Origin of the sequence: Sphingobacterium psychroaquaticum, assembly GCF_004421025.1 — a bacterium.
Taxonomy (GTDB): domain Bacteria; phylum Bacteroidota; class Bacteroidia; order Sphingobacteriales; family Sphingobacteriaceae; genus Sphingobacterium; species Sphingobacterium psychroaquaticum.
Window position 1 is genome coordinate 3,284,550 of record NZ_CP038029.1, and the last position, 115,343, is coordinate 3,399,892.

The 115,343-nt window shown below is 41.5% G+C and carries 100 protein-coding genes and 3 tRNA genes (2 of these 103 cut by a window edge); 46 read left to right on the forward strand and 57 right to left on the reverse strand.

Going from position 1 to position 115,343, the window contains the following annotated elements:
• The 6 genes from ppk1 to E2P86_RS13550 all read left to right on the forward strand — a co-directional run.
• On the forward strand, nt 1-168 hold the final stretch of the coding sequence (gene ppk1 / locus E2P86_RS13525; protein WP_206367972.1) for a polyphosphate kinase 1. It extends 1,896 nt beyond the left edge of the window; the window shows 168 of its 2,064 coding nt (coding positions 1,897-2,064); the start codon falls outside the window, past its left edge; the stop codon is at nt 166-168.
• 257 nt (nt 169-425) lie between these two features.
• On the forward strand, nt 426-1,334 hold the full coding sequence (locus E2P86_RS13530) for an NAD(P)/FAD-dependent oxidoreductase (protein ID WP_166785206.1): 909 nt from the start codon (nt 426-428) through the stop codon (nt 1,332-1,334).
• 78 nt (nt 1,335-1,412) lie between these two features.
• Nucleotides 1,413-1,835, forward strand: a complete 423-nt coding sequence (locus E2P86_RS13535; RefSeq protein ID WP_134433531.1) for an SRPBCC family protein — start codon at nt 1,413-1,415, stop codon at nt 1,833-1,835.
• 42 nt (nt 1,836-1,877) lie between these two features.
• A complete protein-coding gene (locus E2P86_RS13540; RefSeq protein ID WP_134433532.1) occupies nt 1,878-2,306 on the forward strand; it encodes a DUF1801 domain-containing protein in 429 nt (142 codons plus the stop codon).
• A 32-nt stretch (nt 2,307-2,338) separates the two neighbouring features.
• The gene (locus tag E2P86_RS18245; protein ID WP_134433533.1) at nt 2,339-3,268 is read left to right on the forward strand and encodes a DUF1801 domain-containing protein; all 930 of its coding nucleotides are present in this window, start codon (nt 2,339-2,341) and stop codon (nt 3,266-3,268) included.
• Nucleotides 3,269-3,335: 67 nt separating this feature from the next.
• Complete coding sequence (locus E2P86_RS13550; protein ID WP_134433534.1) at nt 3,336-4,415, forward strand: agmatinase family protein; 1,080 nt, start codon at nt 3,336-3,338, stop codon at nt 4,413-4,415.
• 59 nt (nt 4,416-4,474) lie between these two features.
• Here the strand turns inward: E2P86_RS13550 and E2P86_RS13555 are convergent, their stop codons facing one another.
• A complete protein-coding gene (locus E2P86_RS13555) occupies nt 4,475-5,140 on the reverse strand; it encodes a tetratricopeptide repeat protein (protein ID WP_134433535.1) in 666 nt (221 codons plus the stop codon).
• A gap of 299 nt (nt 5,141-5,439) precedes the next feature.
• Between E2P86_RS13555 and lon the strand changes: the two genes are divergently transcribed.
• Nucleotides 5,440-7,905, forward strand: coding sequence for an endopeptidase La (lon, locus tag E2P86_RS13560; protein ID WP_134433536.1), 2,466 nt, complete (start codon nt 5,440-5,442; stop codon nt 7,903-7,905).
• A gap of 324 nt (nt 7,906-8,229) precedes the next feature.
• Here lon and E2P86_RS13565 read toward each other — a convergent pair whose 3' ends face one another.
• Nucleotides 8,230-9,312 carry a baeRF3 domain-containing protein gene (locus tag E2P86_RS13565; protein WP_134433537.1) on the reverse strand — a complete coding sequence of 361 codons (1,083 nt, stop codon included), beginning with the start codon at nt 9,310-9,312 and terminating at the stop codon, nt 8,230-8,232.
• Nucleotides 9,313-9,544: 232 nt separating this feature from the next.
• Here E2P86_RS13565 and E2P86_RS13570 point away from each other — a divergent pair, with 232 nt between their 5' ends.
• Nucleotides 9,545-10,168 carry a 7-carboxy-7-deazaguanine synthase QueE gene (locus E2P86_RS13570; RefSeq protein ID WP_134433538.1) on the forward strand — a complete coding sequence of 208 codons (624 nt, stop codon included), beginning with the start codon at nt 9,545-9,547 and terminating at the stop codon, nt 10,166-10,168.
• A gap of 143 nt (nt 10,169-10,311) precedes the next feature.
• Nucleotides 10,312-12,207, forward strand: coding sequence for an OmpA family protein (locus E2P86_RS13575; protein WP_134433539.1), 1,896 nt, complete (start codon nt 10,312-10,314; stop codon nt 12,205-12,207).
• A 12-nt stretch (nt 12,208-12,219) separates the two neighbouring features.
• On the opposite strand, the gene E2P86_RS13580 is transcribed toward E2P86_RS13575, so the two are convergent.
• A complete protein-coding gene (locus tag E2P86_RS13580) occupies nt 12,220-13,293 on the reverse strand; it encodes a Gfo/Idh/MocA family protein (RefSeq protein ID WP_134433540.1) in 1,074 nt (357 codons plus the stop codon).
• A 1-nt stretch (nt 13,294) separates the two neighbouring features.
• Nucleotides 13,295-14,572: a Gfo/Idh/MocA family protein gene (locus E2P86_RS13585; protein ID WP_240775511.1), complete on the reverse strand. Its 1,278-nt coding sequence runs from the start codon at nt 14,570-14,572 to the stop codon at nt 13,295-13,297.
• Between the two features lie 121 nt (nt 14,573-14,693).
• On the opposite strand from E2P86_RS13585, the gene E2P86_RS13590 reads away from it, so the two are divergent.
• Together E2P86_RS13590 and E2P86_RS13595 are read left to right on the forward strand one after the other, a co-directional pair.
• A complete protein-coding gene (locus E2P86_RS13590; protein ID WP_134433542.1) occupies nt 14,694-15,959 on the forward strand; it encodes a DUF819 family protein in 1,266 nt (421 codons plus the stop codon).
• Nucleotides 15,960-16,019: 60 nt separating this feature from the next.
• On the forward strand, nt 16,020-16,466 hold the full coding sequence (locus E2P86_RS13595) for an acyl-CoA thioesterase (RefSeq protein WP_200811720.1): 447 nt from the start codon (nt 16,020-16,022) through the stop codon (nt 16,464-16,466).
• 278 nt (nt 16,467-16,744) lie between these two features.
• Here E2P86_RS13595 and E2P86_RS13600 read toward each other — a convergent pair whose 3' ends face one another.
• The 3 genes from E2P86_RS13600 to E2P86_RS13610 form a co-directional block, all read right to left on the reverse strand.
• Nucleotides 16,745-18,253, reverse strand: a complete 1,509-nt coding sequence (locus E2P86_RS13600; RefSeq protein ID WP_085471938.1) for a bifunctional GNAT family N-acetyltransferase/carbon-nitrogen hydrolase family protein — start codon at nt 18,251-18,253, stop codon at nt 16,745-16,747.
• A gap of 125 nt (nt 18,254-18,378) precedes the next feature.
• Nucleotides 18,379-18,720, reverse strand: coding sequence for a DUF3467 domain-containing protein (locus E2P86_RS13605; protein WP_234991029.1), 342 nt, complete (start codon nt 18,718-18,720; stop codon nt 18,379-18,381).
• A 34-nt stretch (nt 18,721-18,754) separates the two neighbouring features.
• Nucleotides 18,755-19,873, reverse strand: a complete 1,119-nt coding sequence (locus E2P86_RS13610; RefSeq protein ID WP_134433543.1) for a M42 family metallopeptidase — start codon at nt 19,871-19,873, stop codon at nt 18,755-18,757.
• A 106-nt stretch (nt 19,874-19,979) separates the two neighbouring features.
• Here E2P86_RS13610 and lgt point away from each other — a divergent pair, with 106 nt between their 5' ends.
• Together lgt and E2P86_RS13620 are read left to right on the forward strand one after the other, a co-directional pair.
• Complete coding sequence (gene lgt / locus E2P86_RS13615) at nt 19,980-20,804, forward strand: prolipoprotein diacylglyceryl transferase (protein ID WP_085471048.1); 825 nt, start codon at nt 19,980-19,982, stop codon at nt 20,802-20,804.
• A gap of 89 nt (nt 20,805-20,893) precedes the next feature.
• Nucleotides 20,894-22,096: a multidrug effflux MFS transporter gene (locus E2P86_RS13620; RefSeq protein ID WP_134433544.1), complete on the forward strand. Its 1,203-nt coding sequence runs from the start codon at nt 20,894-20,896 to the stop codon at nt 22,094-22,096.
• 95 nt (nt 22,097-22,191) lie between these two features.
• Here the strand turns inward: E2P86_RS13620 and aroQ are convergent, their stop codons facing one another.
• Nucleotides 22,192-22,608: a type II 3-dehydroquinate dehydratase gene (aroQ, locus tag E2P86_RS13625; protein ID WP_085471046.1), complete on the reverse strand. Its 417-nt coding sequence runs from the start codon at nt 22,606-22,608 to the stop codon at nt 22,192-22,194.
• Nucleotides 22,609-22,684: 76 nt separating this feature from the next.
• The gene (locus E2P86_RS13630; protein ID WP_134433545.1) at nt 22,685-24,310 is read right to left on the reverse strand and encodes a gliding motility protein RemB; all 1,626 of its coding nucleotides are present in this window, start codon (nt 24,308-24,310) and stop codon (nt 22,685-22,687) included.
• A gap of 219 nt (nt 24,311-24,529) precedes the next feature.
• Between E2P86_RS13630 and E2P86_RS13635 the strand changes: the two genes are divergently transcribed.
• Nucleotides 24,530-25,948, forward strand: coding sequence for a glycoside hydrolase family 125 protein (locus tag E2P86_RS13635; RefSeq protein WP_134433546.1), 1,419 nt, complete (start codon nt 24,530-24,532; stop codon nt 25,946-25,948).
• Nucleotides 25,949-27,540: 1,592 nt separating this feature from the next.
• Nucleotides 27,541-28,359: a glutamate racemase gene (gene murI / locus E2P86_RS13640; protein WP_134433547.1), complete on the forward strand. Its 819-nt coding sequence runs from the start codon at nt 27,541-27,543 to the stop codon at nt 28,357-28,359.
• A 43-nt stretch (nt 28,360-28,402) separates the two neighbouring features.
• Here murI and E2P86_RS13645 read toward each other — a convergent pair whose 3' ends face one another.
• From E2P86_RS13645 to E2P86_RS13665, 5 genes are read right to left on the reverse strand one after another with little or no spacing between them, the layout of a single operon-like run.
• The gene (locus E2P86_RS13645; protein WP_134433548.1) at nt 28,403-29,167 is read right to left on the reverse strand and encodes a TerC family protein; all 765 of its coding nucleotides are present in this window, start codon (nt 29,165-29,167) and stop codon (nt 28,403-28,405) included.
• A 20-nt stretch (nt 29,168-29,187) separates the two neighbouring features.
• Nucleotides 29,188-29,715, reverse strand: coding sequence for an adenine phosphoribosyltransferase (locus E2P86_RS13650; protein WP_085471118.1), 528 nt, complete (start codon nt 29,713-29,715; stop codon nt 29,188-29,190).
• A 9-nt stretch (nt 29,716-29,724) separates the two neighbouring features.
• Nucleotides 29,725-30,648 carry a helix-hairpin-helix domain-containing protein gene (locus E2P86_RS13655; RefSeq protein WP_134433549.1) on the reverse strand — a complete coding sequence of 308 codons (924 nt, stop codon included), beginning with the start codon at nt 30,646-30,648 and terminating at the stop codon, nt 29,725-29,727.
• Between the two features lie 20 nt (nt 30,649-30,668).
• Nucleotides 30,669-31,973, reverse strand: coding sequence for an efflux RND transporter periplasmic adaptor subunit (locus E2P86_RS13660; RefSeq protein ID WP_085471120.1), 1,305 nt, complete (start codon nt 31,971-31,973; stop codon nt 30,669-30,671).
• Between the two features lie 11 nt (nt 31,974-31,984).
• Nucleotides 31,985-33,304 (reverse strand): TolC family protein, encoded by a 1,320-nt coding sequence (locus E2P86_RS13665; protein ID WP_134433550.1) that lies wholly within the window; start codon nt 33,302-33,304, stop codon nt 31,985-31,987.
• Between the two features lie 124 nt (nt 33,305-33,428).
• Between E2P86_RS13665 and E2P86_RS13670 the strand changes: the two genes are divergently transcribed.
• On the forward strand, nt 33,429-34,037 hold the full coding sequence (locus E2P86_RS13670; RefSeq protein WP_134433551.1) for a polysaccharide deacetylase family protein: 609 nt from the start codon (nt 33,429-33,431) through the stop codon (nt 34,035-34,037).
• Here the strand turns inward: E2P86_RS13670 and E2P86_RS13675 are convergent.
• The 6 genes from E2P86_RS13675 to E2P86_RS13700 are packed head-to-tail and all read right to left on the reverse strand — an operon-like array spanning nt 34,034 to nt 40,541.
• Nucleotides 34,034-34,822 (reverse strand): DUF4249 domain-containing protein, encoded by a 789-nt coding sequence (locus E2P86_RS13675; protein ID WP_085471123.1) that lies wholly within the window; start codon nt 34,820-34,822, stop codon nt 34,034-34,036. The two genes, E2P86_RS13670 and E2P86_RS13675, sit on opposite strands and share 4 nt — an antisense overlap.
• A 4-nt stretch (nt 34,823-34,826) precedes the next feature.
• Entirely contained in the window at nt 34,827-37,145 is a 2,319-nt protein-coding gene (locus tag E2P86_RS13680; RefSeq protein ID WP_085471124.1) for a TonB-dependent receptor, read from the reverse strand.
• A gap of 7 nt (nt 37,146-37,152) precedes the next feature.
• On the reverse strand, nt 37,153-37,965 hold the full coding sequence (locus E2P86_RS13685; protein WP_134433552.1) for an alpha/beta hydrolase: 813 nt from the start codon (nt 37,963-37,965) through the stop codon (nt 37,153-37,155).
• A gap of 13 nt (nt 37,966-37,978) precedes the next feature.
• Nucleotides 37,979-38,896, reverse strand: a complete 918-nt coding sequence (locus E2P86_RS13690; RefSeq protein WP_134433553.1) for a hypothetical protein — start codon at nt 38,894-38,896, stop codon at nt 37,979-37,981.
• Nucleotides 38,868-39,287 (reverse strand): SufE family protein, encoded by a 420-nt coding sequence (locus tag E2P86_RS13695; protein WP_085471127.1) that lies wholly within the window; start codon nt 39,285-39,287, stop codon nt 38,868-38,870. The genes E2P86_RS13690 and E2P86_RS13695 overlap by 29 nt, the downstream gene beginning before the upstream one ends.
• Nucleotides 39,288-39,299: 12 nt before the next feature.
• Nucleotides 39,300-40,541 (reverse strand): cysteine desulfurase, encoded by a 1,242-nt coding sequence (locus tag E2P86_RS13700; RefSeq protein ID WP_317042122.1) that lies wholly within the window; start codon nt 40,539-40,541, stop codon nt 39,300-39,302.
• A gap of 122 nt (nt 40,542-40,663) precedes the next feature.
• On the opposite strand from E2P86_RS13700, the gene E2P86_RS13705 reads away from it, so the two are divergent.
• From E2P86_RS13705 to E2P86_RS13730, 6 genes are all read left to right on the forward strand, one after another.
• A complete protein-coding gene (locus tag E2P86_RS13705; protein ID WP_085471128.1) occupies nt 40,664-41,659 on the forward strand; it encodes an acyl-ACP desaturase in 996 nt (331 codons plus the stop codon).
• 75 nt (nt 41,660-41,734) lie between these two features.
• Nucleotides 41,735-42,172 carry a MarR family winged helix-turn-helix transcriptional regulator gene (locus E2P86_RS13710; RefSeq protein ID WP_085471129.1) on the forward strand — a complete coding sequence of 146 codons (438 nt, stop codon included), beginning with the start codon at nt 41,735-41,737 and terminating at the stop codon, nt 42,170-42,172.
• Nucleotides 42,173-42,247: 75 nt separating this feature from the next.
• Nucleotides 42,248-43,252 (forward strand): NAD(P)/FAD-dependent oxidoreductase, encoded by a 1,005-nt coding sequence (locus E2P86_RS13715; RefSeq protein WP_085471130.1) that lies wholly within the window; start codon nt 42,248-42,250, stop codon nt 43,250-43,252.
• 1 nt (nt 43,253) lies between these two features.
• Nucleotides 43,254-43,583 carry a 2Fe-2S iron-sulfur cluster-binding protein gene (locus E2P86_RS13720; protein ID WP_085471131.1) on the forward strand — a complete coding sequence of 110 codons (330 nt, stop codon included), beginning with the start codon at nt 43,254-43,256 and terminating at the stop codon, nt 43,581-43,583.
• A gap of 175 nt (nt 43,584-43,758) precedes the next feature.
• On the forward strand, nt 43,759-45,078 hold the full coding sequence (locus E2P86_RS13725) for an NAD(P)/FAD-dependent oxidoreductase (RefSeq protein WP_085471132.1): 1,320 nt from the start codon (nt 43,759-43,761) through the stop codon (nt 45,076-45,078).
• A 7-nt stretch (nt 45,079-45,085) separates the two neighbouring features.
• Entirely contained in the window at nt 45,086-46,759 is a 1,674-nt protein-coding gene (locus E2P86_RS13730; protein ID WP_134433554.1) for a DNA polymerase/3'-5' exonuclease PolX, read from the forward strand.
• Between the two features lie 191 nt (nt 46,760-46,950).
• On the opposite strand, the gene E2P86_RS13735 is transcribed toward E2P86_RS13730, so the two are convergent.
• The 4 genes from E2P86_RS13735 to E2P86_RS13750 all read right to left on the reverse strand — a co-directional run bounded on the left by E2P86_RS13735 (nt 46,951) and on the right by E2P86_RS13750 (nt 49,971).
• On the reverse strand, nt 46,951-47,742 hold the full coding sequence (locus E2P86_RS13735; protein ID WP_134434066.1) for a M48 family metallopeptidase: 792 nt from the start codon (nt 47,740-47,742) through the stop codon (nt 46,951-46,953).
• Between the two features lie 122 nt (nt 47,743-47,864).
• Nucleotides 47,865-48,518 (reverse strand): glycerol-3-phosphate 1-O-acyltransferase PlsY, encoded by a 654-nt coding sequence (plsY, locus tag E2P86_RS13740; protein WP_134433555.1) that lies wholly within the window; start codon nt 48,516-48,518, stop codon nt 47,865-47,867.
• Between the two features lie 121 nt (nt 48,519-48,639).
• Nucleotides 48,640-49,494 (reverse strand): carboxylating nicotinate-nucleotide diphosphorylase, encoded by an 855-nt coding sequence (nadC, locus tag E2P86_RS13745; protein ID WP_085471134.1) that lies wholly within the window; start codon nt 49,492-49,494, stop codon nt 48,640-48,642.
• A gap of 81 nt (nt 49,495-49,575) precedes the next feature.
• Entirely contained in the window at nt 49,576-49,971 is a 396-nt protein-coding gene (locus tag E2P86_RS13750; protein WP_085471135.1) for a DUF4783 domain-containing protein, read from the reverse strand.
• A gap of 253 nt (nt 49,972-50,224) precedes the next feature.
• On the opposite strand from E2P86_RS13750, the gene gpmI reads away from it, so the two are divergent.
• The 4 genes from gpmI (at nt 50,225) to E2P86_RS13770 (ending at nt 54,809) form a co-directional block, all read left to right on the forward strand.
• On the forward strand, nt 50,225-51,760 hold the full coding sequence (gene gpmI, locus E2P86_RS13755; protein WP_085471136.1) for a 2,3-bisphosphoglycerate-independent phosphoglycerate mutase: 1,536 nt from the start codon (nt 50,225-50,227) through the stop codon (nt 51,758-51,760).
• Nucleotides 51,747-52,310 carry a hypothetical protein gene (locus E2P86_RS13760; protein WP_134433556.1) on the forward strand — a complete coding sequence of 188 codons (564 nt, stop codon included), beginning with the start codon at nt 51,747-51,749 and terminating at the stop codon, nt 52,308-52,310. Before gpmI ends, E2P86_RS13760 begins: the two co-directional genes overlap by 14 nt.
• 396 nt (nt 52,311-52,706) lie before the next feature.
• Entirely contained in the window at nt 52,707-53,999 is a 1,293-nt protein-coding gene (locus E2P86_RS13765; protein WP_134433557.1) for a 4Fe-4S dicluster domain-containing protein, read from the forward strand.
• 15 nt (nt 54,000-54,014) lie between these two features.
• Nucleotides 54,015-54,809 carry a (Fe-S)-binding protein gene (locus E2P86_RS13770; protein WP_134433558.1) on the forward strand — a complete coding sequence of 265 codons (795 nt, stop codon included), beginning with the start codon at nt 54,015-54,017 and terminating at the stop codon, nt 54,807-54,809.
• 95 nt (nt 54,810-54,904) lie between these two features.
• Here E2P86_RS13770 and E2P86_RS13775 read toward each other — a convergent pair whose 3' ends face one another.
• From E2P86_RS13775 to E2P86_RS13795, 5 genes are all read right to left on the reverse strand, one after another.
• Nucleotides 54,905-55,714 carry a hypothetical protein gene (locus E2P86_RS13775; RefSeq protein WP_134433559.1) on the reverse strand — a complete coding sequence of 270 codons (810 nt, stop codon included), beginning with the start codon at nt 55,712-55,714 and terminating at the stop codon, nt 54,905-54,907.
• Nucleotides 55,715-56,098: 384 nt separating this feature from the next.
• Nucleotides 56,099-56,182: transfer RNA gene (locus E2P86_RS13780), tRNA-Leu, on the reverse strand.
• A gap of 63 nt (nt 56,183-56,245) precedes the next feature.
• The gene (locus tag E2P86_RS13785; protein ID WP_085471141.1) at nt 56,246-57,124 is read right to left on the reverse strand and encodes a Ppx/GppA phosphatase family protein; all 879 of its coding nucleotides are present in this window, start codon (nt 57,122-57,124) and stop codon (nt 56,246-56,248) included.
• 149 nt (nt 57,125-57,273) lie between these two features.
• Complete coding sequence (locus E2P86_RS13790) at nt 57,274-57,828, reverse strand: hypothetical protein (RefSeq protein ID WP_085471142.1); 555 nt, start codon at nt 57,826-57,828, stop codon at nt 57,274-57,276.
• Nucleotides 57,829-57,928: 100 nt separating this feature from the next.
• On the reverse strand, nt 57,929-60,499 hold the full coding sequence (locus E2P86_RS13795; protein ID WP_085471143.1) for a phosphoenolpyruvate carboxylase: 2,571 nt from the start codon (nt 60,497-60,499) through the stop codon (nt 57,929-57,931).
• A 371-nt stretch (nt 60,500-60,870) separates the two neighbouring features.
• Between E2P86_RS13795 and E2P86_RS13800 the strand changes: the two genes are divergently transcribed.
• Together E2P86_RS13800 and E2P86_RS13805 are read left to right on the forward strand one after the other, a co-directional pair.
• Complete coding sequence (locus E2P86_RS13800) at nt 60,871-63,045, forward strand: FUSC family protein (protein WP_085471144.1); 2,175 nt, start codon at nt 60,871-60,873, stop codon at nt 63,043-63,045.
• 1 nt (nt 63,046) lies between these two features.
• On the forward strand, nt 63,047-64,030 hold the full coding sequence (locus E2P86_RS13805; RefSeq protein ID WP_134433560.1) for a YpdA family putative bacillithiol disulfide reductase: 984 nt from the start codon (nt 63,047-63,049) through the stop codon (nt 64,028-64,030).
• Between the two features lie 28 nt (nt 64,031-64,058).
• Here E2P86_RS13805 and E2P86_RS13810 read toward each other — a convergent pair whose 3' ends face one another.
• Nucleotides 64,059-64,670, reverse strand: a complete 612-nt coding sequence (locus tag E2P86_RS13810; RefSeq protein WP_085471146.1) for a TetR/AcrR family transcriptional regulator — start codon at nt 64,668-64,670, stop codon at nt 64,059-64,061.
• Between the two features lie 101 nt (nt 64,671-64,771).
• Between E2P86_RS13810 and murB the strand changes: the two genes are divergently transcribed.
• The 3 genes from murB to E2P86_RS13825 all read left to right on the forward strand — a co-directional run bounded on the left by murB (nt 64,772) and on the right by E2P86_RS13825 (nt 66,945).
• A complete protein-coding gene (gene murB, locus E2P86_RS13815) occupies nt 64,772-65,791 on the forward strand; it encodes a UDP-N-acetylmuramate dehydrogenase (RefSeq protein ID WP_317042123.1) in 1,020 nt (339 codons plus the stop codon).
• Between the two features lie 267 nt (nt 65,792-66,058).
• Nucleotides 66,059-66,571, forward strand: a complete 513-nt coding sequence (locus E2P86_RS13820) for an RNA polymerase sigma factor (RefSeq protein ID WP_085471147.1) — start codon at nt 66,059-66,061, stop codon at nt 66,569-66,571.
• A gap of 134 nt (nt 66,572-66,705) precedes the next feature.
• Nucleotides 66,706-66,945, forward strand: a complete 240-nt coding sequence (locus tag E2P86_RS13825; RefSeq protein ID WP_134433561.1) for a cytochrome b5 domain-containing protein — start codon at nt 66,706-66,708, stop codon at nt 66,943-66,945.
• Nucleotides 66,946-66,962: 17 nt separating this feature from the next.
• Here the strand turns inward: E2P86_RS13825 and E2P86_RS13830 are convergent, their stop codons facing one another.
• From E2P86_RS13830 to E2P86_RS13850, 5 genes are all read right to left on the reverse strand, one after another.
• Nucleotides 66,963-67,883 carry a PfkB family carbohydrate kinase gene (locus tag E2P86_RS13830; protein WP_085471149.1) on the reverse strand — a complete coding sequence of 307 codons (921 nt, stop codon included), beginning with the start codon at nt 67,881-67,883 and terminating at the stop codon, nt 66,963-66,965.
• A gap of 76 nt (nt 67,884-67,959) precedes the next feature.
• Nucleotides 67,960-68,033 (reverse strand) — tRNA-Asn (locus E2P86_RS13835).
• Between the two features lie 142 nt (nt 68,034-68,175).
• Complete coding sequence (locus tag E2P86_RS13840; RefSeq protein WP_134433562.1) at nt 68,176-69,405, reverse strand: Glu/Leu/Phe/Val dehydrogenase dimerization domain-containing protein; 1,230 nt, start codon at nt 69,403-69,405, stop codon at nt 68,176-68,178.
• Between the two features lie 24 nt (nt 69,406-69,429).
• Nucleotides 69,430-70,557: a 4-hydroxyphenylpyruvate dioxygenase gene (gene hppD, locus E2P86_RS13845; protein ID WP_134433563.1), complete on the reverse strand. Its 1,128-nt coding sequence runs from the start codon at nt 70,555-70,557 to the stop codon at nt 69,430-69,432.
• 200 nt (nt 70,558-70,757) lie between these two features.
• Nucleotides 70,758-71,915, reverse strand: coding sequence for a homogentisate 1,2-dioxygenase (locus E2P86_RS13850; RefSeq protein ID WP_085471152.1), 1,158 nt, complete (start codon nt 71,913-71,915; stop codon nt 70,758-70,760).
• Nucleotides 71,916-72,233: 318 nt separating this feature from the next.
• Here E2P86_RS13850 and E2P86_RS13855 point away from each other — a divergent pair, with 318 nt between their 5' ends.
• Both E2P86_RS13855 and E2P86_RS13860 read left to right on the forward strand, forming a co-directional pair.
• Nucleotides 72,234-73,208: a fumarylacetoacetate hydrolase family protein gene (locus tag E2P86_RS13855; RefSeq protein WP_134433564.1), complete on the forward strand. Its 975-nt coding sequence runs from the start codon at nt 72,234-72,236 to the stop codon at nt 73,206-73,208.
• Between the two features lies 1 nt (nt 73,209).
• Complete coding sequence (locus tag E2P86_RS13860; protein WP_134433565.1) at nt 73,210-74,070, forward strand: flavin reductase family protein; 861 nt, start codon at nt 73,210-73,212, stop codon at nt 74,068-74,070.
• On the opposite strand, the gene E2P86_RS13865 is transcribed toward E2P86_RS13860, so the two are convergent.
• From E2P86_RS13865 to mgtE, 3 genes are all read right to left on the reverse strand, one after another.
• A complete protein-coding gene (locus E2P86_RS13865) occupies nt 74,059-75,822 on the reverse strand; it encodes an aromatic amino acid hydroxylase (protein WP_134433566.1) in 1,764 nt (587 codons plus the stop codon). The genes E2P86_RS13860 and E2P86_RS13865 overlap by 12 nt on opposite strands.
• Nucleotides 75,823-76,052: 230 nt before the next feature.
• Nucleotides 76,053-76,126 (reverse strand) — tRNA-Asn (locus tag E2P86_RS13870).
• Nucleotides 76,127-76,244: 118 nt separating this feature from the next.
• Entirely contained in the window at nt 76,245-77,624 is a 1,380-nt protein-coding gene (gene mgtE / locus E2P86_RS13875; protein ID WP_085471157.1) for a magnesium transporter, read from the reverse strand.
• A 769-nt stretch (nt 77,625-78,393) separates the two neighbouring features.
• On the opposite strand from mgtE, the gene E2P86_RS13880 reads away from it, so the two are divergent.
• Both E2P86_RS13880 and E2P86_RS13885 read left to right on the forward strand, forming a co-directional pair.
• Complete coding sequence (locus tag E2P86_RS13880; RefSeq protein WP_240775512.1) at nt 78,394-81,198, forward strand: hypothetical protein; 2,805 nt, start codon at nt 78,394-78,396, stop codon at nt 81,196-81,198.
• A gap of 13 nt (nt 81,199-81,211) precedes the next feature.
• Nucleotides 81,212-82,393: a DEAD/DEAH box helicase gene (locus E2P86_RS13885; protein ID WP_134433567.1), complete on the forward strand. Its 1,182-nt coding sequence runs from the start codon at nt 81,212-81,214 to the stop codon at nt 82,391-82,393.
• A gap of 149 nt (nt 82,394-82,542) precedes the next feature.
• Here the strand turns inward: E2P86_RS13885 and E2P86_RS13890 are convergent, their stop codons facing one another.
• Both E2P86_RS13890 and sppA read right to left on the reverse strand, forming a co-directional pair.
• Nucleotides 82,543-83,733 carry a phosphoglycerate kinase gene (locus E2P86_RS13890; RefSeq protein WP_085471160.1) on the reverse strand — a complete coding sequence of 397 codons (1,191 nt, stop codon included), beginning with the start codon at nt 83,731-83,733 and terminating at the stop codon, nt 82,543-82,545.
• A gap of 101 nt (nt 83,734-83,834) precedes the next feature.
• Nucleotides 83,835-85,601: a signal peptide peptidase SppA gene (sppA, locus tag E2P86_RS13895; protein WP_085471161.1), complete on the reverse strand. Its 1,767-nt coding sequence runs from the start codon at nt 85,599-85,601 to the stop codon at nt 83,835-83,837.
• An 84-nt stretch (nt 85,602-85,685) separates the two neighbouring features.
• On the opposite strand from sppA, the gene folK reads away from it, so the two are divergent.
• Nucleotides 85,686-86,171 carry a 2-amino-4-hydroxy-6-hydroxymethyldihydropteridine diphosphokinase gene (gene folK, locus E2P86_RS13900; protein WP_134433568.1) on the forward strand — a complete coding sequence of 162 codons (486 nt, stop codon included), beginning with the start codon at nt 85,686-85,688 and terminating at the stop codon, nt 86,169-86,171.
• A 2-nt stretch (nt 86,172-86,173) separates the two neighbouring features.
• Complete coding sequence (locus E2P86_RS13905; protein ID WP_085471163.1) at nt 86,174-86,530, forward strand: Hpt domain-containing protein; 357 nt, start codon at nt 86,174-86,176, stop codon at nt 86,528-86,530.
• Here the strand turns inward: E2P86_RS13905 and pssA are convergent.
• Both pssA and rho read right to left on the reverse strand, forming a co-directional pair.
• Entirely contained in the window at nt 86,523-87,206 is a 684-nt protein-coding gene (gene pssA, locus E2P86_RS13910) for a CDP-diacylglycerol--serine O-phosphatidyltransferase (protein ID WP_085471164.1), read from the reverse strand. The genes E2P86_RS13905 and pssA overlap by 8 nt on opposite strands.
• 68 nt (nt 87,207-87,274) lie before the next feature.
• The gene (gene rho / locus E2P86_RS13915; RefSeq protein ID WP_134433569.1) at nt 87,275-88,741 is read right to left on the reverse strand and encodes a transcription termination factor Rho; all 1,467 of its coding nucleotides are present in this window, start codon (nt 88,739-88,741) and stop codon (nt 87,275-87,277) included.
• Between the two features lie 350 nt (nt 88,742-89,091).
• Between rho and E2P86_RS13920 the strand changes: the two genes are divergently transcribed.
• The gene (locus tag E2P86_RS13920) at nt 89,092-90,816 is read left to right on the forward strand and encodes an MFS transporter (RefSeq protein ID WP_085471166.1); all 1,725 of its coding nucleotides are present in this window, start codon (nt 89,092-89,094) and stop codon (nt 90,814-90,816) included.
• Between the two features lie 236 nt (nt 90,817-91,052).
• Nucleotides 91,053-91,913 carry an N-acetylglucosamine kinase gene (locus E2P86_RS13925; RefSeq protein WP_134433570.1) on the forward strand — a complete coding sequence of 287 codons (861 nt, stop codon included), beginning with the start codon at nt 91,053-91,055 and terminating at the stop codon, nt 91,911-91,913.
• Nucleotides 91,914-91,997: 84 nt separating this feature from the next.
• Here the strand turns inward: E2P86_RS13925 and E2P86_RS13930 are convergent, their stop codons facing one another.
• Complete coding sequence (locus E2P86_RS13930; RefSeq protein ID WP_085471168.1) at nt 91,998-92,687, reverse strand: metal-dependent hydrolase; 690 nt, start codon at nt 92,685-92,687, stop codon at nt 91,998-92,000.
• 2 nt (nt 92,688-92,689) lie between these two features.
• Nucleotides 92,690-93,013: a YbaB/EbfC family nucleoid-associated protein gene (locus tag E2P86_RS13935; RefSeq protein ID WP_085471169.1), complete on the reverse strand. Its 324-nt coding sequence runs from the start codon at nt 93,011-93,013 to the stop codon at nt 92,690-92,692.
• Between the two features lie 123 nt (nt 93,014-93,136).
• Here E2P86_RS13935 and E2P86_RS13940 point away from each other — a divergent pair, with 123 nt between their 5' ends.
• Entirely contained in the window at nt 93,137-93,634 is a 498-nt protein-coding gene (locus tag E2P86_RS13940; protein ID WP_134433571.1) for a substrate-binding domain-containing protein, read from the forward strand.
• A 45-nt stretch (nt 93,635-93,679) separates the two neighbouring features.
• On the opposite strand, the gene E2P86_RS13945 is transcribed toward E2P86_RS13940, so the two are convergent.
• Nucleotides 93,680-94,633: a hypothetical protein gene (locus E2P86_RS13945; protein ID WP_134433572.1), complete on the reverse strand. Its 954-nt coding sequence runs from the start codon at nt 94,631-94,633 to the stop codon at nt 93,680-93,682.
• Between the two features lie 286 nt (nt 94,634-94,919).
• Here E2P86_RS13945 and E2P86_RS13950 point away from each other — a divergent pair, with 286 nt between their 5' ends.
• Nucleotides 94,920-95,504, forward strand: coding sequence for a thymidine kinase (locus E2P86_RS13950; RefSeq protein ID WP_085471172.1), 585 nt, complete (start codon nt 94,920-94,922; stop codon nt 95,502-95,504).
• Nucleotides 95,505-95,571: 67 nt separating this feature from the next.
• On the opposite strand, the gene E2P86_RS13955 is transcribed toward E2P86_RS13950, so the two are convergent.
• Entirely contained in the window at nt 95,572-96,090 is a 519-nt protein-coding gene (locus E2P86_RS13955) for a glutathione peroxidase (RefSeq protein ID WP_134433573.1), read from the reverse strand.
• An 11-nt stretch (nt 96,091-96,101) separates the two neighbouring features.
• Entirely contained in the window at nt 96,102-96,962 is an 861-nt protein-coding gene (locus tag E2P86_RS13960; protein ID WP_085471174.1) for an N-acetylglucosamine kinase, read from the reverse strand.
• A 130-nt stretch (nt 96,963-97,092) separates the two neighbouring features.
• Between E2P86_RS13960 and E2P86_RS13965 the strand changes: the two genes are divergently transcribed.
• Entirely contained in the window at nt 97,093-98,826 is a 1,734-nt protein-coding gene (locus E2P86_RS13965; RefSeq protein ID WP_134433574.1) for a M61 family metallopeptidase, read from the forward strand.
• A gap of 144 nt (nt 98,827-98,970) precedes the next feature.
• Here E2P86_RS13965 and E2P86_RS13970 read toward each other — a convergent pair whose 3' ends face one another.
• Nucleotides 98,971-99,498, reverse strand: a complete 528-nt coding sequence (locus E2P86_RS13970) for a hypothetical protein (protein WP_085471176.1) — start codon at nt 99,496-99,498, stop codon at nt 98,971-98,973.
• 235 nt (nt 99,499-99,733) lie between these two features.
• Between E2P86_RS13970 and E2P86_RS13975 the strand changes: the two genes are divergently transcribed.
• From E2P86_RS13975 to E2P86_RS13985, 3 genes are read left to right on the forward strand one after another with little or no spacing between them, the layout of a single operon-like run.
• Nucleotides 99,734-101,500, forward strand: a complete 1,767-nt coding sequence (locus tag E2P86_RS13975; RefSeq protein ID WP_085471177.1) for an AMP-dependent synthetase/ligase — start codon at nt 99,734-99,736, stop codon at nt 101,498-101,500.
• Between the two features lie 3 nt (nt 101,501-101,503).
• Nucleotides 101,504-102,466, forward strand: a complete 963-nt coding sequence (locus E2P86_RS13980) for a YihY/virulence factor BrkB family protein (protein ID WP_134433575.1) — start codon at nt 101,504-101,506, stop codon at nt 102,464-102,466.
• Entirely contained in the window at nt 102,466-103,308 is an 843-nt protein-coding gene (locus tag E2P86_RS13985; RefSeq protein ID WP_200811723.1) for a DMT family transporter, read from the forward strand. Before E2P86_RS13980 ends, E2P86_RS13985 begins: the two co-directional genes overlap by 1 nt.
• An 8-nt stretch (nt 103,309-103,316) precedes the next feature.
• On the opposite strand, the gene E2P86_RS13990 is transcribed toward E2P86_RS13985, so the two are convergent.
• From E2P86_RS13990 to E2P86_RS14030, 9 genes are all read right to left on the reverse strand, one after another.
• Nucleotides 103,317-106,037 carry a carboxypeptidase regulatory-like domain-containing protein gene (locus tag E2P86_RS13990; RefSeq protein WP_134433576.1) on the reverse strand — a complete coding sequence of 907 codons (2,721 nt, stop codon included), beginning with the start codon at nt 106,035-106,037 and terminating at the stop codon, nt 103,317-103,319.
• Nucleotides 106,038-106,103: 66 nt separating this feature from the next.
• Entirely contained in the window at nt 106,104-107,579 is a 1,476-nt protein-coding gene (gene cls / locus E2P86_RS13995; RefSeq protein ID WP_134433577.1) for a cardiolipin synthase, read from the reverse strand.
• Nucleotides 107,580-107,678: 99 nt separating this feature from the next.
• Nucleotides 107,679-108,371, reverse strand: a complete 693-nt coding sequence (locus tag E2P86_RS14000; protein WP_134433578.1) for a sulfite exporter TauE/SafE family protein — start codon at nt 108,369-108,371, stop codon at nt 107,679-107,681.
• A 2-nt stretch (nt 108,372-108,373) separates the two neighbouring features.
• On the reverse strand, nt 108,374-108,796 hold the full coding sequence (locus E2P86_RS14005) for a FixH family protein (protein ID WP_085471182.1): 423 nt from the start codon (nt 108,794-108,796) through the stop codon (nt 108,374-108,376).
• A gap of 5 nt (nt 108,797-108,801) precedes the next feature.
• Entirely contained in the window at nt 108,802-110,193 is a 1,392-nt protein-coding gene (gene ccoG, locus E2P86_RS14010) for a cytochrome c oxidase accessory protein CcoG (RefSeq protein WP_085471183.1), read from the reverse strand.
• 28 nt (nt 110,194-110,221) lie between these two features.
• Nucleotides 110,222-111,106, reverse strand: coding sequence for a cbb3-type cytochrome c oxidase N-terminal domain-containing protein (locus E2P86_RS14015; RefSeq protein WP_240775513.1), 885 nt, complete (start codon nt 111,104-111,106; stop codon nt 110,222-110,224).
• An 8-nt stretch (nt 111,107-111,114) separates the two neighbouring features.
• Complete coding sequence (locus E2P86_RS14020) at nt 111,115-111,300, reverse strand: hypothetical protein (protein ID WP_085471185.1); 186 nt, start codon at nt 111,298-111,300, stop codon at nt 111,115-111,117.
• An 11-nt stretch (nt 111,301-111,311) separates the two neighbouring features.
• Nucleotides 111,312-113,447, reverse strand: a complete 2,136-nt coding sequence (gene ccoN / locus E2P86_RS14025) for a cytochrome-c oxidase, cbb3-type subunit I (protein ID WP_085471186.1) — start codon at nt 113,445-113,447, stop codon at nt 111,312-111,314.
• A gap of 357 nt (nt 113,448-113,804) precedes the next feature.
• Complete coding sequence (locus tag E2P86_RS14030) at nt 113,805-114,617, reverse strand: lytic transglycosylase domain-containing protein (RefSeq protein WP_085471187.1); 813 nt, start codon at nt 114,615-114,617, stop codon at nt 113,805-113,807.
• A 261-nt stretch (nt 114,618-114,878) separates the two neighbouring features.
• Here E2P86_RS14030 and E2P86_RS18445 point away from each other — a divergent pair, with 261 nt between their 5' ends.
• On the forward strand, nt 114,879-115,343 hold the start of the coding sequence (locus E2P86_RS18445) for a pseudouridine synthase (protein WP_134433579.1). Its footprint extends 984 nt past the window's final position; the window shows 465 of its 1,449 coding nt (coding positions 1-465); the start codon lies at nt 114,879-114,881; its stop codon lies off the right edge, out of view.

Consider the following 115,343-nt stretch of genomic DNA (forward strand, 5'->3'; position numbering starts at 1 on the left):
AAGAAGATAAAAACGGAGCTGATCGATATGCTGCATATTCAGCTCAAGGATAATGTTAAGGCTCGGATTCTAAATAATGAGCTTGATAATGCCTATGTCGAAAGTGGTAAGAAGGATATTCGATCTCAAGTGGAGCTGCATCGCTATCTTAAAGGAAAAACTTTGTAGTTGGTAGTTGGTGGTGAGTAGTTTGTTGTTTATAGTTTCTAGACTATGGTTCATCGTGCCTAAATATCTCCATAGTCGAGATGACGAAAAAAGGACACGAGTCTAAGGCTCGCGCCAGCGTGGGGATATTTATGGTTCGTAGGCTGTAGTTCAGAGAACCATAACCCTATATTAAATAGTCTGACAGATTAATGACGCAACAATGTTGCAACTAAAAATTTAACCTCTTAGTTTTGTTTCAACAAATTAAGAGCACTATGATACCTTACGCACCATTTGACGTCATTATTATTGGAGGAAGTTATGCGGGCCTATCCGCCGCTATGTCACTTGGGCGTTCGCGCCGGCAAGTACTGATTATCGATAGTGGTCTGCCTTGCAATAGATTCACCCCACACTCCCACAATTTCTTAACGCAGGATGGAAAGGCTCCGGCCGAGATTGCGCAACGCGCACGCGAACAGGTTCACCAATACGATACGGTTCACTTTGTGGAAGGAACAGCCAATACCGTAACCCAAGTCGATAGCTTCTTTGTCGTAGAAACCGCAACGGGAGAAGCCTTCACTGCCAAGAAACTAATTCTTGCAAACGGTATTAAAGATAATCTTCCCGATATTCCGGGCTTGGCAAATGCGTGGGGTAAAACAGTAATCCACTGCCCTTATTGCCACGGCTATGAGTTTAAAGACCAGAAGACAGGAATCCTAGCCCATGGAGATCGCGCCTTGCACCTCGCCGGTTTAGTGCATAACTTAAGTAAAGACTTGCAGCTCTTCACCAATGGAGAAGCTGAATTTACAGCTGAGCAGCGTACGAAGCTGACAAAAGCGGGTATTTTGGTCCACGAAGAACGTATCATCTCCATATCCGAAAAGGAAGGTATAATCGATGGTATCACCCTCGATACTGGAGTTTTCATGCCCCTCCAAGCCCTCTATGCAGTCATACCTTTTACGCAACAAGGAGGTGTCGCAGACGCTCTAGGATGCACACTTACCGATGCAGGACATATCAAGGTTGATTTTATGCAGAAAACAAGCGTACCAGGCGTATATGCGTGCGGCGATAACTCCTCGCCAATGCGTTCGGTCGCATTGGCTGTTTCCACAGGAAGCACCGCTGGAGCTATGGTTAATATGGAGCTCGTAACGGAATCTTTTTAAAAATTTCCAATCCATAAAAAAACATAGAATATCTATCGAAAATTTTGTCGTAACTTGCTTTAAAGTTAACGATACGTTATGGAACAGATAAAGATAACCAGTGTGATCCATGTTCGGGTAGAAACCGTATGGAATGCATACACCTCTGCCGAGGATGTTCAACAATGGAATCATGCTTCGGATGACTGGCATTGTACCGCTGCTACGAATGATCTACGCATCGGTGGTAAATTCAATTACCGGATGGAAGCTAAAGATGGTAGCTTCGGGTTTGATTTTGAAGGGGAATACACCAAGCTGGAGCCCTTCCGAAAGATTGCATACAAGATGGGAGACGGTCGCCATGCGGAAATTAATTTTCTTGCTCAGGACGACCACACCGATATTGTCGTGCTTTTTGATCCAGAACAGACGAACCCAATCGAGATGCAACGTGATGGCTGGCAAGCGATCTTGAATAATTTTAAAGCATATGTAGAACGAATCTACGGCAACAATTAAGATTATCCTCCGTTAGTTTAAGATTATATTACGTGTCACATTATGGCAGAAGTAAAAACATTTTTTACAGACCAATCTGTAGTCGACTATATTGAACAGCTTACAGAGGAGCAGAAAAAAGCGGATAGTTATCGCTTGATCGAGCTGATGAAGCAAGTAACCGGTGAAGATGCCCGTATGTTTGGCCCTAGCATCATTGGATTCGGACAATATCATTACAAATATGCAAGTGGTCACGAAGGCGACGCACCAATCTTAGGCTTTTCACCGCGAAAAGCAGCGTTCTCCCTTTACGTCCATACCGGATGCGAAGAAGCAGCCCATCTTTTGGAAAACCTGGGCAAATACAAAATCAGCAAAGCCTGTATCTATATCAAAAAACTAGCCGATATCAAGGAAGACCAATTGTTAAATTTGATGCAATATACACTGGATTATATCAGTGAAAAATATCAACGCATTAAACAATAAAAAAACCTGTATACGCTTAATTTCATCCAAAGATGTCGAACTCATTTACCACCATAGCCGATTATATTTCACTTTTCGATGGGGAGAAAAAAGAGCTCCTTATTACGCTTAGGGAAATAATAGCAAGCGCAGCACCGGAAGCAACAGAAACAATCAATTACCAGATGCCTACCTTTCGATATAATGGGAACTTGATTCATTTTGCGATGTCTAAAAATCACCTAGGTTTATATCCCGGGCCAGCGGCTATTGTCCATTTCGCGGATCAATTGACGGCCTACAAAACTTCAAAAGGTGCTATTCAGTTACCGTTGGATAAGCCACTTCCTAAAAAATTGATCCAGGACATCGTCCACTACAACATAGATCGCCTACACGATAAAGAAGCTCCCGATTGGAAAAAATACAACAGCCAATGGGCGGAAGCGACAGAAAAGGTCGCACAAATAATCCATGAACTTCCGCTCACCAAGGAGTTTAAATGGGGTGGCGATATATACACCTATCAAGGAAAGAATGTCGTCGCTTTTTCAGGTTTCAAAAATCACTTCGCAATATGGTTTCACAACGGTGTATTCCTCAGCGATCCACAACAGGTTTTAGTTTCCGCTTCGGAAGGAAAAACAAAATCGCTGCGCCAGTGGCGTTTTACTTCGGCTGACGATATTGATCCGAAACTCGTTAAATCATACATAGAAGAAGCTATTCAAACGGTAATCGACGGCAAGGAGCTCAAAGCAGAAAAATCAACGCCCCTTACGCTGGATGGCATCCTTAAAGAAACGCTAGCAAACGACGCGAAATTAGACGCTGCCTTCACCAAACTAACGCCAGGCAAGCAGCGTGAATACATGGAATATATCGCCGATGCCAAACAAGAGAAAACGAAGATTACACGGATCGAAAAAATAATCCCTCTGGTCTTACAGGGCAAAGGGCTGCACGACAAGTACAAGAAATAGTATACAAGCTAAATGAATGTTATACGTTCTTCTTATCTTTGCCTTTTGAAATTACGCAATAGAGAATATGTCGACAAAAGAACAGAAAATAGCAAATTTTGACCCTTCACAACCGGGTTTAGCGGATGCAAGTATTTTTGGTCTGCCTTTTACAGCGGAAGAAAGTGAATTCATTATTATTCCTGTGCCGTGGGAAGTAACTGTTAGCTATGGAGCAGGTGCGGCTGATGGGCCGGATGCCGTTATGGATGCCTCTTTCCAAGTAGACCTTCTGCACCAAGAGTTCCCTGAATTGTGGAAGCTTGGTATGTTCATGGATGAGGCACCTGCATCGTGGAAGACAAATAGTGAAAAATATAAAGCTTTGGCGCAGCCCATTATCGCAGCCTTAGAAGAAGGCGAAGATATTGCCGATCATCCCAACTTACAAGCTGATCTAGATAAAATTAATGCCGCTTCAGCACAGCTAAATGCAGAGTTGAAAGAACGCGTACTTTACTGGGCTTCTCAAGGCAAGAAAGTGGTTTTATTGGGCGGCGATCACTCCACACCATACGGCTACTATCAGGCACTAGCTGAACAGCACGATAGCTTTGGTATTCTTCATTTTGATGCACACATGGACTTGCGCATCGCCTATGAAGGGTTTACCTTTTCACATGCCTCAATTATGTACAATGCTATACAGTTACCAGAGATTACAAACCTGTTGCAGGTCGGAATTCGTGACTTCTGTGAGCAGGAAGTAGATGTCGTTCGTGCCTCGGGTAAAGTAAAAGTATTTACGGATGCTGATCTAAAAACAGCGCAATTTGAAGGAAAAACATGGCGGCAACAGGTGGATGAAATGATTGGTCTTTTGCCGAAAAAAGTAGCGATCAGTTTTGATATCGATGCGTTATACCGTTGGTACTGTCCAAATACAGGAACACCGGTTCCAGGTGGTTTATCCTATGAACAAGTGACGTACATGCTGAATAAATTAGCTATTTCCGATCGGGAAATTATCGGTGTGGATTTAGTCGAAGTGGCCCCAGGTGAAACCGATGAATGGGATGGCAATGTGGGTGCTCGATTATTGTTCCACCTTTGTGGTGCATTTGCAAAAAATAATGGTTTGAACGTAGGGGAACGTATCGTATTCTAGCGTTCAATCTACTTTATAAAAAAAGCGGGATCTTACTAGATCCCGCTTTTTTATGTCCCTTACTTTAAGTTATCGCGATATACTTTCGCTTTCTTAACTTCTGTTTGGATATCCTTACGAGAAGAATCGTAAGTCAATACTTTTTCGTAATCTGCTACCGCTTTGTTGTATGCATCTGTAGCTGCCGCTTTATTGTAATTTGGAGTTCCAGCTGTTCCTACCAAGATACCTAGATCACGGTAAGCTACCGCTCTGTTTTGGTAAAATTTAGCATCGTTCGCCGAAATAGAAATCGCCTTGGTGTAGTCTTCAATCGCAGACTTCAATAATTGCTCTTTCGCCGCGTTAGCCAATTTACTTTCATTCGTTACCGCCAAGTTATTGTTAGCTTTAGCTTTATAATAGTAAGCTGACGTATTTTTACTATCTAATGCAATAACTTTTTTGAACGTTTCAACAGCTTTGTTGAAATCGCCATTTTGAAATTGTGAATAGCCCAACAAATACTGAACATCAGGATCTTTAGCCTCTGTTGGCAGGGCCTTTTCCAAGTGCGCCGCAGCCGATTTAAAGTCTCCATCAAGAAGAGCCTTTTGGCCTAAACGAACATTAGCATTACTATGTTGCTCTTGCGCTTGTGCTGTTAAGGCAAACAAAGCAAGGGCTGCTGAAGCCAAACCTAACTTCACAGCTTTCCATTGGTTACTTAAAAAAATACGTTTCATAAATCCTTTCTTTTATACTCTTTTTAATTGTTTTTCTTCGATATGACTACTCTCCATAAAGCTCCGATTATTCACGGAAGCCTCCAAAGCGAAGTTATAAACATTTCAACATTTATAACGACACATGTTGTCATATTGTTATCCAATAACCCTGCCGATATAACAGATTATTACATATAACTATACAAATACCGTTCTTTTTAAAAGTTGGCATCTCTCTTGCAATTATAGGATAAATAATTCATTAACATAAAAATTATCTATAAATCTGACATCTTGTCGGGTGAAGGCACATATATATGAACAAAAACGACACATTCGATATCAACCAAGTACTTTCTGTCATTAATGAAGACACGGAATTTTTTCCGCTGTTAAGTTCACAGGATGAGGAGGAAATGAGCAAAGCTGATATCCCCGAAATATTACCCATACTCCCCCTTCGTAATACCGTCCTTTTCCCCGGTGTTGTTATTCCAATCACCGTTGGAAGGGACAAATCCATAAAACTTGTTAAAGAGGCGTACAAAGGTGATAAAACCATCGGCGTTGTTTCGCAGAAGGATATGAACATTGAAGAACCAACCTTGGAGCAACTCCATAAAATTGGTACCGTGGCACATATCATCAAGGTGTTGCAAATGCCCGATGGAAACACAACTGTGATTATCCAAGGAAAGCAACGTTTTAAAATCACGGAGATGGTCGCAACGACACCTTACCTAAAAGCAAAGGTGGAGCGCGTTCAAGAAGACAAACCGAAAGTCTCGAGTAAGGAATTCAAAGCCTTAATCTCTTCCATTCGTGAATTAGCTTTACAAATTATTCAGCTATCCCCTAACCTGCCTAGTGAAGCAGGATTAGCAATCAAAAATATTGAGAGCCCGACGTTCTTGGTCAACTTTATTTCTTCGAATTTATCGTTAGAAACAGATCAAAAACAACAGCTCCTGGAGACCAAAGATTTTGTTAAACGTGCTAAAAACTTATTGGAGCATCTGACCACAGAAATCCAGATGCTGGAGCTCAAAAATCAGATTCAAAATAAAGTACGTATCGATCTGGACAAACAGCAACGTGATTATTTTTTAAATCAACAGCTGAAAACTATCCAAGAAGAATTAGGTGGCAACACACCCGATCTAGAGATTCAAGATCTGGAAAAACGTGCCAAAACAAAAAAATGGTCGAAAGATGTACAAAAGCATTTTGAAAAAGAGCTGGAGAAACTAGCACGCATCAATCCCGCGGCGGCAGACTATTCGGTACAGATCAACTACCTGGAGGTATTATTGGATTTACCTTGGGGGGAATATACCAAAGACAATTTCGACCTCAACAGAGCCGTTAAAGTTTTGGATAAGGATCACTATGGGCTGGAGAAAGTAAAGCAGCGTATTGTGGAGTACCTTGCAGTATTGAAGCTAAAGAATGACATGAAAGCCCCTATCCTGTGTTTAGTAGGGCCTCCAGGTGTGGGTAAAACATCGCTTGGTAAATCTATTGCACGGGCATTAGGACGTAAATATACACGTATGGCACTGGGTGGTGTACGCGATGAAGCAGAGATCCGCGGTCACCGTAAAACCTATATTGGCGCCATGCCAGGACGCATTATACAGTCACTGAAAAAAGCGGCTGCTTCTAATCCTGTTTTTGTATTGGATGAGATTGATAAAATAGGTTCTGACTTTAAAGGTGACCCTTCATCGGCATTAATTGAGGTATTGGATCCAGAACAAAACACACACTTCTATGACCACTACGTGGAAATGGAGTACGATTTGTCAAAAGTTCTTTTTATCGCAACGGCCAACTCCTTGAACACCATCCAACCGGCTTTACTCGATCGTATGGAAATCATTGAGGTAAATGGATATACCATTGAAGAGAAGATCGAAATCGCTAAGAAACACCTTTTGCCAAAGCAATTGGAGATCCATGGCGTTGGGAAGAAAGAAGTAATGTTGAACAATAAGGTTATTGAAAAAATAATCGAAGAATATACCCGTGAATCAGGTGTCCGTGGATTGGAGAAAAAAATTGGTTCGGTCGTGCGTGGTGTTGCCACCCGTATCGTGATGGAAAAACCATACAATCCAAAGGTAGATGCCCCACTGATCGAAGATATCTTGGGTGCTCCGATATTCGATAAAGACCTATATGAAGACAATGAGATTGCTGGTGTTGTAACCGGTTTAGCGTGGACCTCGGTCGGTGGCGATATCCTCTTCATAGAATCGAGCCTTAGCCCGGGTAAAGGTAAATTAAGCCTAACAGGTAACTTGGGAGATGTCATGAAAGAATCGGCAGCAATTGCGATGGCTTACTTACGTGCACATGCTGAAGAGTTTGGTATTAACTACAAGATCTTTGACCACTGGGATGTTAACATTCACGTGCCAGCAGGAGCAACACCAAAGGACGGTCCTTCAGCAGGTATTACCATGCTTACGGCACTTACCTCGCTCTTCACCCAAAGGAAGGTAAAGGAAAAGTTGGCGATGACAGGCGAGATTACGCTGCGTGGCCGTGTTCTTCCGGTAGGTGGAATCAAAGAGAAAATCTTGGCGGCGAAAAGAGCGAATATAAAAGAGATTATCTTAAGCAAAGCCAATGAAAAGGATATCTTAGAAATCAAAGAAGATTATGTAAAGGATCTCAAATTCCATTACGTAACGAAGATGTCTGAAGTTATTGACTTAGCACTCTTGAAAAGTAAAGTAAAGAATGCAAAAGATCTCGATAGATTTATAACAGCATAAAAAAAGGTGGGTTTTTGAAAAACCCACCTTTTTTTATTTAAGTCTTGTTAAGCCAGTAGAAACATCGAGATGCAAAAACGAGCAGACGGATAGACACTTTCGAAGTCAGGGTGATGGCTACGTTCTTTCTTTCGTCATGTCGACTTCGAAGACATCTAAGAACGAGGGTCTTTTAACTACCATCCATCAATTATGAACGACCAACAATTCGTCACGAACCCCGAAGAGCACAGCACAACTAAATCTTGCGGCTCTACCAACTACGGACAACTCTCTACAAACTACGATCTATCAACGACCAACTACGATCTATCAACTCCTAAACTAATACCTAACCTTTAGTGCTATAGGACTTAAATCCGTATCGTCAATAGATTTCGCGAAGTAGCACTCCCCTCCTTTTTCCAATACTTCAAACGCGATAACGCTGGTAATATCATCAAATACCCCAACCCCTTCACCAGAATCTTCCAAATTGAGACCTCGGTCACCGTCCAAGGAAGCGGGCTGAATAAAGTCCTCTTGAATCACTAACAATTCGCCACGACCATCCAGGGATGCTTGATAAATTTCCTGCAAGTCTGTGATCACTTTTCCTTGACCCACCGCTTCACGTAATTCGGAAACAACCTTTTCATCTTGGTTATCCAGTTGTTCATTGACAAAATCCCAAGCTTGACCGACAATTTGATGCTCCGCGGCATTGTTATAGTCAATCGCTGAATACCCCCAGTAGATGTTTGGATTATCAGCAACCTGCAGTAAATGACTGTAGTTATCTTCCACGCAGATAACGACCGTTGGCACTTTCTCGCTGCTGTTATACACGGAGTTCAATGCCTTATCTATACGATTTAAAAACTCGCGTAACAGGTCATCCAAGTGCCCCGCATCGCTGCTCCTATCTGGAAAAGTATTGTAAAATCGATTCTCTCCAAAAGGGAAACCATGATCTTTTACTTCCTTTAAGATTGCTCCATTTTGAGCGTCATACAAACTTACGCCACTTTGCGACAATACCATAATGCGGTAACGTACCTTGCGACTTAACTGTTTGACCAAAGGTCGCACGGCAAATGATCGAGATACATGGACACCCTCTTGGTTTGTGGCCCAGTCGGAACGAAAAATTTCACTCGTATTTTCGGAAATAAAAACATGCAGACTCTTTAGGTTCTCTCGCACATCAATCTTGTCCTGCACCAGGTCCAGCTGGTCCAAGATATTGGCGACCTCTCGTTTTTCGTGCTTCGCCAAAATCCGTTCCTTCGCCTCGCTCACAAAATTCTTTAGCGTGATACTATCTTTTTGACTATCGGGATGTGTACGATGTGTATTTAATGAAATAGTGACACAAAGGTCATCACTGTTCTTTGCCAACTTTTTTAAAAGTGCCGATGTTTCCATATCTATGTAATTTGTTTTTTAATCTGATTGTTACTTTGGGGTGCTCAAAATGAACAAGGTAATCTCACGCACACGTCAAAAAAAACATGCTTGATGCGCTATTGCCTCTATATAAACAACAAATGAAACGACAAATGGTTTTGATGCGAATCAACAAAGTGCCCTACTCCGGGAGATACGCAATTGCTACGTGTATTTTTCGTACCTTTGTGGACTTTAAAGAAAAATGATTATGTCGAATCAGGTTCCAGAAGATGGCAGTTTACTTCCTTTAATGGAAGAGTTCTATACAATACAGGGTGAAGGATACCATATGGGAAAGGCAGCGTACTTTATCCGTCTTGGTGGCTGTGATGTAGGATGCCATTGGTGTGATGTAAAAGAAAGTTGGGATGCCAACCTTCATCCCTTAACGCCCGCCGATACCATTATCGAAAATGCAAAAAAACACCCATCAAAAACGGTCGTTATTACTGGTGGAGAACCCCTATTATATAATTTAGATTACCTAACAAAAGGACTTAAGGAAGCGGGAATACAAACATTCATGGAAACATCAGGTGCTTATCCTCTTTCTGGCTTTTGGGACTGGGTTTGTTTATCGCCAAAAAAATTCAAAGGACCACGTCCAGATGTGCTTAACGCAGCTGGAGAGCTGAAGGTTATCGTATTCAATAAAAGTGATTTTCAATGGGCAGAAGAGCATGCACGCTTTGTGGGGAAAGATTGCAAACTATACTTACAACCGGAATGGTCCAAATCAGCGGAAATGACCCCCTTGATTATTGATTATGTAAAAGAGAATCCGCGTTGGGAAATATCATTGCAAACGCATAAATATCTCAATATTCCATAAGGCGTTCTGATATAAGCTCGCGCGCTCCTTACGGGCAAGTTGTATTATACAGGAGACCGGCCGCTAAAATCCGAACGCGCTTGTCTAGCCATTTGCGGCACAACGTAAAATTAGGTAAGTTTGAGTAAACTTTTGAATTCCTTATGGCATACGTTAGAACGGTTATCCTTAGTTTTCTCTGCTCCATTACACTTGCTTTTGCGCAAAAGCCTTCTCCAAATAAGAAAGCACAGGAATATTATATCGAATCCAATAAAGCACTCCGTTCGAACGATTATAGCCAAGCACAAAAACATTTACTCGAAGCTGTCAAGCAAGACAAAAACTTCGCGACGGCCTATCAGCAGCTCGGTGATATTTACCGAAAAACAGAACACTATGAAAAAGCCGTCTCCACATATCAAGAGGTGCTACGCATCGATCCGCAACTAACAACACTCACCTATTTCGGAATTGGGGAAGCTCTTCTCTTCAGTGGTCAGTATAGCGCAGCGAAAACAAATCTAGAGAAATACAAAGAGATTCAAACCCGTTTAGGCCGCAGTACAGAACTTACGGATAAGTATATAAGAGACTGTGATTTCAGTATGGCCAACCTGAGCCTACAACCTGATTTCAAGCTTGTAAAAGTTGACAATGCCATAAACACGGATGATGATGAATACTTCCCCAAGCTGACGGCTGACAACAAAAACATCATTTTCACACGTAAAACAGCCAATCAGGAGAACTTTTACGAAAGTCACTTGCAGGATGGGCAATGGTCGATCGCGGAGAAGCTCGTTGGCAAAATCAATTCCGACGATTTCAACGAGGGTGCACATTGTATATCTCCCGACGGGAAATACCTCTTTTTTACGGGCTGTAACTGGCCTAATGGAATGGGAAGTTGTGATATATACGTCTCGAAGCGTGAAAATGGCGTATGGAGTACGCCGCATAACTTAGGCGCCCCGATCAATACCAAGGGATGGGAATCGCAACCTGCGATTTCGGCCGATGGAAAAACGCTCTACTTTGTGAGCAACAGACAAGGCAGCATCGGTGGATACGACATCTATAAAAGTACGCGTAAAGATGATGGCACCTGGAATATTCCGGAGAACTTAGGACCAAACATCAACAGCAAATACGACGAAAGCTCTCCCTATATACACGCCGACAACAGCACACTATACTTTGCTTCGGATGGATGGCCTGGCTTTGGGCGAAAGGATATCTTTAAAAGTACCTTGAACAAGGATGGCAAATGGAGCATTCCGGTTAACATGGGAAATGCCATCAACAACTTTCGCGACCAAACAGCGCTCCATGTTAGTATGAATGGAAAAATAGGACACCTAGCAGCACAGGATAGCAGCGGTCAACTGGATATTTACACGTTTGAACTTCCGCAAGCCATTCGGCCAGGAGCGGTCGCCTATATCCAAGGCACTATACGCGATGCGGATACAAAGAAAACATTACGAGCCACGATCAGTGTCACCAATACAAAAAGCAACATGGTTGTTTTTGAAGATGAAAGCGATCAAGACGATGGTACATTCCTCGCCACACTTCCCATTGGACACAACTACGCCGTCCATGTGCAGCAAAAAGGTTATTTATTTGAATCGCAACAATATGCATTAGATAAAGCTGAATTTGCAGATGAAGCTTTTACCGCAGATATAGAACTCAAACCTATTGCACTCGGTTCTAGCAGTAAACTCAACAATATTTACTTCGCCACCAATAGCTTTGAAATATTACCACAATCTGATGCTGACCTAGGGGCGCTCATCCGGTTTTTACAGGTAAACACACGTATAAAAATTGAAATCGGGGGGCATACGGATAATACAGGAACGATAGAACGAAATCAACAACTATCTGAAAACCGTGCGAAGTCGGTAAAAGAATACCTGCAAGCCAAAGGAATAGGTGCAGAACGTTTAACGGTAAGAGGATATGGTCAAAGCAAACCTGTGGCAGACAACACCACGGAGGAAGGAAAACAGCTGAACCGTCGAACGGAGTTTACGGTTACAGCTATTTAACATTCATATTTTCTAACGCAAAGAAACGACAGCACCTGTTTTTACAGACTCATCGCACGCAATTGCTATACGCAGACTATTCAACGCATCATCCATTGATTTAGACAGATCTATATCGTGCTTTATGGCGTGCAAAAAGAACGCTTGTTCCCGATCGCACAAGGCTTGATGATCGGGTTCATCGGTCAGGTCAAACCACTCATCAGCACGTATAAATTTATTATCCGCATCCAGCGCAGCGTGATGCAATCGAATCGATTCTGTTTGCGTGTGGGCCGCAACTGAATCAGATTTACCCGCTGCGGAAGCTTCTTTCGCAACAATAGATACCGACCCTTTAGGTCCGATAACATCTTTCACAAAGAAGGCTGTTTCACTCATCATAGGCCCCCAGCCCGCTTCATACCAACCCACCGAGCCATCATCAAAGCGAATCTGTAGCTGCCCATAATTGTAGTTATCTGCTGGGATTTCGTCTGTTAAGCGCGCTCCGATAGCCGTTACCTGAACGGGGTTCGCAGTCGTCATCTGACACATCACATCGATATAATGGACGCCACAGTCCACGATTGGACTTAAGCTATTCATCAGATTTTTATGCACATCCCACATGTACCCTTGGCTTTGTTGATTCAGGTTCATGCGGAATACCAACGGTGAGCCTAATGTTTTCCCGAGCTCAACAAATTTTATCCAGGACGGGTGATGGCGCAAAATATAACCGACCACAAGTTTCTTTCCACTTCGCTTGGCCGCATCGATCACACGCGTTGCTCCCAGTACGGTATCGGCCAATGGTTTTTCGATAAACACATGCGCCCCCGCATCAAAAGCCATAATAGCATAGCTCTCATGTGTATCGGGATAGGTGGAAATACAAACTGCATCTGGCTGAACACGCGCTAGTGCTTCCGAATAATCTTCAAAGGTCGGATAATTCGTTCCTAGCTTCGCATTCAAGACATCTTTGCTCGTTCCTCTCGATACCAAACCCACCACCTCAAAACCTGCATCATGGTGGTATGCCGTCGCATGAGAAGCCCCCATGTTTCCACAACCGACCACCAGAACACGAATTTGCTCCATATTATACAAATTTATAGCTACCCGGTCTTGCGATTGGCAATTCATCGGCCTTCATATTCCATTCATAATTATCGACCGACGGCCCCAATTGCTCTTTTGAATTTAGGATCTCATCCAGCGTAATTGTTTTTCCGGAATAAGCAGATGCACGCCCCCAGATTGCCAACAACGTTGAATTGACCATAAAATCGCCATCATTTACTGTTCGGCCTTCTTTCAACGCCTTAAAAAGTTCATCATGCTGCGTCTGGTACATATTGTTCAAACGTTGCTCGTTTTTCCAAGGCTGCTCTCCGAAGAGCTCATAACTGCTGTTGATCGCTACATTCGCATACCCTTTAGTCCCCATCACCTCTACGGTATTTCTTGATGTCGTACCATTTTGCTGGCGACCGAAGTGGAATCCACGGAAACCATTTCCGTACTCGTATTCCACGGTAAAGTGATCATAAACATTGCCGTATTTATTCCAAGGGCGACTTTGTCGTCCACCGGTTGCTGTAACCTTCACCGGTAATTCATTATTTAACACCCATGACATATAATCGATACTATGGATCGTCTGTTCTACGATCATATCACCCGAATAACGCTGATAGTAAAACCAGTTTCGAAGTTGATATTCTAAATCGCTCCACCCTGGTTGGCGCTCTCTGTAACTTAACTCCCCTCCGTGACGAAATGTAGAAACTGCTTTGATATCGCCTAAAGCTCCTCCATGGATCCGACTTATTAATTCCCGATTTGGAAACGAATACCGAAAACAGAACCCGCTTACGATAGACAAATTCTTTTGTTTGGCAAGCTTAACGGCCTCTTCAACTTGATGAAGCCCTGGGATATCAATAGCAACCGGCTTTTCACAAAACACATGCTTTCCTTCCTTAATCGCTAAAGAAAGATGTGTCGGTCTAAAGTTTGGAGGCGTACATAACAAGACGACATCAACATCCGATTTGATAAGTTTTTCATAGGCATCAAAGCCGAGGTAAGAAGTCTTTTCCGTCACCTCAATACGATCGCCATATTTAGCGTTCAATGCCGAAAGCGCATTGCTTAAATTATCTTGAAAAACGTCGGCCAATGCGACAACATGAACATCTGGATCTGCATCTAAGGCTTGAAACACAGCTCCTGTTCCACGGCCTCCACAGCCCACCAAGCCCACACGTATAGTTTTTGCTTTGTTGGCTGTCGGATTTGCAAAGGCTGATTGCCCTACTGCGGCTGTTCCCAACACGATGCCGCTATTTCGTATAAAATCCCTACGATTTATCATAGTTATAGTTTAAGGTTCTTTAAAAAGAAGATGCAACTTTATGCAAGAATAACAAAAAAACAATTGTCAATCCGAAATTAATGCATAATTTCACCAGCAATTTAACAATAACCCGAAAATTATGCAAAATGGAATCGAAGATGTTACACCGCTAATCACGGACAATGCCGCTGTTTTTGGAATTTTGATGGCTGTCTTAGGGTTGGTTTTCTACATCTCTAATCTCAAAAACAAATATATTCAAGGCTTTCTATCCGTTGTACCTCCCCTCCTTTTATGCTATTTCTTACCCGGGATATTAAACACATTAAATGTTTTTGATGGCGAAAACTCCCCATTCACTAGTGTTGGCAGTCGTTATTTCCTTCCGGCATGTCTTATTTTATTTACTATAAATCTGGATTTAAAGGAAATGTGGAATCTGCGCAAACGTGCAGGGTTAATGTTTATAACAGGAACAGTCGGCATCATGCTGGGTGGACCTTTAGCGGTATGGGTTGTCTCTCTTTTTGCACCTCAAGTGGTAGGTGGTGCTGGACCAGACGAAGTATGGCGTGGTCTTGGTGCTCTTGCTGGCTCTTGGGTTGGTGGTAGTGCCAATCAAGTGGCTCTTAAAGAAATCTTACAACCTTCACCGAAACTATTTTCTGCCATTATCGCTGTCGATGCATTCGTCGCTTATCTGTGGATGGCGCTATTGTTATTTGGTGCGAGTAAATCAAAGAAAGTAGATGCGTTCTTTAAAGCAGATGCTTCAGATGTGGATGCCCTAATGAAAAGAATGGATAGTAAAGCAAAGGAAAACACACGAATTCCAGAGACAAAAGATATTATTATGATGTTAGCCTTGGCCTTTGCAGGTACGGGGCTGGCCTCTCTTTTGGCAACTCCGGTTTCAAGCTATTTAGCGACGCACTACCCTGTCTTGGAAAAATTCTCGTTGACAAACTCATTCTTCTGGATCATACTTTTTGCTACGATTTTCGGAATCGGACTTTCTTTTACGCGTGCAAAAAAATTGGAACATGCAGGCGCTTCAAAACTGGGAACTGTCTTCCTTTATATGTTGATCGTTACCATTGGTATGCAAATGGACATACGTGCTATTTTTGATAATCCGGGATTGTTCCTGGTGGGTATAATCTGGATTAGCTTCCATGCGTTATGTTTATTCATTGTCGGAAAGATTATCAAGGCTCCATTTTTCTATTTCGCGGTTGGTAGTATGGCGAACGTAGGTGGCGTTGCTTCGGCGACCGTCACAGCGGCAGCCTTTCACCCTTCCTTGGTTTCGGTCGGTGTTGTGTTAGCGGTGTTCGGCTACGCCATTGGCACGTACGCAGGTTGGTTAACGGCTTTACTAATGCAAATGGTATCGCCCATCTAGCCTCACCCCATAGCAAAGAGATGTTATACTTTTTTCTTATCTTGTTAAAAAGCTAAGAAAATGGACAAGAATAATATTTTTTATGAAGGTCAGGTATTGTGGGCACAGTTAGATCCCAACCGTCATTTACGTCACTCGGCCTATGCTGATTTTGGTGCGCAAGCCCGGATCAATATGCTAAGTGCATCTGGTTTATCTGCCAACGAACTCGCTAAACAAAACATTGGCCCTATTCTTTTCCGGGAGGAACTATTCTATCACCGGGAAATCGGCTTGAACGATAAGATCTACGTAACCGTGGAGCTGACCAAGTATCATGTCAAGAAACATCGTTTTTCTTTCCGCCACGTCATATACAGAGCCGATGGCGTGAAAGCAGCCACCATTCTTATCGATGGCGCGTGGTTAGACTTAGTAGAACGTAAACTGACGACCATACCTGAGGAATGGAACGCCAAAATTCAACAAGTTCCCAAAGCGGAAGATTACATTGAAGTATCAGAATAGAATAAGGAATGAAGGCAATTCCTTTGCCGTAAATACAAAAGAGGCTGTCTATCGCAGGTAGCCTCGTGCCACCGAACGAGGACAGAATCGTATAGCTAGTTCGAGCCTGCCTACCGCAGGCAGGTTTGCAGATCAGACTTTTGGTTTGGACACGAGCTACAAGCTCGCGCCAGCGACTTGGCAGTCTTTCTCCTTAATTAGATAAACCACCTTCTCCCCTACACAACTCCTTAACCCATTAACCACTTTACGCTCAACTTCTTTACTTCTTCACCTCTCTACTCTTTAACAACCTGATACAAGTCCTTACGCCGGTCTTTCAAAATTTTCACCGTACCATATTCATGTAAATCGCGAAGTGCATATAAGTCTACATCTGCAATCAATACCATCTCGGTATTGGGGGTCGCTTCCGCTTTAATCCCATTATTCGGAAAGGCAAAATCTGACGGTGTGAAAACGGCTGATTGGGAATACTGGATATCCATATTATTTACCCGCGGCAAGTTCCCCACACAACCGGCAATCGCTACATAGCATTCGTTTTCAATAGCACGTGCTTGGGAACAGATTCGCACCCGCATATAGCCATTTTGCGTATCTGTCATAAAGGGAACAAACAGAATTTGCATTCCCTGGTCTGCCATAATACGACCGACTTCCGGAAACTCCACATCATAGCAAATCAGAAGCCCTACCCGACCACAATCCGTATCAAATACTTCGATATCATTTCCTCCGACCATACCGTAATACTTAAACTCGTTCGGTGTAATATGCAACTTTTTATGCATATCCAATTTACCACTCCGATGGCAGAGATACGATGTATTGTACAGCTTCTTGTACTCCATAGTCGGCATTGACCCAGCAATGATATTCACATTATAAGACACCGCAAGCTGCTGCATCTTGGCGACAATCTCACTTGTTAACTCCGCCAACCGCTCCATCGCATGGCGCTCTGGTAAATCATTATAGGGACTCATGAGTGGCGTATTGAAAAACTCCGGAAAGAGGATAAAATCAGCACCATAGTCACTCACCGCATCAACAAAAAACTCAACCTGATCATAGAACTCTTCCACGTTCTTAAAGAGACGCATCTGCCACTGCACCAACCCCAAACGAATCGTTTGCTTGGAAGCTGAGCTGGCACGTGCGTCGGGCTCGTAGTAAATATTATCCCACATCAGCAAGGTTGCAAACTCATTGGACTCCTTATCTTCTGGTAGATAATTTTTCAGGATCTTATGTACATGAAAGTCGTTAGAAAGCTGAAAAGTTAGTGTAGGATCGTAAATTTCCTTACGCTTTACCTTTTCAATATAAGTTCGCGGCGTCATCTTATCGGCATAGTTGTGGTAGTTCGGAATACGTCCACCGGCGATAATACTCTTCAGATTCATCTCTTCGCACAACTCTTTGCGCGCATCATACAATCGTCGCCCTAAGCGTAGCGAACGATGATCCGGATGCACAAATACCTCGATACCGTAGAGTATATCTCCGTCATCATCGTGCACCGTAAATTTACCATCATCGATAATCTGGTGGTATTTTTTATAAATATTTGTCTTTTTGGAATCGATAATAAGAGATAATGCACAAGCTACAACCTTACCGTTCACTTCTACACAAAGCTGTCCCTCCGGAAACAACTCAATTATATCTTCTATATTTTCGCGTGTCCACACCTCTCCGGCTTCATTCCCATACGCTTTCTCCATGGACCGTTTCAGGTCTTTATAGTCTTCTGCTGTTAAGGTTCTTACTTGTATATCCATAATCGCTTTTATTGTAAAACAAACGAAAGGCGTATTGGTTTCCCAAAAGTGCACTTGATTTTCAATAAAAGAATAGGACATTATTTAAACAAAAAGAGGAATGCGATGTGCATTCCTCTTTTTGTTTATGCATCACCTTTTGGTGATCCAAAATTTACTGGAAAGGCTGGGTCATTGGATTTAATTGGTCCGTTTCCGGCTTCAAATCTATTTACATTATCCTGCAAGGCTCCCAACAGGCGCTTTGCATGTTCTGGGGTCAAAATAATGCGTGACTTCACTTTTGCCTTTGGAATTCCTGGCATGATACGGATAAAATCCAATACAAATTCAGAGGTCGAGTGCGTAATGATCGCTAAATTGCTATACGTTCCCTCTGCCATCTCTTCACTCAGTTCAATGCTTAATTCGTTATTCTCTGTATTCTCGTCTTCCTTGTTGTTTAAATCCATGAAATTTACGTCCATCTTCTCTATTCTTTAATAATTAATAATTGTGTGTCTATTTTGTAAATGATCTAAAATCTTGTCCGTCCTCAATTTTCAAGACAGCTTCGTAGATCAGTCGGATAACATTATCTACGTCTTCTTTATGGATCATTTCTACTGTTGTATGCATATAACGAAGTGGTAGAGATATCAAGGCCGATGGAACACCGCCATTGGAATAAGCAAACGCATCCGTATCCGTTCCGGTATACCGCGAAGAAGCCTGACGCTGGAATGGAATTTCCTTGCTCGTTGCCACCTCCATCAACAACTTGTTCAAATTAATCTGAACAGCCGGAGCATACGATAAAACAGGACCTTTACCACAAGCTAAATCTCCTTGCGTAATCTTGTTGATCATAGGCGTTTGCGTATCGTGTGTTACATCGGTCACGATGGCTACATTTGGCTTAATATGATGCGCGATCATCTCTGCACCACGGAGTCCAATCTCTTCTTGCACCGAATTGACGATATATAATCCAAAAGGTAATTTTTTCTTGTTTTCGTGCAATAAACGCGCAACTTCGGCAATCATAAAACCGCCGGCTCTGTTATCCAATGCACGCCCCACGTAGTAACGATCGTTAAGGACCATGAATTCATCTTCATAGGTCACCACACATCCCACATGAATCCCTAAAGCCTCCACTTCTTCTTGGGAAGTAGCGCCACAATCCAGGAATATATTTTTTAATGTTGGTGCCTCCTCCTTTTCTCCCGAGCGCGTATGAATAGCTGGCCATCCGAAAACAGCTTTGACCATGCCCTTATCGGTATGGATATTCACGCGCTTCGAAGGTGCAATCTGATGATCGGAACCACCATTACGAATTACATAGATCAAACCATCCTTGGTTATATAATTTACAAACCACGAAATCTCATCCGCATGTGCCTCAATAACCACTTTGTACTTGGCGTCCGGATTGATAACCCCCATTGCCGTACCATAGTTATCGATATATGTATCATCAACGTAAGGCTTCAAATAATCCAGCCATAAACGTTGCCCCTGCCATTCAAACCCTGTCGGAGAAGGGTTATTAATATATTTTTCAAAAAACTTAAGCGACTTCTCGGTAACTACCGTTAAATGCTTCTTCGCTTCCTTCTCTTTTTTACTTGCCATGTATATAATTTATTATGCAAACATCGTTGATTTGTCTTCTTTTCAAACTTAGATAAAATTGCTTTTATATACAATTTTATCTAAGTTTACCACATAATAGCACCATATGCAATCAACTTTAAATGTTATTCACTGGAACATCGACCCAGTGTTGTTTCAACTAGGTTCCTTTGGACTACGGTATTATGCACTATGCTTTTTGGCGGCATTTATCGTGTCTTACGTCCTGATGCTTCGCGTCTTTAAACGGGAAGGAAAAAGCCAGGAACTCCTTGATCAATTGAGTATTTATATCTTTTTAGGCACCTTAATTGGAGCGCGTTTAGGGCACTGCCTATTCTACGAATTCGATTACTACATACAACACCCGCTGGAGATGATTTTGCCTTTCCGCAAAGGGCCCGACGGCTGGGAGTTGACCGGATTCCAAGGCTTAGCAAGTCACGGCGGTGCTATCGGTATTTTAGTGGCATTATGGTTGTTTGCAAAAAAGACCAAGACAGATTTTATCTGGATTGCCGACCGCTTGGTACTTGTCGTACCGATTGCTGGTGCTTTCGTACGTCTAGGAAACTTTTTCAACTCTGAAATCATCGGATTACAAACCGATGTACCTTGGGCTGTAGTCTTCGAGAAAGTAGATATGTTACCGCGCCACCCGGCACAATTGTATGAAGCACTTGCTTACCTTATTATCTTCCTCATCCTTTGGACAATGTACCAACGTAATGCGAAACCAAAAGCAGGATATTTCTTTGGTATTTTCTTGGTATTGCTGTTTGGCGCACGTTTCGGACTGGAATTTTTTAAAGAAAATCAAGAAGCTTTTGAAGCGGGTATGCGTTTCAATATGGGACAACTACTCAGCATACCGTTTATGTTGGTGGGACTCTTCCTGATGTTCAGAAAACCCAAAACAGCACAAAAGTAAGAAACAGAGAGCCCATCATATAGATGGGTTCTTTGTTTTTATACTATTCTATCGTATAAAACATCCTTTTTAGTTTACCCTTAAATTACATGCAGAAAACAACAACAAATCGAGGCATCATCTTACTTATTCTAGGCTTCTTATCCGCCATAGGTCCTTTTTCTATCGATATGTACCTCCCGGCCTTTCAAACCATTGCTACGGATTTTAATACCTCTGTCGATAAAGTGCAACTATCCCTCACCAGCTTCTTTATAGGTATTGCATTTGGACAGTTAATCTATGGTCCATTGTTGGATAAATATGGGCGTAAAAAACCCCTAATGGCCGGACTGGTTATCTACATCAGTACTACTTTACTGTGTCTCTTCACGCGCGATATTGAACACCTGATTGTGCTTCGCTTTCTTCAAGCTTTGGGAAGCTGTGCCGGCATGGTTGCATCACGTGCAATGATCCAGGATTACTATGAACCACGCGAAGCAGCACGGGTATTCAGTTTGCTGATGCTTGTTATTGCCATATCACCTATCTTAGCTCCTAGTGCAGGTGCCTTATTGCTCCAATATTTTGATTGGCATTATATCTTCGCCTCCCTCGCCACGATAGGCTTTTTGATTCTATTGGCAACTATTTTCCTGTTGCCCGAATCGTATGCCGGTGATCCGAGTTTTTCACTTCGCCCTAAAGCAATCTTAGGAAAATTCACCGAAGTATTGACGAACCAAACGTTCCTGCTGTATGCACTAGTGGGTTCCATTGCCTCCTCCGGGATGTATGCCTATCTTGCAGGTTCCTCCTTTGTTATGCAGCAATATTTCGGCTTGACCCAAAGCCAATACGGTCTCGCTTTCGCCTTTGTGGCTTCCGCGATGGTCATTGCAACGCAAATAAATAGGGCAATTTTAAAAAGGTGGAATAGCAGCCAGATCAGTCGGTCTGCAAATATTTGGCAGTCCTGTATTGGAATTCTTATGGTTCTGTCCTTAGTTTCGGGCAATCTTAACTTTCCAACGCTACTGGGCTTAATCTTTCTTTTCCTGTTGGGGCATGGGTTTATTTTCCCCAATACATCGGCTCTCGCCTTATCACCCTTTAAGGCCTTAGCAGGAAGTGCTTCCGCTCTCCTGGGTTGTATACAAATGGGAATTGGTGCACTGACCTCCGGACTGGTGAGTTACTTTCACAACGATACACCTTACCCGATGGTTACCGTGATGTGCTTAACGGCTTGCATCTCACTGGCCATACATTTAGCCAGCAAAAATATTATTGCACAGATTAAACAGTAGATAAATAAATCGCAAAGAAAAAGAGGTTAAACCGCGAAGCTGTGAAAAAAATCACAAATAACATAACGGTTTAACCTCTTTATAACTTTGTGCTACTATAAAAAACTCTGGATCCCCAGGGTATAGCTCTTTAATCCAAAACCACAAATTACCCCGACACAGCTTTTCGCTAAATAAGAGTGGTGTCTAAATGATTCCCGCTGATGCACATTGGAAATATGGACCTCCACTACCGGGGTATTGATAGCTGAAATAGCATCGGCAATAGCAATGGAAGTATGCGTGTAGGCCCCTGCATTCAACACAATACCGTCATACGAAAAACCAACTTCGTGCAGTTTGTCGATCAGTTCACCTTCATGGTTACTCTGGAAATAGAAAAGTTCTACCGCAGCGAAGTCCTGCTTTAGATCGGCGAAGAAACCTTCGAAATCTTTATCTCCATATATGCTTTTTTCACGTACGCCCAACAGGTTTAAGTTGGGGCCGTTCATAATCAATATTCGTTTCATACTTTAATTAATGCTATCGTAAACTTAATTAAAATTGCTTTTAAATGCAAAATCCTATACGGGACAAGACTTCTCGCTACATATCGCCGTAGAAATTGCGGAATGACGAGCGTAAACCAAAGGTAATAACACCAGACTTTTCAGTTGGTGCATCTTCTACCCGATTGAAGCGTTGCGTATACCCTACTTCAAAACGGAGGTTGTATTTCGGGTTTAACACATAAGCTGCTTTCGCATCCGCGTAGAAAAGATTGTGTTTAATGCCCTGACCAATGGAATTCCCATATGTATGAGGAATAGTGAGGTAAGATTGAAAAATATCGCCCCCCATATTAGTTCCATCTGCCGGATCCGTCCCATAGACACTATACAAGCCTTGCAATGAAAAGTCAAACCGCTTCCACGAATAATTTGCAATCCCCACCAATTCTTTGAAATTAGCTCCTCTTGGATGTGCCAAAGGCTCCCCATGGTTGCTATAATTGGAAATGGACGTAAAATGCTGGTACGTATAAGGACGAACCACATTATACTCTGCCAAGAAATTCAAGCGTTTCACTTTAAATAAATCGAAGCCTTTCACACCAAGTTGTGTACCCCATTTGTTATGCGCATATCCTTTTCCTCCAAAAAACTCCTTCGCAGTAAATTCGCCCAATAAAAACTGACCGTAGGCTGTCATATTATCCAGCACTTTATACTTTGCATTCAAACCGAGAAACATCTTATCGGGTGAAGTAGAATTATTGGACTCAACCGGACGTAGGAAAATAACCGGATTTAAGTAGTTGAAATCAAACCCACGATGTCCGGCCTCATTCTTATTTGCCCAAACGACAGCTTGAAAAAAACCAATCGACAATCTATTTGTCGCATTATAATCTAAATACTGGAAAGCCCCCCACTTAATACCATCTCCAAAACGTCCACCCGAATTCAAAGAATCTATACGTGGATTTTTAGGATCTGTCATATAGGCCCAAATCGATGTGTACTGCACATTTCCAATCTTACCACTCAATTTCAAATGTGTGTAGTTCGACGAAAAATCAGATAAGAGTAAAGACCGATAACCATCTCCAATGTGATTTTTGTCATACGCCAATGTAGCTTGCAGATAGTCACTAAAATCATAGGTCAAACTGGCTGTAGCATACATCCAGTCTTTCGTTTTCTTACCTGCATGCTCGACAGAGCCTTGTCCGGGCATAACCTCATTGCGAGTCACATATTCATCTAGGTAACGCGGAAATACACCTTGGTTTTCGAATGCATTGGCATAGAACGTGAATTTATCACCGATTGTTAATCCTGCTTGAAATCCTCTTGTGTTAAGCCATGTTGTTCGCTTATCTGTATCGAACATTTCTTTTCCCATGACAAAGTCAGGTAAGAAGTCAAGGAAGAAAGTATGGTCGTCTTTCTTAACATCCACCAAATGCTCATTAAAAATCTTACGAAGGAACCAATTTTGAGAATCCATCTGGTTCGCATTTTGAAGCGAATCAAATCGATTCAAGAGCTCTCCTTTTAACACATATGGCTTAACGGCTGTATGGTATCTGGTGCTCGGAGAATATAAAAGATCGTTATATTTCTGATCGTGCTGAAACGAATAGATCTGGCTTTTAATCTGCGCCTTTGAGACCTGAACAGCACTACAAAGAAGAATCGCTATTGATAAGCACTTTGTGAACTTCATAAAGAAAAGAATATTACTATAAAAACAAACTTATGGCCTAGAAAATCCAAGCTACAAACTTAGGTAAAATCCTTGTATAAGCAATAAAATGCCATAATATATAAAGGAAATGCTAAAGAAGAACGATAAGTTCAAAAAAATATTGCTAAAACGTTTATTCACCTTTCATTTTTCTGTTTTTTCATTATCTTTAGCTACAAACAAAACAATAAACAAACCATGAAACGTAGAACTTTCTTACAAAATACATTTGCTTTGGGCGCTGGCGTGGTGGCTAGTAAATTTTCCTTTGCGAATGATTTAGGTACATTTCCGACGGTACGCATCCCAGTGGAAAAACGCCATTTCAACTCCAAAGTAATTGAAGGGGCCATTGCTGAATTTCAAAAAAATGTACCCAATAAAGAATTGGGATGGCTGTTCAATAATTGTTTTCCGAATACTTTGGATACCACTATCTATGATGAATCTACGGCAACAAAAAAACTAACCTATGTCATCACCGGTGATATTGACGCCATGTGGTTACGCGATAGTAGTGCGCAAGTATGGCCTTACCTTCCCTTTATGAAGAAAGACCGCAAACTACAAGATTTGATATTGGGGCTTATCAACAAACAGGCAAAATGTATCAATATCGATCCATATGCAAACGCGTTTTATAATGACCCAACAAAAAAAGGGGAATGGTTTTCTGACCACACCACCATGAAACCGGGACTTCACGAACGGAAATGGGAGATCGACTCCTTATGCTACCCTATTCGATTGGCGTATCATTACTGGAAAGAAACAAATGATAACACACCGTTTGATGATGAATGGGTACAAGCGCAAGAGAATACCTATAAAACTTTTGTAGAGCAGCAGCGCAAAGATGGTACAAGTCCTTATGTATTCTCTAGAACGACTTCTCGTGGTACAGATACCTTACAAATCGACGGTTTAGGTTACCCAGTAAACCCTGTGGGTTTAATATGTTCTAGTTTTAGACCGTCTGATGATTGTACCATATTTTTATTTCTTATTCCATCCAACCTTTTTGCCGTTACAAGTTTAAGACAGTCAGCTGAAATATTACGTAAGGTTAAAAACAACACCACATTGGCCGCCAAAATGGAGACATTAGCGCAAGAGGTAGAAACAGCTGTCAATCGTTATGGTATTGTCGATCACCCAGACCACGGGCGCATTTATGCCTTTGAGGTCGATGGTTTTGGCAGCCGGATGATGATGGACGACGCCAATGTTCCTTCGCTTTTATCGTTACCCTACTTAGGTGCAGTAGATGTAAACGACGAGGTTTACCAACGTACACGTAATTTCGTACTATCGGAAAAGAATCCATTTTTCTTCAAAGGTAAAGTAGCCGAAGGAATTGGTGGTCCTCATATTGGCCGTGATATGATCTGGCCTATGGCGATTATTATGCGCGCTATGACCTCGACCAATGACAATGAAATCAGAACTTGTATCGAGACACTTCGTAATACGCATGGCGATACAGGATTTATGCATGAATCATTCCACAAAGACGATCCTAAGAAATTTACGAGACACTGGTTTGCTTGGACGAATACACTTTTCGGAGAGCTTCTCTGGAAAACATACCAAGAAAAACCAGCTTTGCTGAAGTAAGAAATAATAATAAATAGGCAGGACTTGATTCCTGCCTATTTAAAAAACGATATACCGTAGCGGTGTCTTTTTACTTTTTTCTTGATAAAAAAGTAACCAAAAAATCAAGGCTGCATTCCTTATGCTACCTCATGCCGTTCAAAGCTAAATCATCCAAAACTCACTTCGTTCAGACAAGGATGATTTTTAACGCTTTACCCAGCATTCGCCAACGCAGTCGGAACGCTAGGCCGTTTTCAAAAGTTTTTATTATCGCTCCTGCTTACCTGTTAGGACACGAGCCAAAGGCGGTGTCTTTTTACTTTTTCCTTGATAAAAAAGTAACCAAAAAATCAAGGCTGCATTCCTTATACTACCTCATGCCGTTTAAAGCTAAATCATCCAGAATTCACTTCGTTCAAACAAGGATAATTTTTAACGCTTTATCCAGCATTCGCCAACGCAGTCGGAACGCTAGGCCGTTTTCAAAAGTTTTTATTATCGCTCCTGCTTTACTTGTTAGGACACGAGCCAAAGACGGTGTCTTTTTACTTTTTCCTTGATAAAAAAGTAACCAAAAAATCAAGGCTGCATTCCTTATACTACCTCATGCCGTTTAAAGCTAAATCATCCAGAACTCACTTCGTTCAAACAAGGATAATTTTCAACGCTTTACCCAGCATTCGCCTACGCAGTCGGAACGCTAGGCCGTTTTCAAAAGTTTTTATTATCGCTCCTGCCTTACCTGTTTGGACACGAGCCAAAGGCGGTGTCTTTTTACTTTTTTCTTGATAAAAAAGTAATCAAAAAATCAAGGCTGCATTCCTTATGCTACCTCATGCCGTTTAAAGCTAAATCATCCAGAACTCACTTCGTTCAAACAAGGATAATTTTTGACGCTTTATCCAGCATTCGCCTACGCAGTCGGAACGCTAGGCCGTTTTCAAAAGTTTTTATTATCGCTCCTGCTTTACTTGTTAGGACACGAGCCAAAGGCTCGCGCCAGCGAAAGAGGCTAAGGCACCTATCACCGATTACTTTTCGCTTCTACCTTCCTTAACCGCTTTATGTCGCCTGAGGAATATTTGCAATCTGTAGAAACTTGCCTTTGCACAACCCCTCCATGCAAATATTCCTAGCGACAAGCTTTTGCTTCCTTTTTGCTTCAAAAGGAAGATGCCCTGCCGGCATAGAGGCATACATACTTACCGCAGGCAAATTTTTAACGCTTTACCCAGCATTCACCAACGCAGTCGGAACGCTAGGCCGTTTTCAAAAGTTTTTATTATCGCTTCTGCTTTACTTGTTAAGACACGAGCCAAAGGCTCGCGCCAGCGAAAGAGGCAAAGGCACCTATCACCGATTACTTTTCGCTTCTACCTTCCTTAACCGCTTTATGTCGCCTGAGGAATATTTGCAATCTGTAGAAACTTGCCTTTGCACAACCCCTCCATGCAAATATTCCTAGCGACAAGCTTTTGCTTCCTTTTGGCTTCAAAAGGAAGATGCCCCTCCGGCTTGAGGAGTAGTAACATGCCCTGCCGGCATAGCGGCATAATTAAATACGAAACAATTTTCCGATATTTGATTCATCAGAAAAAATGGAGCTTGGTATGGATAGTAAAACTGGACCTATTGGTGTTTTTGATTCAGGATTTGGAGGACTTACGATTTTTCGAGAGATAAAGGATCGACTTCCGGAATATGACTATATCTACTTAGGTGACAATGCCCGTGTCCCTTATGGCACGCGATCATTCGACACTGTTTACCAATTCACAAAAGAATGTGTCTTTAAACTGTTTGACAAAGGTTGTAATTTGGTAATCCTGGCCTGTAATACCGCATCTGCAAAAGCACTTCGGAGCATCCAACAACATGACCTCCCTCCTGGAAAGCGGGTATTGGGCGTTATTCGTCCTACAACAGAATCTATCCAACAATTTACACGGAGCAATGTTGTTGGTATCTTAGCCACGCAAGGAACGGTACTATCCGAATCATACAAAATCGAGATCAATAAATTTCACCCCGAGATTACAGTCGTACAACATGCCTGTCCGATGTGGGTTCCTCTCGTGGAGAACAATGAGATCCACACCCCAGCCGCGGCTTATCTAATTGAGAAAGATATTAAAGCACTGCTTGACAAACACGATAAGATCGACACTATTGTACTTGCTTGCACTCACTATCCATTACTGTTACCGGTTATCGAACAGTTTGTACCTTCCAATATCAAAATATTGGCGCAAGGAAAACTTATAGCAGAAAGTTTAGATCATTACCTGGAACGTCACCCCGAAATAGAGTCGTTATGTTCGAAACAAGGAAAAATGGAATTCTACACGACAGATGATGCGCAAGATTTTGAAGAAAAAGCAACCATCTTCTTTAAAGAGAAAATAAAAGCCAAACATATTGCTGTATAAAAAAAGGCTTCCTATATAGGAAGCCTTTTTTCGTTCAATAGGCTTATAGTTTAGCGGCTTTATCTGCCGCTTTTTTTGTGGATCGAATATTAAGCCATTCCACCAATACCGAAAATGCCATCGCAAAATAAATGTATCCTTTCGGAATGTGCTGATCGAAAGCCTCAGCCGTCAACGATACCCCGATCAATAACAAGAACGCCAATGCTAACATCTTAACCGATGGATGGTTGTTCACAAAGTTACTGATAGATTCAGCCGACACCAACATAATTCCTACCGCAACAATGACTGACGCGATCATAACGCCAATCTGATCAACCATACCTACCGCGGTAATGACAGAATCCAGTGAGAATACAATATCAAGAATCAAGATTTGAATAATCACACTCGAGAAAGTAACCACTTTACCGTTTTTAATTGCAGCTTCTGCATGTCCCTCTACTTTATGATGTATTTCAGTTGTTGATTTATAAATCAAGAAAAGTCCCCCAATAAACAAAATGAGATCACGTCCAGAAAGCTCCAGATAACGCGCTACAGCAACGTTTTCAATATCGAACATCTCCCCAAAATTGAACAAAGGAGCGGTCAACCCCATGACCCATTTAATAGAGAACAACAAAGCAACCCGCATAACCAACGCTAACAACAAACCAATTTGTCGCGCTTTCTTTTGTTGCTCCAACGGGAGCTTATTACTTTGAATCGATATAAACACAATATTGTCTATACCTAAAACGATTTCTAAAACTGTCAGAGTTAAAAAAGAAATCCAAATTTGCGGATCAGTAATCCATTCCATATAATATATTAATTAAGTTTTTAATAACGGACTAGAGAAATAATATCTTCACTGAAGCGTGTTAAGCGTCCTTGACTATTCAAGAAATCGAGACTGATAACAAAGGAATATCCGGCGATAGTCCCCCCTAGTTTTTGAATAAGCTTGGAAGCAGCGACGACCGTACCTCCGGTTGCCAAAAGATCATCATGTAGAAGAACTTTAGTTCCTGCTGGGAAAGCGTCCTCATGCACTTCTATGGTCGCTTGACCATATTCCAATTTATAAGATTCTGAAATGGTTTTAAAAGGTAACTTACCTTGTTTACGAATAGGAATAAAAGGAACATTCAATCGATTGGCTAACATCATTCCAAATAGAAAACCTCGACTTTCAATACCAGCAATCACATCTATCTCCATATGCCCCAACCGGTCAACAAATGCATCTACAATTTGGGAACATAAAGCTTGATCCTTTAGTACGGGCGTAATATCTTTAAAAATAATGCCTGGTTGTGGAAAATCAGGAATATCCCGGATAATTTCCTTTAGATGCGCTTCTAGCATAGATTGATTTTAGTTGAAATTTAAATATGGCTCAATTTTACTCAAAAAATCAATATTTAAAGCATAAATATTTTCTAAATCGTCTATCCCCCTAAAATCACCGTGCTGCTCTCGGTATCGTGCAATTAAACGAGCGTTATCCCAGGTAATATAGGGATGTTTCGCCAGTTCCTCCACAGAAGCGCTATTGATTCTTAACTGTTCTAATTCTGTTGCTTCATCAAGCGTCAGAAAGGGCGATATGGAAACAAAAAGCTCTTCCGATATACCATATACTTCACGTAACTGAATAACATCATGAAAACCGCCCAAAGCTTCTCTAAATTTAACAATCCTCCCAGCAAATACACTGCCAATCCCGCGTAATTTGCGAAGCATCGCCGTGTCGGCCTTATTCAAATCAATGGATACCACCGGTGCTTTTATCTTTTCTATTGGATCTTTTTTAGATTGACCTAGGCGATTGCCCACGGCTCTCGATTTAGAAAATTGAAGATAGGGTTCAATTCGGTTGAAAGCCGCACTGGAGATGGAATATATTTTAGCTACATCGTTTTTTGTATAAAAACGACCACCCTTATGTTCATAATTTTTTATAACCGCTATTTGCTTATCAGAAAACCCTAATCTACGCCAGTCAGCCACAGGGAGATCGTTCGGGTCAAAGTAAAAAAGCTCGCCTTTGAGAGGCTGTTCCGGCCGAATGTTGTCACCCCTATCCCAAGTAGTAGCACCTGCCTGATCTTCAGCGCGCACACTTTCCTCCTTCACTTCAATTAAGTGAACATAGCTTGCGATTTCTTCGGGAGGTTCGGATTTAAACATCCGATAAAGGAATGGAAAAAACACGATCGCAACCAAGAGAATCAACAAAAAGAGGTAACCTTTGCGTTCGTTTTCAGTTAAATCAAGAAAAGGAAAACGTTTTCGCATGGCAACCTCTTTTTATCCTATTATTTCAGCTCACTGGCCGACACCTTCTTCACCTTGGTACCGTCCTGCAAAATTTTTGATATGGCATTAAATGGTCTTGAAACAACAGATTCACCTTTCTTAAGGCCAGATTTAACAATGATATTTTTATCATCCTGTATCCCTGTTTTCACTTCTGTCATTTTAACCACATCTCCATTCAACACAAATACATACTCTTTAATATCATCATTACTCACCGAATCAGTCTTGTCTTTTGTACGAATTGTTACAGCTTGGATTGGTACCGTTAATCCTTTTTCACTTTTCGTATGAATCTGTACCGTCGCTGATAAGCCTGGTTTAAAAGGAGATGAATTAACATTCTGCTCGTCCAACAAATCTTCGTATGAAGAAACTTCAATACGCACTTTTACATTAAAGTTAGTTACTTGCTCTGCCGTGGTTGCTGTCGTTGCTGCCGATTTAGAAGAGCTGGAGATCTCTGTCACCACACCTTTAAATTTGCGGCCCTGAAAAGCATCTACTTCGATGGTCGCTTCATTTCCCACCTTAACGCGGTTAATATCATTCTCATTTACTTCCACATTAACCTCCATCGTGGACATGTTCGCGATACGCATAATTTCAGTACCAGCCATCTGTGCTGTTCCTACGACACGCTCTCCCAATTCAATAGAAAGCAAAGAGATAATTCCATCCGATGGTGCGTAGATCGTAGTACGCGACAAACTATTACCCGCCTCTTGAAGCTGTGCTTCAGACTGACTGATTGCATAGCGCGATGCAACTACTTGTTGTCTCTGCGACTCCAGGCTTGCACGCGCACTTTCATAATCCGCACGTGCTTTATCCATTTCTGAGGCAGATATAACACGCTTCCCATAAAGTTCTTGACTTCTTTTGTATGTCGCTTCAATATTGACAAGATTTGCTTCCTGTTGCTTTAAAACCTGCTGTGCTGCGGCATTATTCGCTTTCTGCTGACTAACTTGCGCTGCGGCGCGGTCGTAGCTAGACTGCAAAAGATCGGGCTTCACCCGACAAAGTACTTGTCCTTTTTTAACAACATCACCTTCTTTTACATTCAATTCTATAATCTCTCCAGAAACCTCGGAGCTCAATTTTACTTCAAATTCCGGTTTCACTTTTCCACTCGCCGAAACAAGTTCAAAAACCGTTTGTTCCTTGACCTCATCTACTGCAACCTTCTGCTCTGCACCATCACCAAACCAGCCCAATTTGCTGCCTGCTATAACAAGCGCTAAAAGCACTACTGCGCCTATAACTAATATTTTGGGAAGATTTTTCTTTTTCTTTGCCATTTAATATCTAATTAGAATGTAATTTGATTTCCTGTATAATAATCGATCACCTTGCCTCTGAACACCATTTCGTACTTCCGACGGATTACGTCGAATTCCGCTTTGTTCATATTCGTCTGTGCCGTAAATAATTCGATGGAGTTGGCCATCCCCACATTATAGCGTTCCCGTAAAGCCTCAAAAGCAACCTGCGATGCCTGATGCGCCACCTGCGAAGTTAAATACTGTTTATTCGCGGAACGTAAATCTAAAATAGCCTGCGCAATAGTCTTCTGTAGATTTCTCTTTTCAAGAGACTCGCTATTTTCAGCTTGTAGGTAATTGATTTTTGCCTTGCTAATCGCAATCTTTGTTCGGTTGTTATTGAAAATAGGCATCTCTAAACTAATGCCGCCGCGGAAAGATTTATTGTCGTTAAACTGATCCCAGAAAGGTGCCTTAAGGTTTGTCACAAGATCCTTAGCTTGCGATGAATAGTTGGTTCCATAACCACCGGACAAGCTTATCGTCGGGTAATACCCCCCCTTTGCGATATCAATATTTTTGAGGGCAAGCTCCTTGCTTTGTCCTGCTTTTTTAATCCCTGGTTGCGTGTTCAATGCATCCGCAAACACTTGCTCAAAAGTAATACCCGCATAATCCCCCATCAAGGCATCGATATCCGGCTTCACGATTGAAAATTTCGTATCCGGTGACACTTCCATCAGTTGTTTTAATGCTAATAGCGACAGCTCATACGCATTTTCCGATGTCATGATATTTAAATCATCCATCGCCACTTGATTTTTTGCTTGCGCTAAATCAGCAATCGTCTTATTACCGACATTAAACTGAATACTATCCTGACGGAGCTGCTCACGGGATAATTTGATCTGCCCTAACGCTGCTTCGTGCAACTCTTTGTTGGTGATTGCCTCCAGGTAGTTCGTTACCACAGACAAAATAAGATCATTCTTTACTTTATCTACCTCGGTTGCATCTATAGCAAGCTGTACTTTATTAGCACGAATTTGATTCACTTTCTGAAAGCCCTGGAACAATACAACACTGGATGATAAGCGCGCACTAGCACTACTGGTCCAATCGTTACCCCGAATAAGCTGCCCCGAAGTTTGGTCAAATGTTAGACCGTAGTTATAACTGTTATCCACACCAAACGATAAATTCGGGTACAGATTCGATTTCGCCTGGCGGAGATCCTGTTCGCTAAGTTGATAGCCAAACTGCGCCTGCTTGATCTGTAAGTTACGCGCCAAGGTCTGCTGAATCGCTTCTTGCAAGGTGATTTGCTCTTGTGCAAAACCCGAAGAAAACGACCCTAACAAACACATTACCAAAGATATAGTGAATATTGAAATATTTAGAATACGCCTATAAAGAGATCTTTTTATTACCATTTCTTAATTTAAGGATAAATGATTCCTAAATTTGGCATAAAAAATTGATATTGTCAACATGTATTTAATTAATGCTCCTTTTTTTTTAAGATGGTACTACGCCAAAGTAACGTTTAACCGACCCCGGAGCGAGAAGAAAATATATCTAACATTCGATGACGGTCCAATCCCGGAAATTACCCCCTTTATCTTGGATACACTAAAGGAACACGCCGTCCCCGGCACCTTCTTCTGTGTAGGCAACAATATCGATAAACACCCTGCGCTTTTTGCCCGACTGCTATCCGAAGGGCATACGATAGGAAACCATACCTACAACCACCTTAAAGGCTGGGAAACGGACGATGAGGTTTACTTAGACAATATAGCACGGTGTCAAGAACGTACCCAAACCAATCTATTTCGCCCGCCCTATGCACGTGCAAAAAAGAGTCAGCTTCGTCCCCTCTATGACAACTATGAAATCGTGTATTGGGACGTACTGTCAGGAGATTTCGATGAGTCTATCAGTCCGGAGAAATGTTATGAAAACGTCATTCGTTATACCAAGAATGGCTCTATCATTGTCTTTCACGACAATGTTAAAGCCATTCCACGCCTTACGTATGCTTTGCCCCGCGTCATCTCCTATTTCAAAGAAAAAGGATATGCTTTCGGCACGCTCTAAGGTAATTCAACTTTTAACGTATATTCTTTTCCCGAGGCCACTGAAAAGTAACCCAAGGCCTTATTGGAAATATTTGACGTCGGATTTCCCGGCGCAGCAGTTCCAGGGTTCGTCATCTGGAATTCATTCCAATACTTATAAACCGCCTTATCTACACAATAGCGTCGTACCACAATATCATCGCCAACAGTCAGATCGTTTTCACTATCTGCGATCTGATGGGTTACATAAAGACCATCATCAAATTTATCGCTTAAAGCAGAGGCAAATTCCATTCCTTTACCGTTGATAGAGACATCATATTTGTAATAGTTAGCAACATCTTTGGGATCGTTAAATTTGAACGTTGCAAAATAGTAAGGATCGCCAAATATACTCTCCTCCACTACGCCCACCGAATCCACATCGACATACGAAGGCATCGTACATTGCGACTCATACACAGATGCTCCAATCCGTACCGTTAGGTTATACGTACGATTAGCGACAGGTAGAAAGTTCCGATGCACATAGTTCCCATTATCGGTATACGTAAAATCATACACCCGCCCATTGCCATCGCGCACGCTCACGATTGCATCACTTACAGGTTTGGAGTTTTGCTCCGCCGTAAATGGCACTGTTTGCGAAATACGGATCCGCTGCATCCGATCTAAATCCGACAATTGTGCTTCGATGACAAAACGTGCATCGCCTTCGTTCAAGTCAATATCTATTTTGTCCTCACAAGAAGTGAGCAAGACAAAGCACAACACACTATATAGAAAGTATCTTAGATTCTTCATGTTCTTAGAATTTAAAATTCCAGGTTACCGATGGAATAGCGCCAAAAAGGGCTACCCGGTAGGCCTCTGTAATGTTCTTATTCGATTCGTTCTCTCTAAAGTCTATGATATAGGCATTTTTTCTATTGTATGCATTGTAAACACCAAAAGACCAACTCGATTTAAATCGTTTGTTTTCCTTATTTGGTTCATATGTCGCGGAGAGATCCAAGCGGTGATAATTAGGCATACGATAACCATTTCGTTCCGTGTAATAGAACATTGTTTTACCGTCCATCTCATATTTACCACTCGGGAAAGTTACCGCATTTCCGGTATTGAATACGAAAGTTGCACCCAATGTCCATTTTTTTGACAGCTCATAAATACCCACGACAGAAATATCATGCACCCTATCCTGACGGGCACGGAACCAGTTACCATCGTTTATGCCATCAAACTTACGTTCGCTTTTGGATAAGGTATAACTAATCCATCCGGTAAACCGACCTGTATTTTTACGCAAATACCATTCCGCACCATAAGCCCGCCCAATACCAAACAAGAGATCGCCTTCAAAGAATTTATTGGCCTGCAAATCGGCTCCATTTTTAAAATCGATCTGGTTATCCATAGCCTTGTAATAGGCTTCCACGGAAAACTCATAATCGTTATTCTTAAAATTCCGAAAATATCCTAAAGCCACCTGATTAGCAATTTGTGGTTTGATATTCAGACTGCTCACCACATATTGATCCGTAGGTAAGCTGGATGTTGTGTTCGTCAGCTGATGTAAATTTTGAGCCATCCGGTTAAAGGATGCTTTGATGCTACTTTTCTTGTTTAACAAGAAACTCGCTGAAAAACGGGGTTCCAACTGAAAATAGTGTTTTACAATCTTCGAACCATAATATTGCTCACTAATGGGCTCCCCATCACCATCAAACTCATAAAAACTACCTGGCCCCATGACCATAAAATCTGTTGCACGCAAGCCATAGATCATCGAAAGACGATCGGAAGGTTTCCATTCGTGCGACACATACCCAGCAACCTCCACTCCTTGTCGAGATCCTACATCTAGATCGTTAACTGTAGATCCTTCGCCCGCTTTTATTCGTGCAGGATGAATGGATTGTTGCAACCCCTGCACCCCAAAACGTAAAGTGCTGGTCGGAGAGCTATAGAATGAAAAATCTTGTTTTACATTCCAGTTTCTAATTTTTGATGCAATCTTAAAATCAGAGTTATCACTATTGACCATCACATTATAGGCGAAGTCACTGTAGATAAATGTGGTATTGCTGAACAAACGATCATTCAGGATATGATTCCAACGTACCGTTGCTGTGGCATTTCCCCAATCAAAACTAAATAAATCGGAATAACCCAGATCATCCTTCCCGAAGTAACCGGATAGATACAAGGTATTCTTTTCATCAAACTTATAGTTTACTTTGGCATTAAGGTCGTAAAAATAAAGCTTGCTCTTATTTACATCAGGGTCTTTGGAGAGCTTTAAAAACATATCCGCATAGGTTCTTCTACCGCTCAACATAAAGGAACTTTTGTCTTTAACAAGCGGGCCTTCTACTTTGAGGCGAGAAGCGATCAATCCCACACCACCTTCCGCGGTAAATTTCTTTTTGTTCCCGTCCAGCATAGCAATATCCAAAACCGAAGAAACCCGTCCACCAAAATGAGCCGGAATACCTCCTTTGTACAGCTGAACATCTTTAATCGCATCTGAATTAAATGTAGAAAAGAAACCCATCAAGTGCGAAGCATTGTAGACCGTGGCTTCATCCAGTAAGATTAAGTTTTGATCACCACCACCACCACGTACGTAGAAATTAGAAGATCCTTCACCTCCACTTTGCACACCGGGTAAAAGTTGGATAGTCTTCAAAAGATCTTTTTCACCAAACACAACCGGAATATTCTTTACCTCCTCCATCGTGAAATTCATGGCGCCCATTTGTGCGTTGGTGACATTTCCATCTCGCTTTTTTGCGGAGACCACGACTTCATCCAAGAGGTTATCGACTGCTCTTAACTCGATATCCATCCGTTTACTCGCTGTTAAAGCAAGCTCCACTACCTTACTCTCATACCCCACGTAACTTACGATCGCCCGATACGTCCCCGGCTGTGTAGACAGTGAATAAAAACCATAGTTATTTGTGCTGGTCGCCAGCTCAGTTTTTTCTAAAGCAACCAAAGCGCCAATTAGTGTCTCGCCACTACCGGCGTCGCGGACTACACCACTAAAAGTAACCTTCTGTTGCGCAAAACTACTCATCCCCACCATCAGCAGGACAAACAAAGAAACAATTCTAAACATCGGTCAATTATTTAGCAGCAGGCTTTTCTTGGAAACATTGATTAAAAAATGCCATTTGGAAATCAATCGATTTAGACCAATAGTTCCAATCGTGCTTTCCAGGCATTGTTAAGTAGTCATGTGCGACATTCATATAGGTTAATTTCTCATGCAGTGCATTGTTTACTCCGAAGAAAAAATCTTCCGTTCCGCAATCAATAAAAAGCTTGAGATTTCCTGGACGTATTTGATGGATAAGCTCAATTACCGTATGTTCATTCCAGGCCGTCTGGTTGTCATGGTATTCGCCTATTCTTTTTTTGATGCTCCAATTATTTGGAAAAGGACGAATATCGACCCCTCCCGACGTACTGCCTGCATTGGCAAACACATCTTGATGGCGAATCGCTAAATACAACGCACCATGTCCGCCCATACTGAGTCCCGTAATTCCTCGTTTTGTACGATCAGCCGGTGCACCATACTGCTGTTCGATATATGAAACCAATTCTTTCGACACAAATGTTTCATAACGATCGCCCGTTCCCTCAATATCCCAATACCAACTATCGTAACCACCATCCGGACAAACGATCAGGTATTCATTTTGATCTACCCAATTTTTAATCTGCGGGGTTTTATTGACCCAATTTCCATAATTGCCCGAGTAACCATGCAATAAATACAAAGTTGCTTTCGGCGCTCCCTTTTCTGGGGAAACAACAACAGTTTTAACTTTTTTCTTCATCGACGCACTGTAGACCTCGACTGTATCAACTTTAGCGGCATACACGGAACTGATGCCCAGTAGAAAAATGATTGCGGTTAATAATCTGCTCATTACGATATATAAATTAATCTATAGAATTAATGGAATAGCGATAAAGATAGGAATCTAATCCTAACGGTCGTTCACTTATTGTATAAAAAACAGAACTATCTTGATCAAAACAAATAGCCTCACCCTGAGGTTCAGGTTGGTACGGTAATTTTATTGGTTTTTGTTGCAGGGTCAAGACCACGGACACACCCAAATTTCGTTCCCATAAAAATACTTCCGTTAGGTTTTTTACGAGAATCCAACGTCCATCATCCGAGATATCAGCCGACGTAATAAAAGTAAAGGGAAGATTTGTCTTAGGTTCTAACAGGATTGATTCTGAAGGCGATTGCATGATATTTACCGCATACAGACCAACCTTAAAATCGCGTTTGCTGATCAGGTAACAGGTCAGGCTTTGTGGATCCACAAAAAGAGCTTCGGCATCTCTTGGTTTATCGGGATATCGCATCCGCAGCGTTCGTATCTTTTCTTTCGGGATATGTACGTCCTTTAAGCCGGCATGCCAATCTGGTTCTTCAAAAATATAGAGCTGTACTTCGTTTCTCACGGCCAGATTGTCACCGATATCAGCCACGACGAGGTAAGAACGTCCCTCCCATTTAAATTTGGCGATATCCTCTATATCTACCGCTTTGATGCCAGACAACCAATATGTGGTTTCAAGTGCCGCTTTATTATCGATTAGAAAAATCCGGGCACTGTCGCCGCTGTCATTATGCGTCCAAAATTTATTAGGATACTTATTGGATTGAATTAATCCCGACAACTCACCCAACGCACTATCTTTAACCTTCCCCAGGGTTTCCCGCGGGACAGTTTGTGCCGATACGGTCGATGCACAGACAAAGGTCTGAAGAAGTAAGAAGAAGAAAAAAGAGGTCGCCTGGCGACTGCAACGATTAAGATGCAGCCTGCAACGCGATAGCATAGAGCTTCATTTGCTTAACCATCGACAATAGACCATTAGCTCGCGTCGGAGAAAGATGCTCCTTTAACCCGATTTGATCGATAAAATACAGATCTGCTTTGGCAATATCTTGTGGTGTTTGTCCCGAAAGCACCTTCACCATCAGACTAACCAAACCTTTTGTTATAATCGCATCACTATCTGCGGTAAAATAGATTTTACCATCTTTCAGCTCTGGAAACAACCACACCTTTGACTGACAACCTTTAATAATATACTCTTCTGTTTTATATTGCTCCTCAATCAAAGGAACTTCTTTACCGAGCTGGATGATATATTCATACTTTTCCATCCAATCTTGATAAAAAGCAAAATCTTCTATCAGCTCGTCTTGTATTTCGTTTATCTGCATGTTCTAATAACGTTATAAAAGCATTTTTAATGCTCTCTTCAACCCTTCTACTAAAGTATCGACCTCGGCTTTGGTATTGTACATCGCCAACGACATACGGACCGTTCCTGGAATACCAAATCGCTCCATCACGGGCTGCGCACAATGATGCCCTGTACGCACGGCAATACCCAACTTATCTAAGATAACGCCAATATCGTAAGGGTGGGTACCATCCACCACAAAAGAAATAACAGAAGACTTCTGTGCGGCTGTACCAATGAAACGCACCCCCTCGACCTGAGACAGCTCTGCGGTTGCATACGCCAAAAGTTCATCTTCATACGCTTTAATTTGCTCCAGGCCCAACTCGTTTAGGTAATCTATGGCTTCTCCTAAACAAATACCAGCTTCGATATTCGGTGTTCCAGCTTCAAATTTAAAAGGGAGTTCATTGTACGTTGTCTTCTCAAAGCTCACTTCCTTAATCATATCCCCTCCACCTTGATAAGGTGGCATTGCGTTTAAAAGAGCCTCTTTACCGTAAAGCACTCCGACCCCTGTCGGACCATACATCTTATGCCCCGAGAATACCAAAAAGTCTACATCGAGAGCCTGCACATCAACGGCCATGTGTTGCACAGCCTGTGCCGCATCCAACAATACGGGAACCTGATGTTCATGCGCAATATCGATCATCTCTTTAACCGGATTAATCGTACCTAATGCATTGGAAACATAAGTAAAGGTGGCTATTTTGGTTTTTGATGAGAATAAAGATTTGTACACATCAAGATCAAGCTCTCCACGATCGTTCATCGGAATAACTTTTAAAACGCATCCCTTTTCATCACACAACATTTGCCAAGGCACAATATTCGAGTGATGCTCCATCGCCGAAACAATAATTTCATCACCTTCACCGATAAATTTACGTCCATAGCAGGTTGCAACCATATTGATCGATTCCGTCGTGCCTTTGGTTATAATAACCTCATGCTCGTGTTCCGCATGGATAAAAGCCTGCAATTTACGGCGGGTAACCTCAAAGGCATCCGTTGAAATCTGACTTAAATAATGCACGCCACGATGCACATTACTGTTCATTTGTTCATAATAATGCGCGACGGCATCAATCACCTGCTTAGGTTTTTGTGTCGTTGCGCCATTATCAAAATAAACAAGCGGCTTACCGTTCACCTCCCGCTGTAAAATCGGGAAATCGGCACGTATTTTTTCTATATTGATAGCTTTCAAAATCTCCTTTGTATTCATGATGAAAGACAAAGTTACTATAATAAGAAAAAAAACAGGTCAATACCATGTATTCTTTTTGTAAAGAGAAGAAAAATTAATCCGCACTACTTTCCTTCAATTTGGTTACCTTTGTTATTGATATGCAAGATTTACCATTAAATATACCCGAAGGATCGAGGAAAGAGGTTATGACTTATTTGGAGCCCTTCATGCTCAACGAAATGAGTGAATACCTTAAACCTGTGGAGGAGATGTGGCAACCGGCAGATTTTCTACCTGATTCTTCGCGCGACACTTTTTTTGAAGAGGTACGGGATTTACAGGAAAGTGCAAAAGAGCTCCCTTATGATCTTGTCGCGGTTTTAATTGGTGATACGATAACAGAAGAAGCACTTCCAACCTACGAATCGTGGCTTACAATGGTAGAGGACGTGGAGAAAAACGAACAAGGTGGGTGGATGAAATGGGTACGCGCCTGGACGGCCGAAGAAAACCGACATGGCGACTTGCTCAACAAATACCTTTATTTATCGGGACGTATTGATATGCGTCAGTTTGAAATGTCGACGCAATACCTCATCCAAGATGGTTTTGATATCGGAACGGGCGCCGATCCTTACCGGAATTTTATTTACACCTCCTTTCAAGAGATCGCAACCAACGTATCGCATAGACGTGTGGCTGGTATATCGAAAAAATCTGGCGATAAATTACTCGCCAAAATGTGCGGTGTAATTGCGGCCGATGAAGCGAGACATGCTAAGGCATACATGTCTTTCATCTCACATGCAATGGTCGTTGACCCGAGTGAAGTCATGTTGGCTTTTGAAGATATGATGCGCAAAAAAATCGTTATGCCCGCCCATTTCCTACGCGAAGCAGGAGAACCTCAAGGCGAAGCTTTTGCACACTTTTCAGATGCAGCACAGCGCCTAGAGGTATACACAGCCTTAGATTATGTCGATATACTCAAAGAACTGAATGATGCCTGGAAAATTGACCAGGTGACAGGTCTGAATGAGAAAGGTGAAAAAGCACGGGATTATCTCATGAAGTTACCAGATCGTTTAACCCGATTGGCTGAACGCATAAAAATCCCTGAAATGCAGTATAAATTCAAATGGATATACGGATAAAAGCTTGAGTAATCTCAAGCTTTTTTTGTTTCCTCATATTTTCTCCTTAAATTAGTTGTCACACTAATATTTGTTATGCTAATAGAGAAATTTAGCCAATACTCTTTTATTTTAGACCGTACAGCACGTAAGGTAAAACAATATGCGCAAGCCACCTTTACGCAACAAGATTTTGATATAACGATCGACCAATGGGCCGTCATAAAGATTCTATACAATGCGGATCCCATGACACAAAAGGAGCTATCAGAGGAGTCGAGCAAGGATCAACCCACGCTTACTCGCATCATTGATCTGCTTATTAAAAAAAATCTTGTACGCCGAATAGAACATCCTACCGACCGCCGTTGTTTACTACTACAGTTAACAACCGAAGGGAAAGCAAAAGTAGAACAATTAAGTCCGGCTGTTGCGTCCATCCGAATGAAGGCATGGGAAAATCTTTCCGAAGAAGATTTCGCCCACTTCACACGTATTTTGAACACCATACATCAGAATTTGGACAAAGGGTAAAGGAGTAAAGAGAGTTAAGGGGTTAAAACGGCAAAGGACAATGAAATCACATACAATACATAAATTAAAATACATATGATAACAACAGATATATGCATTATTGGAGCTGGTCCTGTAGGATTGTTCGCGGTTTTCGAAGCAGGTTTACTGAAAATGAGATGCCATCTGATTGATGTTCTTCCTCAGGTTGGCGGCCAGCTTTCCGAGATATATCCGCACAAACCCATATATGATATCCCGGGTTACCCAACAATTAAAGCACAGGAATTAATTACCAATCAGATGGAACAGATAGCTCCTTTCGAGCCTACCTTTACATTGGGAGAGCGTGTCGAGGAACTGATTAAACAAGCCGATGGCTCCTACCATGTTATTGGATCAGACGGCACAGTAATTCACTGTCAGGTAGTCGTTATTGCAGGAGGTCTGGGGTGTTTCGAACCTCGCAAGCCTGAACTCGCCAACCTAGCGCATTTTGAAGGTAAAAATGTGCACTATATGGTTAAGGATCCGGAACAATTTCGGGATAAAAAGATTGTTATCGCCGGTGGTGGAGACTCCGCACTCGATTGGACAGTTTTCTTAGCTGATATTGCTAAAGAGGTTACCCTCGTGCATCGCAGTGACTCCTTCCGAGGAGCGCCAGACTCCGCTGAAAAAGTATACAACATGGCACAAGAAGGAAAAGTAAACTTACTCTTGTCGCACAACCTTGTTTCCTTAAATGGAAATGGCAAACTAGAGAGCATTTCTTTAACAAACAAACAAAAGGAAGAGCTCACTGTCCCGACCGAGCATTTTATTCCTCTTTATGGATTAAGTCCCAAACTCGGACCCATTGCCAACTGGGGCCTAAATATTGACAAAAATGCTATCGTGGTGGACACCTTTGATTACTCCACCAATGTGGAGCGTATTTTTGCGATTGGCGACATCAATACATACCCCGGTAAACTTAAGCTAATCCTGTGTGGATACCATGAGGCTGCGCTTATGTGTCAAAGTGCATTTAAGTATGTTTATCCGGATCAGAAACTAAGTTTTAAGTATACCACCGTAAATGGCATCAACGCTTTCTAACATGGAAAATATCATAACAATATCGGTGGAGGACCGAGATGGAACGGTGCAGGAAATTGAAGTTCCAACAGACATCAATCTAAGCTTGATGGAGCTCTTAAAAGCTTCAGAGTATGAGGTTTTAGCCACCTGTGGTGGAATGGCATTATGCGCAACCTGCCACGTACAAGTCGTATCAGGAGGCGATCACCTCCACCCTGCTGAAGATCAAGAACTCGACATGTTGGACACCTTACCTGACGCTGATGACGATAGCAGACTGGCGTGTCAGTTACGATTAACAAATGACGATAATGGTCTTTATGTAAAAATTAAAGGAGCTTTACAATAAGGTAACGAATAATGTGTACACCTTACACTAAGTTTTTGTACTTTTGCAATAAAAGGTTGATAATCTTGCCAACTGCTCAACACATCAGCTAAAAGCAAGATAGCGAACAGGTTAAATATCTTAATTATTAAGGTATTCGCAATTACACCTTTAAACTGGACAAAATTAGTTTATCATGTTATTAGATCGTTCTGAACGAAACTTCCCAAGAGTTATTATTATTGGCGGCGGCTTTGGTGGTGTAGAAGCCGCACGACAATTTAAGGATAAAGAGGTGGAAGTGTTGCTTATTGACCGCAACAACTTCCACACTTTTCAACCCCTAATGTATCAAGTAGCCACAGGAACACTTGCCGCCGATGCCATATCCTTTCCTTTGCGCAAGATGTTCAAGGCGCAAGACAATTTCCGCTTTCGTATGGCCGAGGTACAAAAAATTGACCAAGCGAACAAAATCGTAAAAACATCAGTCGGCGACTATGATTACGACTATTTGATCTTGGCAACTGGCGCAACCTCAAACTTCTTTGGCAACCAAGGTATAGCCAAGTATGCTTTGCCAATGAAAAGTATTAAAGAGGCATTGAATATACGTAGTTATGTCCTTCAAAACCTCGAAGAGGCCGTTCTTCATGAAAGCCACCACGAACGTGAGAGGTACTTAAACTTTGTCGTTGTTGGCGGTGGCCCAACGGGTGTAGAACTTTCCGGTGCTATAGCTGAAATCCAACTTCACATTTTGAAAAAAGATTATCCGGAACTTGCGCCACATGAAATGAAGGTATACCTGATTGAGGGAACAGGAAAAATTTTGGGGGCTCTATCCGAAAAATCATCACAAAATGCAGAACGCTACCTGAAAGAATTGGGCGTTCAAATCATGTTGAATACACAGGTTACCGATTATGATGGCAATACGATCAGCTTCTCCGATGGACAGACGATCGCGACGAAAACGGTTATTTGGGGCGCTGGTGTTATGGGGCAATTCCCAGAAGGAATCTCTCCAGAAATTGTACAGCGTGGAAACCGCATCCAAACGGATGGTCAATGTCGCGTAGAAAATATGGAGGCGGTATATGCCATTGGTGACGTTGCGGCCATGATAACAGAAAATACACCGCGAGGACTACCTGGGGTTGCTCCAGCGGCACAACAACAAGGGGCTTATGTTGCGAAACACATTCTAGCACGCATGAATGACCAGAGTATTGCCGACTTCAAATACTTTGATAAAGGATCGATGGCGACCGTCGGTCGTAACCGCGCTGTAGTTGACATGGGCAATTTCCATATGAAAGGCTTTTTAGCATGGTTAACATGGATGTTTGTCCATTTAGTTTCTATCTTTGGATTTAGAAATAAGTTAGTAACTTTTGTAAACTGGAGTATTAAATTTTTCACTAAAAACAGTGGTATTCGTTTGATTATTGACAAATACCAACGGCCAGCACCTGCAAAAGCAAAAGAAGAGAAAGAATTCGAATTTCATTAAAAAAGATATGGATAACAAAGTCATAGCAAAAGCCTTTAAACTAAGTAGCCAACTGATGGAGCTACACAATGAAAACCCGTTTAGGACCAAAGCTATGGCTTCCGCATCCTTTAAGATAGATAAACTACCTTTTCCTGCTGCTACGGCATCATTTGAAGAATTAAGTGAACAGCCAGGAATCGGCAAAGGGACGGCGGAACGAATCCAAGCATTTGTACAAACCGGGACTTTCCCGGAGCTGCAACAGCTAATCGACAAAACTCCAGCAGGGGTACGCGATATGTTAAGCATCAAAGGCCTGGGGCCAAAAAAAGTACAAGTTATTTGGCAGGATTTAGAAATCGAATCTGTTGGTGAACTACTCTATGCGGTCAATGAAAATCGACTGATTGAGGCAAAAGGCTTTGGTTTAAAAACGCAGGAAGACATTAAGAAATCCATTGAATTTGCCAATGCAAACCAAGGTTTGTTTTTATATGCTAAAGTAGCGCGTCAGGCAGCTGCGTTCTTGTCGATATTAACGACAAATTTCCCGAGCGAACAGCATGCTATTACCGGAGATTTCAGAAGAAAGGCTGAGATAATTGCTCAGCTTGAATTTCTAACAACCAGCTCCCTCATCGATCTTGCAGATCAGCTACAGCAACTCGAAGAATACACCGTTGTACCTTCGGAGGAGGGCTTTTTACTTTACACAGATCCCGTTGGCCTGCATTACAAGATCATCGCAACAACACATGCTTCCTTTGCTTTAGACTTCCTCAAAACAACAGGCAGTGAGGCGCATATACAGCAGCTACTATCGCTTGCTTCGCCACTCCCAGCCTTGGAAAATGAAGCTGCAATCTACAGCGCTCTAGGTCTAGATTATATAGAACCAGAATTACGTGAAGGTGGAGCAGAGATAAAATGGGCTAAGGAAGGAAAACTCCCTACACTGATTACATTTGAGGACCTCAAGGGTACGGTGCATAACCACTCGACATACAGTGATGGGGTACACACGCTAGCACAAATGGCCTCCTACTGTAAAGAAGAATTAAAGCTTGAATATCTCGGAATATGTGACCACTCCAGGACAGCGGTGTATGCCAATGGTTTATCCATTGAACGGCTTGCCGAACAATGGAAGGAGATCGATCAGCTCAACCAATCGCTAGCACCTTTCCGTATTTTTAAGGGCATAGAGTCGGACATCCTATCTGACGGTTCGCTGGATTATCCAGAAGAAATATTAAGGCAATTTGATTTTGTGGTGGCTTCGGTACACAGCAATCTAAAAATGGACGAAGAGAAAGCAACGGAACGATTGTTAAAAGCAATAGAAAATCCCTATACCACCATCTTAGGTCACCCTACAGGTCGTTTACTCCTCAGCAGAAGTGGTTACCCGCTGGATTTCAAAAAAATTATTGACGCTTGTGCCGCTAATAAGGTGGTAATCGAGATCAATGCCAATCCGCTGCGCCTTGACCTAGACTGGCGTTGGCATCAGTACGCACTTGAAAAAGGTGTGATTCTTTCCATAAATCCAGACGCACACCGTACGGAAGGTCTTCTGGATATGAACTACGGCATCAACGTTGCGCGTAAAGGTGGTTTAACGGCTGATAAATGTTTGAATGCGTTTACGTTGGATCAGATCGAAACATATTTTAAAACTAGAAAAGGCACTATATAGTGCCTTTTTTAGTTATTTTCTTGATGAGGATTTTTCTTACTTTTTTCTTGATAAAAAAGTAAATAAAAAATCAAGGCTGCATTCCTTATGCTGGCTTCTATCGTCCTTCGCTAAATTATCCAAAACTCATTTCGTTCAAACAAGACTTCCTACAATCTACGAACTACACGCTCCCAACTACGAACTACCCTCTACTTCTTATAATACTTGCGTGCCTCAGGCAATAAGCGCTGAATATCAGTAATACGACGAGCATCACTTGGGTGCGTACTTAAAAACTCAGGTTGCCCGCTAGCCGCTTTTGCAGATGCCATACGCTCCCAAAAGCCAACTGCCGTTTCCGGATTGTAGCCTGCCATCGCCATAAAGATCAGTCCTAATTTATCCGCTTCAGACTCATTGCTTCGTGAATATTTAAGCATAGCCAACTGCCCACCTATACCGTAGGCATTATTTATTAAACCTTGAACAATAGAACTTTTTCCTGCCGTTGCTACGCCCAGTACCTGTGCACCAATTTGCATCGCATACTGATTAGACATCTGCTCCATGGAATGGCGTGCAATAGCGTGCGCAATCTCATGCCCCATCACCGTCGCCAGTCCCGCTTCATTTGCCGTAAAAGGTAAAATGCCTGTATAAACGGCTACTTTCCCCCCCGGCATACACCACGCATTTACATCTGGGCTTTCAATCAAATTAAACTCCCAAGTAAAGTTATACTGTGAAGCCATACCTTGCGAAGTCAAATATTTATTTACCGCAGCAGCGATATTATTACCCACTTTTTTAACCAATGCAGCATTAGAGGTACCTGTTATTACCTTCGTTTTCGGTGAACCTAAAAACTCTTTATACGCCGTGGTTGCCTGTTCTTGAATCTGATCATCACTAACCAAAGCCAATTGCTTGCGGCCCGATAGGGGCACGGTAGAACAGGATGCAATGGTCAAACCCAGTAAAGCCATTGCGGTATATTTCATCGTAAATATTTTCATCTCTTTCGTACTATTATTCTGCCTGAACAGGTTTCTAAAACGCGTATAACAATACCCCATCTAGACACCTTCTTATATTAGCGTTGTAATCGACACAAATCTTGTGCCTAAACATCACGTTTTTGTTTCTTAAACAAATAAATCTTAGACTCATGCCCTTTGAGCAATCGTTCTATATTCTTTTGGTGCGTGACCAAGATCAAAGCGCATATAGCAATACCATACAAAAGCACCGCAGGAACGGTCGTATGAAAAACAAAGGCAATACTGAATGGGAACGTAAATCCGGCTAAAATTGAACTCAAAGACACATAATGGGTGACCAGAAGTGTAATGAGAAAAACAGTTACACAGCATAAAGCAGCCTCCGGATGAATAGCAATCACCATCCCGAAAAGTGTTGCAACGCCTTTCCCTCCCCTAAATCCGGCAAAAAGGGGAAATAAATGTCCCAGCACCGCAATTACTCCTAACGCCAATTGAAAATTAACAAACTGTGAAGAGCTGGGAATTCCAACAATCGTAGAATCCAACAAGTATGGTAAATTTGTTGCTGTCCATCCTTTAAGGATATCAACAAACATAACAATAGATCCAGCTTTTTTGCCTAGAACTCTAAATGTGTTGGTTGCTCCGGCATTTCCACTTCCATACTCCCGTACATCCACGCCGTAGAAAGCCCCTCCAAACCACACTGCTGAGGGAATGGAGCCAAACAAATACGCCAGTATCACAATCCCTACTAAATAAACTGAAATCATATATTATTTAAGCTTCCTAAACAGCGATAAAACTAAAACATCTATACCCAACATAAAGGCTATCAAGAAATAGTTTACCGGTGTCTCTCCTTACGAGATAAACGTTATTTAGGAAATATAATTAAATTAATTTTGCCTTTAAACTTAAATCCAAACTTTTTACAGAATGGGTTAAAGCACCTACCGAAATATAATCCACGCCTGCCAGTGCATAATCACGTATCGTATCCAATGTAATACCGCCTGATGCTTCCGTTACCAAACGACCATCGACCAACGCTACCGCGTCAGCCACCTGATTTGGCGTAAAATTATCCAGCATCACACGATCTACTTTTGTATTTGATAGTACTTCACGAAGTTCCTCCATATTACGGACCTCTATCTCAATCGGAATCGTTAATGCTTTCTCCTCTTTATATGCCTGTGCTCTTTGCAATGCTTTTGTAATTCCACCAGCATAGTCGACATGGTTATCCTTGATGAGGATCATGTCATACAAGCCAAACCGATGGTTTTCACCACCACCAATTTTAACGGCTTCTTTTTCCAGAAAGCGCAACAATGGTGTTGTCTTACGGGTATCCAAAACTTTGGTCTTTGTTCCAGCCAATTTTTCAGCATATAGCGCCGTGCGCGTCGCTATGCCAGACATGCGTTGCATCACATTCAAAACCAAACGCTCGGCTTTAAGTATACTGTGTATACTTCCGTGAACATAAAAAGCAATAGCGCCAAACACCACATGATCACCATCTTTGTGACGAAGATCCAACACAAGATCAGGATCTATCGTATTAAAGATAGCACGTGCAACTTCCACGCCTGCCAAGATTCCCTCGTCTTTAACGAGCAACTGCGCCTCTCCAATAGCTGTGGGATCGATCGTTGACAGCGAAGTATGATCTCCTTCTCTGACATCTTCTTCCAGTGCTAATGCTACAAACTTCCTCAGTTTATCAATCTCAACCGCCATCTTTTATGTGTTAATTTAAGCGAAGATGGAGAAAAAAAATTTTATAATAAAATCGTAGGTTAATTTTTGTGTGTTCACGATTTACTCAATCCGCAGCTCTGATACCTTAAATTCGTTGTTAGATTCCACCAGTTTTACAAAAACACGATACGTCGAACTACTTGTGCGCAAGGAGAACACGACAAAAGAATTAGCCGAACTTTTAGCCCGTTGCAATTCCTTTAATTGAGACACTTTATTCGAACGAAAAAAATCATCTAACAACAACTCCGCCTGAAACCGTGTATATACACGCTCGTCTCGCTTGATGGACAAGGAGACACTATTCATAAACGTTGCACTTATTCCTTTTGACGTTCCTGTTTTCAGGGCGGAGGAGATGGAATTCACGACGTCATCAAAAGGATTTTTAGCACTGGCAGACAAACTAGTCAACGAAACCAGCACCAAAAGAACAACACACTTTACAACTTTCATTTACAATTTAATTTTTTAATCTAACTCACCATAGTCTATCCGCATCATATCTTTATATGTGCGAAAACTATGCCAAGTGCTCGCTGTTTTCTCAAATAAGTAGTGAGCCAAATCTACATTATTTTTTTTATAAAAAAAGAGACTAGGATACACAGCCTTACCAACACATCCATTCACCTCGAATAAAGCATTTTGTTTACCAGAACTACATATACGATATTGCAAAAAAAACTAAATTTAGTTAAGTTTGTGTGTGCATAACTCAGACAACAAAAAAGTAGCCCTCCTAATCTTAGATGGTTTAGGATATGGCAAAGACGATAGTTCAAATGCAGTAAAAGCTGCCGATACCCCATTTTTAGATTATTTATTATCGACCTACCCAAACTCTACCCTAGCCGCTTCTGGAGAAGATGTCGGCCTTCCGGCCGGACAAATGGGTAACTCCGAAGTTGGGCATATGAACCTCGGTGCGGGACGGATCGTATATCAAGAATTAGGACGCATTAATAAAGCGGCCAAAGCGGGTGAATTTGATAGCAATGCAGTGATACAGGACGCATTTAACTATGCAAAAGCAAACGGTAAAAATGTACACTTTATCGGACTCTTGTCTGATGGTGGTGTTCATGCGCATATCGATCACTTAAAAGCGTTATGCGATGCTACAAAAAAGGCGAACCTTGGCGACAACCAAGTATTCATTCATGCTTTTATGGATGGTCGCGATACAGACCCTAACGGTGGCTTGGGTTACATCGAGCAATTAGAGCAACATTTACAAAATTCTAATGGCAAAATCGCTAGTGCCATCGGTCGCTACTATGCGATGGATCGCGATAACAGATGGGAACGTGTAAAGGAAACATACGATCTATTGACCCAAGGCATCGGAACTCCTTCAACTGATTTAAAAAAATCAATACAAGCATCATACGATCAAGGCATTACAGATGAGTTCATCAAACCTATTGTAATGACGGATGCAAGCGGTGAACCATTAACACGTATCCAACCTGGCGATGTAGTCTTCTGCTACAATTTCCGAACAGATCGTGGTCGTGAAATTACAATTGCATTAACACAACAAGCGTTTCCGGCGCAGGATATGAAACCGTTGGATCTCTACTATGTTACGATGACGGGGTATGATGATACGTTCAAGAACGTGCACGTGGTTTTCCAAAAAGATAATTTGACCAATACCTTAGGTGAGGTTCTAAGTGCACAAGGAAAAACGCAGGTTCGCATTGCGGAAACAGAAAAATATCCGCATGTAACCTTCTTCTTCTCTGGCGGTCAAGAAGCGGCATTTGCTGGAGAAAACAGATTGTTGGTGCCTTCGCCAAAAGTTGCTACATATGATCTACAACCAGAGATGAGTGCACAGGGTATCACCGATGCCATCTGCCAAGATATGGAAAGCAATGCTCCAGATTTCATTTGCTTAAACTTTGCAAACCCAGATATGGTAGGACACACCGGTGTATTTGAGGCTGTTGTGAAAGCTGTAGAAACAGTAGATCGTTGCACGAAAAAAGTGGTAGACACAGGTCTCGCGCTTGGCTATTCATTTATTATTATTGCCGACCATGGAAATTCAGAGTTCATGCTGAATGAAGATGGCTCGCCAAATACAGCACACACCACAAACTTGGTACCTTGTATTTTGATCGACAACCACTTTAATCATATTAAAGATGGAAAGCTAGGCGATATTGCCCCTACAGTTCTTACTTTGTTGGGCTTACCGATTCCGGCAGAAATGACAGGGAATGTATTGGTATAAACGACCCTATAAAATAGGTAAAGCAGCCATGGTTATTACCATGGCCGCTTTAGTATTCGCCTGTTCGGAGCAGACCGCACAAGTGGAGCATTTTGCAAGCAAACAGCTGGATATACCGGCATTTTTTACGACAGAGATAGCTCGTTTATCGGCGGAGAAACCCGAAGTCATTAAAACGGTTAAAAAGGATAGTATTGTGGAAACAAAAGATATTAAGATTGATAATTGGGAAAATGAATTAGCAAGCTTTCTTACCGTGGACATCAACAAACCGGCTTATGCGGGATACCTAAAGAAAGACAGTGTTGATCGACGGGTCACCTACCATTCCACAAACCCAAAATTGGATCTTAAGCTCGTAGAAATAACCTATAACGATAAAGGACAACCTATTACCTTTCGAATAGACCGAAATATAGATAATCTTTTATACGATACAGAGGAAACGCTGCACTACCAGAAAGATGTTGGCTATCAACTTGAGAAAAGACAACATGTCCTTCTCTTGGGAGATAAGTATTACCATATTTCAGGTAAAATAAAACAGTAAGAACGTCGAAAAAGAGGGCGTTCTTCTTTTTAATCCAGAGAAATGAAGCAATGACTATCTTGTATGACGCATGATTGGTTTTAAATACGCTATACAAGATAGTCATAACTTCCCAAAGCGAGGATCCCTCGTATAGACTTTACCTCGGCGCCATTCATCTCCTCTTCCACCGAATGACAACCAATCTACTCAAACAAATCGCAGCGAGGTCGCTCCTCCTGTTTAGTTTTTCATTTCTCAGAACAAAACACCGGCTTATACGTTCTCTAACCAGAGAGGTTACGTCTCTTTCTTATTGAATCATAATATTATTTGTAATCTTTCCAAATTAATCATTATGCATGCATAGTATTGATTAGTATAATTATATTTGTAATTGAACCTGAAATATTAGTTATGATAAGTCAACTCATATTTTTTATTTTATTCGCCGTTGCGATCGTCTTTTTTGCACGTAACGCGAAGAAAATATATAGAAACATTAAACTGGGCCGCGCTACGCAGCGAACGGACAATCCAGGTGAACGATTTCGGATTATGGCCATGGTCGCTTTAGGACAGCAAAAAATGTTCAAGAAGCCGCTAGCGGCGATCCTCCACGTTTTTGTTTACGTTGGTTTCTGTATCATTAATATTGAGATGCTCGAAATCGTCATCGATGGCTTATTTGGGACCCATCGGGTTCTTTCTGTAATGGGTGGTTTTTATGATTTCTTGATTTACGCCTTTGAATGGCTAGCGCTTGCTGTACTGGTGAGCTGTGTTATCTTTTTCATTCGTAGAAACGTATTACATATTTATCGATTCGGCGGACGAGAACTACTAAAATGGCCGCGTACGGACGCAAATATCATCTTGATTACGGAGATTCTCTTGATGGCAGCATTTCTAACCATGAATGCTGCCGACGGTAAGCTCCAGCAATTAGGTGCCGACGGTTATCATACCGCGGGAGCATTTCCGGTTAGTCAATATTTGGTCGGGCTATTACCCGATAGCATAAATGGTTTAGTGATGGTCGAACGCTTTTGTTGGTGGTTCCACATTATTGGTGTTCTTTTATTTCTAAATTATCTGCCGCTATCAAAGCACCTCCATATTATCTTAGCGTTCCCGAACACGTATTTCTCCAACCTAACTCCTAAAGGCAAACTAAACAATATCGAAAGTGTAACAGCAGAAGTAAAAGCCATGTTGGACCCAAGTTTGCCACCACCGTCTGGTGAAGTGACACGCTTTGGGGTAAAAGATGTGCAAGACTTGACCTGGAAAAATCTACTTGATGCTTATACGTGTACCGAATGTGGACGCTGTACAGCAAGCTGTCCGGCCAATATTACGGGTAAATTATTGTCACCGCGGAAGATTATGATGGATACACGGGACAGGGTTACCGAAGTGGGCAAACAAATTGATCAAAAAGGAAGCTTTGAAGACGACGGTAAATCCTTGTTGGACACATACATTACTCGGGAGGAAATTTGGGCGTGTACCAGCTGCAATGCTTGTGTTGAACAATGTCCAGTCAATATCAATCCACTGGAAATTATTATAGGCTTACGTCAGTACGCCGTGATGGAGGAGTCGCAAGCACCAAGCAGCATCAACGGCATGTTCAGTAATTTAGAAAACAACGGTGCCCCGTGGAAATATGCACAAGCAGACCGCGCAAACTGGGCCAACCAATAATTAAGACACATATCTATGGAAAATACATTTCACGTACCCACTGTTGCTGAATTGATGGCCAAAGGTCAAACTCCAGATTTATTATTCTGGGTAGGCTGTGCCGGAAGTTTTGACGAGCGGGCGCAACGCATAACGAAAGATATATGTAAAATTTTAAATCATGTCGGTCTGAATTATGCGATTTTAGGAACCGAAGAAAGTTGCACTGGAGATCCTGCAAAACGTGCAGGTAACGAGTTTCTATTTCAGATGCAGGCCATGATGAACATTGAAATCTTAAATGGTTATGAGATAAAAAAAATCGTTACCGCTTGTCCACATTGCTTCAACACGTTAAAAAATGAATACCCGGAACTGGGCGGAACTTTTGAGGTTATTCACCACACACAACTTATCCAAGATCTTATTGATCAAGGAAAACTACGTCCGGATGATGGCCATGTTTTTAAAGGTAAAAAGATTACCTACCATGACCCTTGCTATTTGGGACGTGCGAACGAAGTCTATGAAGCACCGCGTAAGGTTTTAGAGTCGCTGGATGCTCAGCTATCTGAATTAAAACGTTGCCGTAGCAATGGCCTTTGTTGTGGCGCCGGTGGTGCGCAGATGTTTAAAGAACCAGAACCCGGAAATAAAGATGTAAATATTGAACGTATCGAGGATGTCATCGAATCAAAATCAGAAATCGTAGCTGCAGCATGCCCTTTCTGTATGACCATGTTAAGCGATGGCGTAAAAATCAAGGAGAAAGAGCAGGAGATCCAAGTTCTTGATATTGCCGAGATAACAGCACGCGCAAATAAACTATAAACTATACATTATTAAACAAAAAGAAAGCGCTTTGGATCCCATCCAAGCGCTTTTCTTGTTCTATTCCCTATTCATTCCAAACCAGCCCCTACTCCTTATTTTAAGGTAATACGTTTTGCTAAAGTCTTTAATGCGCCACTGTACGAATCCAGTCCACCCATAAAAGGTTTTCGTGTATCGGAGAACAGCTGTCTGCCATTGGAATCATAGATTGACAATAGCACTTTTGTATTGTAGTTAGTCGAAGTATAGGTATTATTCGATCGAACAGCGGTACCTTTCGTTCGATCCTCTTGCTTTTTATCATTGTATGTTGTGACACCAGAGCCAATCGTGGACGTTCCTTTATTTTCAATTTCATAGGCACCTACTATAACATAGCTCACCCCTAGTAACTTCGCTAGTTCTTCAGGAACATGGTTTGCTATATCCGAAAGCTGAATTCCTGATTTAGCTAACATAGCATTCGTTGTTCTAGGATCTTGGATCTGAAAAGATAATCCACGCGATTTAATCGCATCCACACAAGATTGTTGAATTTCCCGACGCATGGCATCAGTGGTCAATGCCTGATCGTTACTCACGATCTCGAAAGGAAGAACCGCAAGCTGGTTGCTCGCCACCACAGAAGGTGTAATTCCAGTTACAGCAGAAGAGTTCCCAAAAGACTCTTCCCTGCCATTTGCAAAAACAATCTTATTTACCGTTTGCTTTTTGAGCTCATATTGTACCTCCTCCCCGGTGTACGAAAATTTAATAACCTCATCACCTATCGAAACAACCTTTCCCTTCTTTTGACTACCGTCACTTAGGTAAATAACATCTTCTCTTTGTTGCGCCATGGTCGTTGTAATATGCACTAAAAACACAACAACATAAATTGACAATTTTGATATCAGTTTCATAATTCCAATAATTAGTTTTAATTATTACAGCTTAAATACTTCATAATAGATGACAACTATATCTAACAGATTTTTTCCATTTATTGTTTTTACATGATTACTTTTTTTGTGCCGTAAAAATTAATCCCTCGCACAAAAAAACAGGCTTTACGTGTAATCCAGAGGTTAAGCAAGCTGGGCTATCCATCTTATAGCCCCCGTTCCGTTAAATATGGGTCTTACAGATAATGAAAAACAAGTAATAACAAATAAACAAGAGGACTTGAGGATTATAGAAAGGTGGACTGTGCTAAGCTAGAGGTGCCCCCTACTTCCAGCTACAAGAAAACAACAGGTGTATATTTAATAAAAAAGGAGACGACTATAACTAGTCGTCTCCTTAAGTGCCCAGGAGCAGATTCGAACTGCCACGCCCATGCGAGCGCCACCCCCTCAAGATGGTGCGTCTACCAATTTCGCCACCTGGGCTTGAGTTGCACAAAAATAGTTTTTTTCATGAGATTTGGAAAAGAAATCTTTGCCTTTTCACTATTATTTTCCTAAATCCCTCGCTATCAAAGTCTGAATTATACCATCCACCAAACCAACGCGTGGTGCCGTAATATTTTTCAAGTGTCCGACCTTCATAATAGTTAAGAAAATCTCCGCAGCAGGGATAATAACATCTGCACGATCTTGTTTTAACCCCAACACGTGAATCCTATCTTTAAGGGAATATCCATTCAAATAAGTATAAATCGCACGCAGCTTTGCGTAGGACATCGGCTTATCCGCTTTTTCATTGGCTATACGGGACAATTTATTAATGTTTCCGCCTGTACCGATACCGTATATATTTTTATAGCCCCGCGTACTCTCCCGTACCCAAGTTTTCATTTCTTCCCACGTTTCCGGCTTATCTTGATTATCCAGAATACGGATGGTACCCAAATTAAACGACTTAGAGGCGACAAGCTCTTGGTTTGCAAAAAGTGAAAGCTCTGTACTACCACCACCCACATCAATGTACAAATACACCTTATTCGCATCCATCGTATCTTGCAAATGGCTGTTGTAAATAATTTCAGCCTCTTCTGCTCCACCAATAATCTGAATATCGATACCTACCTCACGACAGGCTGCGACAATTTCCGGGCCATTATCGGCATCCCGCATCGCTGACGTTGCACAGGCCATGTAGTTCGTCACCCGATAAACATCCATCAGGTTCCGAAATGCCTGCATTGTCTTTACCATATTGACAAACTTAGGCTCCGAGATATGGTGCTGGATAAAAGCATCATCGCCTAGACGCAATGGAACACGGATCAATGCTTCTTTCTTGAAGCTGACAGGATTTTTTTCTTGGTTTATTTCGGCAATCAATAACCTAACGGCATTGGAACCGATATCTATAGCTCCGTATCTCACGTATGTATCTTTATAATTAAAATAATCGATCTAAAAAATATACACAAGTATAGTAAATCAAATATTAATTTAATATTAAGTCAAATAATAAACAAAAAAGGAATGTGATTCTCTCACATTCCTTTCTCATTTATTATAAATATCGTGACTTAGTGATGTCCACCTGCTTGTTCCTTGCCACCCGCAAGTTTAAACAATTCGGCAACCTTCTCTACGTTTGCTTTTGCAAATTCACGCAAACCTACGTTTGTATTAACGCTTAACCGCTCAAACTGTTCTTTGATAATAGCCGATTCATGTTGAACATGTTTTACATAGTCGCTCGCGCCATGTGCCGCCACTGCATGTGTCGCTGTGGTATCCGCTACAGGTGCCTCGTATTTCGCAGCTCCTTTGATTGGAAAATCGACTTGATTAACCACGGCTAGACTATCTAAAACAGGTAAGATACTACCATAAACTTCCTTAGCTTTTGCTGCAACTTGCTTAACCTGCGCTTCACTAGCAGACTTTTCGATCGCCGCTGCGTAATCAGCCTCATAAGCCGCTTTTGCACCTACTACTTGAAAAAAATGATAAGCATCACCGTCAGCTAAACTAGTATGCGTATATTTCAGTTGATTTTCCTGTGCCGTCTTTGGGTTACAAGAAGCAAAGAACATACTGGCACACACACCTGCAACAAATAAAGTATTTAATTTCATCTCTTATCTATTTATTAATAGGACAAACTTAGATAAATTTGCCCTTATAAACAATATAAATACGTTATACACAGAAGAAATTTGTATCTACACCATACATTTAGGCTAGATTTCTTCCGGCATTTACAACACCATAAATAGTACGTCCGATAAGCTTTTTATAAGCGGCTTCTTTTTCGGTCGAAACATTATTGTTTAACAGTGTGCGAATAGCATAATGTTGAATGATCAGCAAAGGAAGTACAATTTTCTCACGTGCCAGAATCGAAGCTCTATCGATTGGATAATCTTCCATCAATACCTGGGAATTACTAAGCTTCAATGTATAGGCTTTCGTCAGCTCATACTCTTCCCGCAGCATCAACCAAAAGTCGCCGAACTTCTCATCGTATTGCATATAAGCTGTAATGTCAAAGTTAGACTTTGTCATAGACATCATACAGTTGTCGATAATGGTCTTAAACATGCCCGAGCTTTCGTATAGATTTTTGACATAAGACCATAGATTATTCTCCTCGGCCCAACGCAATGCAGTTCCTACGCCAAAGAATCCAGGTATATTTTGTTTCAACTGGCTCCAAGAGGTCACAAAACTAATGGCCCGCAAATCTTCCAAACGCAATTCTTTCCCATTATTTCGCTTCACTGGACGACTACTAATATTCACGGCTGAAAGCTCCTTCAATGGACTCAATGTTTCCAGATAAGGCAGAAACAATGGATTTTTACGAAGAGACATAAATTTATTATAACTCTCTTGTGCCATCTGATCAATAATAGACTTTTGTTTCGCGGTTAGTGTATCTCCCTCCTTTTGCTGCAATTCTGAAATCATCCCCGCCTGTAAAAGCTGTTCAATATTATATTGCGCCGTTTCCAAGGAACCATACTGGCTACTGATTGTCTGCCCTTGAATCGTTAATTGAATATGTTCGTTCGCAATCTCTTTCCCCATAGAAGCATAGAATTTTTGCGTTTTACCACCACCACGTGCTGGAGGGCCTCCCCGACCATCAAAGAAGATCAAGTCCACATCATACTCCCTTGCAATCGCGGTCAATTCAATTTTTGCTTTATAAATAGACCAGTTCGCCATCAGGTATCCGCCATCCTTTGTACTATCGGAAAAACCAAGCATGATCGTCTGTTTGTTACCTCTTCTCTTTACATGTGCAGCATACTCTTTATGTGCATACAACGTACGCATCACATCCGCGGCACGGGATAGGTCATCAACCGTCTCAAATAATGGCACAAAATCGATAGTCAACGCATCTTTCTTCCAGCCCGACCATAAGAACAACTGCATAAGTCCCAAAATATCGGACGCTTGTTGGCAATTGCTTATAATAAAGCGTTGTGCGGCACGCTCACTACCCGATTTTTGAATATCCTTCAACAAATCAATAACCGACAAGGTGTCTACCACCAACGCATCGGCATCATCCCCGAACGAAAGTTCCTTTTCTGACAAGGTAATTGCTTTTTGTTTGTTTTCTTCCGTTTCAAGATCTCCTACTGCAATTCCCAGGTCAGGATTACGCTCCACCAGGTAGTTAAAGGTATTACGTAGAATACTACTATCCTGACGGATATCCAGCGTTGTAAAATAACAACCAAAAGTAACCACCTTACGAATTAAATCTTCCACTAACTCCACAAACAAACCATCGTGGTGTTGATTTAGAACATCTTTAACTGCGTTTAAGTTCTCTAAAATTGTTGCCGTTTCATCATTCGGACGCTCCTGCGGATTAAACGAGTTCTCATAGAACAGATTCTGTAAAACCTCCAAATATTTCTCCACACCACGGAAAGTAATCCGACGTTTCACGATGCGGAAGTCTCGGTAATAACAACGGAAAAGTATGGTGCGCAACATCGCCGCTACTTTTTTAGTACTTTCCGCCGTTACGTTTGGATTTCCATCTCGATCACCACCCGGCCAGAAACCAAGTTCAATCAGCTGCTTGACACCCTCGATCGGTACTTCCAACTCATTGTCAATCTGCGATTGAATTTCGGAGGCTACTTTATAAAACACATTTTCCAAGAACCAAGCTAAGCTTGCCGCCTCATCAATAGGTGTTGGTTTTTCCTTATTTATAAAGGGTGTTTTTCCCAATTGCTGCAACAGCAACTGAATATTCGAGACATCATTCAGTTTAAGTGCTTCGATCAAGTCTGTGATAATCGAAAGAACAGGTCCTGGATAAAACTGGGTTGGGTGTGCTGTAAGCACCAAACGAACGGAGAAATCGTGTAGTTTATCCACGATTTTCTTTTTCATCTCGGGGTTCTCTTGTGCCCGGCGAAACATCGAATGCAGAAGTCCGGCTTCATCATTCTTACCAATCGCCTGAAAAGCCGAATCCTCGACCGCATCAAACAAAACAACCTGACGTTCAATATACTGCACGATACGGAACAAAAAATCCAATCGATCTTCTTCCTGCACATATTGTTCATACTGCCCAAAGAAACTATCGATAATAGCTTCTGGTGTTAAGTGTTCTTCAATTCCCTTTTCACAATGCGTTGTAAAAAAAGGCAACACAGTCCCTGTATGTTGAACCCGTTGAAAGGGCAACGTCAGGAACAAACTCTTATAGAGATCAAAACGTGTTAAGACCTCGTTATTGAAAACAGATTGTTTTTGACTTATTTTCATAATGTATTGTTAATCTTCTTTAAACAGCTCCATAGCCTATCGAGTTAGTGGCATCGAGTTTTTTGACAATATGAACCGGTTTAGTATAAAAAGAAAATGTATAAAGTAACAGTATTTCCTCAAAATTGCACTAAAGTATGCAATTATTACATCTAATCAAATTTTAAAATAAAAAAAATATATAAAAATCAGTGTTTTATTAAAAAATAAGCAAAATAAAACTCCTTTACATGGTCGTTCTTTTCAATAATTGTAAAGCTACGTATCCTACATCAATTAGTGAAAGGCAATTGTTTATTCAACAGCTTTTTTTGTATGTTTGAGCAAAGAAATTTCTCTACACATTATTTTTACGCGCTTTTGATCATTCTATGGACAAGACTAAGGAAATCAGCAACTTCTTTTATAGCCAGTATTTCTCAGAAGGATTAAAAATCACGTTCGGATGTATCGTGCCCGTAATTGTATGCGCTTACTTAGGTGATTTTCATATAGGCACTTTAATCTCGCTCGGTGCATTACTTGTCGGCTTATCAGACACGCCTGGCGCGCCGTCACATAGACGACTCGGTATGCTTTCTACAGCGATGTTGTGTATGTTCACCTACCTGATCATTTCACATATCAACCATTCTGTCCCACTTACCACCATAGGTATTGCCGTACTGAGCTTTTTGTTTTCCATGCTTGCTGTATTCAATGCCCGAGCTGCGACAGTCGGTTCGATGGCCATCTTAATGATGCTGATCAATATACGCGGAGATATTAATGAGAATGAAAAGTGGATGTACCTTGTTTATATTGCGACAGGCGGTGCCTGGTATATGCTGATCAGCATGTCATTGATGCAAATAAGGCCGTATCGTATTGCCCAACAAGAGCTATCGGAGTCCATCCGGTATGTCGCAGATTATATTCGCCTGAAAGCAAATTTTTATGACGCCAAAACCGATTTTGATGAAAACTACTTAAAGCTCATCGAAAAGCAAGTAGAAGTGCATACCCATCAAGAAAGTGTGCGTGACATTCTCTTTCAGAGTAAACGATCGATTAAAGATACCACGAAAATCGGTCGTTTTTTGACCCTGGTATTTTCCGATGTAGTGGATCTTTTTGAACAGAGTATGACCACCCAATATGACTACAATGCCATTAAGGCTGCATATGGAAAATCGGGGGTCCTATCTTCCTTCAGACATGTCCTCCTGAAAATAACCAATGAAATGGATAATATGGCGTATGATCTTAACGCCAATAAAATACCGAAACCGCTGTATGCGTTTGAAAAAGATATTGCTTTGCTAAAGGAAGCTGTAGATAAACTCGAAAAGGAAAATATCAATACCATTCCGCTCAAGAAGATTATCATTAACATCCGAACGATTGTCAAGTTTTTGGATAATATATATAGCTACGGTGCTTCTAAAATTTCAGAGATCCCGAAAGAAGAAATTGACTCTGCATCTCAGTTTGTGACGCGTGACCAGATCGACTGGAAAAAGTTCAAAGGCAACTTTAGCTTTGAATCATCAGTCTTTCGACATGCGCTCCGGATGGCTATTGTTTTATCGGGCACTTACCTCACCTTGAACCTTGTCGGTTTTAATCCGAACGGCGTTTATTGGACATTACTCACCATCATGGTGATCCTTAAGCCTGGTTTTGGTCTCACCAAAGAGCGAAATGTCCAGCGCCTTATAGGCACCGTTCTGGGAGGTATTATTGGAGCCGTAATTTTGCTTACTATAGAAGATGAAACAATCCGCTTTGTGCTGCTTATTTTCTTCTTCTTGACGGCCTATAGTATGTTCCGCATCAACTATATTGTAGCGGTTCTCTTTATGACCCCATACGTACTTATCATGCTCAGCTTTAACGGCATGAATACCTTTGAAATGGCGCAGGAGCGTATTCTTGACACCTTCTTGGGGGGAATGATAGCCTTTCTTTCCAGCTATATTATTTTTCCAAATTGGGAGAGTGCGCAGTTCCGAAACAACATGCGTTCTCTTTTGATAGCCAACTACAATTATATGGCGCAAGCTCTGCAAATGCTTAGCGGACAAAACCTCTCCGTAACCGCTTACAAGCTAGCACGTAAAGAAGTATACATCGCTTCCGCCAATATGGGATCTACTTTTCAGCGTATGCTAACAGAGCCTAAATGGAGACAAAAGCATACCAAAGAGGTCAATAGATTTGTTATATTAAGCCATATCTTCTCTTCCTATGCGGCTAATTTACTCAGCCAGGTCAACCAAACAGAGAAAGAGGCTTTCCACAAGGAGCACGTTAAACTGCTGCGCAAAACATTAAATGAGTTGGAAAAAGCAATCGCAACCTTACCACATGAAGGCGAAGCCGACTTTACAACGCACAATATCTTTCCGGAGTTACAAGATGCGGCTGAGGTTGAAGATGAAAACAGCAATCTAATTACAGAACAATTACAATTCTTGAGCAAAATATCAGGAGATTTACATAAAGTGACACAGGAGATCGCCCTTTCTGGTGAAAACGAACTAGTGCCCGTATTACGAAACTGACATGGAGAATCATTTTGATGTTTTAATTATAGGAGGTGGTCCAATAGGCCTAGCCTGTGGAATCGCCGCCCAGGAAAAAGGTTTATCACATATTATTCTAGAAAAGGGTACCCTGGTAAATTCCCTTTACCACTACCCGGTTAACATGACTTTTTTTTCCTCTTCGGAACGCTTAGAGATCGGCGACACACCCTTTGTCACGACTCTTCCAAAGCCGAAACGTGCGGAGGCTTTAGAATACTACCGACGGATCGATCAAAAATTTGAACTCAACACCCATTTGTTTGAAGAGGTGGTAAGCCAGCACCAAGAAGATGGGATATTCCACGTGAAAACAACAAAAAACACCTATACCGCTAAATATGTGATTGTTGCAACAGGGTTTTACGACATCCCCATGCACCTATGTGTTCCTGGAGAAGATCTACCACACGTTTTTCACTACTATAATGATCCTCATTTTTTCACCAATCAACGCGTTATCGTAGTAGGCGCCAGCAACTCTTCTATCGATGCCGCACTAGAAACGTATCGGAAAGGTGCTAAAGTGTCCTTAGTAATTCGAGGCACAGAAATTAGTCCACGGGTAAAATATTGGGTAAGACCCGATATTGAAAATCGAATTGCAGAAGGTTCGATCGACGTATATTTCGAGAGTCAAATAAAGGAGATACTTCCACAATATACCGTAATCGACACCAAAGAAGGTGTAAAGCAAATACCGGCCGACTTCATATTGGCACTAACGGGATACCGGCCAAACTTTGACTTTCTGCGCCAGCTCGGCATCGAGATACCACAGGAAGCGCCAATGATCCCGACCCATAATGTGAATACGATGGAGACAAACGTTCCTGGACTATACCTGGCTGGCGTAGTTTGTGGCGGGCTAAATACACACCTCTGGTTTATTGAAAATTCAAGGATTCATGCCCGCCAAATTATAACGGACATCTTACAGAAAGAGAAAGCGGTTAGAGCCTAACCATCTCAGATCAGTAAAACAAGATATGCTACGGCCGTAGCCCGCGTAAGAAGATATGAAGTAATTTTTTCTGTTTGGTCAAGATGAGCTCAAACTCATCTGGTGAAGGAAAAAGACAGTCGTTTACCTGTTTACTTAACACCCCTGTACGCATTCCCATCAACGCAAAAGACATTAATTCAGATGTCTCATTGAGATCATCGACAACAATTTCGCCATTTTTAACACCGATTTCCATGATACGACTATCCTGTTCTTTGATCTTCTCAAAGTACGGGCCTACACTCTTGCTCATCTCGCCAGGGTTTTGCATAAACAGGGAGGAGGAATACTCAAAAAGGTTGTAGTTCTCGCGCAACATCTCCATACGCAGCTCGATAGCGTGATTCATTGCCTTCTCCACCGTAATACACTTCGATAATGAAGCATCTACCTTAACCATCATATCATTGATGACATAACCTAACACAGCCGTATATAAGCTGTGCTTATCTGGAAAATAATAATACAAAAGAGCTTTCGAAAAGGATAGATCCTTGGCAATCTCAGCCATCGTTGTCTTCGCCATTCCAAAGTGAGCAAAACGTTTCTTTGCAACATCTAAAATTTTCGCTCTCTTGATATCAACATTCTTGGGCATGATACTTTTTTCCTCTATATAACTAGCGTTTATACTATCTTTACACTTTACTATAAAATTAGTTCTTTTTTTGAATTTTTAAAAGGATTAGTCAATATAAAATGATGAATCATATCCAAAACGACGTTTCTTTACAGCCTTTTAACACATTTGGTGTAGATGCCCGCTGCAAACAGTTTATATCCATTGAGGACGAAAGCAGCCTTTCCTCACTTTTCTCGGCAGGACATTTCACCAATAGTCCTTTTTTTGTCCTTGGTGGAGGCAGTAATGTGCTATTCACACAGGATTATGATGGTCTTATTATTCGTATAGCAAATAAAGGAATTACACATTTCATTGAGGGAAATTATATTTATGTTACAGCCAAAGCAGGTGAAGTGTGGAATGACTTCGTATGGTACTGCATAGACCGCGATTTTGCCGGAATAGAAAACTTGGCGCTTATACCTGGAACGGTCGGTGCCTCCCCGGTTCAAAATATCGGCGCCTACGGCACCGAATTGATGGATGTCTTTTATTCTTGTCAAGCATTCGATACTGAAACCGGATCCTTCACAAGCTTCACAAATGCAGACTGTAATTTTACGTATCGCGACAGTATATTTAAGACAACCTACAAAGGACGATATATTATTACCTCGGTGACCTACCGACTTGCGGTGAAACACCAGATTAATAGTTCCTACGGCGCAATTAATAGTGAGTTAACAAAACGTAACATTACCAATCCGACCATACGGGATATTGCCGAGGTTGTTTCGCACATTCGTGTGGAAAAATTACCCGATCCTTCCACGATAGGTAATGCCGGAAGCTTCTTTAAGAACCCGATAATCGATATAAATATTTTCAATAAGTTGAAACAGGAGTTCCCCGAGATTGTTTCCTATATAGTAGACGACACACATGTAAAGTTGGCGGCAGGCTGGATGATTGAAAAATGTGGATGGAAGGGGAAAATCGATGGTAACGTAGCTACATGGAAACATCAAGCACTGGTTCTCACCAACTTGGGGGAAGCACGTGGGTCTGAAATTTACGACACATCGTCCAAAATAATGAACGATGTGTACGATACATTTGGTATTAGACTCGAACGCGAGGTAAACGTTTTATAAAGTTTTCCACATTTGTGAATTTCAATTGTTAAAAACTACCTTTTAAGAGCCACCCAAAGCGCATAAAAGGTAGTTTTCCTAAATAAGCATTAACTGTAACGAATAGTTAATATTTTTTTAATATAGAATAATGTCAAATCAAAAAGTTTAGCACGCCCTTTGCATAACTCTTTGTCAGAAACCGTATTTCATACAAGTGAATACAACCTTATTACAGATTGTAATTAATTTTTTTAACTCATTGTAAACTTTAAAATCCAATCTAGTATGAACAAGACAGAATTCAATACTTTAGTAATCCAACAGTCAGATTCATTAAAGGCGTATGCAAAAAATTTCACTAGAGACCAGGATGATGCGAACGATTTGGTACAGGACACCCTGCTGAAGGCTGTCACCTACTTTACCAACTTCAGGGAAGGAACAAATCTTAAAGGCTGGTTGTACACCATCATGAAGAATACCTTCATTAACAACTACAGACGGATCATTAAGACCAATTCATTTATTACAAAAGAAGAGGAAATTACAAGTGCTAACCTTGTCGTGTCTGCCACGAGCAATGTCGGTGAAAACCGTTTTGTGATGGACGACATTAACCATGCGTTAGCTAACTTATCGGAAGAGTATTACATACCTTTTACGATGTATTTCGAAGGCTACAAGTACCATGAGATCTCGGATCATTTAAACATTCCTATTGGAACAGTAAAGACCAGAATACATGTGGCTCGTAAAGCCATGAAAAAAACTTTAAACGCGTATCAGTTCGGATATTAACGCCAGCGAAATCCGACGCTGTATTAGTCAACTCTTATAGTACACAAACCCATGCTATCCAAAAGGTAGCCCAGGATTGTTATGTTCTAAAATGGGAATTTGTAAGGAAAACCAAATTTAGGTAAGTTTGGCCCGTGGAACACGACTGCCCTACTTACACTAAATCGCAACTAGCGTTGCGCAATGGACAAGACAAACCCGAAATATGGGTATCCTATAAAGGACTCATCTATGATGTTTCCTTAAGCAGGTTATGGCGAAACGGCAAGCATTATGAACATTGGGCAGGTCAAGACCTAACCGATGAACTTGCCGATGCGCCGCATGCTGACCACGTCTTTGCGAAATTTACCGTTATCGGAAAACTCGCCTAAGCGATCAGCCCTCTTTATTATTCGCTGATCTCAAATTTAGACAACGCTATAAATTGCTTTATGCGCGCTTGAATATCAGTTGCTGTTAAACTTTGCAATTGTTCTGTACCAAATTTTTCTACACAGAACGAGGCTAAAGCAGAACCGTAGATAATGGCATTCTTCATATTGGTAAAGTTAATCGTTTTCACTTTCGCTAAGTAACCAATAAATCCACCTGCAAAGGTATCACCTGCTCCTGTTGGATCAAACACATCTGCTAATGGTAGCGCTGGTGCGGAGAAAATCTGTCCTTCCCCAAACAACAATGCCCCGTGCTCTCCTTTTTTAATGATCAGGTATTGCGGTCCCATTTCTAAAATTACCTTCGCCGCCTTCACTAACGAATACTCACCCGACAACTGGCGTGCTTCCGCATCATTAATTGTCAAGACATCAACTTTCTTCAATACAGCTTTCAAATCCTCCAACGCAACATCCATCCAGAAGTTCATGGTATCTAAAACCACCAACTTAGGCTTATTGTCTAAACGCGCTAAGGTATCCATTTGCACCTGTGGTGTCAAGTTACCCAACAAAATATATTCACAGTCTTGGTACGATGCCGGAACTTTAGGATCGAAATCCGCCAATACGTTCAACTCGGTGATCAAGGTATCACGGCTGTTCATATCATTGTGGTATTTACCAGACCAGAAAAATGATTTTCCTCCCGCTACGATCTCCACTCCTTCTACATCAATTCCTTTCGATCGTAAAATATCTAAGTTATCATCTCCAAAGTCATCCCCAATTACACTGACTAACTTTACGTTATCGTATAAATAAGAAGCTGCCAAACCAGCAAAGGTAGCTGCGCCACCTACAATTTTATCTGTTTTTCCGAACGGCGTTTCGATCGCATCAAAAGCAACGGTACCAACAATTACTAAACTCATGATTTTTAATTTTTTTGAAAGTATTTGTATCCAAAAGCTCAAAAAAAAACCGGCTAAAAATAGCCGGTTTCCTTTGCTCCTGAAGCTGGGCTCGAACCAGCGACCCTCTGATTAACAGTCAGATGCTCTAACCAACTGAGCTATTCAGGAATTTCCTTCGAAAGAGCGGCGTGAGCTGCTTTTCTAAAGTGAGACAAAGATAAACCTTTGTAGCATATATTCAAAAAAAAAGTAAAAATATTTTTCACCAATATGCCGATGGATTACCCCTATCTCACGTTTCAAAGAACTTCTAACTTAACAATTGCCTCAAAGCCAGCTCGTAAGCCTTCGACGAGATATTTTTAGGCTGCGGAGTCAGGGCATGAATATTTTTCATCTCCTCCCGAATAACCGAAGAAACATCGTTAAAAATAGCCTCGTCGCTGATTTCAATATTCGGCTGCATCAAATAAGCAAACACACGCGCCATCCCGCAATTGGCTACAAAATCAGGAATTACAGCCACCTGCTCATCGGCATACTCCATCACTGGACCGTAGAAAATCTCGCGATCGGCAAAAGGTACATTCGCACCCGAAGCAATAACTTCCAAACCGTGCTCAATCAATAAGCGAACCTGCTCTTTGGACACCAACCGCGAAGCCGCCGCTGGAATAAAAATTTCGGCTCCTATTGACCATATCTTCTCATTGATTTCATCAAATGAAAGCATGTTTGGATGGTTCAGCGCGTTGCCATTTCGATTTAAGAACAGAGCAGTAATTTCCTCTTCGGTAAAACCAGTGGTATTCACCAACCCGCCAACACGATCAATTATACCGACGATCTTCACGCCTTGTTTCACCAAATAGAAGGCGGCGGCAGCGGCCACATTCCCCCAACCTTGTATAATAGCACGCTTCCCGGCAGAAGAACCATCGTAAATACTGTAGAAGTGCTTGATTGACTCCGCAACGCCAAACCCTGTAATCATATCGGCTACGCGATATTTACGTTTCAGATCCGGACTGTATTTTGCCTCTTCCAATACTTTGGATACCCCGTGACGCAACTGGCCAATTTGATGAATACGTCCGTTTTCGCGTACATCAAAATGCCCGGTTAACACTCCTTCTTGGGGATGCCATAACCCATACTGCTCCGTCAACGGAATAACGTCATGGATTTCATCGACATTTAAGTCCCCGCCCGTACCATAATAATTCTTGAGCAATGGAGTCACCACTTTAAACCAACGGTCTAACACACCTTGCTTGCGTGGATCTGACGGATCAAAATTGATCCCCGATTTCGCCCCACCAATCGCCGGTCCCGAGACCGTGAATTTAACTTCCATTGTTTTAGCCAGCGATTCCACCTCATGCCGATCCAAACCAGCACGCATACGTGTACCACCACCGGCAGCACCACCTCGTAACGAGTTTATAACCACCCAACCCTCTGCATCTGTTTCGGTATCTTTCCACTCGAAAACAATTTCTGGTTTTTTTTCCTCAAAGGCCTTCAGCAAGTCTTTCATTTTCAATTTATATATAAATAACAACTACAAATTACCTCTACGTTCCTGTTCTCGTTCGATCGCCTCAAATAACGCTTTAAAATTTCCGGCGCCAAAACTTTGCGCCCCTTTACGTTGGATAATCTCGTAAAAAAGAGTCGGCCGATCTTCTACGGGCTTCGTAAAGATTTGTAATAAATACCCTTCTTCATCACGATCGACCAAGATACCTAGCTCCTGAATAATGCGAATCTCTTCATCGATTGCTCCAATACGCTCAGGCAACATATCGTAATACGCCTCCGGTGGTGCCGATAAGAACTCTACCCCACGTGCTTTCAAAGCCCGCACTGTTTTCACGATATCTTTCGTTGCCAACGCGGCATGTTGCACCCCTTCCCCTTCATAAAACTCCAGATACTCCTCAATCTGCGATTTCTTCTTTCCCTCTGCTGGCTCATTAATCGGGAATTTCACAAAACCATTCCCATTACTCATCACCTTACTCATTAAGGCCGAATACTCCGTGTTGATCTGTTTGTCATCAAAAGAAAGGATATTTACAAAACCCATCACATTTTGATACCAATCTACCGTTTCATTCATACGATCCCATCCTACGTTCCCTACGCAATGATCGACATATAATAACCCTGTTTCTTCCGGATTATAGTCGCTCACCCAAGGTTCGAAACCCGGCATAAAAGCACCGTTGTAGTTTTTACGCTCGATAAACATATGTACGGTTTCACCGTAGGTATAAATTCCCGACATCCATACTTCTCCATGCGCGTCCGTTAGCTGCTGAGGTTCTAGATACGGTTTTGCACCGCGCTTTACCGTTTCCTCGAACGACTTTCGTGCATCCTCCACCCATAGCGCCAACACCTTCACGCCGTCCCCATGCTTTTTCACATGCTCCGATACCGGATGATCCGACCGCAATGCGGTAGTCAACACCAAGCGAATTTTATCCTGCTTTACCACATAAGAAACCCGATCCCGAACGCCCGTCTCCGGACCAGCATACGCCTCCGATTGAAACCCAAAAGCGGTTTTGTAATAATGTGCCGCTTGCTTCGCGTTACCCACATAAAATTCAATATAATCTGTACCATTGATTGGCAGAAAATCATCTGCTTTAGCGATTTTCTCTGCAAAAGTTTGTCCCATACCCTTCGTTTTATAATTTTATTAGTTTTTAATTAGCCACAAAATCTTGTGGCTCTACTGTTCTTAGACGCAAAATTTAGTTATGCTGAGTCCTTCGGCGTTTAATTAGACGCAAAATTTAGCTGCGCTGAGCCCTTCGGGGTTTGCGTCTCTACTAACTACCAACGACTAACTACTAACTACCAACTACTTTATGCTCCTTAACTCATCCACGATTTATAATAATCAGGATCTTCAATTTGCAGAGCCTCCTCGGTCAACATTAACGGCCTAAAAGGATCGATCATCACCGCTAACTCCTCCGTTCCCTTCTGTCCGATACTTTTTTCGACCGTTCCTGGATGTGGCCCATGCGGTATCCCCCCTGGATGCAATGTAATTTGTCCACGTTCCACCGACTTGCGGCTCATAAAATCACCATCGACATAGTACAACACCTCATCGGAATCCACGTTACTGTGATTATATGGAGCCGGAACGGCCTCTGGATGGTAATCATACAAACGAGGACAGAAACTACACAACACAAACGCATTGGTCTCAAACATCTGGTGCACCGGAGGTGGTTGATGTAATTTGCCGGTGATTGGCATAAAATCATGAATAGATATTGCCCAAGGATAGTGGTACCCATCCCAGCCTACAAAATCAAAAGGATGACTGCCGTACACGTAAGGATAGATCAATCCTTGTTTTTTTATGCGCACCTCAAAATCTCCAAATTCATCGTGCGTTTCCAAATCGACAGGCTTACGGATATCACGCTCGCAGTAGGGCGAGTGCTCCATCAACTGCCCATATTCATTGCGATATCGCTTAGGTGTACGGATCGGCTCAAAAGATTCGGTAATAAAAAGTCGATTATCTGGTCCATCAAAATGTAGCTGATAGATCACGCCTCTCGGAATAATAAGATAATCACCATACCCAAAACGGATATTTCCGTACCCCGTCTTTAACACTCCACTCCCTTCGTGTACAAAAATCACCTCATCAGCCTGACTGTTCTTATAGAAATAAGCCGTCAGGGATTCGCGCGGCGCTGCCAAGGAGATATGTAGATCGTTATTCACCAGTACAGGTACACGACTTTCTAAGTAATCGTCCTTCGGTTTTACCTGAAAACCTTTGAGACTGGTATGTTTAAGGTGCTTTTCGCGCGCTATACGAGGCGAAACATCATAAGGTTCATGGATTTGCTTCACCAAAGTTGGTGGGTGACAATGGTAGACAAGCGCATAAGCACTCGAAAAACCGTGCGTCGAGACCAACTCTTCCGAGTACAGCTCGCCATTTGGTTTTCTAAAAACCGTATGTCTCTTTTGTGGGATTTTCCCCAATTGATGATAAATAGGCATAGTAAATCATGTTAAAAAATGAAATATATAGACTAGACTAAACCTGGTTAGGGTTTATAGTTGGTCGAAAGGAAAAAACAGGAAATTAGTATTGCGCAAATACCACATCAGCAATCAACGCCTTCACCAAAGGCGCCATACCCCGCACGAGGTCTATATGTTTTTGCTGCTGTCTGTTCATAAGTGGTTATGCTTACTATTCAAAAGTAAGCATTCCAATCCACACGAGCAAGAGCTACCGAAAGATTTTGAAATTCCCCTAGAGGATGTCTATCTTTATCGCCGTAACGCCCATAGCGCGGAATCCAATTATACACGATGAAATTAACAACATTCAGCTATAGAAACAGGGAACATCTAGGTCTCTTTATTCAAGACCAAATTTTCCCGCTCCATGCAATATCGAATACCCTACCCAACAACATGACAACTTTTTTGCAAGGAGGCGAATCGATGATGCAAGCGGCACAACAAATCGAACAAGAGATAAAAGAAGGACAGCACCAAGCACACGCAGTTCCCGTGGAAGAAGCAACGCTATTAGCTCCCGTGCCACGCCCGAATTCATTTCGCGATGCCTATGCCTTCCGCCAGCATGTGGCGACCTCGCGTCGCAACCGCGGACTGGAGATGATCCCTGAATTTGATGAATTTCCAGTTTTTTACTTCTCCAATCACCTGGCCATCGCTGGGCCAGGGAATATCGACTGTATGCCGAAGCACTTTGAGCAAATGGATTTTGAGTTGGAGGTCGCTGTTGTCATCAACAAACAGGGCAGAAATATTGCCGCAGCGGAAGCGGACAGCTATATCGCCGGCTATATGATCATGAATGATCTAAGCGCACGAAAGCTACAGATGGAGGAGATGAAATTAAACCTTGGTCCCGCAAAAGGCAAAGATTTTGCGACTGCAATCGGCCCATGGTTGGTTACAAAAGATGAACTTGAGCCTTATAAAACAACCGCAGCAGCCGGCCACATTGGCGATGCTTACCAGCTAGAGATGATTTGCCTCGTAAACGGAAAAGAAGTATCGCGCGGTAATTTCGCAGATATGAACTGGACCTTTGCCGAGGTGATCGAACGGATATCCTATGGCGTTGATATTTACCCAGGAGACCTGATTGGATCCGGAACAGTTGGTACCGGATGTTTTCTGGAACTCAATGGAACCGGAAAGCTAAATGACCCTAATTATGCAACGCAATGGCTGGAACCGGGCGACACCGTCACCATGAAAGTCACTGGCTTGGGCACTCTTGAAAATACCGTACACTTAACAAACAACTAGCATGCACGAAACCACTTCTTTTGATCCGAAACAACAACAAGCCACTTTTGATAATCTCGTAAAATATGCGGTTGCTCCACGCCCTATCTGCTTTGCCAGCACAATGGACGCTTCCGGGCAGGTTAACCTCAGCCCATTCAGTTATTTTAATTTTGTTTCACAACAGCCGCCTATCTGTGTGTTCTCCCCTTTGCGCCGCATGCGTGATGGATCAACCAAACACACACTGGATAACCTTCAAGAACTGGATGAGGTGGTCATCAACATCGTCAACTACTCGATTGTACAACAACAGTCCCTGGCAAGTACCGAATATGGAAAAGGCATCAATGAGTTTGAAAAAGCAGGATTGACAGCGATCCCATCGTTACATGTTCGACCGCCGCGCGTCGCCGAATCTCCGGTTCAACTGGAATGCAAGGTGCGAGATATTATTGCGCTGGGCGATGGTCCGGGTGCCGGAAACCTCGTTGTTGCCGAAATTGTACATATGCACATCCACTCCCATCTACTGGATGAAAAAAATAATATTGATCAAGCGGAGCTAGATCTTGTAGCACGCCTTGGGGGCGACTGGTACTGTCGTGTAACTTCTGACAACCTCTTCATCGTTCCCAAACCGTTGCGTAATCTAGGGATCGGCATCGATCAGCTTCCAGAAACAATTCGAACTTCCAAGGTCTTATCGGGAAACCACTTAGCGTTATTGGCGAATGTCGAGGCAATCCCGAGCATGGATCCTACAGGTTCGCCGCAGCACACATTTGACAACATGGAGCATGCCCATCGTCATATTGGAAATCTATTAGACGAGAACAAGCTCCATGATGCTTGGCAAGTGGTGCTTCACCTACAGAATTAACGATACGTTGGTATCTTTTGCCAAACGTTTGCCATCTTGAATCAACTTCACCAAGTGAGGTTGATTTTTTTGTATCTGATCAAGCGCATCTTCGATTTGGCGCACAGCCTCTGTTAAGCTCATGTTAGCAGCAATCTCCAGCAACTCGACCAACGAGAGCCAATCGCCCGGAAAGTTCGCCTGAAGGTCTGTAAATAGCTCCATAAGGAGTTTTTCCGTCGCATTCCCTTTCTCCCGCATCCGTCGGATTCTCGCATACCGCTCATGCAACTGTTTTGTCGATTCATCGTACGCATGGCGTACCGCCGATATTTCCGAAACATCGGACTGTTGTTCGTAAGCATCCTTATCAGCGGCTCCCGAAAAAACAGAAACAATCTGAGCGCCCACCGCCATATCATACATCCCCCATTCCGGCATAAACAGGATGGCGTCCGTACGCGTGTCGCGAACGGTACATTTGGTAAAAGAAAGCAAAACAAGCTTATCTTCCGATCGGGTTAACGACTCCAAAACTCCGGTGACCGTGATTCCAGAATCAAAGGACAACACAGTTTCTTGCCCAACGACTATGCCCGCGGCATAAAGGTCAGCATCCGTCATATCTTCCAATGACCTGTCAAAACCCGTTACTAAACCCACAGGCGCACTAAAACCATCTTTATGGTAGTTTTTACTATGCCCATGCAACTGCTTCCCTCTAAGGGCTAAAGCGGTCGGTCCGCTAGTTTTGATATAGGTAAGTTTATTTTCATCGCCAACAGCTGTAAAAATACCCGAGACTTGCAGGCCCGAGCTGTAAACAGCGGTACAAACATTCTTGCAGGCAATCGCTTTGTCGACGCTTTTCTTCCCACCGACACGGAATGACATATCCGCAGCAAATTCATCGAGCACCCCACGCAAGTGTTCAAAATCCGGCGTCACGAACAGTTGCGGCTGTGGCTTCGTGATATCATAACTGTAGTTTACGGCATCCAGCGTATACGGGAGTTTAGGCACTTCAGGCTGCATGCAGGTAACACTTTCTCCAATGGAGGACAGCAAGCCCGCGCCATAGATCTTTGGATCATCGACCGTACCGATCAACCCATATTCCACCGTCCACCAGTGCAACCTGCTAAGAAGGGCCATTTCGGAGGGCTCACCCATATTCTGTTGAATCTTTTCAAGAAGGCGCTCCCCCGTTGCTATCTGCTCTTGCGTTGCATTTGGATCTTCCTTTAGGATCGACAGATTCCGGATCGCTTCATACAGCTCGAAGTCTTTCGCCGAAAACATCGCTTTACTTCCGACTTCTCCAAAGTATTGGAGGTATTCCGCATACTCGGGTTCTCCAATAATCGGAGCATGCCCCGACGACTCGTGAATAATATCGGGTGCAGGCGTGTACTCGATGTGTTCCAGCTGCCGGATGTCCGCCGCAATGACGAGCACCCGGTGCGCCTGGAATTCCATAAAAGCAGCCGGCGGTATAAAACCATCAACCGTTACAGCGCCCCATCCGATCTGCTTCAAGCTATCGTTCATCTGTTGCAAATCTGGAATACGTTCAATCGTCAATCCAGCTTTGCGCAACCCCGGGATGTACGGATAATAGGCCACATCTTTGAGGTAAATATAATTCTGCCGCATGACATATCGCCACAAGGCTTGGTCAATCGGCGTATAGCGCTCGTAGAATTGTGGTACTACATACTTTCGGAGATGTGCAGGAAGCTTCTCCAGCACGATGTTCTGATACGTTTCCATTTAGAATCGGTTAAGCGGTAAATATATGTATTTTTTTAAATCGAAACATTCTTTTCCCAAAGAATTATATAGTAAAGAGAAGGATTTACGAACTTATGTTTGGCTTACGTTCGGATCGAAGGAAGAACTATTTTTAAATCGTCAGGAGACATACCTAATGTGTGGCACGGGGCAGCAGCTCAATTTACAACGGCATAAAAAAAAGCCTTCTCGATGTGAGAAGGCTTTCGCTCCTGAAGCTGGGCTCGAACCAGCGACCCTCTGATTAACAGTCAGATGCTCTAACCAACTGAGCTATTCAGGAAACTTTCCGATTGGTCATTTCCGTTTCGGTGATGCAATTATCGGAACTTTAAACGACCTCTCCAAATATTTTTAACACTGTTTTTACAACTCTCTCAAATACAGCCAGATTTTTTTCATCATAATAATACACCCCCTAGGATTAAGGTCGCAATCGTGAAATAAATTATCAATCCTGTCACATCGACAAGGGTCGAAACGAACGGAGCCGACGAACTAGCTGGATCCGCGCCGAGGCGTCTCAGCATAAACGGAAGCATGGAACCCGTCAACGATCCCCACATCACAACGCCCACCAAAGAAAGACTAACCACTGTCGCGACCAATACCCAATACTCACCATAGGCATGCGAAAATGCTTGCCATCCTGCGATTCGCACAAAGCCCAGCGTTCCTAGGATAAGCCCCAAGAAAAGTCCAGACAGGATCTCGCGCTTCATAACCCGCCACCAATCGGCCAATGTCACCTCGCCCATTGCCATCGCTTGAATAATCAAGGTCGAAGCCTGAGAACCACTATTTCCTCCACTCGACATAATCAACGGCATTAGCGCCATCAAGAATATCGCCTTCTCCAACTGTCCCTCAAAATGCTCGATCACGGTCGCGGTCAACAACTGTCCCAGAAAAAGAACAATCAACCAACCGCCACGCTTTTTCACCAGGTGCATAATCGACACATCCAGGTACGGCTCATCCAAAGCTTCCGTACCCCCGATACGTTGCATATCCTCGGTGTACTCTTCATTTGCCACCCAAAGAATATCATCGATCGTCACAATCCCCAACATAATGCCCTGCTCATCGATAACAGGTAAAGCCACGCGGTTGTTCATCCGGAAGACATTCACCGCCTCTTCTTGCGGATCATTTGCATTCAGAGAAATTAGACGATTATCGATCAAGTCACTCACAACCGTTTCCAGATCCGCGATCAACACATCGCGAATACGAATATCGTCAATCAGCTTTCCTTCCCCATCGATCACATACAACACATCGATCGTTTCCGAAGCATTACCATAGCGACGGATGTGATCTAAGATCCGCGACACATTCCAGTGCTCTTTCACGGTGATGTAGTCGGGTGTCATCAAACGACCGACACTATCCTCAGGATACCCCAATAGCGAGAGTGCTTCTTTCCGTTCTTCCGGTGAAAGCATGATGATAAGATGTTTTACAACATCGCCCTTAAGTTCACTTAAAAAAGAGGTCCGGTCATCGGGTGGCATCTCATTGATCAGCTCCCGAACTTTACCCGCAGAGAGCTTCTTAAAAATCCGCTCTTGGGTAGGGAAATCTAAGATTCTAAAAACATGAACAGCGCGGTTGATATTTAAGGTTTCAATAAACAACGCTGCGTACTCGGGAAGCTCATCAATTAACTCCTCAACATCCGAAATGTTTTGCTCATTAAGATAGTTTTGAAGCGCAGCAAAATCGTCTGCCTCTACCCACTTTTCAATAAGCTCGACTTGCATCTCTAGTTCTTCCATAGCACCCGTTTAAAAAAAATCCTACATTGGTAAAAATCTGTTTGCAGCAAAAGTCGTTTTTTTTTTTGAAATAACTAATCTTTTTTAATAGGCATGACTAGCTTACCTTTCAAAAAGAACACTCGAAGTTGGGGCATAGGCCTCTTAACAGCCTCCAAAAAAAAGTGATCTTCCCTACTCCAACGTCCTAAATTTACATCAAAAGACAGACCTCAAAAACAACAACAAATCAGCGACCATCAACTAAAATAGTTTTGCGTACACCGTACATCACAAAAGTAATCAAAGAAAAAAAAGGCCAAAATGTCAGCAGCCCATATTACAAAAAAGCGGCTTAGAATATCCTGTTTCTCCCACGCCTAAGCCTCCAGAAAAACACAGAAACAAACGATTCTCTTCAAGACGTTTCAACACCGTAAACCACAACATCAAACACGTAACCCGAACCGCCACATCACTAACTACCCCAAAACACGAAGCAGACTTCAAGAACCATCCGGTCCAATAATAAAACAGGGGAACATAGAAGTTGTTTTTTACTTTTTTCTCTTATATTGGTATCGCTTTTAAGACCGCAATGCAGCATATAGCGAAAGAAGAACAAAGGCTCAAAGCACAAACGAATAAGCATAAAAACACACAAAACAATAATATACATAAAATCCTATTAATCAATCCAAAAAACAAAAACACATAAACAAACAAGTAATAAAAACAAACAATAAAATACTATAATTTTTAGCAAAATAGCAAAATCAGGAATTTATTTATGAATAAGAAGCTAATTATCAGAATAATACTATTTAATATATTAACACTAAGTTCACATTATTCTTTTGCTCAAATTTTTGACAACGAACAAGCACATCCTGCTGATAAATGGCGTTCAATTACAACTGCAAACTATAGGCTGTTGTTCCCACAAGAGTTTGAACCGGCGGCCCAAAACTTAGCCAAAGAGCTCGAAACATTCATCGAATCAAGTTCCAAAGACTTAGGCGTTATTCCAAAAAAAATCACCCTTGTACTACAAGGAAATCACCTAAATCAAAACGGATATGTACAACTCGCACCACGTAAATCAGAGATGTACCCTGTCCCCTCCTCTACCGCCGACAACCAAGAATGGCTACCAAACCTAGCCTTACATGAGATGCGCCATGTTGCCCAGTTTGACAAATTGACAGGCAAAATAAAAGGACCATTTTTCGAACAATTGGCACTTGCACTGTATGCACTAAACCTTCCTGCGTGGTATTTTGAAGGCGACGCCGTGCAGGTTGAAACACTCTACAGTCAAGGCGGAAGAGGCCGCCTTCCATCGTGGGAAATGCCCATCCGTGCAAACATATTATCGGGTAAAAACTATGGCTTTAGTAAGTATGTCTTAGGGTCCTTTCGGGATAATATTCCCTCTTATTATACAATCGGCTACCTGATGAATACGTACCTGACGAACAATTTTGGAATAGACAGTCAGGAGAAAATTCTCGAAAACATGCGTGGAAAACTAGTGCGTCCTTTCAATTTTCAACGCTCCCTACAATCTGTTTCGGGGTTAAATTCAAAACAACTTTTCACAAAAACAATCCAAGATTTAACGGCTAAATGGGAACATGAAAGACCTGTCGAAGGGCCTCCTTTCGCCGTGATCGAAACGGAAAAATCGCGCTTTCCGACCGACTTTTTACTTCCGCAATACGACACAAATAATCGTTTATTCGTCCTCAAATCATCACCGCAGAAAGTAAATGAAATCGTCATGCTGGAGGAGTCTGGGGCTGAGAAAACGATACATAAAACAGGCATCCAGATTACCCCTTACTTTCATCTTCGAGGAACAGAAATCGTATGGGATGAATACAGAAAAGATGCTCGATTTGGAAAACGAACCTACAATGTAATCCATATACTGGATACCAAAAACAAGCAACTAAAGACGCTTACAAAAGGATCGCGATACTACTCGCCCACCTTACATCCCACCAAAAATGAGGTCGCTGTCGTAGAAGTTTTACATGATAACAGGAGTCGTATTGTAATCCTAAACAGCAAGAATGGCCATGTTTTAGACTCCTTATCGGCACCTAATGCAACACATATACAACAACCTAGATATAATAATATAGGGGATAAATTAATATGCATTGCTGTCTCCAAAGCAGGTACAAGCCTATTGGAGTTCGATCTAACAACTCGTCAATCTACTGTTCGCTTACCTGCTGGCAACCAACAATTAGAGCGGCCAATATACAGAAATAACGACATTGTATTTAAAGCGCACTACAATGGGATAGACAACATTTACCAACTACAAAACAATCAAATACAACAAGTTACACAAGCTACTTTCGGTGCATTTAACCCTTCCCTTGGTCCAGAGGAAACCCTGGTCTACAATAACTACGCATATGACGGTTATAAACTTGCTTCGCAAAAGTTAAACCAAATAACGGACACAGACACCGTTACACGTGCAATTTACATCAATAAAACACTGCAAACGGTCACTTTTCCAACGGCACAGCCGCTATCAGATGACTTCCCAGTAAAGAAATACAACCCAGCAGCACACCTTATTAATTTCCATAGCTTGTCTATTAGTGGCACTAATTTCGAAACATTTGACAACTATATCCCTGGCATATTTTGGCTCTCCAACGACCTATTGAATACAACACAGATTAAATTAGGGTACGAATTTGACACTGATATCAACAAAAGTATATACTCTGCAGAAGTATCGTACAGGCGATTTTTTCCTATTTTCACCGCTAAATACACGAATAGAGGTCAAGTAGGAAACGCTGTAAATAGTGCAAAACCTGGATCTACCGTCATGTTTGATTACAAGGAACATCTCGTAACTTTCGATATGTCACTTCCATTCTCTATTTATCGCCAGAACCAAGTGTATAGCTTTGGTTTCAACATGGGAACATCCTATACTAAGCGGTATAATCTAAGCTTAGATCTTAAAAATTTCAACGATGAAATTGCTTTTCCGCTCAGTTATCAGGTCTATTTTAATAGAAATAACATGCGCAGCAAGCTAGATCTACTCCCTCGCTGGGGCCAAAACGTGAGTATTACGTATCGTCACCTACCTTTTGAAAACCAAATATCGGGGAACATCTTGTCTTTACGGAGCAATTTTTATCTTCCAGGACTAGTGACCAACCACAGTATACAAGCCCGTTTCGCCCTACAGAGAAGCACTGGTCGATACCAAAACAGTTATGATATCCCAATGGTCAGTGGTTGGGGGCACTTTACCTCCCCTATCGTACACAACACAGCGATGGTTAACTACAGACTTCCTCTCTTTTATCCTGATTGGGATTTAGGGTCCATTTTTTACATTAAACGAATCCAAGGGTTAGTTTTTTCTGATTTCCAGAATATTCATCAAGAAGTAACTCCCAAAAGCATGGGATTAGGTTTATCTGCTGATTTTAATGTATTTAAGTACAACCTACCCGATGTGAATGTAGGCACAAAGCTAACTTATCTCAATGACGGCTCAGCTAGCAATAAAATTGTCCCTACCTTTACCTTAAGTTATACATATTAGAGAAAAGTTTACTGTGAAATTTGAAGAATTAATAACAAACAAAAGCCTGGTTGAGACCTTAACGGAGCTTGGATACGTAAAAGCGACTGCCATACAGCGAAAACTGATTCCAACTATGTTAAGCGGAACCGATATTTTAGCTGTTGCACCAACCGGCAGCGGTAAGACGGAAGCTTTTGCAATCCCTATAATCTCCGCCTATATAGAGGCTACTGCGGAAAACAGAAAACAAACTTTGATCTTAAGTCCGACTCGCGAATTAGCGATACAGACCGCAGATAGAATCCAAAAACTAGGAAAAAAACACCACGTAGGGTGCATCAGTATCTACGGCGGCGCAACGTATGAGAAGCAAGCTAAGGCCCTTGCACAAAATCCAGCAGTCATTGTTGCAACGCCAGGACGCTTGTTGGACCTCTATAATCAGGGGATTATAACGTTTGAAAACATACAAAAACTAATAATTGATGAAGTCGACCAAATGTTGGAATTAGGTTTCTTGCATGATGTAAACACCATTATCGCCCCGATTCCAACCTCCGCACAGCGTGTTTTTGTATCGGCGACTTTGCCGGAAGCTATTGAGAAAATGGCTAAAAAACAACTGCGCGATATGACCTATATTCAGATCAGCGAAACGCAGAAAAAGATAACGGAATACCTTCTCTTCGTGGATAAAGCCGATAAAAAAGATCTAATACTGTTTCTTCAAACACACTTTGGGATAGAACAAGCCATTGCTTTTACCCGAACGACACATGGCGTAGATCGTATCGTAAAGCATCTGACGGCGAACGGTCTACCGACCGAAGGTTTGTATGGCGACAAAACACAAGCTACGCGCGAGTCTATCGTACAGGATTTCCGCGATAAAAAGTTCAGTATCCTCGTGGCAACAGATGTTGCTACACGTGGAATCGACATCCCGAATCTATCGGCGGTCATCAACTACGAGCTTCCAGAGACCGCCGCAAATTATCAACATCGCATCGGCCGAACAGGACGCACACAGGAAGGTATAGCTTTTACTTTTTGCGACGGTGAGGACAACCCTAAATTAATCAGCCTCCAAACGGAGCTAAAAAAGACGATTCCTATTTTTGACAAACATCCTTACCCATTAAGTTGGCAAAAAATGCAAACCAGTAGCCCTGTGGTAAAAAAGGGCAAAAAGCAAGGGAAACGAAAAAAATAAGGGCTCGCAGAAGAAAGGTAAAACATCTTTACGAAGCGGAGGAACGAAGATGTAGCAATCTTATAGCGGTGAAAATAAACGAAGACTGCCACATCTCTACGCTTCTCGCAGTGACGTGGCAGTCTCTTTTTATACGTAAACGATTACGTTTAGTCTGCTAACGCTTTTACGCCTGGCAATACTTTACCTTCCATATATTCCAACAAAGCACCACCGCCTGTACTAACGTAGCTGACATGCTCGGTCATCCCGAATTTCGCTACCGCAGCGGCAGAGTCTCCTCCACCGATTAGAGAAAATGCACCTTGTTCCGTTGCTGCTACAACGGCATCCGCAACCGCTTTTGTACCTTTCGCAAAGGTATCAAACTCAAAAACGCCCATCGGACCGTTCCACAACAAAGTTTTAGACGCTAAAATAACATCTGCAAAATGCGACGAGGATTCCGAACCAATATCCAATCCTTCTCTGTCCGCAGGAATCTCATTGTTCGGGCCGTTGTATACATCGGCATCATTAGAGAATTTATCTGCGATCTGCGCATCTGTAGGCAATACTAGGTTAACCCCTTTTTCTTCTGCTTTTTTCACTAACAGGTTTGCCAAATCTAGCTTATCAAGCTCAACCAACGACTTTCCAATCTCACCACCACTCGCTTTAACAAAGGTATAAGCCATACCGCCACCGATGATCAGGTTATCTACTTTATCCAATAAGGCTTCGATAAGTTCAATTTTATCAGACACCTTAGCGCCCCCCATAATAGCGGTGAATGGGCGTTCCGGATGATTCATTATCTTCTCAGCATTGTTGATTTCAGCCGCTAATAAGTAGCCGGCGTATTTATTTCCAGGGAAAAATTGCGCAACAATTGAGGTTGACGCATGTGCACGGTGTGCTGTACCAAAAGCATCATTTACATAGATATCACCTAATTTTGATAATTTCTCCGCAAAAGATTGATCACCCTTCTCTTCTTCTTTATAAAAGCGAAGATTCTCCAATAGCAATACCTGTCCTGGTTGCAATGCAGCAGCCTTTTCTACCGCCTCAGCACCAATACAATCATTTGCAAACTGAACCTCAACACCTAAAACAGCAGACAAATGCGCAACAATATGCTTAAGTGAATACTTATCCACAGGACCATCTTTCGGACGTCCTAAATGGGACATTAAGATCACAGATCCACCATCTTTTAGAATTTTTTGAATCGTTGGTGTCGCTCCTTTAATTCTATTATCATCCGTTATATTAAAATTCTCGTCAAGAGGCACATTAAAATCCACACGAACCAAGGCTTTCTTACCAGAGAAGTTTACGTCATCAATTGTTTTCATACTATTATATGTGTTTAAGTTGTTGCGTTACTAATGCAGCTATAAATATAAAAAAAAGCACCGAATTGAAAAATTACGGTGCTTGTATTTTTGCTTTCCCTTTATTTGATCTCCAAACTATAAGGGACGCGTGCCTGGATTCCAGATCGTTTGGTTACCGTTCTCAACTGCTCAATATAAGCACGATATTCACCCAATTCCTCTCCGATGACCCACATTTTAATTTTTTCTTTTGACGTACTTAAAATGGAAGCAAACGGATCTTTCACGGCCGGATATTCAACCGTTCTATATGTTTTCAACTTCGCTTTCGCTGCTGCCGAATTAATCGCACGTTGCAAACCGCCGATACCATCCACTAATCCATTCGCGACCGCCTGTTGCCCCGTCCAAACGCGTCCTTGTCCGATGCTGTCCACTGCAGCAACCGTCATTTTTCTTCCCGTAGACACTTTGCTGGTAAAGGTATGATACACACGATTAACCTCTGCCTGTACTATTGTATACTCCTCGGCCGTCAACGGACGATCCACAGAAGTCATTAGATCAGCAAATTTACCCGTTTTCACTTCATCCATATGGATACCTAATTTATTATTTAACAAGCCTTTCATGTTTGGAATCAAACCAAATACACCAATTGAGCCTGTTAATGTTTCTTTCTCCGCGAAAATAGAGTCCGCTAGTGCCGAAATATAGTAACCACCCGAAGCCGCATAATCTCCCATGGAGACAACAACAGGCTTCACTTTTTTTGTTAATTCTACCTCACGTGCGATAATATCGGAAGCCAAAGCCGATCCTCCCGGTGAATTAACACGTAGAACAACAGCCTTTACGCGATCGTCCCGACGTAGCTTACGTAATTCTCTGGAAAGCTTCTCCCCGCCAATACTGCCTTCGCTTCCTTCACCATCTACGATATCGCCATAAGCATATAAAACTGCAACACGGTCTGTGGCTGATTCTGTTTTCGCAGGCGTGCTGTAATCTAGCAATGAAATGGTTGGAATATCTTTCTTTTCCTCCACACCTAGACGTTTTTTCATCAATGTCAACAGTTCGTCTTTATATAGCTTATCATCAATAAATTTATAGCGCTTGGCATCATCCGCATTACGGATCAAATAATTATCAGCAATTGCACGTAAAGAATCGGCTGGAATTTTTCGTCCTTCCGCTATATTAGCCAAAAAAGCATCATATGTACTGTTTAGATAAGATGTCATTTGCTCGCGATTGGCAGCACTCATCTCATTCAACAGAAAAGGCTCCACTGCAGACTTATACGTACCGACCTTGACCACCTGCATATCGACGCCTAATTTATCCAACGCTTCCTTCAGGAAAGTAACCGAAGAAGAAAGTCCTTTAAAATCTAATGAGCCTTCTGGATTCATATATATACTATCGGCTACCGAGGCCAAGTAATATCCCTTCTGTGTATACACATCACTATATGCAATAATAAATTTACCAGATTTCTTAAAATCAACCAACGCTTCCCGTATTGCTTTTACCGTTGCCATGCCTGCATTAACAGATGACGGATTAAAATAAATCCCCTTTATTCGACTATCCTCCTTTGCGGCCTGAATACGCGCGACAATATCATTTAATCCGAGTGATTTAACAGCGCCATAACCTGGCAGATCGATACCCTCCCATGGTGAAGCTGCTGTGCGCTCTGAAATCACATGATTAAGTGAGACATACAGAACGGCATTATTGGGCACATTCGCTTCGGTGCTTGAGCCCATTTGGCTTACGGTAGAAGAAATGACCGCGACCAGAATAAAAAAAAGTAGCACAAACACCACAGCAATCCCTGTGATTGTAGCTAAAACATATTTAAGAAACGATTTCATAGCATGATAATTTTGATTTTTCTAAATTAAACCTTTCTTTTGAACTATACTAAATTTTATCAATATGCTTTACATTTTTGCTTCATGAATAAAGTGATTTTGTTGTTAGGCGCAAACTTAGGTGAACCACTGTTACAACTAAGCAGCGCTTGTGTGGAAATAAGTAGAAGAGTAGGTGTCATTGCCGATAAATCTAATATCTATGAATCTGAAGCCTGGGGCGTTACCGACCAGCCTCGATTCCTAAATCAGGCCCTCTGTATAGAGACGGAGCTCACCCCCTTAGAAGTACTGAACGAAATCCAGGCCATAGAAATATTATTGGGACGTTTACGGCTCACTAAATGGGGTGCGCGGACCATTGATATTGATATCTTATACTTTAATGATTTAGTATACGAAGACCAACGTCTTATCATCCCTCATCCTCTTTTACAGGAACGTCGATTTGTATTGGTCCCATTGAATGAAATAGCGTCTGAATATATTCACCCTGTATTAAAAACAAGCAACCATGATTTGTTGTTATCTTGCATAGATCCTTTAAAAGTTAATATCCACCTGCCTTAGAAATGAACAGCAATTATAAAATAATAAATCCCAGCGCTATATCGGCAAACCTAATGGATAACAAAGCGATCATTAAGCAATTCCTAGGCTTGTATCAAACCCAGATTCCTTTAGATTTTGAAGATTTACGGGACGCTGTATTGGCGGAAGATCATACTGAAATTGCATCAAAGGCACACCACATAAAACCTACACTAGGCTATATAGGTGCTTCTTCTTTGCACACAAAATTCCAGGAACTCGAACATGCAGGAAGAAATGAGGACTCCATCCGTACAATCAATCATAAATTCAGCCTCATTGAAGAAGAATATAACACCCTAATGGATGAGATAAACCGGTACTTGGAAACTATTTAACAGCTTTTTCTTGTGCAAAGTGAAGCAGAGACATCACGATATAAATAAGCAAGACGAAAGGAAGGGCCACAAATTTGAAAACGATCAATAGAAGTACGCTAATCATCAAAAAAATGTACTTAAATCTATTGGGGTACCATGCCATAGTCGTCAGTTTCATACTAAATAGTTTAATTTCTGAAACTAACAGTAAGCTTGTCCCAACTGTAATCACAAGAAGGACGGGTACATTGTAAACTAATTGTGGGTACTGCTGCGCAATAAAGGGCAACGAAATAATAAAGAAAGTATTCATCGGTGTATTTAGTCCGATAAAATCCGTCGTTTGACGTTCGTCAATATTAAATTTTGCCAATCGTAAGGCAGAGAAAACGGTGACTAAAAAAGCGATGTATGGCAGATATGCAGCATCGCTTGCTTCTTTAAAAAGCATAAAAAGTATAGTTCCGGGTAAAAAGCCAAAACTGACCATATCTGCCAAAGAATCCAACTCCTTACCTATATTTGATTTAACATGTAAGGCACGTGCAACCATTCCATCAAAAAAATCAAAAATGCCCGATGCCAAAATGCAATAAAAAACATAAAGAAATTCACCTTCCAAAGCAAAGAGCACACCTATGCATCCACTAAAAAGATTCAGGCAAGTTAATGTATTTGGAATATGTTTCTTCATGTCATAAAAAAATTAAGCCACCCTTTGACAAGCAAAAGATGGCTTAAAAGTAGTAAATATTGATGATATTACTTGTTCATACTTATTAAAAACTCCTCGTTAGATCTCGTACCACGCATTTGCGTCAACAAGAATTCCATCGCTTCATTAGAGTTCATATCGGCTAAGTGATTACGCAACACCCACATACGTTGTAACGTATCCTTATCGACAAGAAGGTCATCACGACGCGTACTTGAAGCTGTAAGATCGATTGCAGGGAATACACGTTTGTTCGCCAATTTACGATCAAGCTGCAACTCCATGTTACCTGTTCCTTTGAATTCTTCAAAGATAACTTCATCCATTTTAGACCCCGTATCTGTAAGTGCTGTTGCTAAAATTGTCAATGAACCACCATTTTCAATATTCCGCGCAGCCCCAAAGAAACGTTTAGGTTTATGTAACGCATTTGCATCGACACCACCAGAAAGGATTTTTCCAGACGCTGGAGCCACCGTATTGTACGCACGAGCCAATCGAGTGATCGAATCCAATAAGATAACCACATCGTGTCCGCATTCAACCATACGTTTAGCTTTCTCCAAAACAATATTGGCAATCTTCACGTGGCGGTCTGCTGGTTCGTCAAATGTAGAAGAAACAACCTCAGCACGCACGCTACGCGCCATATCGGTCACCTCCTCCGGACGTTCATCAATCAACAAGATGATCAAATATACTTCCGGGTGGTTCTTCGCAATCGCATTTGCAACCTCTTTCAGTAAGTTTGTTTTACCCGTTTTTGGTTGTGCCACGATCAAACCACGCTGCCCTTTACCAATTGGTGTAAACAAATCCATAATTCGTGTCGAATGATTTGAAGTACCTAAATCAAGGTTTAACTTCTCCGTCGGGAACAATGGTGTTAAATAGTCGAAAGGCACACGATCGCGAATCTCAGCTGGATTCTGCCCGTTAATTGCCTCTACGCGTACTAATGGAAAATACTTCTCCCCTTCTTTCGGTGGGCGAATAGATCCACGTACATTATCTCCAGTCTTAAGACCAAATAATTTGATCTGAGATTGCGACACATAAATATCGTCAGGGGACGTCAAATAGTTATAATCGGATGAGCGTAAGAAACCATAGCCATCAGGCATAATTTCTAAAACACCCTCATTTACAATAACATTATCAAAATCGGTTGGGAGAACCGGTGCTGCCGGTGTTTCTGGTTTTGCGGATACTGTGTTTTCTTCATTGGAAGAAGGTGTGGCACGTTCTACTTCCTGATCAGCCTTAACTTCCTCGCGCTTTGCTAAAGCTACAGGCTCTGTTTTAACGGTACGTACGCGCTTACGAGTACGCTCTGCACCAACTTCTTCTTTTTTGTCTTCTTCCTTAACCTCATCCGCAGATTGCTTAGCAATATCTGCAATTTGATCGATCAATTCTTGCTTGCGTAGTTTTTCAACATCAGTGATGCCTAATACTTTTGCAATCTCGCGTAACTCCGACACGAGCTTGGTATTTAGTTCATTAATATCCATTAACTTTTAATATTATGAGATATAGGATTTTATTGCTTTTATGAATCCATCCAAAATTTTTGTAGAAACCAACAGTTAATATGGCTAAGACAAAGACAAACAGTTACTCCATAGTGCTTTTGTAAACTATTTATCAAAGGATAAATTTGAGAATCGGCACAAAAATAATATAACAATTGTAAATTCAAAGAAAATTATTAATATTTTTCTCTGCATATTAGACTTTAATATACAAATCATAACGGAGATTTCAAAAAAATGTTTTACAAAAGTTATCAACCTTATATTTTTTTTAGATTTGTAATAATCTTTGTATGTTTAAAAATCAAACTAAAACGTTTTAATACTGTATGAAAGAAAATCAATCAACCAACTACCCTGCCCTATACACCTTAGTAGTTGTCTTCTTTTTCTGGGGATTTATTGCCGCAGGAAATAGCGTATTCATTCCTTTTTGTAAGAATTACTTTCAACTGGATCAATTTCAATCACAATTAATTGACTTTGCTTTTTATAGTGCCTACTATATTGGAGCACTTTTACTTTTTATATTTAGCACCATCTCCGGCCGAGATCTCGTCGGTAAATGGGGGTATAAACGAAGTATTATCTACGGTTTATTATTTTCGGCCCTTGGTGCGGCAGCTATGATTATAGCGGTTGAGGTGAATGTATATGTAGGTATGTTAATCGGTTTATTTATCGTGGCTTTAGGGTTTTCTTTACAACAGACCGCAGCAAACCCGTTCGCCGTACTTTTAGGTGATCCTAAAACAGGCGCTTCTCGCGTAAATTTGGGTGGTGCCATCAATTCCTTTGGGACAACAATTGGTCCGCTTGTGATTGGTTACGCACTCTTCAGCACGTTTGAACCTATTTCAAACAGTGAAATTGCGAACTTACCATTAAACAAGGTTGTCTACCTCTACATTATTGTGGGTTTACTTTTCGTGTTGGCAGCAGGTCTTTTTCATTTCTCTAAAAAAGTCCCTGCCGGTGTTAACAATGAACCTATGGAATCCGCCAACAAAGCAAAAAACACCCTTATTGTCATGACGATTTTGCTTCTTCTAATGTTCATCCCTGTGTTTACCAGTTACAAAGGAGAAACAGCATTGCAAATTGAAAAGCTACAGGCACAATTAAGCACCTTAACAGATCCTGCCGCTATTACCACACTTAAAGCCCAAATACGTGAAATAGCTCATCCTTTGGAACTAAAACGCATGGCATGGTTGGTAGGTGCACTTCTTTCAGTAATCGGTGGTTTAGTTTTCGCGTACAGTAAAGCTTCAAAAAATGCAGCCGGTTGGGGGGCAATGAAATATCCACAATTAGTGCTGGGAATGTTGGCCTTATTCATATATGTAGGGGTTGAAGTCGCCATTGGAAGTAACCTTGGTGAACTTTTAACATTGGACGAATTTGGCAGTCTACAATCCTCGGAGATTACGCCTTATGTATCCATGTACTGGGGAGGAATGATGATCGGACGTTGGGCTGGTGCCATTTCCGCATTTCAATTTACAAACCGAACCAAACAAATTTTATTGGTTATCGTTCCTATCGTAGCCTTTGCTATTATTATAGGTGTGAATAGCTTAGCCGGATTCGACATGTCTCACCTTTTATTTTTTATTATCTGTGTAGCCATCCAAATTATTTCATTTTTCATCAGTAAAGAAAAACCAGCACGTACCCTTCTTATTTTTGGTGCGCTTGGTTTATTGGCGATGGTTGTCGGTTTAGTTTCGACAGGAATGGTGGCCATCTTCGCCTTCCTTACCGGCGGATTAGCATGTTCTATCATGTGGGGTTCCATCTTTAGTTTATCGATCGTTGGTCTTGGAAAATATACAGAACAGGGTTCCGCTTTCTTGGTCATGATGATTCTAGGGGGCGCTATTATTCCGCCATTGCAAGGAAAATTAGCTGATATTATTGGTATTCACAATTCTTATATATTACCACTTCTTGGTTTTGCCTATATTATTTTATTTGCGATTATCGTTCGTGGATTCTTGAAGAAACAGGGTATTGATATTGACCAAATCGAATCTGAAGGTGGACATTAAGCTTTTGTTATTGTACTATATACACTAAGTGAAGTAAAAAATTACATTTCAAAAAAGTGCCTTTAATGTGTTTTAAAGGCACTTTTTTATTAAAAAAAATAAGTAGAGGTTTAAAAAAGTACATTTTTTAAAGTTTAATATTCTTGTTTTTGAAGTTAAAGACGTATTTTCGAACGAACAATTTCACAATTGATTAACAAACAAACTAAAAATAACACCATAAAAACCAATCTATAATGATTATCATTGCGGACGGAGGGTCAACAAAAACAAACTGGTGTTTGTTGGATGATTCGAATAAAAAAATTTATTTCAACACGGAAGGATATAACCCATACTTTGTTGATAGTGACTACATCGTTCACTCCCTAAAAAAAGGATTACCTCAAGACTTACCGTTTGAGAAAGTAAGCGAAGTTAACTACTATGGCGCTGGTGTCCACAATGGAGAAAAGGCTAAAATCGTTGAAGTAGCTTTACAAAAAGTTTTCCCTAATGCTAAAGTTGAAGTTGGACATGATCTTTTGGCCGCTGCACGTGCGCTATTGGGCGACCAACCCGGCTTTGCTGCCATCTTAGGAACGGGAACAAACAGCTGTATCTACGACGGACAAGAAATTACACACAATATTGATTCTGCCGCTTATATCTTAGGTGATGAAGGTAGTGGTTCCTATATTGGAAAGAAATTATTAACAGATTTTATCCGCGGATTAATGCCTGAAGATGTTTCAGCTGCATTTTTTGAAACATACAAGTTGACACCGGATGAAATTATGGATAACGTATATACGAAACCGTTAGCAAATAGATTCTGCGCTAGTTTCAGCAAATTTGTTTACGATAACAATGTGAACATCCAATATACACGTCAAATTGTTGACGATGCATTTGAAGCTTTCTTCAAAAACCTGGTTAGCAATTACCCTGATTACCAAAGCTATACTTTTAACTGTATTGGCTCTGTGGGATACAATTTCAGAAATGTACTTACTGAGAAAGCACACCAATATGGCATGCAGGTAGGGAAAATATTACGCTCCCCAATAGACGACTTAGTACAATTCCATATCAATAGAGCGGCAAAAGCTAAATAGTTTTTCGCACAGAAAAGAGATACAATTTATATAAAAAGGGGGAACATGAAACATGTTCCCCCTTTTTATATAAATCAACCGGCATTATGACAATACCATCGTCTCACCAACCGCCGGCAAATGTAACGTTAATCCGGCCTGCGAAAAGTCTACCTTTGCAGCAGCCGTATCAATAGCTATCGGTGGAAAGGTATTGTAATGTATACCAATAATATTTTTACAGTTCACAAAACCCGCTGCTTTAATAGCGTCGGTTACCCCCATCGTATAGTGTCCTCCAATTGGTAATAAAGACCAATCAAGGGCTAGATCTTCGAGCAACTTCATCTCCATAGTAAGTCCCGTATCTCCCGCAAAATAGATCTTCTTATCGCCGATAAAGAAAACATAACCTACAGGGAAACCACCATACTGACCATCGGGAGTACTATTGGTATGTAATGCATATACCATCTTCACTTTTCCAAAAGGGAGTTCCAAGATACCGCCGAAGTTATATTCGATAACTTTCTCTTCAGGTACTCCTTGCCGGCGCACCCAAGCCGCTGTTTCCACAATCGAAACAACCGTAGCATCACTATTTTTCTGAATCTCATACATATCTGCGACATGATCACCATGACCATGACTTAAGAAGATATAATCAGGACGTAGGCTTCCTACATCTACCGATTCCGCTAAAGCATTTCCTCGAATAAAGGGATCTAGCAACACTTTCACCCCGTCGAAATCAAACTCGACACAAGATTGACCGTAATATGTAACCTGTACCATACTTACTTATTAAATAGATTCCCTAAACCACCTAAACCTCCCATACCACCAAGTAAATCTTGTGACACGGCTTGCATTTCAGATTGACTCACATTCTCTGCCTGTGCAAGTGCCTTATTAAGTGCTACAACGAGCAATTCTTCCAGCTCTTCCTTATCCGTTTCGTTAAATAGCTCTGGGGCTATCGTCACCTCTTTGATCTCCTTATTCGCTGAAGCAACCACTTTAATCTTTCCACCTTCTGCTTCACCTACCACAGAGATATTGTCTAATCTCTTTTTTACTTCCTCAGCCTTTTGCTGCGCTTGAAACAATTTATCGAACATAACTAAATTCTTAAAATCCTTACGCAATTTACAAAATCTATCCTAGACCAGCCGTATTAAAAAGACTCCAATTAGGTTCTTAACAATAGCTTCCTTAAATTTGTCGCTTAAATATTGCCTCAAATGCAACAACTAAACTTCTACGATCAACTATTAGAAAACGAAAAGCAACGTAATCCTCAGGCAGCCGAATACCTGGAAGAGGAAATAGATATATTGATACACAAACTCAAATATATCCACCAAGATATCCGTCCGACTGTTTTAATCCTACAACAAGCAACAGACTTTTCTCCCTTATATAACGAACAACTGCACGACATTATCGCTATTGCAGGAGGTGTATCCATTGCGGATAAAATGGACAATCCTTCTATAATCTGCATCGTACAGGAAGACGAGTCCCTCTTAAGTACTATTTTCAGCGTATTACAGGACGACGTATTAAGCCGAAGTAATGCGGTTCAAAAAAATCAGATATACATCATTCAGAAAGAAAACTTTGCAACCCAAGATAGTGACTTCTTAAAAGATGTGGAGATATGCGCCGAGATTATACAACCAAAGTATTTCATCTATGGTCACCAAGGAACCGAGTGGCTCAAATTCGATATAGCATAAAAAAAGGCGTTTTTCTCAAAACGCCTTTTTTTATGCGGGTTATTACTACCCCATATATTTTTTTCGTAAAATCGCATACAACTTATCTACGGTAAGCGGTTTATCTGCCCAATTATTCTTTAAGGCATAGTTTGTTTGTAAAAAGGCATCGGCCTCTCCAAATGTAGCATACCGATTCAAGAGTTCTACAGCTTCGCTGTACGCTAATGAATAACCATTAAATAAATCTTTAATAAACAACAGCTTATCATTTAAGCTAATACTACTTTTCAAGTCGGTAATCCGTTCAGTTGCCGTCCCAGCATGCGATACCGATGCCGCAGCAGGTGCGGATGATGCCACATTTGCTTGTCTTTGTTGCTGCAAGATTTCATTCAATGTCAATGGACGTGAAGGAGCTGTCTTTTCTTCCACAACTTCCACTTTCTCTTCGCGCTCAACTACTCGGGAGGTTTCTATTCTTTCCGTAGGAACAAAAGTTTCTTGCACCGTAACAGGCAAGGGCTCTTCTTCTACTGGCTCCTCTATTATCGGTTGAAACAATTCAGGCTGTGCAATTTCAGATGTTGTGGGTTGTTCTATTTCTGGTGTATGCTCCACCGGAGATTCAACTTCTGCTGTGAATGCCGGCGTTTCATCTAACGATGCTTCCGTGGCAGGATACGCAGTCTCCATTTCATCGGTAACCGTCGGCACAAATGTCTCTACAATAACCTTTTCCACGCGTGTAGCCACTAAATCCTCAACAGGCGTCACAGCCTCTTCCCTAGGTTCCGAAAACGAAGCCGCTATAGGCGCCTCCGCAACGGGCAATGTCGATCCGCCCAAACGCTGCAACACCTCGATGTGCACCGTCAGATAACGGGCTTTCGCCTCCAATAACACCAATACCTCCGCACGGTTATCTATCCCTTCCTCCGACAGCGTTGCATAGCTATCATTTATCTCTACTAAAAGATCTCCTATCTTTGAAAAAACTTCTGCTTTCGTGTAACCCATTTCTCTTTAATATTTTTTGTCCTCGATTTTTGTGAACAAACGAAATCAACTGATTGCTACAGCGTTCCGATTTAGACTGAACTTGCTTCCTTCAAACTTAGCTAAAAATGCACGCAAATCCAACTCTAAAGGCTGGGAATAGATTACATTTTTTTCACAGTACCTCTTCCTTTCCTGAGCCTTTGATACATGAAAAGTAAGATAAAATTTCGATATTCGTGGGATTCAGCGTGAAGATTTAACGTATGTTTAACCTTCACTTTAAAAGTACAACGTAAAAAAATACATGCTATTCTCTGAGCACAACTTTATTAAGAAAAATGTAGATATGGGCAGTATCGAAGTTATCTGTGGGTCTATGTTCTCCGGAAAGACAGAAGAACTTATCCGTCGGATGAAAAGAGCTCAATTTGCGAAGCTGCCGGTCGAAATTTTCAAACCCGCCATTGATATCCGATACGATGAACAAGCAGTTGTCTCGCACGATAGCAACCGTATTCCTTCTACGCCAATCTCACATTCCTCGGCCATTCTACTGTTGAGTGCCGAAACCAAAGTGGTCGGTATCGATGAAGCGCAGTTTTTTGATGACGAGTTACCGCATGTATGCGTGCAGCTCGCGAACCGCGGCGTTCGTGTCATTGTTGCAGGTCTCGATATGGATTATAGAGGAGAGCCTTTTGGCCCCATTCCTGCGTTACTAGCTGTCGCAGAACATGTCACCAAGGTACACGCTGTATGTGTACAATGTGGAGCACCAGCAAACTATTCCTACCGCATAGCTGCAAGTCAAGACCGGGTGCTCTTAGGAGAAAAGGATAGCTATGAACCGCGCTGCCGCAGTTGCTACTTTAGTTTGCACACCCCTTAAACAACAATCCGATCCATGGCTTTATAAAAACAAAAGGACATCCAGCTGGACGTCCTTTTGTTTGTTACTATTTAATATTATCGGTGATACTCTTATCCAAAGGATTCACCTTCGAACGATACCGGTGCACCAATTTACCTTCTTTATTAATTAAGAACTTCTCAAAATTCCAATTGATATCACCTGTAAAATCAGGATTCTCCTGGGTGGTCAAATACTGGAATAAAGGCGTAATTTCACTGCCCTTAACCTCTACTTTTTCAGAAAGGAGAAAGGTAACTCCATAATTTTTTTCGCAAAAATTTTGAATTTCGGCATTAGATCCTTTCTCTTGCTCTCCGAAATTATTCGCCGGAAAACCAATGATCACCAAATCCTTACCATATTGCTGATGAAGCGCTTGCAAGTCCTTGTATTGCTTGGTAAAACCACAAGCCGAAGCGGTGTTCACAATCAGCACATATTTACCCTTAAAGCTCGACATTTCAATCTTCTTGCCTTCGATAGAAGTGAAGTTGAAATCGTAGATAGAATTTGCCGGACTTAACATCGAAGCCAACAGCATAATCGTGTTTATTAGTACCATGATAAAATTTATTATGTCAATATTTTTGTTTCTCGATCAACAACGTAGTGAAAAAGTTGCTCCATCGGACTTTTCAAAATCGTTCCTATATTAATGCCATGCACTTCACACACATCACGTAGTTGCATATCAAAATGGTAAGCAATACTGCCCACAAAATTTACGCGGTAATCCCAATAATCAGCATGCGTCATGATATTCGTACGAACAAACTCATCAAAACCATTACGCAACAAATTATCGATAAAGGGGTGCATAATATTCTCGGTCATAAATCCGGCAAAAGAAGCTAAATATGCATTGGGCCGATCACGTTGATAAACATTCTTAATAACGATCTCTTTGTTTAATTTATACTTTTCCTCGAACTTTTTAGACAAGTCTTTAGGCATTTTCTCATACAAAAAACTTGTAATCATCTGCTTTCCAAACCATGCACCCGATCCTTCGTCCCCCAATACATAACCAATACCGTGCACACTAGGCCGCAACATTTCACCATCATAAAAACCAATATCAGATCCCGTACCTATGGTACAGATATATCCTTTCTCTACCCCGAAGGTAGCATAGGCACAGCCTAAAAGATCACATTCCACAGACACAAAAGCAGTTGGAAAAATTTCACTTAAAGCATTCGAGACAATCTCTCGGCGATCTGGAGTGATACACCCTGCACCGAAAAAATACACCTCATGTATCTCACTGGCATAGGGTAATATTTCTGGAACATCTTTCATTACCTTTAGGATTTCCTTCTCATTTACAAAAAAAGGATTTAACCCCTTCGTTCGAAAAGATAAGGGTTTACTATCTGGTAAATTAAGCATCCAATCGGAATTCGACGAACCACTATCTGCAACTAAAATCATACAATAACACAGGCATTAATCTATAGTCAAAGATAACAAATTTGATGTAATATTTTGATTTCCCTACGAATATCCATTTGATGTGAACTATATTAAAGGTAGCTTTGCAATATATTCTAAATCATCATTCATGGCTGACTCCAGTATACATTTTACCGTCTCTTTTCAGGAACCACAAGCACATTATGCCGAAATACAAATAGATTTACAGCAGTTCGATAAAGATTATATCGACCTGAAGATGCCCGTTTGGACACCTGGCTCCTATTTGATCCGGGAATATTCCAGGCATGTAGAGCGTTTATCCGCGGAGGCGAACGGCAAAGCTGTTCGTTGTGAGAAAATAGCCAAAAATACATGGCGTGTTTATAGTCATAAAGAGAATGTAAAGGTGCAATATAGTGTGTATGGTTTTGAAGTATCTGTACGCACAAATTTCATCGATAACGATCATGCCTTTTTAAGTTCGGCCGCGACTTTTATGTTTCCTGATGGTTTTCTGAATCATCCTTCAACCCTATCCATCACCCTTCCGGAAAATTGGTCTAGCGTATCAACAGGTTTGCCAACCGTACCCGGTAAAGAGCACACATATTACGCGTCAGACTTCGATATTTTATTTGATTCTCCTTTGGAGATCGGAAACCAAGATGTGTGGCACTTTGAAGCAGCAGGCGTACAACATGAATTTGCTATGGTCGGAGGTGGCACTTACGATAAGAAACAATTGTCGGAAGATATTCGTAAAATCGTAGAAATAGAAACGGATATCTGGGGAGAAAATCCCAACAGTCGTTACGTCTTTATTACGCATAATTATCAGAACGGCGGAGGGGGGCTGGAGCACCTCAACTCGACAGTCTTAGGCGCAAGTCGCAATGGGTATCAACAGGCTGCAACGTATAAAAACTTCCTGAGCCTGGTAGCGCATGAATACTTTCACCTGTGGAATGTCAAAAGATTGCGTCCAAAAGCACTTGGTCCTTTTGATTACGAAGCGGAGAATTATACGACAGGCCTCTGGATCATGGAGGGATTTACAGCATATTACGACAATCTGATTATTCGCCGCTGTAACTTCTACTCACCAAAGGAATATTTGAACCTATTGGCATTGGATTTCAATATCGTTTACAATAGACCTGGCTTCCAGATACAGTCAGCAGGTCTTGCGAGCTTTGACACCTGGATCAAACAATATCGTCCCGACGAGAACTCATCGAATACCAGTATCTCCTATTACAATAAAGGAGCAATGTTGGCGGCAGCGCTCGATATTCGAATTATTACAGAAACGGATGGTGCAAAACGATTAGATGATGTACTTCGTGCTGCCTACCAACAGTTTTATAAGACGGAAGGTCACGGTTTCGAAGAATCTGCTTTCCAAACTCTTGCCGAACAAACCGTGGGGGTAGATTTATCTGACATCTTCGAAGCGGCTCATACCAACCAAGAGTTAGACTATAATGACTTTTTTGAAAAGGTAGGGTATCAGTTAATCGATGTGAATGCCAATAATCAAGAACGCTCACTAGGCTTAAAGACAGCCGTCATCGAAGGTCGAATTGTCGTAAAAGTCGTAGAACGAGGATCTGCCGCTTGGGATGCAGGTATATCAGTCGACGATGAACTTATCGCTATCAATGGAACACGCCTTGATGTGTTGGGTAAAGAGCTGGATTTTGTGTTAGAGCAAGGAGCGATAGATGATATTGTTGATGTACTCGTATCCCGTGATGGCCTTATTCGAACAGTTCCGACGCCATTACGTCGCACAACAAAAAAAGTTTATACCATCCAGGAGTTTGAACAAGCTTCGGTTCGGGCAAAAGAATTAGGCCGCATTTGGCTTTCGATATAACAAATAAAAAGGCTGTTTAAAACAGCCTTTTTATTTGTTCCTTTGAACCAATCAAAGGACTAAATGTCATTCTTTGCCATAAATTGAATATTTCGACCACCTCAACAGGACAATTTACAGCCTTTCTAGACGGCGTCTTTTTTATTAAAACTTGTAACGAATACTAAGCCCAAAAGGATCAATTAACTTAATACTGCTCTCTTGAATAAAATCAAAGTAAGGCTTAAGATCCAGCGAAATAGATAATGGTGCTGTTGGAATAGCATACTCCACACCAATGATACCATCTACGCTGAGCGCTAATTCAGACTTGGGATTTGTCCGGCTGGTAATAACTTGTCCATTCTCGTTTGTCACTTGAACGGTTTCAGATTTATACTTAAAGCTTCCCAAGCTTCCTCCAAAACCATAAAACCACGTGAAGTTTTCCGCTAGTGGCTTATGAAACTCGTATAAACCGACCATCCGAAAGCGTCTGGACTTAGAATTGCTTTGGATACTTAGAATTCCCTCCACGGCACGATCTTCAGCCAGCGTATATCGGTAGTTGAAACCCGTTGCGCTTCCGAAACGGCCACCGACAGCATGCTGACTCGATAATTGTGCTGAAGCTTGATTAAACGTAAAAAATATTAGACCTAGTGTTAGAATTAGCCAATGTGTTTTTCTCATGGATACGGTAATTGTTTGTGTGTTTCAAAAGTACTACTTTTTTTAACGTTCAAAAGTTAAAACATGTTATGATGCGACACAAAATAAGTTCACTTTTCATTCGTTAAATCAAACAATACCGCGTAAAATTTCTTTTTATTATTATGTGCGCATTATATTTTCGCGCTACATTATAGCTGCAAATTTTGTATATTAGTGAAATACTGGAATTATAAATCTATAACTATACACAGATATGGACAAATTAAATAGACTATTTGACATTATCGATAGATATACCCATAATCACCCGAGCGATCGGATGGTAGCAGGTAAACAGGATAATAAATGGATATATTATTCCACTGCTGATTTTGTAAAAATCAGCAACAGCCTAAGCAAATCTTTACTTCAAAAAGGCTTCAAAAAGGGCGATAAAATAGCACTTATGTCCGGCAACAGACCGGAATGGAATTTCGTAGATTTTGCCTGTAACCAAATTGGGGTTGCCATTGTGCCGCTCTACCCGACCTTATCGGAACAAGATCTATCCTATATCTTAAATGATGCGGAGGCCAAACTCGTATTTGTGAGCAATGCAGAACTATCCAACAAATTAGATGTAGCGATCAAAGAGCACAATCTGGATATCGAAGTATTTACCTTTGATGTCATTCCTGGAAAAACATGCTACCGTACGTTACTTGATGCGGGAGATAAATTAGACACCGATCTGAAGCCATACAATGACGCGGTAGAACCGGATGATCTTCTTACGTTGATCTATACTTCAGGGACGACAGGCAAGCCTAAAGGGGTTTTCTTAACGCACCGCAACATTTTAAGCAACGTCCAGGCTTGTGAACACTTGGTCATGGACCATCTAAATCTACGCAAAGCATTAAGCTTTTTACCGCTCTGCCACATTTTTGAACGGATGGTCGTATACCTATACCTTTCCCGAGGGATCGAGGTGCATTATGCGGAAAGCTTAGATAATATTGTTGGGGACATCAACGATGTAAAGCCACAGATCTTCACGACCGTGCCGCGGGTACTCGAAAAAGTTTACGACAAAGTAGTAGAGCGCGGAAAGACCTTAACAGGGATCAAAAAATCCATTTTCTTTTGGGCCCTTGAGGTGGGGCATCAGTTTCAGGAACCGCCAAGGAATGGAACCTTTTATAAGCTCAAATTAGCCATTGCGCGAAAACTGGTTTTCTCCAAATGGCAAGAGGCCTTAGGAGGTAACATTGAGCTCATTATTTCTGGCGGTGCTGCACTTCAGGAACGTCTCGCACGCGTTTTCTGGGCCGCCGGCATCAAAGTCTTAGAAGGATATGGGCTAACCGAGACTTCTCCCGTTATTGCCGTAAACTCACACATCGAAACTGATGTCAAATTTGGTACAGTCGGCCGCGTCTTGAGCAACCTGAATGTAAAAATTGCGGAAGATGGCGAAATTCTCGTCAAAGGACCAAGCATCAGTCCGGGCTATTACAAAAATCCAGAAGCGACCAAAGAAGCAATCGATGAACAAGGCTTCTTCCATACCGGTGATATCGGAGAAATAACACCCGATGGTTTCTTGAAGATTACAGATCGGAAAAAAGAAATGTTTAAAACCGCGGGCGGCAAGTACGTCGCGCCACAGATTTTAGAGAATAAATTCATGGAATCCACCCTCATTGCACAAATTATGGTAGTTGGGGAGAACCAACGTTTCCCTGCGGCTTTGATTGTCCCGGCCTTCGATGCGCTGGAAAAATGGTGCCAACATAAAGGCATTCCTTTTGATTCACGTGAAAAAGCAATCCAAAACCCTCAAATACTCGAAAAATATCACCGTGAAATAGACCGTCTGAATGAAGATTTCGGACAGTGGGAAAAAGTGAAAAAATTCGAGCTTCTCGATAAAGAGTGGACAATTGATAATGGTGAACTAACACCAAAATTAAGCCTAAAACGGAAAGTAATCCTACAACGTTCGGCCGAGCTTATGAACAAAATATATGCAGAATAACCTATGGATAAAGGGTTATTTAAACAGAAAGCTAAAAATTTAGGCTCCGTACTCCTTGGTGCGGGGTCTGACTTTTTAGACGACAGGTGTCTAAAGAAGAGTGCTTCTTTGGCGTATTACACGGTTTTCTCTATTGGGCCAGTCCTTCTTATTCTGATATGGGCTTTGGGCTTCTTCTATGGCAGTCAGCTCGATAGCCCCACTGGAGCGCAGGATGAAATTATGGAAGAACTAAACCAACTGTTTGGGCCCGATATCGCCACGATGTTGGATGCAGCCATAAAGAAGATATCCTTTGAGAATAAAAATAGCATTGCTGTATATGTTGGTATCGGTATTTTGATCTTCTCCTCGACAACCATATTTATCGACATCCAAAATTCAATAAATGAAATCTGGCGCATCAGGGTTAAACCTAAAAAAGGATGGGTAAAGCTTGTTATCGATCGTCTTCTTTCTTTTTCAATGATTATCGGACTGGGATTCTTATTGATGGCTTCACTGATCCTGAGCAGTATTATCGGCGTATTGATGAATTACTTTGGACAGTATTTTGTGCACATCGATATGGAAATGATCGACAGCATCAACTCCATCGTTACCTTCGTTGTAATTACAGTTCTCTTTGGTGCAATTTTCGCCTTTCTTCCTGACGCAAAAGTACGTTTTCGCGATATCTTTTGGGGAGCGTTATTTACGTCGCTCTTATTTCTATTAGGTAAATATGTCATCGCCTATTACCTCAGTAACAATGCAATCGCCAGCTCCTACGGTGCCGCTGGCTCCGTGATCATTCTGCTCGCCTTTGTTTACTACTCCGCTGCTATTTTATACTTTGGTGCTGAGTTTACCAAACATTATGCTATTCAATTTGGTGGAGGCATCCGACCGGCATCATACGCGGTGATGATTGAACAAGTAGAGGTAGAAATTGATTCGGAAAACCAAAACGATACCACTTCTTAGTGCAACAGGATAAAAGTATCCAATACATGTTATTGGCGGGGCTTTTATTTGCCCTGATGAATGTATGCGTAAAATATGTATCACATATACCAACACTGGAAGTCGTTTTCTTTCGATCTATTTTCAGTTTGGTTGCATCCTACTATGTCTTAAGACGCCAACAAATTCCAGTACTCGGTAACAACCGAAAAATGCTAACCTTACGAGGAATTGCAGGATGCCTCGGCTTAATCGGCTCTTTTTACACCTTGCAACACATCCCTTTGGCATCCGCCGTTACGATCAATTACCTTTCGCCATTCTTTACTGCAATTCTGGGCATCTTTATTGTTCAGCAAAAGTTACGTCCTATCCAGTTTCTATATTTTGCCATGGCCATTGGTGGTGTCTTTCTCTTAAAAGGTTTTGATACCCGGATTTCGACAGCCGATCTCCTTATTGGTATTACCTCAGCAATTTTCTCGGGATTAGCGTATAACATTATTGCGAAACTACGTCATACCGAACATCCGCTAGTCATTATGTTCTACTTCCCGATGCTGACCTTGCCTATTGCTGGCGTCTACTGTCTATTGAACTGGCAGCAGCCACAAGGGCTAGATTGGCTGTTTCTCTTACTGATTGGGATTTTTACACAAGGAGCACAGTATTATATGACCCGATCTTACCAGCAGGCAGATCTGTCCAAAGTAGCCAGTTTAAACTATCTCGGGGTAATATACGCCTTGGTTTTTGGTTATTTCATCTTTGATGAGCAGCTCAACAGCTATGCCTACTTGGGGATAGCTATTATTCTGCTAAGTGTTATCCTGAATGTAAAAACAAAAAAAGTGGCCTCGTAGGCCACTTCTTATTTCACATTATAATAATAAACACTTCGACCGATGGTTCCCGCTTCATCTTGTCCCTCGACAACGACTTTATATTTCCCGTTACCATCTGCGTTGTAAAAATCTAATGATACCTTACCCGTTGCATCAAGTACTACGTCCGGATTCCAGTAAATTGTAGTTCGGTAATCATTGGTATTCTTGCTGGCAGGTGTGTCATACTTAGGCGCATAGAACTTACGTTCTTTAACGTAGCCTAGTGGCATCATCTCAACAATATTCGTCTTTGGCAACAAACTTTCGATCTCAGAAAGAGACATCCGAGGCATCTTTTTCTGATCATTTTTCTTCGTCATGATCGAGACAACACCATCATTTTGATACATCCGACTAACGGTTCCCAAGTCATCGCGTAAAAAGATCTCGATAGCCTCAATTTCTGCCGTCTGTATTGAATTCAGTGAAGGCTCATCAATCGGCATTCCGTTTAAAAAGAACTGTACTGGAACACGACTTCCCTGATTATAGTTACGTGAAACATAGTATTTCAAGGTTTGGGTATCGTATGTAATCCCAGTCAAAAGTGTGCTTAAGCACATCGTTAAAACATTACAACCCGATAAGCGATCTGCTTCAATACGATGTTCCGGCATAGACAAACCTGACAATGCTGAAAACTCTTTGCTGGTCACCTGCTTTTTCTGTATCCCGGTTACCTGAATCTCATCAATAAGGATGGATGTACGGTATTCGTTCTTACTGTTCGTAAGATAAGCTTTCATTTCATTATCAATATTCTGGATATTATTTCTTGCGTATGGATTTCCTTGATCTATAGCCGGGAAATACGACTGATCCATATTAATTACTAAGTTCCTGAAATTGTCGTTCCCACGTGCATTTACCGTCACTTTGGAAGAATCAGCAAAAACTAGGTTCTCAAAGACAAAGCGACCACTATTATCGGTATACACATCCTTCCTGAAATTACGGGACGGTATAGACAACAAGAGCCCACCATTTGGATATGCCCGTCCAGTATTCAAGCGTAAAATACCTGAAATATTTATCCCTTGTTCCGGCATAAATTGTACTTGTGGCAGTTTTTCTGCAATCAGGTCATCATACGAAAACCGCCTAAAGCCTTGCGTCATCAATAAAGCATCCAATGCTTCCTTCCGGTTCGCATTCGCCGTATTAAAATAATAATTCGGACGTTCTACGTAACCTTTCAAATCCGATGTCAGCAAGTAGTTGCTTAATATCCCTAAATCTTCGTCGTCATTGTATGGCACTTTGGCTTCGTCGACAACAGACACCGAGTAATTCGATTTTAGTGTATCCTTAGTGGCTACTGCAATAGATAGTTTAACGGGATCCTTCTGTCCATAAACTGTCTTATCGGTACTAATTTTTATCGGTAAAAACTCCTGTGAATCATTAAAAACCAGTCGTTCACTGATCAAACGACCATCAGGATGCATAATGGATAACTGTACGATTCCGTTCGGTAGTTTATCTTTGGGAATATTAATCAAAACCGAGGCATTTTTTAATGTAGCCTGTGCCGCATAAACCAAATGTCCATTGGATTGGCCTAAAACGTAAAAAGGTTGGTTTGTATTTTTCTCAAAAAAAGCATCGTTGGATACCAGGCCAAACTGTACATTATCCCCTTCTTCTTTATGCAGAACCAGACTTAATCCCTCTGCTTTTACTTCCGGAAGATCAAATGTACGCTGCTGGCCATTATCAAAAGCTATCGTGGCCTTGTACTTCTCGCCCAATACGGGAACAAAGCTAAAGTAGCCCATACCGAGTCCGAGATCTTCAAATTCAGCGACTTCTTTCTTTTTGCTATCAACAATCTTACCTTTTAAACGGACACCACGCCCTGTCGTACTCAATGCTTTAAAAGCTACTTTCTTAGAAAGTCCCGCTAAGAGTTCGCCACCCTCCGGAAAAAACTGAACATCAACATCCCATAATGCATTACTTAAGGAGTAATTTCCTACTAACGTAGGATCCGTCTTGTCGCCATCAATTTTAACGATCAAACGGCCATTTTTCAAATAATTCTTCTCCTTGATATTTAGGTTAATCGTGACCCGTCCCATATCGTCGGTTTCCGTCTTCCCTTTATCAAAAGCATCCCATCCGTCAATCGCTTCCCAGCTTAGCTTTTTCCGTCCGAGCAGATTGCCCTGGCGATCCCGAAATTGGATAGTAGCTTTGGTCTTCGTCCCCCCTTCAGAGCTATAGGAAACATCAGCCCCTAATTTCTTGTTTATTGCATCTCCGATTGGTACAATCTTATTAAAGAAATAGCCATTATCAAAATTTGCCATCCACTTGGTGTACGCCCGGAAGCGGTAGTTATCTTGTGATACAAATTGCGGGTCCAACACTAATTGTCCCTTTCCAGCGTTGTTTTCCAGCGGAACACGAAGCGTCTGGATTAGGGAATCCCGACTGGTCAAAACCTCGACATATACAATCTTACTTGGATTGTACTCATACAGGTTATGGTTGAGGTAGGTCTTAAACCACAAGGTATCTCCAACAGCATAATACGGCTTATCAAAGTGCAAGTGCACCTTTTCAACAGGATATACGCCAAAGTATTTCTGTACCTTTTCAACAACAGTATTAATAGGAATTGCCGGTTTTTGCTGTGCATTAACTTGTAAAGACAAGCCAGCAAAGAGAAAAATAAAAAATAAAAAAAAGATTTTCTTCATCAAAATATAGCTTTTCGAGAAGCTAAATATATTGATTTTCTAGCAAACCAGAAGAAATTTAACAGCTTATAACAAAGGTGCCAATAAACGACAGACAGAATCGATCGTTCTTTTCCATGTTTTTCGTCGTTTCCATTCTTTCAACGTCATCAATTCACAGTCGGCTTTGTCAATTTCAAACTGATCCTCCAGCTCTCGACACATCTTCGGATCAGAAATAACCGCGGCGATTTCATAATTGATATAAAAACTTCGTGTATCCAAATTTACGGTTCCAACAAAGGATATCTTCCCATCGATATTAATGGTCTTTGCATGGATAAACCCTTTGGTATAAAAATATACCTTAACCCCGCGCTCCAATAACGGTTTCACAAAAGAAAGACTAGCATGCTGCACGATATAGGAGTCTGACTCCTTGGGTAACATTAACTCCACTTCAATACCAGAGGCGGCAGCAATCTTTAATGCTGTTGCCAATTCGTCGGTTGGAACGTAATAAGGTGTAACCAATTGTATCTTTGTATCGGCCTCGCCAAGCGCAATCAAAATAGCCTCCATGTTATATGGCCCCACCGAACCGGGGTCACTCGAAACAAAAGAAACGGCAGCATCTCCGACCTTCATCTCTTTACGGATATTTTGTAAATACCCTTCACTCAATAGAAACGGTTTTCCGTCAGCAAGGTTCCATGAATTCCAAAAACTGATCTGCAACATGTTCACGGCAGCACCCTCAACACGCACGGAAGTATCGCGCCAGTATACCTTATTAAAATCTGTAGGCTTATTGATGTAACGATCAGAGATATTAATCCCACCAATATAACCGATATCACCATCGAAAATAGCAATTTTACGGTGGTTACGGTAATTACTATTTGCAAGCGAAGTAAAAGTTACCGGCATAAAAGGTTTAAAATCTATGCGGCTATCCTTTTGCTTTTGCATATACTTTACCAATTCAGGCGAACCTATACTATCTACCATTAACCGAACATAAACACCTTCGGCTGCTTTTTCCTCCAGCAAAGTCAGTATCTCAAGCCCTATTGTATCCAGCTCATAGATATAATATTCAATATGAATCGAGTGACGAGCCTCTCGAAGCGCCTTCATAAAGCCGAGAAACTTATGCTCTCCATTGATTAATAATTCAACTTTATTACCGAGCGTGGGCGAGGAAAGACGTTCATTTTTAAGAAAGGTGAAAACTTGGGAAAGGTCTCCGATTTTCTGTCGGATGTCCTCGATATCCTTTTCCATATAAGGCTCCAAACGTTCCCATTCCTTTTTCAATCGAATGGCTTGTCCATCGTTAACCTTTTTTATTCGTTTTACTTTAGAGAATTTTTGTCCGAAAAGATAATATAGAATAATACCAATAACGGGAAGGAAGACAATGACGAGTACCCAAGAAAGTGTTTTTGTCGGATTTCCGTTTTCAATAATCAGGGTACTGATAACACCTACATATAGAAAAAGTAAGGGAACCCAATACCATTCGCCAATAAAGTTTATAATGAAGTGTACATATTCCATACATGATATATCATTTATTTCTAGTTACACTATATCACTGTTGATAGCGCATTGTCTCTAAGATAAGAATATTATCCCAAAAGTGGAACTGCGGTATCGCTACATACAATTTATGGCTCCATCGATATGCAATAGCGGACTTAAATACGGGATATCTAAGTTAGCCCCTCGCAATATAAACCACATGCCCATGATCAAATATAAAAAAGGTAAAAGACGAGTGAAACCTTTCTTAAAAATGCTCTTCGGAAATGATGCCGCAAATGAAAAGACCAAGAGTAAAGGAAGTGTCCCTAAGCCAAAAAGTACCATGAAGTAAAAACTCGACGACAAAGAATTAGCATTCATTGCCGAAGCCAGCGCCATATATACCATTCCACATGGCAGGATTCCATTCAGCATACCAGCAACAAAAGAACCTCCTGGACGATACAGCCAGCGTCCCATAACCTTCACGAAGGGTTGAATCAGTCGCGTTTGAAAACCCGCCATAGCGGTGCTTTTTTTACCGAACATATAAAATAGGCCGATCAAAAATAAAATGGCACCAATCAGTAAACTAAAATACTGTTGCCATCCTTGCACCGTAGCTAACGTCCCAAAAAGACCAAAAAAAAGCCCTAGAAGGCCATATACCAATATCCGTCCAGATTGATAAAGTAATTTATTGAAAAAGTCCCGCCAGCGTATCCCCCCATTTTGATTGACTGCAATCAAAAGAGGCCCACACATTACAGCGCAATGTATGCTGCCAAAAAGCCCCATAAAAAAAGCGAGGTAATGAAAGGTCATTGCTATAAAAACAAAGGATGTGAAGATAAATAAGTTTTACTATTACTCTTCCAATTTACGTCTAGGTCCCAACTGCCTTTCGTAAAGGTCGAAACAGGCAACTGGAAGTCATTTGTCTTCGTCGCAAAAGGCAACGTGACATCCAATTTTCCATCGGATGGTCGTTTAAATTGCAGCTCTCCCTGGTTATCGGCATGTACAAAATGTATATAAAGCGTATCATTGCGAACCTTAATGGTCGGTTTTGCACCATCCTTTTCCAGGTTTTCCTTGCTCACATACACCTCGTCATAAGTCAGACTCTTTTCGTAGTAATCATTATCGACTAAGGAGTCTGAATCATGACTGACCATATACACCCCCGCCGCAACAATAAAAATCATAAATGCACCTAGTCCAATAACTATCTTGAGTCCCCAATTCATATCATTTATTTTAATGTAGTAGGTCCGATAAAAGTCGTTTTCAATGACTCTATTACTCGTCCGTCCGACACAATATTTACTTTAACATCCTGTTTGTACTTTTCAATATCCCCCTTTTCTTTCAACAAAAAGAAACTAAGCGTCGCTGTCTTATCCTTTTGCAGTACATGGATATCATTCACGATCTGTACCGTTGTCTTTGGATCAGCACTCTCAATACTGAAATTCATGTCCTTACCCGATTTGTTTATCAATTCCATCGTATAAAGATTACTGACTTTACCATTTTCCATCACTTGATAGGTACTTCCTTTAGCACGTAACAAGCGCCCATCGATATCAGAACGACTAAAGATCATGGCAATAAACACACCAATCAAAGCCGCTAGAACAATAGAATAAGCAATCGCACGTGTGTTACTTCTTTTAAAACCTTCACTTTTTTCAATTTCCCCCATTGGATAGAAACCAATCAACCGTTTCGGCTTGCCAATTTTCACCATCACATCATCACATGCATCAATACAAGCCGTACAGCTCACACATTCCATCTGTAATCCTTTACGGATATCAATACCTGTAGGACATACATGAACACAAAGGTTGCAATCTACACAATCACCTTTCGGTTCGGTATCCCCTTTTCGCATTTTACCCCGTGGTTCACCGCGATTCTTGTCGTACGCCACAGTAATACTGTTATCGTCAAGCAACACCCCCTGTAATCGTCCATAAGGACAGATGGTGGTACAAACGACCTCCCGTACATGCGCAAATACACCGTAGAAAAGCCCTGCAAAAATAAGTATGGAAATAAACCCCACAATATGTGTATCAATGGGATCGGTCATAATCTTAAACAAGGCTTCGACACCGATTACATAAGATAAGAAAAGATTAGAAATAATAAAAGCGATAAGGAAGAAAATAGTGTGTTTCAAGAGTTTCTTCCACGCACGAGCATCTGTATTTGGTCCTTCATTGAGCTTTTTCTGCTGCATCCAATCGCCTTCAATCAAATACTCAATACGGCGAAATACCAACTCCATAAAAATAGTCTGCGGACAGGTCCATCCACACCAGACGCGCCCAAATACGACGGTAAAGAGCACCACACAGACCATAACAATGAGCATTCCGAATACGGCAATATGTAAATCTTGTGGGTAAAATAGATTTCCGAAGATGGAAAATTTACGTTCAATAATATTGAACATCAAAAATGGATTACCCTTTATCTTTATAAAAGGCGCAATAAAAAAGAACAGCAGTAAGCTATATCCAACCCATTGACGATAGTTATACAATTGACCTGCCGGCTTCTTTGCATATATCCATTTTCTTGGTTCCTGGTTTCTCTTCCGTTTAACTGGTATATTGCTTGCTGCTGTTCCCATATTCTCTTCTCAATAAAAAATAATAACGTTACAAAGTTTCCGAGGTAGCTGTGCTATCTTGCTCAACTTTGCTGGATGCTGATTCGTATTCAACCTCCGTTCCCTGTGGTTCTTTTGGATTCGCAGGTTTGGTATCTCGTAAGGTAAAGATGTAATTACTTACTTCTGCAATCTGCGCTGGCGAGAGCGTCTGCTCCCACGGCACCATTCCCTTATCCGGCACACCATACTTCACCACAGTAAAGATATCTTTGATCTCACCACCGTGTAACCAATTTCTATCGGTTAGGTTGGGACCAATCCCCCCCTCTCCACTATTACCGTGGCACACCGCACAGTTTGCCATAAAAATCGCTTTACCTGCTGAAGCCATAACGCCCGATTCATCCACTTCAATCGTACTTTCATCAATCAAATTTGCGGCTTGTGCTAAATAAGCAGCTTTAGCAGCTTCTGCTTTAGCCATTTCCACCTTATACTCATCATCCTGATTCAACCCCCATCCGAAAACATGGTAGGAGAATAGATAAACTACTCCAAATGTAATCGTCGCGTAGAAAAGAGCATTAAACCAAATAGGAATCGGATTGTTCAGTTCCTTGATACCATCGTATTCATGGTCAATCTCCATATCCTTCTCCTCTTCCAGTGGGCGCAAGCTCAAAAGCTTACTCCAAATAGCATTCCAATCGGTTTTCTTCTTTTTCTTCGCTTGTTCTTCGAGGGCAAGCTCCGGCATTGTTACTTTGATAATCGCTTTAAATGCTCTATGCACAACGAGGGCTGTAGCAATCAAGGCAATCATCACGAGGATCAACACCAACACCAGAATATCACTATAAAGATTACCAGAGCCAAACATCCATTCAGATGCCTTTGTAGCTGTATCTGCTGTTAATAATATATTCATCATATCAATTTCTATTCAGATTGTTGATCATTTTGTTTTTCATCATCGTCAAAAGGAATATCCTTCATATAGTCTATATGATCCTTTTTCATCCAAAAAAGCATGCAAGCTACCAGGACAAAAAACACCAAGAATATCCATAGGGAGGTGATGAGATACATCTCATCACCATTTAAATTTGTTAATTGCTTAAACATCGCTTCTTTCTTTATTCTTGACCACTAGGTGTCGCTTCTGTTTTCTTCTCTGCTTTGATATCAGTTCCCAACCGCTGTAGGTAAGCAATAAGAGCAATAATTTCCCTATCACTTTCGATCGTCACCTGATTATCTTTCAAATCTTTCGCAATGGTAGCTGCTTGTTTGTCCGCATCGGCTAACGCGTTGTCAATTTCCTCTTGTGAATATGGAACGCCTACCGTACGCATACCTTTCATCTTCGCCTGTAGCATACTGTTATCCAATTGTTGATCAATTAGCCATGGATATGCCGGCATAATACTTCCCGGTGAGGTAATGGTTGGATCCAACATATGGTCAAAATGCCATTTGTTCGGATATTTACCACCTATACGATGTAAATCAGGCCCCGTACGCTTCGATCCCCACAAGAACGGATGATCGTACACAAATTCACCGGCCTTACTATATTCGCCATACCGAGCCGTTTCCGAACGGAAAGGTCGTATAGTCTGTGTATGACAGTTAACACAGCCTTCTCGGATATAGAGGTCGCGCCCTTGCAGCTCTAATGCTGTATACGGCTTCACGGAGGCAATTTTTGGAATATTACTGCTGATCGTAAAGGTTGGTATCATCTCCACAATACCTCCAATCAGGATCGCAATCAAAGCCAATACCATAAACAACATCGGTTTACGCTCTAGACGACGATGGGTTGGTTCTTTAACAACTACAACTTCCATAGCAGGAGCTTCCGCTGGTTCATCGGCAACCAGTTTACCCGCTTTCATGGTTTTAATCAAGTTGTATGTCATCATAATTACCCCAGCCAGATATAAGGCGCCACCTATCGCACGCATCATATGCATAGGAAGGATTTCTAAGGTCGTAGCCAAGAAATTTGGATATTTCAAAACACCTTCTGGTGTAAACTCTTTCCACATCAAGCCTTGTACCACAGCCGCCCAATACATCGGGATGGCATAGAACAAGATCCCAAGCGTACCAATCCAAAAGTGGGTATTTGCTAATTTCTTAGAGTATAACGGGGTCTTGTAAATCTTAGGAATCAAATAATATAAAATAGCGAACGTCATAAAACCGTTCCATCCCAATGCACCAACGTGTACGTGTGCAACAATCCAGTCTGTAAAGTGGGCAATTGCGTTTACTTGTTTCAAGGATAACATCGGTCCTTCGAACGTTGCCATACCGTACGCTGTTAAGGCTACCACCATGAACTTCAGCATCGGTTCGGTACGAACTTTATCCCAAGCTCCACGTAAGGTTAACAATCCGTTGACCATACCTCCCCAACTTGGGGCAATCAACATAATAGAGAACACAACACCTAAAGATTGTACCCATCCCGGTAAGGAGGTGTATAACAAGTGGTGCGGTCCCGCCCAGATATAGATAAATATTAAAGACCAAAAGTGAAGAATACTTAATTTATAAGAGTACACCGGACGATTTGCCATCTTCGGCAAGAAGTAATACATCATCCCTAAGTATGGTGTGGTTAGGAAGAACGCCACCGCATTGTGCCCATACCACCACTGCACCAAGGCATCTTGTACACCTGCGTATACATAGATACTTTTCCAAAGACCAACAGGTAATTGAATAGAGTTAACAATGTGTAAAACCGCTACCGTGACAAATGTTGCGATATAGAACCATACGGCAACATACATATGACGCTCGCGACGTTTAATAATGGTTCCAAACATATTGATACCAAACGTTACCCAGATAACAGCAATCGCGATATCAATCGGCCATTCCATTTCCGCATATTCATGCGAGGTGGTTAAACCTAAAGGTAACGTAGTCGCTGCAGCAACGATGATTAACTGCCATCCCCAAAAGTGGATTTTACTCAGTACATCGCTAAACATACGCGTCTTAAGCACGCGCTGCATCGAGTAATAAACGCCCATGAAAATTCCATTTCCTACAAACGCAAAGATCACCGCGTTGGTGTGTACGGGACGAACACGACCAAAAGTGGTGTATTGTGTTAGGAAATTCATTTCCGGCCAGATTAGCTGTACGGCTACTAGCAATCCCACGGACATGCCGACCAACCCCCAAACGATTGTTGCAACGGCGAAGTTGCGGACAATCTTGTTGTCGTAATTAAAGTGTTCTAACTGCATATTCAATATTGTTGATTATATGGTAAAATTACATCTTCATTTATGACACTCTAATGATATAGATTTTTAAAAAAAATGAAATAAGTCACATTTCTAAAAAAGGTGACCTATAAGGTCTAAATCATCAAAAAATCCCATAAGAACAAAGTTATTCTGCGCCAAATCTCAACCATGAAAAGCTTCAAACAATCACACAATATCTAGAAATACAAAAGCTAGCAGGAACGATATTGACACAAGAATGACATTACATCTACAGGTACAACAACAAGAAAAATGGTTGGTTTTATAATTTTGAAAAAAAAAGAGAGTTATTTAAAAAAATAACTCTCTTTTCATTTTAAGAAGGTTTTTCGCCTACAATAAGTTTTGCTCATTAATGTGCTGAAACTTATCCTGAGACTGCGCATAACGCTTATAACCATGTTTGTTCGGGTTTTCAATAACCTGCTTTACAGAAAGCAATTTATAGACATAAGCTCCCGTTTCTTGGTTCAGCTTTAATGCGTAGTAGTTATTCACGCCTTGTCTGCGAATGGAACCTTTTAAGCTACCTCCGCCTACATTATAGGCTGCTGCAGCTAATGTCCAATCCCCAAACTGATCGTATAAGCTTTTAATGTATCGCGCTGCCGCATGTGTAGATTTTATCAAATCTCTACGTTCGTCCACGCCATTACCTACCTTTAGACCATATAACCGCGCAGTAGCAGGCATAAACTGCCAGTAACCACCAGCACCTTTATGCGATGTCACACCGGGCTCCATATCGCTCTCTATAAGGGGTACGTATTTAAAATCTTCGGGAATACCGTAAGATCTAAGAATTGCTGCAATCTTTGGCAGATGTTTCTCTGCTTTCTTATGTAAATCGTAAGATTGCTGCTTACCGAAGGAGAATCTGGCTAAATACCTCTCGAACTTCGTCTCTACCATGGGATTCTCTAAAGGAACACTCTCATTGGCAAATGTTATGGAGCTGTAGTAAGCTTCCTTTTCTTTTTCTGGAGAAAGAGCCATTGCTTTTCTCTTCTTGTCTTTGTCGAGCTGCTCTAACAAGACTTTCTTAATTGGGTCTTTACCAGACTCCGGTTTTGCCGTTATGCATAGTTTTGACAAGATCATTACAGTCAAAACAGCACTAAAGCATAGTACTTTTTTTCTATTCATTCAATCCCTTAATGCTACCTATCCACGATTCATTTTTCTTACTATTGAAAAACAATAATCGATCAAAAATAGCTTGGTCCATTTTTCAGGGTACAAACATACGAACTATTTATTTACTAAACAAATAGTTACGTTCCACACCCGTTAAAAGGTGTTAAAAACTAACGCTTTAAGCCCTCACAGGCCACATGTTACCTGTTAGTATTTTTTTTCGGTATATCAAATAAAAATCTTACCTTTGTATCTTAATTTCGAAAAATTATGCCTTTCAATAATAAACGGAACAGTCGTGATGACAACTCCAAAAAAAACAGAAGCAACTCAGAAAGCTTCAAGTCCAAAGGTGGTCAAAGTCGCCAACATTCATCGAGTAGTGACAGAAAACCTTTTGGTAAAAACAGCCCAGGAAGATCACGTTCTGATCGTTCTGACTCAACACAAAATGAACATCCTTTTGGACGATTTGAAAAATCGGACAGAAAGCCTTTCCAAAAAAGAGACGACAATCGTTCTTTTCAGAAATCTGATGACCGTCGATCCTTCAATAGATCGGATAGAGATGACAACAGAGGGGAAAGAAAATCATTTGACAAACCGTTCAACAGATCGGGTAGAGATGATAACAGAGGGGAAAGAAAATCATTTGACAAACCGTTCAACAGATCGGGTAGAGACGATAACAGAGGGGAAAGAAAATCATTTGACAAGCCGTTCAACAGATCGGGT

Bases quoted from the DNA above. Each gene is read 5' to 3' on its own strand.
- E2P86_RS13970 (WP_085471176.1), bottom strand. From the start codon at position 99,498: ATGAGAAAAACACATTGGCTAATTCTAACACTAGGTCTAATATTTTTT.
- E2P86_RS13840 (WP_134433562.1), bottom strand. From the start codon at position 69,405: ATGAAAGACTTGCTGAAGGCCTTTGAGGAAAAAAAACCAGAAATTGTT.
- pssA (WP_085471164.1), bottom strand. From the start codon at position 87,206: ATGAAGAAACATATTCCAAATACATTAACTTGCCTGAATCTTTTTAGT.
- E2P86_RS13595 (WP_200811720.1), top strand. From the start codon at position 16,020: ATGGACAAGAATAATATTTTTTATGAAGGTCAGGTATTGTGGGCACAG.
- E2P86_RS13800 (WP_085471144.1), top strand. From the start codon at position 60,871: ATGGACAAGACTAAGGAAATCAGCAACTTCTTTTATAGCCAGTATTTC.
- E2P86_RS13695 (WP_085471127.1), bottom strand. From the start codon at position 39,287: ATGCAGATAAACGAAATACAAGACGAGCTGATAGAAGATTTTGCTTTT.
- murB (WP_317042123.1), top strand. From the start codon at position 64,772: ATGATGAATCATATCCAAAACGACGTTTCTTTACAGCCTTTTAACACA.
- lgt (WP_085471048.1), top strand. From the start codon at position 19,980: ATGCAATCAACTTTAAATGTTATTCACTGGAACATCGACCCAGTGTTG.
- ccoG (WP_085471183.1), bottom strand. From the start codon at position 110,193: ATGGGAACAGCAGCAAGCAATATACCAGTTAAACGGAAGAGAAACCAG.
- E2P86_RS13600 (WP_085471938.1), bottom strand. From the start codon at position 18,253: ATGGATATACAAGTAAGAACCTTAACAGCAGAAGACTATAAAGACCTG.
- E2P86_RS13700 (WP_317042122.1), bottom strand. From the start codon at position 40,541: ATGAATACAAAGGAGATTTTGAAAGCTATCAATATAGAAAAAATACGT.
- E2P86_RS13975 (WP_085471177.1), top strand. From the start codon at position 99,734: ATGGACAAATTAAATAGACTATTTGACATTATCGATAGATATACCCAT.
- aroQ (WP_085471046.1), bottom strand. From the start codon at position 22,608: ATGAAACGAATATTGATTATGAACGGCCCCAACTTAAACCTGTTGGGC.
- E2P86_RS13955 (WP_134433573.1), bottom strand. From the start codon at position 96,090: ATGGTACTAATAAACACGATTATGCTGTTGGCTTCGATGTTAAGTCCG.
- E2P86_RS13540 (WP_134433532.1), top strand. From the start codon at position 1,878: ATGGCAGAAGTAAAAACATTTTTTACAGACCAATCTGTAGTCGACTAT.
- E2P86_RS13750 (WP_085471135.1), bottom strand. From the start codon at position 49,971: ATGAAAGTTGTAAAGTGTGTTGTTCTTTTGGTGCTGGTTTCGTTGACT.
- E2P86_RS13635 (WP_134433546.1), top strand. From the start codon at position 24,530: ATGAAACGTAGAACTTTCTTACAAAATACATTTGCTTTGGGCGCTGGC.
- E2P86_RS13760 (WP_134433556.1), top strand. From the start codon at position 51,747: ATGTATTGGTATAAACGACCCTATAAAATAGGTAAAGCAGCCATGGTT.
- murI (WP_134433547.1), top strand. From the start codon at position 27,541: ATGGATAGTAAAACTGGACCTATTGGTGTTTTTGATTCAGGATTTGGA.
- E2P86_RS13820 (WP_085471147.1), top strand. From the start codon at position 66,059: ATGAACAAGACAGAATTCAATACTTTAGTAATCCAACAGTCAGATTCA.
- E2P86_RS13935 (WP_085471169.1), bottom strand. From the start codon at position 93,013: ATGTTCGATAAATTGTTTCAAGCGCAGCAAAAGGCTGAGGAAGTAAAA.
- E2P86_RS13990 (WP_134433576.1), bottom strand. From the start codon at position 106,037: ATGAAGAAAATCTTTTTTTTATTTTTTATTTTTCTCTTTGCTGGCTTG.
- E2P86_RS13715 (WP_085471130.1), top strand. From the start codon at position 42,248: ATGATAACAACAGATATATGCATTATTGGAGCTGGTCCTGTAGGATTG.
- E2P86_RS13795 (WP_085471143.1), bottom strand. From the start codon at position 60,499: ATGAAAATAAGTCAAAAACAATCTGTTTTCAATAACGAGGTCTTAACA.
- E2P86_RS13865 (WP_134433566.1), bottom strand. From the start codon at position 75,822: ATGGAAACGTATCAGAACATCGTGCTGGAGAAGCTTCCTGCACATCTC.
- mgtE (WP_085471157.1), bottom strand. From the start codon at position 77,624: ATGGAAGAACTAGAGATGCAAGTCGAGCTTATTGAAAAGTGGGTAGAG.
- E2P86_RS13730 (WP_134433554.1), top strand. From the start codon at position 45,086: ATGGATAACAAAGTCATAGCAAAAGCCTTTAAACTAAGTAGCCAACTG.
- E2P86_RS13850 (WP_085471152.1), bottom strand. From the start codon at position 71,915: ATGCCTATTTATCATCAATTGGGGAAAATCCCACAAAAGAGACATACG.
- E2P86_RS13880 (WP_240775512.1), top strand. From the start codon at position 78,394: ATGAATAAGAAGCTAATTATCAGAATAATACTATTTAATATATTAACA.
- E2P86_RS14030 (WP_085471187.1), bottom strand. From the start codon at position 114,617: ATGAATAGAAAAAAAGTACTATGCTTTAGTGCTGTTTTGACTGTAATG.
- E2P86_RS13660 (WP_085471120.1), bottom strand. From the start codon at position 31,973: ATGGCAAAGAAAAAGAAAAATCTTCCCAAAATATTAGTTATAGGCGCA.
- E2P86_RS13765 (WP_134433557.1), top strand. From the start codon at position 52,707: ATGATAAGTCAACTCATATTTTTTATTTTATTCGCCGTTGCGATCGTC.
- E2P86_RS13585 (WP_240775511.1), bottom strand. From the start codon at position 14,572: ATGATAAATCGTAGGGATTTTATACGAAATAGCGGCATCGTGTTGGGA.
- E2P86_RS13685 (WP_134433552.1), bottom strand. From the start codon at position 37,965: ATGAGCAGATTATTAACCGCAATCATTTTTCTACTGGGCATCAGTTCC.
- E2P86_RS13710 (WP_085471129.1), top strand. From the start codon at position 41,735: ATGCTAATAGAGAAATTTAGCCAATACTCTTTTATTTTAGACCGTACA.
- E2P86_RS13775 (WP_134433559.1), bottom strand. From the start codon at position 55,714: ATGAAACTGATATCAAAATTGTCAATTTATGTTGTTGTGTTTTTAGTG.
- E2P86_RS13830 (WP_085471149.1), bottom strand. From the start codon at position 67,883: ATGAGTTTAGTAATTGTTGGTACCGTTGCTTTTGATGCGATCGAAACG.
- E2P86_RS13940 (WP_134433571.1), top strand. From the start codon at position 93,137: ATGCAACAACTAAACTTCTACGATCAACTATTAGAAAACGAAAAGCAA.
- E2P86_RS14000 (WP_134433578.1), bottom strand. From the start codon at position 108,371: ATGACCTTTCATTACCTCGCTTTTTTTATGGGGCTTTTTGGCAGCATA.
- E2P86_RS13605 (WP_234991029.1), bottom strand. From the start codon at position 18,720: ATGGACGTAAATTTCATGGATTTAAACAACAAGGAAGACGAGAATACA.
- E2P86_RS13655 (WP_134433549.1), bottom strand. From the start codon at position 30,648: ATGCGAAAACGTTTTCCTTTTCTTGATTTAACTGAAAACGAACGCAAA.
- nadC (WP_085471134.1), bottom strand. From the start codon at position 49,494: ATGGCGGTTGAGATTGATAAACTGAGGAAGTTTGTAGCATTAGCACTG.
- E2P86_RS13960 (WP_085471174.1), bottom strand. From the start codon at position 96,962: ATGATTTTAGTTGCAGATAGTGGTTCGTCGAATTCCGATTGGATGCTT.
- E2P86_RS13705 (WP_085471128.1), top strand. From the start codon at position 40,664: ATGCAAGATTTACCATTAAATATACCCGAAGGATCGAGGAAAGAGGTT.
- E2P86_RS13770 (WP_134433558.1), top strand. From the start codon at position 54,015: ATGGAAAATACATTTCACGTACCCACTGTTGCTGAATTGATGGCCAAA.
- E2P86_RS13590 (WP_134433542.1), top strand. From the start codon at position 14,694: ATGCAAAATGGAATCGAAGATGTTACACCGCTAATCACGGACAATGCC.
- plsY (WP_134433555.1), bottom strand. From the start codon at position 48,518: ATGATTTCAGTTTATTTAGTAGGGATTGTGATACTGGCGTATTTGTTT.
- rho (WP_134433569.1), bottom strand. From the start codon at position 88,741: ATGGATATTAATGAACTAAATACCAAGCTCGTGTCGGAGTTACGCGAG.
- E2P86_RS13645 (WP_134433548.1), bottom strand. From the start codon at position 29,167: ATGGAATGGATTACTGATCCGCAAATTTGGATTTCTTTTTTAACTCTG.
- E2P86_RS13860 (WP_134433565.1), top strand. From the start codon at position 73,210: ATGCACGAAACCACTTCTTTTGATCCGAAACAACAACAAGCCACTTTT.
- lon (WP_134433536.1), top strand. From the start codon at position 5,440: ATGAACAAAAACGACACATTCGATATCAACCAAGTACTTTCTGTCATT.
- E2P86_RS13790 (WP_085471142.1), bottom strand. From the start codon at position 57,828: ATGAAATTAAATACTTTATTTGTTGCAGGTGTGTGTGCCAGTATGTTC.
- E2P86_RS13550 (WP_134433534.1), top strand. From the start codon at position 3,336: ATGTCGACAAAAGAACAGAAAATAGCAAATTTTGACCCTTCACAACCG.
- E2P86_RS13565 (WP_134433537.1), bottom strand. From the start codon at position 9,312: ATGGAAACATCGGCACTTTTAAAAAAGTTGGCAAAGAACAGTGATGAC.
- E2P86_RS13620 (WP_134433544.1), top strand. From the start codon at position 20,894: ATGCAGAAAACAACAACAAATCGAGGCATCATCTTACTTATTCTAGGC.
- E2P86_RS13555 (WP_134433535.1), bottom strand. From the start codon at position 5,140: ATGAAACGTATTTTTTTAAGTAACCAATGGAAAGCTGTGAAGTTAGGT.
- E2P86_RS13965 (WP_134433574.1), top strand. From the start codon at position 97,093: ATGGCTGACTCCAGTATACATTTTACCGTCTCTTTTCAGGAACCACAA.
- ccoN (WP_085471186.1), bottom strand. From the start codon at position 113,447: ATGCAGTTAGAACACTTTAATTACGACAACAAGATTGTCCGCAACTTC.
- sppA (WP_085471161.1), bottom strand. From the start codon at position 85,601: ATGAAATCGTTTCTTAAATATGTTTTAGCTACAATCACAGGGATTGCT.
- E2P86_RS13720 (WP_085471131.1), top strand. From the start codon at position 43,254: ATGGAAAATATCATAACAATATCGGTGGAGGACCGAGATGGAACGGTG.
- E2P86_RS13610 (WP_134433543.1), bottom strand. From the start codon at position 19,873: ATGGCAAGTAAAAAAGAGAAGGAAGCGAAGAAGCATTTAACGGTAGTT.
- E2P86_RS13855 (WP_134433564.1), top strand. From the start codon at position 72,234: ATGAAATTAACAACATTCAGCTATAGAAACAGGGAACATCTAGGTCTC.
- E2P86_RS13670 (WP_134433551.1), top strand. From the start codon at position 33,429: ATGTATTTAATTAATGCTCCTTTTTTTTTAAGATGGTACTACGCCAAA.
- E2P86_RS13920 (WP_085471166.1), top strand. From the start codon at position 89,092: ATGAAAGAAAATCAATCAACCAACTACCCTGCCCTATACACCTTAGTA.
- E2P86_RS13675 (WP_085471123.1), bottom strand. From the start codon at position 34,822: ATGAAGAATCTAAGATACTTTCTATATAGTGTGTTGTGCTTTGTCTTG.
- E2P86_RS13905 (WP_085471163.1), top strand. From the start codon at position 86,174: ATGAACAGCAATTATAAAATAATAAATCCCAGCGCTATATCGGCAAAC.
- cls (WP_134433577.1), bottom strand. From the start codon at position 107,579: ATGGAATATGTACACTTCATTATAAACTTTATTGGCGAATGGTATTGG.
- E2P86_RS13890 (WP_085471160.1), bottom strand. From the start codon at position 83,733: ATGAAAACAATTGATGACGTAAACTTCTCTGGTAAGAAAGCCTTGGTT.
- E2P86_RS13925 (WP_134433570.1), top strand. From the start codon at position 91,053: ATGATTATCATTGCGGACGGAGGGTCAACAAAAACAAACTGGTGTTTG.
- E2P86_RS14015 (WP_240775513.1), bottom strand. From the start codon at position 111,106: ATGATGAATATATTATTAACAGCAGATACAGCTACAAAGGCATCTGAA.
- E2P86_RS13650 (WP_085471118.1), bottom strand. From the start codon at position 29,715: ATGCTAGAAGCGCATCTAAAGGAAATTATCCGGGATATTCCTGATTTT.
- E2P86_RS18245 (WP_134433533.1), top strand. From the start codon at position 2,339: ATGTCGAACTCATTTACCACCATAGCCGATTATATTTCACTTTTCGAT.
- E2P86_RS13725 (WP_085471132.1), top strand. From the start codon at position 43,759: ATGTTATTAGATCGTTCTGAACGAAACTTCCCAAGAGTTATTATTATT.
- folK (WP_134433568.1), top strand. From the start codon at position 85,686: ATGAATAAAGTGATTTTGTTGTTAGGCGCAAACTTAGGTGAACCACTG.
- E2P86_RS13980 (WP_134433575.1), top strand. From the start codon at position 101,504: ATGGATAAAGGGTTATTTAAACAGAAAGCTAAAAATTTAGGCTCCGTA.
- E2P86_RS13665 (WP_134433550.1), bottom strand. From the start codon at position 33,304: ATGTGTTTGTTAGGGTCGTTTTCTTCGGGTTTTGCACAAGAGCAAATC.
- E2P86_RS13575 (WP_134433539.1), top strand. From the start codon at position 10,312: ATGGCATACGTTAGAACGGTTATCCTTAGTTTTCTCTGCTCCATTACA.
- hppD (WP_134433563.1), bottom strand. From the start codon at position 70,557: ATGGGACAAACTTTTGCAGAGAAAATCGCTAAAGCAGATGATTTTCTG.
- E2P86_RS13680 (WP_085471124.1), bottom strand. From the start codon at position 37,145: ATGTTTAGAATTGTTTCTTTGTTTGTCCTGCTGATGGTGGGGATGAGT.
- E2P86_RS13570 (WP_134433538.1), top strand. From the start codon at position 9,545: ATGTCGAATCAGGTTCCAGAAGATGGCAGTTTACTTCCTTTAATGGAA.
- E2P86_RS13530 (WP_166785206.1), top strand. From the start codon at position 426: ATGATACCTTACGCACCATTTGACGTCATTATTATTGGAGGAAGTTAT.
- E2P86_RS14005 (WP_085471182.1), bottom strand. From the start codon at position 108,796: ATGAATTGGGGACTCAAGATAGTTATTGGACTAGGTGCATTTATGATT.
- E2P86_RS13535 (WP_134433531.1), top strand. From the start codon at position 1,413: ATGGAACAGATAAAGATAACCAGTGTGATCCATGTTCGGGTAGAAACC.
- E2P86_RS13580 (WP_134433540.1), bottom strand. From the start codon at position 13,293: ATGGAGCAAATTCGTGTTCTGGTGGTCGGTTGTGGAAACATGGGGGCT.
- E2P86_RS13690 (WP_134433553.1), bottom strand. From the start codon at position 38,896: ATGCTATCGCGTTGCAGGCTGCATCTTAATCGTTGCAGTCGCCAGGCG.
- E2P86_RS13805 (WP_134433560.1), top strand. From the start codon at position 63,047: ATGGAGAATCATTTTGATGTTTTAATTATAGGAGGTGGTCCAATAGGC.
- E2P86_RS14020 (WP_085471185.1), bottom strand. From the start codon at position 111,300: ATGTTTAAGCAATTAACAAATTTAAATGGTGATGAGATGTATCTCATC.
- E2P86_RS13735 (WP_134434066.1), bottom strand. From the start codon at position 47,742: ATGAAATATACCGCAATGGCTTTACTGGGTTTGACCATTGCATCCTGT.
- E2P86_RS13945 (WP_134433572.1), bottom strand. From the start codon at position 94,633: ATGGGTTACACGAAAGCAGAAGTTTTTTCAAAGATAGGAGATCTTTTA.
- E2P86_RS13630 (WP_134433545.1), bottom strand. From the start codon at position 24,310: ATGAAGTTCACAAAGTGCTTATCAATAGCGATTCTTCTTTGTAGTGCT.
- E2P86_RS13930 (WP_085471168.1), bottom strand. From the start codon at position 92,687: ATGGTACAGGTTACATATTACGGTCAATCTTGTGTCGAGTTTGATTTC.
- E2P86_RS13810 (WP_085471146.1), bottom strand. From the start codon at position 64,670: ATGCCCAAGAATGTTGATATCAAGAGAGCGAAAATTTTAGATGTTGCA.
- E2P86_RS13950 (WP_085471172.1), top strand. From the start codon at position 94,920: ATGCTATTCTCTGAGCACAACTTTATTAAGAAAAATGTAGATATGGGC.